Origin of the sequence: Actinoplanes sp. SE50/110 (assembly GCF_900119315.1) — a bacterium.
In the GTDB taxonomy this organism is placed as follows: domain Bacteria; phylum Actinomycetota; class Actinomycetes; order Mycobacteriales; family Micromonosporaceae; genus Actinoplanes.
The window spans coordinates 914,830-1,030,172 of the sequence record NZ_LT827010.1 but is presented as its reverse complement, the minus strand read 5'-3'; the positions used below and the strand labels follow the sequence as shown (position 1 = coordinate 1,030,172).

Annotated in this window: 93 protein-coding genes and 1 tRNA gene (2 of these 94 only partly in view); 33 read left to right on the top strand and 61 right to left on the bottom strand. The window is 72.2% G+C overall.

Features of this window, described 5'->3' with window-relative positions:
* From ACSP50_RS04570 to ACSP50_RS04550, 5 genes are all read right to left on the bottom strand, one after another.
* Positions 1 to 10,268, bottom strand: partial view of a non-ribosomal peptide synthetase gene (locus tag ACSP50_RS04570; protein ID WP_014687984.1) — the 5' portion only. Its footprint begins 9,529 nt before the window's first position; 10,268 of the gene's 19,797 nt are visible here — the first part of the coding sequence; it begins with the start codon at positions 10,266 to 10,268; the stop codon falls past the left edge of the window.
* Entirely contained in the window at positions 10,265 to 15,220 is a 4,956-nt protein-coding gene (locus ACSP50_RS04565) for a non-ribosomal peptide synthetase (protein ID WP_014687983.1), read from the bottom strand. The genes ACSP50_RS04570 and ACSP50_RS04565 overlap by 4 nt, the downstream gene beginning before the upstream one ends.
* A 40-nt stretch (positions 15,221 to 15,260) precedes the next feature.
* Positions 15,261 to 15,467 carry an MbtH family NRPS accessory protein gene (locus tag ACSP50_RS04560; protein WP_014687982.1) on the bottom strand — a complete coding sequence of 69 codons (207 nt, stop codon included), beginning with the start codon at positions 15,465 to 15,467 and terminating at the stop codon, positions 15,261 to 15,263.
* Between the two features lie 42 nt (positions 15,468 to 15,509).
* Positions 15,510 to 16,451 (bottom strand): TauD/TfdA family dioxygenase, encoded by a 942-nt coding sequence (locus ACSP50_RS04555; protein WP_014687981.1) that lies wholly within the window; start codon positions 16,449 to 16,451, stop codon positions 15,510 to 15,512.
* A gap of 86 nt (positions 16,452 to 16,537) precedes the next feature.
* Complete coding sequence (locus tag ACSP50_RS04550) at positions 16,538 to 18,322, bottom strand: BTAD domain-containing putative transcriptional regulator (RefSeq protein WP_014687980.1); 1,785 nt, start codon at positions 18,320 to 18,322, stop codon at positions 16,538 to 16,540.
* Between the two features lie 232 nt (positions 18,323 to 18,554).
* Between ACSP50_RS04550 and ACSP50_RS04545 the strand changes: the two genes are divergently transcribed.
* The 11 genes from ACSP50_RS04545 to ACSP50_RS41520 all read left to right on the top strand — a co-directional run bounded on the left by ACSP50_RS04545 (position 18,555) and on the right by ACSP50_RS41520 (position 27,259).
* Positions 18,555 to 20,315, top strand: a complete 1,761-nt coding sequence (locus ACSP50_RS04545; protein WP_197688117.1) for an ABC transporter ATP-binding protein — start codon at positions 18,555 to 18,557, stop codon at positions 20,313 to 20,315.
* A gap of 36 nt (positions 20,316 to 20,351) precedes the next feature.
* On the top strand, positions 20,352 to 20,483 hold the full coding sequence (locus ACSP50_RS43710) for a keywimysin-related RiPP (RefSeq protein ID WP_014687977.1): 132 nt from the start codon (positions 20,352 to 20,354) through the stop codon (positions 20,481 to 20,483).
* A 79-nt stretch (positions 20,484 to 20,562) separates the two neighbouring features.
* Positions 20,563 to 22,353, top strand: coding sequence for an asparagine synthase-related protein (locus ACSP50_RS04540; RefSeq protein WP_231956863.1), 1,791 nt, complete (start codon positions 20,563 to 20,565; stop codon positions 22,351 to 22,353).
* On the top strand, positions 22,350 to 22,604 hold the full coding sequence (locus ACSP50_RS04535) for a lasso peptide biosynthesis PqqD family chaperone (protein ID WP_014687975.1): 255 nt from the start codon (positions 22,350 to 22,352) through the stop codon (positions 22,602 to 22,604). Before ACSP50_RS04540 ends, ACSP50_RS04535 begins: the two co-directional genes overlap by 4 nt.
* Complete coding sequence (locus tag ACSP50_RS04530; RefSeq protein ID WP_014687974.1) at positions 22,601 to 23,023, top strand: lasso peptide biosynthesis B2 protein; 423 nt, start codon at positions 22,601 to 22,603, stop codon at positions 23,021 to 23,023. Before ACSP50_RS04535 ends, ACSP50_RS04530 begins: the two co-directional genes overlap by 4 nt.
* Entirely contained in the window at positions 23,020 to 23,556 is a 537-nt protein-coding gene (locus ACSP50_RS04525; RefSeq protein WP_014687973.1) for a MauE/DoxX family redox-associated membrane protein, read from the top strand. The genes ACSP50_RS04530 and ACSP50_RS04525 overlap by 4 nt, the downstream gene beginning before the upstream one ends.
* 7 nt (positions 23,557 to 23,563) lie before the next feature.
* The gene (locus ACSP50_RS04520; RefSeq protein WP_014687972.1) at positions 23,564 to 24,067 is read left to right on the top strand and encodes a hypothetical protein; all 504 of its coding nucleotides are present in this window, start codon (positions 23,564 to 23,566) and stop codon (positions 24,065 to 24,067) included.
* A 6-nt stretch (positions 24,068 to 24,073) separates the two neighbouring features.
* A complete protein-coding gene (locus ACSP50_RS04515; RefSeq protein WP_014687971.1) occupies positions 24,074 to 25,075 on the top strand; it encodes an ornithine cyclodeaminase family protein in 1,002 nt (333 codons plus the stop codon).
* 33 nt (positions 25,076 to 25,108) lie between these two features.
* Positions 25,109 to 26,101 (top strand): 2,3-diaminopropionate biosynthesis protein SbnA, encoded by a 993-nt coding sequence (sbnA, locus tag ACSP50_RS04510; protein WP_014687970.1) that lies wholly within the window; start codon positions 25,109 to 25,111, stop codon positions 26,099 to 26,101.
* 22 nt (positions 26,102 to 26,123) lie between these two features.
* Positions 26,124 to 27,089: an ornithine carbamoyltransferase gene (locus tag ACSP50_RS04505; RefSeq protein WP_014687969.1), complete on the top strand. Its 966-nt coding sequence runs from the start codon at positions 26,124 to 26,126 to the stop codon at positions 27,087 to 27,089.
* Positions 27,090 to 27,091: 2 nt separating this feature from the next.
* The gene (locus tag ACSP50_RS41520; RefSeq protein ID WP_014687968.1) at positions 27,092 to 27,259 is read left to right on the top strand and encodes a hypothetical protein; all 168 of its coding nucleotides are present in this window, start codon (positions 27,092 to 27,094) and stop codon (positions 27,257 to 27,259) included.
* A gap of 133 nt (positions 27,260 to 27,392) precedes the next feature.
* Here the strand turns inward: ACSP50_RS41520 and ACSP50_RS04500 are convergent, their stop codons facing one another.
* The gene (locus ACSP50_RS04500; protein WP_014687967.1) at positions 27,393 to 28,535 is read right to left on the bottom strand and encodes a hypothetical protein; all 1,143 of its coding nucleotides are present in this window, start codon (positions 28,533 to 28,535) and stop codon (positions 27,393 to 27,395) included.
* Positions 28,536 to 28,736: 201 nt separating this feature from the next.
* Here ACSP50_RS04500 and ACSP50_RS04495 point away from each other — a divergent pair, with 201 nt between their 5' ends.
* Positions 28,737 to 29,411, top strand: coding sequence for a 4'-phosphopantetheinyl transferase (locus ACSP50_RS04495; protein WP_014687966.1), 675 nt, complete (start codon positions 28,737 to 28,739; stop codon positions 29,409 to 29,411).
* 567 nt (positions 29,412 to 29,978) lie between these two features.
* On the opposite strand, the gene ACSP50_RS04490 is transcribed toward ACSP50_RS04495, so the two are convergent.
* From ACSP50_RS04490 to ACSP50_RS04480, 3 genes are all read right to left on the bottom strand, one after another.
* The gene (locus tag ACSP50_RS04490) at positions 29,979 to 32,750 is read right to left on the bottom strand and encodes a LuxR family transcriptional regulator (protein ID WP_014687965.1); all 2,772 of its coding nucleotides are present in this window, start codon (positions 32,748 to 32,750) and stop codon (positions 29,979 to 29,981) included.
* A 109-nt stretch (positions 32,751 to 32,859) separates the two neighbouring features.
* Positions 32,860 to 34,545 (bottom strand): 2-isopropylmalate synthase, encoded by a 1,686-nt coding sequence (locus ACSP50_RS04485; protein ID WP_014687964.1) that lies wholly within the window; start codon positions 34,543 to 34,545, stop codon positions 32,860 to 32,862.
* 32 nt (positions 34,546 to 34,577) lie between these two features.
* Positions 34,578 to 34,934, bottom strand: a complete 357-nt coding sequence (locus ACSP50_RS04480) for a hydroxyisourate hydrolase (RefSeq protein ID WP_014687963.1) — start codon at positions 34,932 to 34,934, stop codon at positions 34,578 to 34,580.
* Between the two features lie 229 nt (positions 34,935 to 35,163).
* On the opposite strand from ACSP50_RS04480, the gene ACSP50_RS04475 reads away from it, so the two are divergent.
* The gene (locus tag ACSP50_RS04475) at positions 35,164 to 35,358 is read left to right on the top strand and encodes a hypothetical protein (protein ID WP_014687962.1); all 195 of its coding nucleotides are present in this window, start codon (positions 35,164 to 35,166) and stop codon (positions 35,356 to 35,358) included.
* Between the two features lie 65 nt (positions 35,359 to 35,423).
* On the opposite strand, the gene ACSP50_RS04470 is transcribed toward ACSP50_RS04475, so the two are convergent.
* The 13 genes from ACSP50_RS04470 to ACSP50_RS04415 form a co-directional block, all read right to left on the bottom strand.
* A complete protein-coding gene (locus ACSP50_RS04470; RefSeq protein WP_014687961.1) occupies positions 35,424 to 38,480 on the bottom strand; it encodes an AfsR/SARP family transcriptional regulator in 3,057 nt (1,018 codons plus the stop codon).
* Between the two features lie 546 nt (positions 38,481 to 39,026).
* A complete protein-coding gene (locus ACSP50_RS04465; protein WP_014687960.1) occupies positions 39,027 to 40,310 on the bottom strand; it encodes an ABC transporter permease in 1,284 nt (427 codons plus the stop codon).
* Positions 40,310 to 41,026, bottom strand: coding sequence for an ABC transporter ATP-binding protein (locus tag ACSP50_RS04460; RefSeq protein WP_014687959.1), 717 nt, complete (start codon positions 41,024 to 41,026; stop codon positions 40,310 to 40,312). The genes ACSP50_RS04465 and ACSP50_RS04460 overlap by 1 nt, the downstream gene beginning before the upstream one ends.
* On the bottom strand, positions 41,016 to 41,945 hold the full coding sequence (locus ACSP50_RS04455; RefSeq protein ID WP_155123437.1) for an efflux RND transporter periplasmic adaptor subunit: 930 nt from the start codon (positions 41,943 to 41,945) through the stop codon (positions 41,016 to 41,018). Before ACSP50_RS04455 ends, ACSP50_RS04460 begins: the two co-directional genes overlap by 11 nt.
* Positions 41,946 to 41,963: 18 nt before the next feature.
* Complete coding sequence (locus ACSP50_RS04450; RefSeq protein WP_014687957.1) at positions 41,964 to 42,515, bottom strand: hypothetical protein; 552 nt, start codon at positions 42,513 to 42,515, stop codon at positions 41,964 to 41,966.
* Positions 42,516 to 42,622: 107 nt separating this feature from the next.
* The gene (locus tag ACSP50_RS04445; protein WP_014687956.1) at positions 42,623 to 43,021 is read right to left on the bottom strand and encodes a hypothetical protein; all 399 of its coding nucleotides are present in this window, start codon (positions 43,019 to 43,021) and stop codon (positions 42,623 to 42,625) included.
* Positions 43,022 to 43,321: 300 nt separating this feature from the next.
* Entirely contained in the window at positions 43,322 to 45,103 is a 1,782-nt protein-coding gene (locus ACSP50_RS04440) for a bifunctional diguanylate cyclase/phosphodiesterase (RefSeq protein ID WP_014687955.1), read from the bottom strand.
* Between the two features lie 208 nt (positions 45,104 to 45,311).
* A complete protein-coding gene (locus tag ACSP50_RS04435; RefSeq protein ID WP_043513502.1) occupies positions 45,312 to 46,130 on the bottom strand; it encodes an SAM-dependent methyltransferase in 819 nt (272 codons plus the stop codon).
* Between the two features lie 372 nt (positions 46,131 to 46,502).
* Complete coding sequence (locus ACSP50_RS04430; protein WP_014687953.1) at positions 46,503 to 47,174, bottom strand: hypothetical protein; 672 nt, start codon at positions 47,172 to 47,174, stop codon at positions 46,503 to 46,505.
* A gap of 138 nt (positions 47,175 to 47,312) precedes the next feature.
* On the bottom strand, positions 47,313 to 47,945 hold the full coding sequence (locus ACSP50_RS04425) for a hypothetical protein (RefSeq protein WP_155123436.1): 633 nt from the start codon (positions 47,943 to 47,945) through the stop codon (positions 47,313 to 47,315).
* Positions 47,894 to 48,361 (bottom strand): hypothetical protein, encoded by a 468-nt coding sequence (locus tag ACSP50_RS41515; protein WP_155123435.1) that lies wholly within the window; start codon positions 48,359 to 48,361, stop codon positions 47,894 to 47,896. The genes ACSP50_RS04425 and ACSP50_RS41515 overlap by 52 nt, the downstream gene beginning before the upstream one ends.
* Before the next feature lie 32 nt (positions 48,362 to 48,393).
* Positions 48,394 to 48,828: a hypothetical protein gene (locus ACSP50_RS04420; protein ID WP_014687951.1), complete on the bottom strand. Its 435-nt coding sequence runs from the start codon at positions 48,826 to 48,828 to the stop codon at positions 48,394 to 48,396.
* A gap of 32 nt (positions 48,829 to 48,860) precedes the next feature.
* Complete coding sequence (locus tag ACSP50_RS04415) at positions 48,861 to 49,997, bottom strand: Tripartite motif-containing protein 71 (protein ID WP_014687950.1); 1,137 nt, start codon at positions 49,995 to 49,997, stop codon at positions 48,861 to 48,863.
* A 52-nt stretch (positions 49,998 to 50,049) separates the two neighbouring features.
* On the opposite strand from ACSP50_RS04415, the gene ACSP50_RS04410 reads away from it, so the two are divergent.
* A complete protein-coding gene (locus ACSP50_RS04410; RefSeq protein ID WP_155123434.1) occupies positions 50,050 to 50,640 on the top strand; it encodes a YbaB/EbfC family nucleoid-associated protein in 591 nt (196 codons plus the stop codon).
* A 361-nt stretch (positions 50,641 to 51,001) separates the two neighbouring features.
* Here ACSP50_RS04410 and ACSP50_RS04405 read toward each other — a convergent pair whose 3' ends face one another.
* Positions 51,002 to 52,153 (bottom strand): acyl-CoA dehydrogenase family protein, encoded by a 1,152-nt coding sequence (locus tag ACSP50_RS04405; protein WP_014687948.1) that lies wholly within the window; start codon positions 52,151 to 52,153, stop codon positions 51,002 to 51,004.
* 221 nt (positions 52,154 to 52,374) lie between these two features.
* Between ACSP50_RS04405 and ACSP50_RS04400 the strand changes: the two genes are divergently transcribed.
* Positions 52,375 to 57,288 (top strand): SCO7613 C-terminal domain-containing membrane protein, encoded by a 4,914-nt coding sequence (locus tag ACSP50_RS04400; RefSeq protein WP_014687947.1) that lies wholly within the window; start codon positions 52,375 to 52,377, stop codon positions 57,286 to 57,288.
* On the opposite strand, the gene purE is transcribed toward ACSP50_RS04400, so the two are convergent.
* The 7 genes from purE to mca all read right to left on the bottom strand — a co-directional run bounded on the left by purE (position 57,285) and on the right by mca (position 66,250).
* Positions 57,285 to 57,782, bottom strand: a complete 498-nt coding sequence (purE, locus tag ACSP50_RS04395; protein WP_014687946.1) for a 5-(carboxyamino)imidazole ribonucleotide mutase — start codon at positions 57,780 to 57,782, stop codon at positions 57,285 to 57,287. The genes ACSP50_RS04400 and purE overlap by 4 nt on opposite strands.
* Positions 57,782 to 58,924 (bottom strand): 5-(carboxyamino)imidazole ribonucleotide synthase, encoded by a 1,143-nt coding sequence (locus ACSP50_RS04390; RefSeq protein WP_014687945.1) that lies wholly within the window; start codon positions 58,922 to 58,924, stop codon positions 57,782 to 57,784. Before ACSP50_RS04390 ends, purE begins: the two co-directional genes overlap by 1 nt.
* 173 nt (positions 58,925 to 59,097) lie before the next feature.
* Positions 59,098 to 61,089 carry a thioredoxin domain-containing protein gene (locus ACSP50_RS04385; RefSeq protein WP_014687944.1) on the bottom strand — a complete coding sequence of 664 codons (1,992 nt, stop codon included), beginning with the start codon at positions 61,087 to 61,089 and terminating at the stop codon, positions 59,098 to 59,100.
* Positions 61,090 to 61,219: 130 nt separating this feature from the next.
* Positions 61,220 to 62,158, bottom strand: coding sequence for an LPXTG cell wall anchor domain-containing protein (locus ACSP50_RS04380; RefSeq protein ID WP_014687943.1), 939 nt, complete (start codon positions 62,156 to 62,158; stop codon positions 61,220 to 61,222).
* A gap of 81 nt (positions 62,159 to 62,239) precedes the next feature.
* Positions 62,240 to 64,768, bottom strand: coding sequence for a bifunctional diguanylate cyclase/phosphodiesterase (locus ACSP50_RS04375; protein ID WP_014687942.1), 2,529 nt, complete (start codon positions 64,766 to 64,768; stop codon positions 62,240 to 62,242).
* 232 nt (positions 64,769 to 65,000) lie between these two features.
* Entirely contained in the window at positions 65,001 to 65,351 is a 351-nt protein-coding gene (locus tag ACSP50_RS04370; RefSeq protein WP_014687941.1) for a hypothetical protein, read from the bottom strand.
* A 17-nt stretch (positions 65,352 to 65,368) separates the two neighbouring features.
* Positions 65,369 to 66,250, bottom strand: a complete 882-nt coding sequence (gene mca, locus ACSP50_RS04365) for a mycothiol conjugate amidase Mca (protein ID WP_043510818.1) — start codon at positions 66,248 to 66,250, stop codon at positions 65,369 to 65,371.
* Between the two features lie 112 nt (positions 66,251 to 66,362).
* Here mca and ACSP50_RS04360 point away from each other — a divergent pair, with 112 nt between their 5' ends.
* Positions 66,363 to 66,785 (top strand): DUF4307 domain-containing protein, encoded by a 423-nt coding sequence (locus tag ACSP50_RS04360; protein WP_043510816.1) that lies wholly within the window; start codon positions 66,363 to 66,365, stop codon positions 66,783 to 66,785.
* 136 nt (positions 66,786 to 66,921) lie between these two features.
* Complete coding sequence (gene greA / locus ACSP50_RS04355; protein WP_014687938.1) at positions 66,922 to 67,416, top strand: transcription elongation factor GreA; 495 nt, start codon at positions 66,922 to 66,924, stop codon at positions 67,414 to 67,416.
* 22 nt (positions 67,417 to 67,438) lie between these two features.
* Here greA and ACSP50_RS04350 read toward each other — a convergent pair whose 3' ends face one another.
* Genes ACSP50_RS04350 through ACSP50_RS04335 form a run of 4 tightly spaced genes read right to left on the bottom strand, consistent with a single transcriptional unit; the run spans position 67,439 to position 72,630 of the window.
* Entirely contained in the window at positions 67,439 to 68,773 is a 1,335-nt protein-coding gene (locus ACSP50_RS04350; protein ID WP_014687937.1) for a M48 family metalloprotease, read from the bottom strand.
* 43 nt (positions 68,774 to 68,816) lie between these two features.
* Positions 68,817 to 70,052 carry a threonine ammonia-lyase gene (ilvA, locus tag ACSP50_RS04345; protein WP_014687936.1) on the bottom strand — a complete coding sequence of 412 codons (1,236 nt, stop codon included), beginning with the start codon at positions 70,050 to 70,052 and terminating at the stop codon, positions 68,817 to 68,819.
* 38 nt (positions 70,053 to 70,090) lie between these two features.
* Positions 70,091 to 71,452 (bottom strand): amidase, encoded by a 1,362-nt coding sequence (locus tag ACSP50_RS04340; RefSeq protein WP_014687935.1) that lies wholly within the window; start codon positions 71,450 to 71,452, stop codon positions 70,091 to 70,093.
* Between the two features lie 26 nt (positions 71,453 to 71,478).
* Positions 71,479 to 72,630: a cystathionine gamma-synthase gene (locus ACSP50_RS04335; protein WP_014687934.1), complete on the bottom strand. Its 1,152-nt coding sequence runs from the start codon at positions 72,628 to 72,630 to the stop codon at positions 71,479 to 71,481.
* Between the two features lie 24 nt (positions 72,631 to 72,654).
* Between ACSP50_RS04335 and ACSP50_RS04330 the strand changes: the two genes are divergently transcribed.
* The 3 genes from ACSP50_RS04330 (at position 72,655) to ACSP50_RS04320 (ending at position 74,295) form a co-directional block, all read left to right on the top strand.
* Positions 72,655 to 73,101, top strand: a complete 447-nt coding sequence (locus ACSP50_RS04330; RefSeq protein ID WP_014687933.1) for an HIT family protein — start codon at positions 72,655 to 72,657, stop codon at positions 73,099 to 73,101.
* A 2-nt stretch (positions 73,102 to 73,103) separates the two neighbouring features.
* Positions 73,104 to 73,766, top strand: a complete 663-nt coding sequence (msrA, locus tag ACSP50_RS04325; RefSeq protein WP_014687932.1) for a peptide-methionine (S)-S-oxide reductase MsrA — start codon at positions 73,104 to 73,106, stop codon at positions 73,764 to 73,766.
* A gap of 154 nt (positions 73,767 to 73,920) precedes the next feature.
* Positions 73,921 to 74,295: a hypothetical protein gene (locus tag ACSP50_RS04320; protein ID WP_014687931.1), complete on the top strand. Its 375-nt coding sequence runs from the start codon at positions 73,921 to 73,923 to the stop codon at positions 74,293 to 74,295.
* Here ACSP50_RS04320 and ACSP50_RS04315 read toward each other — a convergent pair.
* Together ACSP50_RS04315 and ACSP50_RS42910 are read right to left on the bottom strand one after the other, a co-directional pair.
* Positions 74,262 to 74,459, bottom strand: a complete 198-nt coding sequence (locus ACSP50_RS04315; RefSeq protein ID WP_014687930.1) for a hypothetical protein — start codon at positions 74,457 to 74,459, stop codon at positions 74,262 to 74,264. The genes ACSP50_RS04320 and ACSP50_RS04315 overlap by 34 nt on opposite strands.
* 55 nt (positions 74,460 to 74,514) lie before the next feature.
* A complete protein-coding gene (locus tag ACSP50_RS42910; RefSeq protein ID WP_014687929.1) occupies positions 74,515 to 74,685 on the bottom strand; it encodes a hypothetical protein in 171 nt (56 codons plus the stop codon).
* A 97-nt stretch (positions 74,686 to 74,782) separates the two neighbouring features.
* Here ACSP50_RS42910 and ACSP50_RS04310 point away from each other — a divergent pair, with 97 nt between their 5' ends.
* The 4 genes from ACSP50_RS04310 to ACSP50_RS04295 all read left to right on the top strand — a co-directional run bounded on the left by ACSP50_RS04310 (position 74,783) and on the right by ACSP50_RS04295 (position 78,892).
* Entirely contained in the window at positions 74,783 to 76,207 is a 1,425-nt protein-coding gene (locus ACSP50_RS04310) for a CYTH and CHAD domain-containing protein (RefSeq protein WP_043510812.1), read from the top strand.
* A 4-nt stretch (positions 76,208 to 76,211) separates the two neighbouring features.
* Positions 76,212 to 77,165 (top strand): polyphosphate kinase 2, encoded by a 954-nt coding sequence (ppk2, locus tag ACSP50_RS04305; protein WP_014687927.1) that lies wholly within the window; start codon positions 76,212 to 76,214, stop codon positions 77,163 to 77,165.
* Between the two features lie 277 nt (positions 77,166 to 77,442).
* The gene (locus ACSP50_RS04300) at positions 77,443 to 78,378 is read left to right on the top strand and encodes a ribonuclease Z (protein ID WP_014687926.1); all 936 of its coding nucleotides are present in this window, start codon (positions 77,443 to 77,445) and stop codon (positions 78,376 to 78,378) included.
* A 10-nt stretch (positions 78,379 to 78,388) separates the two neighbouring features.
* Entirely contained in the window at positions 78,389 to 78,892 is a 504-nt protein-coding gene (locus tag ACSP50_RS04295) for a GNAT family N-acetyltransferase (protein ID WP_014687925.1), read from the top strand.
* Between the two features lie 307 nt (positions 78,893 to 79,199).
* On the opposite strand, the gene ACSP50_RS04290 is transcribed toward ACSP50_RS04295, so the two are convergent.
* Positions 79,200 to 79,496, bottom strand: coding sequence for a hypothetical protein (locus ACSP50_RS04290; protein ID WP_014687924.1), 297 nt, complete (start codon positions 79,494 to 79,496; stop codon positions 79,200 to 79,202).
* A 236-nt stretch (positions 79,497 to 79,732) separates the two neighbouring features.
* Between ACSP50_RS04290 and ACSP50_RS04285 the strand changes: the two genes are divergently transcribed.
* Positions 79,733 to 80,662, top strand: coding sequence for a S1C family serine protease (locus tag ACSP50_RS04285; protein ID WP_014687923.1), 930 nt, complete (start codon positions 79,733 to 79,735; stop codon positions 80,660 to 80,662).
* Positions 80,663 to 80,821: 159 nt separating this feature from the next.
* On the opposite strand, the gene ACSP50_RS04280 is transcribed toward ACSP50_RS04285, so the two are convergent.
* Together ACSP50_RS04280 and ACSP50_RS04275 are read right to left on the bottom strand one after the other, a co-directional pair.
* Positions 80,822 to 82,183, bottom strand: coding sequence for a cystathionine beta-synthase (locus tag ACSP50_RS04280; protein WP_014687922.1), 1,362 nt, complete (start codon positions 82,181 to 82,183; stop codon positions 80,822 to 80,824).
* A gap of 3 nt (positions 82,184 to 82,186) precedes the next feature.
* Positions 82,187 to 82,531, bottom strand: a complete 345-nt coding sequence (locus tag ACSP50_RS04275) for a YkvA family protein (protein WP_014687921.1) — start codon at positions 82,529 to 82,531, stop codon at positions 82,187 to 82,189.
* 162 nt (positions 82,532 to 82,693) lie between these two features.
* On the opposite strand from ACSP50_RS04275, the gene ACSP50_RS04270 reads away from it, so the two are divergent.
* The 4 genes from ACSP50_RS04270 (at position 82,694) to ACSP50_RS04255 (ending at position 86,497) form a co-directional block, all read left to right on the top strand.
* Complete coding sequence (locus ACSP50_RS04270) at positions 82,694 to 83,746, top strand: SGNH/GDSL hydrolase family protein (protein WP_014687920.1); 1,053 nt, start codon at positions 82,694 to 82,696, stop codon at positions 83,744 to 83,746.
* 94 nt (positions 83,747 to 83,840) lie between these two features.
* On the top strand, positions 83,841 to 84,629 hold the full coding sequence (locus ACSP50_RS04265) for an SGNH/GDSL hydrolase family protein (protein ID WP_014687919.1): 789 nt from the start codon (positions 83,841 to 83,843) through the stop codon (positions 84,627 to 84,629).
* Between the two features lie 53 nt (positions 84,630 to 84,682).
* Positions 84,683 to 85,927 (top strand): acetyl-CoA C-acetyltransferase, encoded by a 1,245-nt coding sequence (locus ACSP50_RS04260; protein ID WP_014687918.1) that lies wholly within the window; start codon positions 84,683 to 84,685, stop codon positions 85,925 to 85,927.
* 240 nt (positions 85,928 to 86,167) lie between these two features.
* Positions 86,168 to 86,497 carry a hypothetical protein gene (locus ACSP50_RS04255; RefSeq protein ID WP_014687917.1) on the top strand — a complete coding sequence of 110 codons (330 nt, stop codon included), beginning with the start codon at positions 86,168 to 86,170 and terminating at the stop codon, positions 86,495 to 86,497.
* A 455-nt stretch (positions 86,498 to 86,952) separates the two neighbouring features.
* On the opposite strand, the gene ACSP50_RS04250 is transcribed toward ACSP50_RS04255, so the two are convergent.
* From ACSP50_RS04250 to eno, 15 genes are all read right to left on the bottom strand, one after another.
* Entirely contained in the window at positions 86,953 to 87,807 is an 855-nt protein-coding gene (locus tag ACSP50_RS04250; protein WP_014687916.1) for a Bax inhibitor-1/YccA family protein, read from the bottom strand.
* Positions 87,808 to 88,028: 221 nt separating this feature from the next.
* Positions 88,029 to 88,111: transfer RNA gene (locus ACSP50_RS04245), tRNA-Leu, on the bottom strand.
* Positions 88,112 to 88,166: 55 nt separating this feature from the next.
* Positions 88,167 to 89,528 (bottom strand): NAD(P)/FAD-dependent oxidoreductase, encoded by a 1,362-nt coding sequence (locus ACSP50_RS04240; protein WP_014687915.1) that lies wholly within the window; start codon positions 89,526 to 89,528, stop codon positions 88,167 to 88,169.
* 98 nt (positions 89,529 to 89,626) lie between these two features.
* Entirely contained in the window at positions 89,627 to 90,190 is a 564-nt protein-coding gene (locus ACSP50_RS04235; protein ID WP_014687914.1) for a hypothetical protein, read from the bottom strand.
* A 1-nt stretch (position 90,191) separates the two neighbouring features.
* Complete coding sequence (locus ACSP50_RS04230) at positions 90,192 to 91,496, bottom strand: DUF58 domain-containing protein (RefSeq protein ID WP_014687913.1); 1,305 nt, start codon at positions 91,494 to 91,496, stop codon at positions 90,192 to 90,194.
* A complete protein-coding gene (locus ACSP50_RS04225; RefSeq protein WP_014687912.1) occupies positions 91,489 to 92,490 on the bottom strand; it encodes a MoxR family ATPase in 1,002 nt (333 codons plus the stop codon). Before ACSP50_RS04225 ends, ACSP50_RS04230 begins: the two co-directional genes overlap by 8 nt.
* A gap of 13 nt (positions 92,491 to 92,503) precedes the next feature.
* Complete coding sequence (locus ACSP50_RS04220) at positions 92,504 to 93,085, bottom strand: hypothetical protein (protein WP_080127717.1); 582 nt, start codon at positions 93,083 to 93,085, stop codon at positions 92,504 to 92,506.
* On the bottom strand, positions 93,082 to 93,771 hold the full coding sequence (locus ACSP50_RS04215) for a DUF4129 domain-containing protein (protein WP_014687910.1): 690 nt from the start codon (positions 93,769 to 93,771) through the stop codon (positions 93,082 to 93,084). The genes ACSP50_RS04220 and ACSP50_RS04215 overlap by 4 nt, the downstream gene beginning before the upstream one ends.
* A 48-nt stretch (positions 93,772 to 93,819) precedes the next feature.
* Positions 93,820 to 94,572 carry a uracil-DNA glycosylase gene (locus ACSP50_RS04210; protein WP_052311499.1) on the bottom strand — a complete coding sequence of 251 codons (753 nt, stop codon included), beginning with the start codon at positions 94,570 to 94,572 and terminating at the stop codon, positions 93,820 to 93,822.
* Between the two features lie 87 nt (positions 94,573 to 94,659).
* Positions 94,660 to 95,286, bottom strand: coding sequence for a hypothetical protein (locus ACSP50_RS04205; RefSeq protein WP_014687908.1), 627 nt, complete (start codon positions 95,284 to 95,286; stop codon positions 94,660 to 94,662).
* Between the two features lie 283 nt (positions 95,287 to 95,569).
* Positions 95,570 to 96,481: a Ppx/GppA phosphatase family protein gene (locus ACSP50_RS04200; protein ID WP_014687907.1), complete on the bottom strand. Its 912-nt coding sequence runs from the start codon at positions 96,479 to 96,481 to the stop codon at positions 95,570 to 95,572.
* The gene (locus tag ACSP50_RS04195; protein ID WP_014687906.1) at positions 96,478 to 96,972 is read right to left on the bottom strand and encodes an amino-acid N-acetyltransferase; all 495 of its coding nucleotides are present in this window, start codon (positions 96,970 to 96,972) and stop codon (positions 96,478 to 96,480) included. The genes ACSP50_RS04200 and ACSP50_RS04195 overlap by 4 nt, the downstream gene beginning before the upstream one ends.
* Entirely contained in the window at positions 96,966 to 97,466 is a 501-nt protein-coding gene (locus ACSP50_RS04190; RefSeq protein ID WP_014687905.1) for a DUF501 domain-containing protein, read from the bottom strand. The genes ACSP50_RS04195 and ACSP50_RS04190 overlap by 7 nt, the downstream gene beginning before the upstream one ends.
* A complete protein-coding gene (locus ACSP50_RS04185) occupies positions 97,466 to 98,065 on the bottom strand; it encodes a septum formation initiator family protein (RefSeq protein ID WP_014687904.1) in 600 nt (199 codons plus the stop codon). Before ACSP50_RS04185 ends, ACSP50_RS04190 begins: the two co-directional genes overlap by 1 nt.
* Positions 98,066 to 98,141: 76 nt before the next feature.
* Complete coding sequence (gene eno / locus ACSP50_RS04180; protein ID WP_014687903.1) at positions 98,142 to 99,425, bottom strand: phosphopyruvate hydratase; 1,284 nt, start codon at positions 99,423 to 99,425, stop codon at positions 98,142 to 98,144.
* A gap of 172 nt (positions 99,426 to 99,597) precedes the next feature.
* On the opposite strand from eno, the gene ACSP50_RS04175 reads away from it, so the two are divergent.
* Together ACSP50_RS04175 and ACSP50_RS04170 are read left to right on the top strand one after the other, a co-directional pair.
* Positions 99,598 to 100,227 carry a hypothetical protein gene (locus tag ACSP50_RS04175; protein WP_014687902.1) on the top strand — a complete coding sequence of 210 codons (630 nt, stop codon included), beginning with the start codon at positions 99,598 to 99,600 and terminating at the stop codon, positions 100,225 to 100,227.
* Between the two features lie 129 nt (positions 100,228 to 100,356).
* Positions 100,357 to 100,962, top strand: coding sequence for a hypothetical protein (locus ACSP50_RS04170; RefSeq protein ID WP_080127716.1), 606 nt, complete (start codon positions 100,357 to 100,359; stop codon positions 100,960 to 100,962).
* Positions 100,963 to 101,220: 258 nt separating this feature from the next.
* On the opposite strand, the gene ACSP50_RS04165 is transcribed toward ACSP50_RS04170, so the two are convergent.
* The 4 genes from ACSP50_RS04165 to mfd are packed head-to-tail and all read right to left on the bottom strand — an operon-like array spanning position 101,221 to position 108,158.
* Positions 101,221 to 102,837, bottom strand: a complete 1,617-nt coding sequence (locus ACSP50_RS04165) for a DUF885 domain-containing protein (RefSeq protein ID WP_014687900.1) — start codon at positions 102,835 to 102,837, stop codon at positions 101,221 to 101,223.
* 10 nt (positions 102,838 to 102,847) lie between these two features.
* Positions 102,848 to 103,807: a nucleoside triphosphate pyrophosphohydrolase gene (locus ACSP50_RS04160; protein WP_014687899.1), complete on the bottom strand. Its 960-nt coding sequence runs from the start codon at positions 103,805 to 103,807 to the stop codon at positions 102,848 to 102,850.
* The gene (locus ACSP50_RS04155) at positions 103,804 to 104,487 is read right to left on the bottom strand and encodes a hypothetical protein (RefSeq protein WP_014687898.1); all 684 of its coding nucleotides are present in this window, start codon (positions 104,485 to 104,487) and stop codon (positions 103,804 to 103,806) included. The genes ACSP50_RS04160 and ACSP50_RS04155 overlap by 4 nt, the downstream gene beginning before the upstream one ends.
* A gap of 59 nt (positions 104,488 to 104,546) precedes the next feature.
* The gene (mfd, locus tag ACSP50_RS04150; RefSeq protein WP_014687897.1) at positions 104,547 to 108,158 is read right to left on the bottom strand and encodes a transcription-repair coupling factor; all 3,612 of its coding nucleotides are present in this window, start codon (positions 108,156 to 108,158) and stop codon (positions 104,547 to 104,549) included.
* Positions 108,159 to 108,342: 184 nt separating this feature from the next.
* Between mfd and ACSP50_RS04145 the strand changes: the two genes are divergently transcribed.
* A complete protein-coding gene (locus ACSP50_RS04145; RefSeq protein WP_014687896.1) occupies positions 108,343 to 110,112 on the top strand; it encodes an enoyl-CoA hydratase-related protein in 1,770 nt (589 codons plus the stop codon).
* Positions 110,113 to 110,255: 143 nt separating this feature from the next.
* A complete protein-coding gene (ppc, locus tag ACSP50_RS04140; protein ID WP_014687895.1) occupies positions 110,256 to 113,054 on the top strand; it encodes a phosphoenolpyruvate carboxylase in 2,799 nt (932 codons plus the stop codon).
* A 510-nt stretch (positions 113,055 to 113,564) separates the two neighbouring features.
* Here ppc and ACSP50_RS04135 read toward each other — a convergent pair.
* From ACSP50_RS04135 to ACSP50_RS04125, 3 genes are all read right to left on the bottom strand, one after another.
* The gene (locus ACSP50_RS04135; protein WP_043510808.1) at positions 113,565 to 113,756 is read right to left on the bottom strand and encodes a hypothetical protein; all 192 of its coding nucleotides are present in this window, start codon (positions 113,754 to 113,756) and stop codon (positions 113,565 to 113,567) included.
* Positions 113,757 to 113,976: 220 nt separating this feature from the next.
* The gene (locus ACSP50_RS04130; RefSeq protein WP_014687894.1) at positions 113,977 to 114,627 is read right to left on the bottom strand and encodes a hypothetical protein; all 651 of its coding nucleotides are present in this window, start codon (positions 114,625 to 114,627) and stop codon (positions 113,977 to 113,979) included.
* 587 nt (positions 114,628 to 115,214) lie between these two features.
* Positions 115,215 to 115,343, bottom strand: the 3' portion of a protein-coding gene (locus ACSP50_RS04125) for a zinc-binding dehydrogenase (RefSeq protein WP_014687893.1). The gene runs 501 nt beyond the window's last position; 129 of the gene's 630 nt are visible here — the last part of the coding sequence; its start codon lies off the right edge, out of view; its stop codon occupies positions 115,215 to 115,217.

The window sequence follows — 115,343 nt, the reverse complement described above, 5'->3', positions numbered from 1 at the left end:
GCCTCGTCCGGCCCGTCGGCGTCACCCCAGGTGGCGGGCAGCCGGAACGGCGCCCGGTCGTCCACCACGCCCTGCCAGAAGGCCCGGTCCGCGGGCGACTCCAGGGCGGCGAGCTCGGCCGCGACGGTGTCGGCGAACCGGACCTCGACCGACTCCGGCCGGGCCGGGGCACGCCCGTCACGGACCGCGCGGTAGCACTCGACCAGCTCCATCAGCATCTCGTGCTGACTCCAGCCCTCGGTGATCATGTGCGACCGGGACAGCGCGAGCCACCAGCCGTCGTCGGCGACCAGTGCGCCGAGCCGCAGCTGCGGCACCGCGGCCGGGTCGATCGGCCGGGCCTGCTCGCCCGCCACGTGCTCACGCAGCGCGGCGTCGAGCGCCTCGGCGTCCAACCCACGCAGGTCGACCACGCCGACCGGCGGCTCGGCCCGCTCGTGCACCAGCTGCAGCGGGATCGAGAAGGTGGACAGGTCGAACGACGTGCGCAGCGCCTCGTGACGGCCGCAGACGACGCGTACCGCCGCCTGCAGGGCCTCGGGGTCGAACGGCGCGTCGTCGATCACCTTGTAGCCACCGGTGCTGTGGTAGTGCGCCACCTCGCCGGCCTCCAGCTCGAAGAGCATGCCGGCCTGCGCCTGGAGCATCGGGTACGCGTCGCTCACCCCGGCCGGCACCAGTGCCCGGTCGGCCGCGCCGATCAGCGCGAACGGCTCGACCGCCCGGTGCGGCCGGGCCGGCGCGGTGCGGCTGCCGATCAGCTCGGCCAGCCCGGCGACCGTGCGCCGCTCGAACACGTCGGTGACCGAGACGTCGTGCCCGGCCGCCCGGACCGCGCCGACCAGCGACACCGCCCGGATCGAGTCGCCGCCCAGGTCGAAGAACGAGTCCTCGACACCGACCTGGTCCAGACCCAGCACCTGCCCCCAGATCAGCCCGAGCTGCTGCTCGAGCGGGGTCCGCGGGGCCACCGTGGCGATCGCCGCCGAGGTGCTGTCCGGGGCCGGCAGCACCCGCTTGTCCAGCTTGCCGTTGGTGGTCAGCGGGATCGCGTCGATCTCCACCAGGGCGGCCGGGACCATGTAGTCGGGCAGGGTGCGGGCCAGCTCGGCGCGGATCGCCCGCGGGTCGGTCCGCTGCCCGGCGGCCGGCACCAGGTAGCCGACCAGCCGCTTGTCGCCGGGGGTGTCCTCGCGCAGCACGGTGACCGCCTGGGCGACCCCGTCGCAGGCGGAGAGCGCCGCGCTGATCTCACCCAGCTCGATCCGGAAGCCGCGGATCTTCACCTGGTCGTCGGCCCGGCCGACGAACTCCAGGCGACCCTCTGAGGTCCAGCGGGCCAGGTCACCACTGCGATACATCCGGGTGCCCGGCGCGCCGAACGGGTCCGGCACGAACCGCTGCGCGGTCAGCGCCGCCCGGCCCAGATAGCCACGGGCCACGCCCGGGCCGGCCACGTGGATCTCGCCCGGCACGCCGACCGGGACCGGCTGACCGGCCGGGTCGAGCAGGTAGACGGCCAGGTCGGCGAGCGCCACCCCGGCCGGGCTGACCGAGGGGTTCGCCAGGTCGCCGGAGTCCACCTCGTGCACCGTGACGTGGACCGTGGTCTCGGTGATCCCGTACATGTTGACCAGCGCCACCTGGCCGGCCCACGAGGCGACCTCGCCGACCTCCAGCTTCTCGCCACCGAAGACGACCGAGCGCAGCGCCAGATCCGCCGGCCGCGGCGCCTGGGTGAGCGCCCGGAACGCGGTCGGCGTCTGGGACAGCACGGTGACCCGCTCGTCCGCCAGGAGCCGCAGGAAGTCTTCCGGCGAGCGGGCCACACCGCGCGGCACCACGACCACCGTGCCGCCGAACATCAGCGCGCCCCACAGCTCGAACACCGAGAAGTCGAACGCGTACGAGTGCATCATCGACCACACGTCGTCCGCGGTGATGTCCAGTTCGGACTCGCAGACCCGCATCAGCCGGACGACGTTGGCATGGGTCAGGACGCAGCCCTTGGGCCGTCCGGTCGACCCGGACGTGTAGATCGTGTAGATCACGTTGTCCGGCGTCGCCACCGTGGGCGGGTTGTCCACCCGGTCGTCGCCGGCGATCTCGTCGAGGATGATCAGGCGGCCGTCGAACACCTCGGCCAGGGCCGGGGCCAGCTCGGCCGTGGTCACCACGATGTCCGCGCCCGCGTCGTTCACCACATAACCGAGCCGCTCCATCGGGTTCGCCGGATCCAACGGCAGGTAGCCGGCCCCCGACTTGAGCACCCCCAGCAGGGCCGGGACCAGGTCGGCGCCCCGCTCCAGGTGGACGCCGACCAGGTCCTCGGGACCCGTCCCCGCGTCGCGCAGCAGCCACGCCAGGCGGTTCGCCCGGGCGTTGACCTCGGCGTACGACAGCCGGGACGCCCCCGCCACGACGGCGATCGCGTCGGGGGTCTCCGCGACCCGGGCCTCGAACAGCTCGTGTGCGAGCGCCTCGGCCCCGGGACCGGGCACCGGTGGGATCACCACGGTGGCGCGCTCGGCCGCGGACAGATAGGTGGCCCGGGCGTCGCCCCGGTCGCCGTCGGCGGCCATGCTCTCCAGCACGGCCCGGTACATGGCGGCGATCCGGTCGATGTTCTCCCGGGACAGCAGGTGGGTGTTGCTGCGCAGGCCGAGGACGCCGCCGATGGCGGTCACCGCCAGCCCGAACTCCATCGCGGTGCGGTTGATCCCGTTGCCCTCGTCCACCACGTCGCCGTCGTCGAGCAGGTGGAAGTCGAGGTAGCTGAAGAACGTGTCGATCAGGCGGGAGCCGGCCGACGCGATCGCCGGCATCGGATACGCCCGGTGCGGCCACGCCGCGGTCTCGTCGGCGAACACCCGGCGGACCAGGTCGCCCCAGGTGGCGGCGTCCCGGGCGAACGGGTGCGGCAGCGTGGTGATGTACATGCCGATCAGCCGCTCCGCGCCGGTCACCTCGGGCCGCACGTGCCCGACCAGGCCGGTGAAGAACCTCTCCGCGCCGGTCAGCTGGCTGAGCACCTTCAGGTGGGCGCCGAGCAGCACCGCCTTGAACGGCACCCCGGTGGCGGCGGCCAGGTCGCGCAGGCCCGGCTCCAGGTCCGCGAAGGAGAACCCGGCGTCGATCCGCTCGGCCGGCGCGCCCAGGTCGCCGTGCCAGTCCTCGGGCAGGGCCAGCGGCTCGTACTCGCCGACCAGGCCGTGCCAGAAGTCCCGGTCGGCGTCGGAGGCGAGCGAGGCCACCTCGGCGGCGACCGTGTCGGCGAACCGGACCGGCGGCGCGTCGTACCGGATCTCGGCGCCGTCGCGCAGCGCCCGCACCACCTCCACCAGCTCCTTGAGCAGCTGGTGGTAACTCCAGCCCTCCAACAGCGCGTGGCTCTTGGTGAACGACAGCCGCCACGCCCGGTCGGTCTGCAGGTGCACGGTGATCCGCAGCAGCGGCAGCGGCGAGGCCAGGTCGAACGGGTTGGCCCGCTCGGATGCGGCGAACGCCACCAGCCGCTCGTGCAGGTCGGCCGGCGCCACGTCGCGCAGGTCGTGCACCGCCACCGGGATGGTGACCTCGTGATGCACCAGCTGCATCGGCACCCGGTATCCGGTCAGGTCGACCGAGGTGCGCAGGATGTCGTGGCGGCGCCCGACCAGCTCGACCGCCTGCCGGAACAGGCCGGCGTCGAACGGCGCGTCGTCGCGGACCAGGAACGACGTGAAGTCGTGGTAGTTGGCCTGCGCGCCGGAGGCGAGCGTCTCGACCAGCATGCCGGTCTGCGACTGCAGCAGCGGGTACGCGTCGTCCAGCCCCTCCGGGAGCCGCGCCCGGTCCACCGCGTCGATCAGTGCGAACGGCGCCACCGAGCGGACCGGGGTCACCGGCACCGGGGCGCCGGTCGCCGACGCGCACAGCGCCGCGACCGTGGTGTGCTCGAAGACGTCCAGCACGCCGACCGCGAACCCGGCCGAGCGCAGCGCGCCGACCAGGCTGACCGCCCGGATCGAGTCGCCGCCCAGCTCGAAGAAGTCGTCCTCGACGCCGACCCGCTCCAGCTTGAGCGCGTGCGCCCAGACGGCCGCCATCCGCTCCTCGTCCGGGGTGCGCGGGGCGACGTAGCGGTCCTGGTCGTACGTCTGCTCGCCGGGGGCGGGCAGCGCCCGACGGTCCAGCTTGCCGTTGGTGGTCAGCGGGATCGCGTCGATCTCGACGAACGCCGACGGCACCATGTACTCGGGCAGCGTCCGGGAGATGGCCTCGCGGATCGCCCGGGTGTCCAGCGTCGCGCCCTCGGCCGGCACCAGGTAGCCGGCCAGCCGGCCGTCGGCGGCCACCACGGTGACCGCCTCGCGGACCCCGTCGCAGCCGGCCAGCACCGCGCTGATCTCGCCCAGCTCGATCCGGAAACCGCGGATCTTCACCTGGTCGTCGGCGCGGCCGAGGAATTCCAGGGTGCCGTCCGGGCGGCGGCGGGCCAGGTCGCCGCTGCGGTACATCCGGCTGCCGGCCGGGCCGAACGGGTCCGGCACGAACCGTTGCGCCGTCAGCGCCGGGCGGCCCAGGTAGCCGCGGGCCACGCCGGGCCCGGCCACGTGGATCTCGCCGGTCACCCCGGACGGGGCCGGGTGCCCGGCCGCGTCCAGCAGGTAGACGGCGAGGTCGGCGAGCGGGTCGCCGACCCGGTTCATCCCGGGGTCGGCGATGTCCTGCGCGTCCAGCCGGTGGTAGGTGGTGTGCACGGTGGTCTCGGTGATCCCGTACATGTTGACCAGCGCCACCCGCTGCAGGCCGACCCGGTCGACCCACGGCTTGAGCTCGGCGACCTCCAGCTTCTCGCCGGCGAAGACCACCGCGCGCAGGGCCAGCCGGTCGATCCGCGGGTCGCCCTCGGCGGCCGCGGTGACCACCGAACGGAACGCGGTCGGGGTCTGCGACAGCACGGTGACCCGCTGGTCGAGTAGGAGCTGCAGGAAGTCCTCGGGTGAGCGGGCCACGCTGCGCGGCACCACGACCAGGCGGCCGCCGAAGGCCAGCGCGCCCCACATCTCGAAGACCGACACGTCGAAGGCGTACGAGTGGGCCATCGACCAGACGTCCGCGTCGGTGAACCGGTAGTGGTCCTGCGCGGTGTCCAGCAGCCGGGTCACGTTGCGGTGGGTCAGCACCACACCCTTGGGCCGGCCGGTCGACCCGGACGTGTAGATCGTGTAGATCACGTTGTCCGGTGTGGACGCCCGCGGCGGGTTGTCGACCCTGGTCCCGTCGATTTCGCCGGCCAGGATCACGTCCCCCGGGTAGACGTCGGCCAGCCCGGACGCGAGCGCCTCGGAGGTGACCACGAGCCGCGCGCCGGCGTCCGCCAGCACGTAACCGAGCCGCTCCAGCGGGTTCGCCGGGTCCAGCGGCAGGTAACCGGCGCCCGACTTGAGCACGCCGAGGATCGTCGGCAGCAGGTCCGGGCCGCGCTCCAGGTGGATGCCGACCAGGTCCTCCGGACCCACCCCGGCGTCGCGCAGCCGCCAGGCCAGCCGGTTGGCCCGGGCGTTGACCGCGGCGTACGACAGCTCGACGTCCCCCGCGACGACCGCGATCGCCCCCGGGTTGGCCGCGACCCGCGCCTCGAACAGCTCGTGCGCCAGCAGATCGGCCGAGTCCCGCGGGGCCGGCGGCGCGGTGACCGCGGCCCGCTCGGTCGGCGACAGGTACGCCTTGAGCGCGTCGCCGCGCTCCCCCTCGGCGGCCATGCTCTGCAGCACCGCGCGGTACATCGCGGCCAGGTTGTCGGCGGCCGCCGGGGTCAGGTGGCGGCGGTTCGCGGTCAGGATCACGTATCCGCCGCGGGAGGCGACGGTCAGCGGGAACTCGGTCGGGCTGTCGTCCATGCCCGACGCCGCGTCGACCACCTCGGTGTCCACCTGGCGGAAGTCCTGGTAGTTGAAGTACACGTCCATCAGCCGGCCGCTGCCCGGCCACTCGCGCAGCACCGCGGGCAGCGGGAACCGGCGGTGACCCCACAGGTCCACCTCGGCGGCGAACACCCCGCGGACCAGGTCGCCCCAGGTGCGGGCGCCCCGGGTGTGCGGGAACGGCAGGGTGTTGAGGAACATGCCGTACACCCGGTCGGCGCCGGTCACCTCGGGCCGGACGTCGCAGACCAGGCCACTGTGGAACGACTCCTCCTCGGTCAGCTGGCTCATCACCTTGAGATGGGTGGCCAGCATGATCGCCTTCAGCGAGGTGTCGGTCGCGGCGGCCAGCGCGCGCAGCCCGGACTCCAGGTCCCGCCAGGAGAAGCCGGTCTTGTACGGCGATCCGGCCACCGCCTCCGGGTCACCCCAGCTGACCGGCAGGGTCAGTGGGGCGTGCGCGCGCACCACACCACGCCAGTACTCCCGGTCGCCGGCCGACTCCAGGGCGGCCAGCTCACCGGCGATCGCGTCGGCGAACCGAACCCGCGGCGCCTCGGGCGTCTCCGGGACCTCCCCGGCGCTGAGCGTCAGGTAGGTGGTGACGAACTCCATCAGCAGCGAGTGGTAGCTCCAGCCCTCCAGGATCGGATGGCACTCGACCAGCGAGATCCACCAGCCGCCCAGGTCGGTGGGGTGGGCGTGGAAGCGCATGAGGCCGGGCACGCTCAGGTCGAACGGGTGCGTGCGCTCCCGCGCGCCGAACGCCGCCACCTCCTCGCGGACCTGCTCGGCGGTCGTCCCGGTGGTCGCCCAGACGTCCGTGGTCATCTCCGCGTGCGCGTGCACCAGCTGCATCGGCCGGGAGTACGCGGTCAGCTCGATCGAGGTGCGCAGCGCCTCGTGCCGGGCCACCACGATCCGGCCGGCCTCGGTGAACGCCTCCGGCGAGAACGGCCGCTCGTCGTGGATCCAGTACGCCGAGACGTTGTGGTAGTTGTTCTGCCCGTCGTCGGCCAGCATCTCGATGACCATGCCGAGCTGGTTCTGGCCCAGCGGGTAGGCGTCCACGACGCCCTCCGGCAGCAGCGCCCGGTCGGCCTCGTCGATCAGCTCGAACGGCCGCACCGGCCGGTCCACCGCGTCGGCGCCGGCCTCACCGGCGAACTCGATCAGCCGGGCCACCGTGCGGTGCTCGAACACGTCCCGGACGCTGACCTGGTAGCCGGCCTCGCGCAGCGCGCCGACCAGGGCGACCGCGCGCATCGAGTCGCCGCCCAGCTCGAAGAAGCTGTCGGTGACGCCGACCGTGTCGACGCCCAGCACCGCCTTCCAGACACCGGCGACGTCCTGCTCGGTGGCGGTGCGCGGCGCGACGTACTCGCCGGCGGACCGGAGCTGGGCGCCGTCCGGGGCGGGCAGCGCGCGCTTGTCCAGCTTGCCGTTGGCGGTCAGCGGGATCGCGTCGATCTCGACCAGGGCGGCCGGGATCATGTAGTCGGGCAGGGTGCGGCCCAGCTCGGCGCGGATCGCGGCGCGGTCCACGGCGTCCTCGGTCACCAGGTAGCCGACGATCCGTTCCGCGCGCAGCACCGCGACCGCGTCGTGGACGCCGGCGCAGGCGGAAAGGGCGGCGCTGATCTCACCCAGCTCGATCCGGAAACCACGGATCTTGACCTGGTCGTCGGCCCGGCCGAGGAACTCCAGGCGACCCTGGGAGTTCCAGCGGGCCAGGTCACCACTGCGGTACATCCGGGTGCCGGGAGCGCCGAACGGGTCCGGGACGAACCGTTGCGCGGTCAGCGCCGCCCGGCCCAGGTAGCCGCGGGCCACGCCCGGGCCGGCCACGTGGATCTCGCCGGGCACGCCGGCCGGGACCGGCTGACCCGAGCGGTCCAGCAGGTAGACCGCGAGGTCGGGCAGAGCCACCCCGGCCGGACTGATCGCCGGCGTGGCCAGGTCGGCCGCGGTGAGCTCGTGCACCGTGACGTGGACCGTGGTCTCGGTGATCCCGTACATGTTGACCAGCGCCACCTGGCCGGCCCACGAGGTGATCTCGCCGACCTCCAGCTTCTCGCCACCGAAGACGACCGAGCGCAGCGCCAGATCCGCCGGCCGCGGCGCCTGGGTCAGGCCCCGGAACGCGGTCGGCGTCTGCGACAGGACCGTGACCTGCTCGTCGACCAGCAGCCGCAGCAGGTCCTCCGGCGAGCGGGCGACCTCTTTCTCGACGAGGACGACCGTGCCGCCGAACATCAGCGCGCCCCACAGCTCGAACACCGAGAAGTCGAACGCGTACGAGTGCACCATCGACCACACGTCATCGGCGGTGATGTCCAGTTCGGACTCGCAGACCCGCATCAGCCGGACGACGTTGGCATGCGTGAGCATGCAGCCCTTGGGTCGTCCGGTCGATCCGGAGGTGTAGATGGTGTAGATCAGGTTCGCCGGGGTGGCGACCACGGGCGGGTTGTCCACCCGGCCGTCCTCGGCCAGCTCGTCCAGAATGATCAGCCGCCCGTGGAACACCTCGGCCAGGCCGGGCGCCAACTCGGCCGACGTGACCACGATGTGCGCGCCCGCGTCGTTGACCACGTAACCGAGGCGCTCCATCGGGTTCGCCGGGTCGAGCGGCAGATAGCCGGCCCCCGACTTGAGCACCCCGAGCAGAACCGGGACCAGGTCGGCGCCCCGCTCCAGGTGGACGCCGACCAGGTCCTCGGCGCCCACCCCGGCGTCGCGCAGCAGCCATGCCAGGCGGTTCGCCCGGGCGTTGACCTCGGCGTACGACAATCGGGAGTCCCCCGCCACGACGGCAACCGCGTCGGGGGTGCGTTCCGCGAACGTCTCGAACAACTCGTGCGCCAGCACGTCGACCTCGGGGCTGGCCACCGGCGGGACCACGACCGTGGCCCGCTCGGCCGGGGACATCACCTCGATGTGCGCGACCGGGACCGACGGGTCGGTCACCGCCGCGCTCAGCACCCGCTGGAACGCGGTGGCCAGCCGGGCGGCGGTGGCCGGGTCGAACAGCGCGGTGGCGTACTGCAGGCGGCCGTGGATGGTGCCGTCCGGCCGCTCCTGCATCTGCAGGGTCAGGTCGTACTTGGCGATGCCGTCCTCGGCGCCGAACGGCTCGGCGGTCAGGCCGGCGAACTGCAGCACGTCCAGGCGGTACTCGTGCAGGGTGAACGCGGTCTGGAAGATCGGCGTGCGGGACTGGTCGCGGTCCGGCTGCAGCTCGTCGACCAGGCGGGCGAACGGCACCGCGTGGTGGTCGAAGGCGTCCAGCACGGTGGCCCGGCCGCGGCGCAGCAGGTCGGCGAAGGAGCTCTCGCCGTCGCACTCGGCCCGCATCACCAGGGTGTTGATGCAGTAGCCGAAGACCCGCTGCAGGTCGGCGTGCGCCCGGCCGGACACCACGGTGCCGACCGCGACGTCGTCGCTGCCGCTGAACTTGGCCAGCATCACCTGGTACGCGCTGAGCAGCACGGTGAACGGCGTGGTGTCGAACTCACGGGCCCGCTCCCGGACCCGGTCGCCGAGCGCGGCCGGTACGTCGAAGACCACGTCGGCGCCGTCGTGGGTGCGCACCGGCGGACGCGGCCGGTCGGTCGGCAGCGTGATCGGCTCCAGGCCGGACAGCCGGCTCCGCCAGTAGGCCAGGTCCCGCTCGCCGCGGTCGCCGGCGATCTGACCGCTCTGCCACTGGGCGTAGTCGGCGTACTGCACCGGGACGTCCGGCAGGAACAGCCCGTCCCCGCGGAGCAGGCCGTTGTACGCGGCGCTCAGCTCGGCCCCGAACATCCGGGTCGACCAGGCGTCACAGGCCACGTGGTGGAAGACCACGGCCAGCACGTGGTGGTCCTCGCCGAGGCGCAGCAGCGCTCCGCGGACCGGCCATTCGGCGGCCAGGTCGAACGGCGCCTGCAGGTCCCGGCGGATCAACGCCATCGCCTCGTCGTCGCGCAGCCCGTCCGGCACGTCACGCAGGTCGATCTCGGGCAGCCCGACCGGCCGTGGGTCGTCGATCACCTGGACCGGCTCGACGCCGCGCAGCTCGATCCGGGTGCGCAGCACCTCGTGCCGGGCGCAGACGTGCTGCCAGGCCTGGCGCAGCACGTCCACGTCGAGCGGGCCGAGGAGCCGCATCATCAGCGGCACCAGGTACTCGGTGCTGTTCGGGTCGAGCCGGCTGAGGAACCACATCTGCTGCTGGCCGTGGCTCAGCGGCAGCGTCGCACTGCGATCGGCGCGCGGGATCCCGTCCCGGCGGACGCCGCCCGACTGCCCGGCGAGCCGCTTGCGCAGCAGCTCCGCCCGCAGTTCGGAGGTGCTCAGGGTGGACTGCTCGCTCATGCCTGCGGCTCCTCGCTCAGGGTGAGGTCCGCGACGACCTCGGAATCGGACATCTGCTCGATCTCGTCACGGATCAGGTTCTCGATCAGCTGGGCCATCTCGACCACGGTCGGGCCCTCGAAGACGGCGCGGACGGGCAGCGTGACGCCGAACTCGTCCTGGATGGCGGCGATCAACCGGATCGCGATGATCGAGTTGCCGCCGGCGTGGAAGAAGTTCTCCCGGGGACCGGCCACGATCCCGCACCGTTCACGCCAGAGCTGCTGGACGAACTCGGCGACCGGGGAGAGCGGCTCGGCGTCCCGGCTCTCCGGCCGCGGGGCCGGGTCGGGCAGCGCGGCCCGGTCGACCTTGCCGTTGGCGTTCAGCGGGATCGCCGCGATCGACAGGAACGCGGCCGGGAGCATGAAGTCGGGCAGCAGACCGGCGCAGTGCTCGCGCAGCTCGTCGTCGCCGACCGGCTCCGGCCCGACCGGCACCCAGCAGGCCACCAGCCGTTTCACCCCGCCCTGGTCGTCGACCAGGATCCGGGCGTCGGCCACCCCGGCGTGCTCGCGCAGCACCGCCTCGATCTCGCCGATCTCCACCCGGTAACCCCGGATCTTGACCTGGTCGTCGAAGCGGCCGAGGAACTCCACCGCACCGTCGCCGCGCCAGCGGACCACGTCGCCGGAGCGGTAGAGCCGCGAGCCGGCCGGGCCGTACGGGTCCGGCACGAACCGGGCCGCGGTCAGCGCCGGGCGGTCCACGTAGCCGCGGGCCACGCCGGTGCCGCCGACACAGAGCTCGCCGAGCCCGCCGACCGGCACCTGGAGGAGCCGGTCGTCGAGCACCCGCATCACCATGCCGGGCAGCGGCGAGCCGATCGGCACCACGCCGGTGCCCGGATCGGCCGGCACCGGGTGGATGCAGGTGCCCACGCTGGCCTCGGTCGGGCCGTACTCGTTGATCAGCCGGCCGGACGGCGAGTAGCGGGCGGCCAGGGTGCCCTGCAGTGCCTCGCCGGCCACCACGATGCGGCCGGCCAGATCCCGCACCTCGCCCGGGGACAGCTGGTGGGACAACACCTCCAGATGGCCCGGGGTCAGCTTGAGGAAGCTGAACGGCCCGGCCGCGGTCAGCCGCGAGCCCAGCTCGGCCAGGTCCAGGTCCTGCGGCAACAGGTGGACCGGCCGGCCGGCCAGCAGCGGCGCCCAGACGTTCGGGACGACCAGGTCGAAGGCGACCGAGGAGAACACCGCGCCGCCGCCGTCACCGGCCCGGGCCAGGTCACGGACCGCCCAGTTGACGTGGTTGGCCAGGCCGCGGTGGGTGACCGCGACGCCCTTGGGGCGGCCGGTGGAACCGGAGGTGTAGATGACGTACGCCAGTTCGTCGGGGTCGATGGCGGCCGGCGCGACGGCGGCCGGCACCAGCTCCTCGAGCACGGTGACCGGCCCGTCGAAGACCCCGGCCCGGGACGCGTCGGTGACCAGCGCGGCGGCGCCGGCCAGCATCGACTGGGCCCTGGTCACCGGGAAGTCCGGATCCACCGGGACGTACGCGGCGCCGGCCAGCCAGACGCCGAGCAGCGCGGCGTGCAGCCACGGGCCACGCTCGACCAGCACGCCGACCAGGTCGCCCCGGCCCACCCCGGCGGAGCGCAGCGAACCGGCCACCGCGCCGGCGCGGTCCAGCAGCTCGGCGAAGGTCAGCGCGAAGCCGTCGCCACGCACCGCGACGGCGTCCGGCGTCCGGCCGGCCTGCTCGACCACGCCGGCCGGCACGAGTCCGCCGTCGATCGCCGGCTCGCCGCGGCTCCACAGCCGCAGGTCGTACGCGTCCTGGTCGGTCAGCGTGTCCAGCAGCCCCAGCGGGGTGCCCGGGGCGGCGGCCGCCTCGGTCAGCGCGTGCTCCAGGGTGGCCGCGATCCGGTCCGCGGTCTCCTCGTCGAACAGGCTGGTGGCGTACTCCAGGCCACCGACCAGCCCGCCGTCCGCGGTCGGGCGCAGCAGCAGGGTCAGGTCGGTGTGGGTGACCCGCCACATCTCCCGGATCGCGCCCAGGTCGTCGTCGACGGTCTCGTTGAAGTCCGCCCCGTGCAGGTCGAAGGCGGCCTGGTAGAGCGGGGTGCGGGACAGGTCCGGCTCGGGGACCAGCCGGTCGACCAGCACGTCGAAGGGCAGCTCCTGGTGGGCGAAGGCGTCCCGGGTGACCGTGCCGAGCCGGGCCACCGACTCGGCCACGCCGGCCGCCGGGTCGAGCCGGCAGCGCAGCACCAGGTTGTTCAGGAAGAAGCCGACCACGCCGTCCAGCTCGGCTCGGCCGCGCCCGGCCACCACGGTGCCGATCGGGATGTCCCACTGGCCGCTGAACCGGGCCAGCACGGTGGCGTAGAGCGCCAGGATGGTGGTGAACCGGGTGGTGCCGGCCTCGGCGGCGAGCGCGTCCAGCGAGCGGACCAGCGCCGGCGCGACGGTGATCGGGACGATCGAGCCCCTGCCGTCGCGGACCCGCGGGCGGGGCCGGTCGGTGGCCAGGGTCAGCGGCTGCAGCCCGTCCAGCACGGTCGACCAGTAGCTGAGCTCGGCCTCCACCACCTCGTCGGTGAGCCGGTCGCGCTGCCAGGCGGCGAAGTCCGCGTACTGCACCGGCAGCGCCGGCAGCGCCGGGCTGCGCCCGGCCACCAGCGCGCCGATCACCTGGGCGAACTCGCGCTCCAACACGGCGGCCGACCAGCCGTCGGTGGTGATGTGGTGCATCGCGACGGCGAGCAGGCGGCGGCCGTCGGCGACGTCCAGCACCACCGCGCGCAGCAGCGGCTCGTCGCCGCCCAGCGCGATCCCGCGGCCCAGCAGGTCGGCCAGCGCGTCGGCCAGGCCGGCCGGGCTGACCTGCTGCTCGGCCACCTCGATGAGCACCTCGGGGCGGATGAACTGACGCGGCTCGCCGGCCACCTCGGCATACCGGGTGCGCAGCGACTCGTGCCGGGCCACCAGGACGTTCAGGGCCTGCTCGGCGAGGGTCCGGTCGGCGCCGGCCGGGAGCCGGAACAGCAGGCCGGCCATCCACTCCGGGCTGGCCGGGTTGAGCCGGTCCATGAACCACAGGCGCTGCTGGCCGCTGGAGAGCGGCACCCCGCCGCCCCGCGGGACCCGGGGCAGCGCGGCGCCGACCCGGGCGTCGTCGAGCAGACGGGCCTGGGCGAGCAGGGTGGGTGCGTAGAGCAGCGAGCGCAGGCTGAGGTCGGCGCCGGTCTGTCCGCGCAGGTCGGACAGCAGTTTGGTGAGCTGCAGCGAGGTGCCGCCGAGCCGGAAGAAGTCGTCCTCCAGGGTCAGCTCCCGGCCCTCTACTGTGGACCCGAGGAGATGCTGCCAGGCGTTCTTGACCAGCAGCTCGGACGGGGTGGCCGGGACCGCGCCGGTGCGTCGGTCGTCGGCCCCGGCCGCGTCCGGGTGGGGCAGCGCGCGACGGTCCACCTTGCCGCTGGCCACCTGCGGCAGCGCGGCCAGGTGGACGAAGCGGCCGGGCACGTGCGACGGGGGCAGCAGGTCGAGCAGGTGGGTACGCAGCGCGGCGTCCAGTTCGCGGCCGGCCGCACCGCGCGGCACGACGTAGGCGACCAGCCGGGCCGCGCCGTCCGCCAGGCGGTACGTGGTGACCGCGGCGGCCACCACCTCCGGGTGGGTGGCCAGGGCCGCCTCGATCTCGGCCGGCTCCAGCCGCACCCCGTTGACCTTCACCTGGTCGTCGAGCCGCCCCAGGTACTCCAGCTGCCCGTCGGCACGCCAGCGGACGCCGTCGCCGGTGCGGTAGACCCGGCCGCCGTCCTTGGCCAGCGGGTCGGGCAGGAACCGCTCCGCGGTCAGCCCCGGCCGGCCGAGGTAGCCGCGGGCCAGGCCGGCGCCGCCGATCAGCAGCTCACCGGGGACGCCGACGCCGACCACCCGGCCGTGCTCGTCGACCACCTGGACCCGGGTGCGCGGCAGCGGCCGGCCGATCGGCACCGGGCCGGTCGTCTGGGCGGGATCGACCCGGGTGGCGATCGAGTTGATCGTGGTCTCGGTGGGTCCGTAGACGTTCCACACCACCACGCCGGGGACCAGCCGGCGCAGCCGCTCGACCGGCTCGGCGTGCAGTTGCTCGCCGCCCGAGACGACGGTGCGCAGCGTGCCACAGCCGGCCCAGCCGTCCTCCTCGACCAGCGTGTGCAGGATCGACGGGACGACCTGCAGCACGGTGACCGCGTGCTCGGCGATCACCCGCAGCAGGGTGGCCGGGGCAGTGTCGCCGGCCGGGGCGAGCACCAGGGTGCCGCCGCGGGTCAGCGGGGCGAAGATCTCGAAGGCGTGCGCGTCGTAGACCAGTGAGGTGCGCTGCAGCACCCGGTCGCCCGCCCCGATCCCGACGTCCCCGGTCGCCCAGCCGAGCAGGTTGGCCAGGCCGCCGTGGGTGACCACGACGCCCTTCGGGACGCCGGTCGAGCCGGAGGTGTGCTCGACGTACGCGATGTCGTCGGCGCCACGGTCGACCGCGGGCGCGGTGGCCGGGTGCCCGGCCGCCGCGCTCAGGTGCACCGGCTCGGCGCCGGCCGTGGTCACCCGGACGGCGTCCGCCGGGTCGCAGAGCACGAGCCCGCAGCCGGAGGCGGTCAGGATGCCGGTCAGCCGGCCCTGCGGGTGCGTCGGGTCGAGCGGGAGGTAGGCGGCGCCGGCCCGCCAGATGCCGAGCAGTCCGGCGATCAGGTCGAGGCCACGGCCGAGCAGCACCCCGACGTGGGTGCCCGGGCCGGCGCCCCGCTCCCGCAGGTGATGGGCGAATTGTGCGGAACGGGTGTCCAGCTCCCGGTAGGTCAGCCGCCGGACGCCGTCGACGACGGCTACGGCGTCCGGCGTGAGCACTGCCTGGGAGCCGATGAGCTCAGGCGTGAGCGCCGTAGTGGCCTGGGTGCTGGTCGGCGAGTTCTGGTGCATGGCAGTGCGTCTCCTCAGCAGGGAACCGGATCGGGGGGTGTCAGGCGGCGCTGGCCTCGGCCATGCGCCGGCGCAGGCTGGCCGGGCGCATGTCGGTCCAGACCGCGTCGATGTGCTCCAGGCACTGCTCCTGGCTGCCGGCGAAGCCCTCGGCGGTCCAGCCGGCCGGCAGGTCGCGGTCGGCCCACCAGATCGAGTACTGCTCCTCGTCGTTCAGGACGACCAGGTGCGTGTTCTGCTCGGACATCTCTTCTCCTTGAGTGGTGGTGCGGTGATGGGTGGACGGAGGTCAGTCGGTCATCGCGACGAGGACCCGGCGCTGGCCGGTGAACGAGCGCCGCCCGTGCGCGACCAGCAGGTTGTCGAAGACCATGACGTCGCCGACCCGCCAGTCGACGTCGACGGCGTTCTCCAGGCCACGGTCGCGGACCTGGATGACGTACTCGTCGGGGATGGTGGAGCCGTCCGCGAACGTCACGTACTGCGGCAGTTCCTCGGGCGGCAGGATCTGGGCGAGCGCCTTGGCGGTCTCGTCGCCCAGCGCGGCCGGGTGCCACTGGTCGGACTGGTTGAACCAGACCTCGGCGCCGGTCACCGGGTGCCGGGTGGTGGCCGGGCGTGGCTGCTCGACGTGCAGGCTCCCGTCGTTGCGCCAGGTCCACTCGGCGCCGGCAGCGGTCAGGTACTCGTCGACGGCCGCGCGGTCCTCGGTCTCGAAGGTCTGCTGCCAGCTCTTGCCGAGCCCGCGGCCGCCGTGCAGGTTCTGGGTGTACCGCACGCCCCCGGCGAACGCCTCGCGCACCCCGGGGTCGAGCGACTCCAGCCAGAGCTGCGCGTCCACCAGCGGGGTGGCACCGCCGGTCGCCGCGGCGATCTGGCAGTAGAACGCGAGCCGACTGGGCCAGCTGGTCGCGTACGACATCTCGTTGTGCATGGAGATGGTGAACTCGGCCGGATACTCGGTCGAGGTGTACAGGTTCGAGCCGACCTTGGTGCGCGGCGAGTTGCCGTTGACGTACGCGAGCCGGCGCGGCAGCAGCCGGTCGAACACGCCGTCGAGCTCCGCGGGGGTCACCCCGAAGCCCCGGAAGACCAGGGCCTTCTCCTGCACCAGGAGGTCGTCGAGGGCGGTGCCGAGCGAGTCGAGGTGGCCGGCGAGGGCCTCCGGGGTCGCCGCGGTACCGATGTCTTCTGCCGTGATGTCCAACGGCTTCCAGCTGTGGCCGGCCATCGGTGGCCTTCCTTTCCTGACGGGGTCTGCTCGGCGCAGCATGCCGAGCTCGGCTATAGCCGCCCTATACGTGTTGTGCAGGGCTTTCAGCTCGCCGCGCGGGTCACGTCGAGGGTCAGCAGACGCATCAGCCCGGGCATCCGGAACTGGCTGCCGCCGAGGTCGTCGGCCACCACCTCCTCGACCAGGCGGGCCTGCACCAACATGTCGACGACCTGCTCCTTCTCCGCCTCGGAGATGCCGCCGGGCAGGTGCAGCGAGGTCACCGTGAACGCGTCCGGCCCGACGTCGCGGAGCATCGGCAGGCCGCGCCGTGCGGCGTCGGGCAGCGACCGGAAGGCGGAGAGCAGCCGGCCGCGCAGCGACTCGTCGCCCAGGGCCAGCTCGTCGAGACGGCGGGCCGGGTCGGTCAGCCGGTGCGCGAGGCGACGCACCGACCAGAGTGGACGGGCGGCCAGCCGGGCGCCACAGATCCGCAGCGCGGCCGGCAGCGCGTCACAGAATCCGACCACGGCCCGGGCCGCGTCCAGATCGGCGAGGATCCGCTCCTCCCCGGCGACCGCCGCCAGCAGCACGATGCCCTCGGCCGGGCGCATCGGCTCCAGCAGCACGGTGTCGCGCCGGCCGGCGACCGTCAGGGTGGCCCGGCTGATCAGCAGCAGGGTGGCGGCCGGGTGGTTCGGGGTGAGCGCGGCCAGGTCGGCGCCGGCCGGCACGTCGTCCAGGATGACCAGCACCGGGCGGCGGGCGGTGGCGGCCCGGAAGAGCAGACCCAGCTCGTCGGCGCCGCAGCCGGGCTCGACCGGCTCGCCGAGTCCGTAGAGCAGCCGCTTGAGCACCGCGGCGGCGGGCAGCGGCGCGCCGTTCTGGTCGGTCAGCGAGGCGTACGCGATCCGTCCGCCGAAGGCGCCGGCGCACCGGTGCGCGGCCCGCACCGCCAGCGCGGTCTTGCCGGTGCCGACCGCGCCGGTGAGCAGCACCTGCCGGGGCCCGTTGGCGGCCGGCCGGTCGGCGGTGAGCAGCCGCTCCAGCCCGGCCAGCTCGTCGGCCCGGCCGACGAAGTACTGCTCGTCCGGCGGCAGCGTGACCAGCACCGGCTCGGCAGCCCGCACCGGGGCCGGCTCCGGCTCGGCCGTGTCGCTGATCAGCACCTCCTGGTAGGCCAGGGTGAGCGCCTCGCCGGGGCCGACCCCGAGCTGGTCGGCCAGCGTCCGGCGGGCCCGGTCGTAGGCGACCAGCGCCTCCGAGCGCCGCCCGGCCCGGTGCAGGGCCAGCACCAGCTGGGCCCGGAACTGCTCGCGCAGCGGGTAGCGGGCGACCAGCTCGGTGAGCTCCGGGACCAGTTCCAGGCTGCCGCCCAGCTCCAACTCGGCCTCGGCGCGGCGTTCACAGGCCAGCGCGTACGCCTCGTCCAGCCAGGGCAGGTGCCGCTCGCCCAGCGGCTCGGTGACGTTGGCCAGCGCCGGGCCGCGCCACAGCGCGAGGGCGCCGCGCAGGTCGTCGGCGGCCGCCGCCCGGTGTCCCTGGGCGAGTCGCTCGGCGCCACGGGCGGCCAGTTCCTCGAAGGCGAACAGGTCGACGAACGAGTCGCCGATGTCGAGCGTGTAGCCGGCGTGCTCGCGGACGATGCGCACCGCGAAGTCGAGCCGCTTGCGCAGCCGGGAGACGTAGGTGTAAATCTGCGCGTCCACCGTCGCGGGCGGGTCCCAGCCCCACAGCAGAGCACTCAGCTCGGCGTGCGGGACGACCTTTCCCCGGGCCAGCAGGAGTGCGGCGAGAACGGTAGTGATCTTGGAGCCGGGCAGCATGACGCGGCGGTCACGCCGCCACACCTCCACCGGTCCCAGGACACGGAATTCCAGGTCATTCACGGTTCCACCTCCGCGCTCGGCATACACCGAGGCAACGCCCCCGTCGGCTTCGAGCAGATCCAGTGCGACGACGACGTCGCGCTAAGAGGACCCTCGTTCACCCGCCCGGCCGATTCCATAGAGGACCAGCCCGATAGGGGTCGCTCAATGGTTTGCCCCTCGGCCGCAGGGGTCGGGCGCCTCCCGCCCGGGAGATAGCCGGAATATCGAGCCGGGCCGCAACCTCGCCCGCGTGAGAACTCGCGCGCCGCGCCTGCGGCTGCTTCTGCGTCACCTGCGCCCGCACCGCCGCGGCCTGCTGACCGGCGCCGGCCTGATGTTCCTCGGCGGCCTGGCCGGCCTGGCCGCGCCGCTGGCGGTGAAACGCCTGCTCGACTCCCTCGCCGGCGGGGCGCCGGCCGGTGGCGCGGTGGCCCTGCTGGCCGCCCTGCTGGCGGCCGGCGCACTGCTCGGCGCGGTCGGGATGTATCTGCTGGAGGCCACCGCGGAGGGGGTGGTGCTGGGCGCCCGGCGCGGCCTGATCGACCGGCTGCTGCGCCTGCGGGCCGGGGTGCTGGACCGGGCCGCGCCCGGCGACCTGCTGGCCCGGGTCACCGGCGACACCACCCAGCTGCGCGCCGCCGCCACCACCAACCTGGTCGACCTGGCCACCGGGATCTTCCAGGTGACCGGCGCGGTGGTGCTGATGGCCCGGCTCGACCCGGTGCTGCTCGGCGTGGTGGCCGCGGTCCTGGTGCTGGTGCTCGCGGTGACCGCGGTGCTGGCCGGGCGGATCCGCCAGGCCGGGGAGCGGACCCAGGCGGCCGTCGGCGACCTGGGCGCGCTGCTGGAACGGGCGCTCGGCGCGCTGCGCACGATCCAGGCGAACGGCGCCGAGCGGGCCCAGGCGGCGGCCGCGCACCGGGCGGCGACCCGGGCCTGGCGGCGTGGGCGACAGGCGGCCGGCTGGACCGCCGCGGCCGGGCTGGTCAGCGGGGTGGCGGTGCAGGTGGCCTTCGTGGTGGTGCTCGGCGTCGGCGGCGCCTCGGTGGCGGCCGGCCGGCTGACCGTGTCGTCGCTGGTCGCCTTCCTGCTCTACCTGTTCTATCTGGCCGGGCCGGTGGCCCAGCTGGCCGGCGGGATCGCCGGGTTGCAGGGCGGGCTGGCCGCGGCCGGCCGGATCGACGAGGTGCTCCGGCTGCCCGCGGAGACCCCGGATCCGCCGGCCGGGCCGGGCCCGCCGGCCATCGGGCCGCTGTCGGTGGCCTTCCACGGGGTCTCGCTGCGGCACCGCCCGGACGGTCCGGAGGTGCTGCGCGACGTGACCCTGCGGCTCCCGCCGGCCGGGCTGACCGCCCTCGTCGGCCCGTCCGGCGCCGGCAAGAGCACGCTGCTCGCGCTGGTCGAGCGGTTCCGGGAACCGACCGCCGGCCGGGTCGAGGCGGGCGGCCGGGACGTGCGGCACTGGCCGCTGCGCGACCTGCGGGCCCGGATCGGCTACGTCGAGCAGGAAGCGCCGGTGCTGGCCGGCACGCTGCGCGACAACCTGCTGCTGGGGGCCCCGGACGCGTCCGACGAGCGGATCGCCGAGGTGCTCGCCCAGACCGCGCTGACCGCGCTGGTCCGCCGGCTGCCGCACGGCCTGGACACGGTGCTCGGGCACCGCGGGTCGACGCTGTCCGGCGGCGAACGTCAGCGCGTGGCCACCGCCCGCGCCCTGCTCCGCCGGCCCGGCCTGCTGCTGCTCGACGAGCCCACCTCGCACCTGGACGCGGTGAACGAGCAGGCGCTGCGCGACCTGGTCACCCGGGTGGCCCGGACCACCACCGTGCTGATGGCGGCGCACCGGCTGTCCACGGTGACCCGCGCCGACCGGGTGGTGTTGCTGGAGCAGGGCCGGATCCGGGCCGTCGGCACCCACGACGAGCTGCTCGCCCGGGACGGGCTCTATCGCCGGCTGGCCGCGACGCAGCTGCTCGTATCGAGTGGATATAGAGCCGGACCCGATGCTTGACCGGTCCGAGTCACCCACCGAGAGGTAAGCATCGCGATGGCACCGACCACTTACCAGCGCCCGACGCTGACCAAGGGCGGCTCGTTCGCCCGCAAGACCGCCGGCAGCCTCTTCACCAGCTGCCGCGAATCGTTCGTGACCCAGAAGCCGAAGGCCGTCTGCAACTGACGGCATGACTGACCGACCGGAGGGGCGACTCATGGCGCTGTTGCCAGACCTGGCGTCACAAGTGTCATGGTTCGTAGCGGTGCCGGACAACGATGCCGGCCACCGGATGGCAGGGCCACTCCTGCGGACGCCCACCGGCGTTCCGGGTCCCCGCCCGCGGACGCCCACCGGCGTCCCGGGGATGGTCGCCCACGCGTCCGGTCGCCCCTGGCTGGTCGGTCGATGGCAGCCCGGTGAGGCGGTGACGGCCGCGATCGGCCCGAACCGCCTCGCCGCGCTGGGTGAGCACCGGCTCACCGCCGACGACCTGCGGCGGCTCGCGCGCGGCGCGCGCACCGCCGAACAGCTCTGCGAGAGCCTGCGCGGGCAGCCCGGCAGCTTCCACGTGATCGCCGCCGGGCCGGACGGCCTCGCCGTGCAGGGCAGCCTGTCCGGCTTCCGGCGCGTGTACCACCACGGCCCGCTGGCCGGCGACCGCGCCGACGTCCTGGCCGCCGTGATCGGCGCCGGCGTCGACGACGAGGCGCTCGCGGTGCGGCTGCTGAGCCCGTTCGCGCCCTGGCCACTGTTCTGGAATCCGGTCTTTCACCGCATTGCGGCGGTACGCCCGGACGAGCGGCTCGTGGTCGCTCCGGACGGCACGCCGCGCCTCCGGCGCCGCTGGCAGCCGCCCGCACCCACCGTCGACCCGGGCGAGGCGGCCACGTGGCTGCGGGACGCCCTCGCCGCGGCGGTCGCGGTCCGCGGCGCCCCCGGTGACGTGCTGGCCAGTGACCTCAGCGGGATGGATTCCACCTCGCTCTGCGCGCTCGCCGTCCGGGACGGCCGGCACGTGATCGGGCTGACCTGCGTCAGCCCCGACCCGCTCGACGACGACCTGCCCTGGGCCGAGACCGCGGCCCGGGAGCTCGGCAAGGTCACCCACGAGGTGATCGCCGGGGACGCCAGCCCGCTGCCCTACACCGACCTGCACCGGCCGGCCGACGGCTTCGACGAGCCGACCGCCGCGGTGATGTACCGGGCCGGTTTCCTGGGCGCCTCGCGCCGCGCCGCCGGGCACGGTGCCCGGGTACGGCTCACCGGCTTCGGCGGCGACGAGTTGCTCACCGCCGATCCGGCCCTGCAGCTCAGCCTGCTGCGCACCGACCCCCGGGCGGCGATCCGCAACCTGCGGCTGCTGCGCTCGGCGTACCGCTGGGGCCGCACCGCGACGCTGCGCGCGGCGTTCGACCGTCGCCCGTACGGCACCTGGCTGGCCTCGCTGACCGGTGACGGTGACGCGGGCGCCGGACCGATGCTCGGCTGGGGTCCGCCGGCCGCGCTGGCGCCCTGGGTCAGCCCGGACGCGCGGGCCACCGTCCGGCGGATCCTGCGGGAGCAGGCCGCTTCGGCCACTCCCCTGCTCGACGACCGTGGGCTGCACGGCCGGCTGGCCGGGCTGCACGCCGGGGCGGCCGCCGCCCGGCACCTGGCCCAGGCCTCCCGCCGGACCGGGGTCACCGTGGCCCTGCCCTATCTGGACGACGCCGTGGTCGAGGCGGCGCTGAGCGTGCGCCTGGCCGGCGTCGCCTCGCCCCGGCAGTACAAGCCGCTGCTCGCCCTGGCCATGCGGGACGTGCTGCCGGAGCCGGTGCGCCACCGCTCCACCAAGGCGGACACCTCGATCGCCGCGCTCCGGGGCGCCGACGAGCACCGCGGCACGCTGCTCGACCTGGCCGACCGGTCCCAGCTCGCCGACCGCGGCCTGATCGACGCCGCGGCGCTGCGGGCCGCCCTGACGGCGCCCGGTGACCGCACCTTCTACGACCTCGACCAGACCCTCGCGGCCGAGGCCTGGCTGCGCGTCCCGGGAAACGGAGATGCCCGATGAACTGGACCCTGCCGGCCCACGTGGCCTGGACCCCGACCGAGTACGGCGGGGTACTGCTGGACTCGGCGATCGGCGAGTACTGGACGCTGAACGCGACCGCCGCCACCATGCTCGACTGCCTGCTGGCCGGCCCGTCCCCGGCCACCGACCGGCTGGCCGCCGACCTCGGTGCCGACCCGGCGACGATCGCCGCCGACCTGGCCGAGTTCCTCGGTGAGCTGCGCGGCGCCGGTCTGGTGGTGGCGAGATGACCACCGAGCAGGTGCTCGCGCACCGGCCGAGCCGGCTGGGCCGGCGGCTGACGGTGCTCGCCGTGGTGGCCTTCGCCCGGGTGCTGGCACACCGGTCACCGGACCTGATCTGCCGGGTGCTGCGCCGGATCAGCCGCGGCGCCCGACCGGCCACCCGTCAGGAGGCCGCCGCGGCCCGCCGGGACACCGTGGCGAACAGCGCGTTCTGCGCCGGCCCGGTCGGCTGCCTGCCCCGGTCGATCGCCACCGCGCTGCTCTGCCGCCAGCGGGGCGCCTGGCCGGACTGGGTGGCCGGGGTGCGCCGGCACCCGCCGTTCGGCGCGCACGCCTGGGTCGAGGTCGACGGGGTGGCGGTGGACGAGCCGTACCCGGACGGGTTCCACATCCCGATGCTCACCGTCCGGAGCCCGTCGCGATGACCACCACGCTGCTCTACCTCTCCTGGACCGGCCGGGGTGCCCTGGCCATGGTCTTCGCCGCGTCGGTGCTGGCCAAGACGCACCGGGTGGCGGCGTTCACCCGTTTCCGGCAGGCCACCGCCACGCTGACCGGGCAGTCCGGCCGGCGCGCCGGGGTGCTCGCCGTGCTGACCGTCGCCGCCGAGACCGCGGTCGCCGCCGGGTCGGTCGTCGCGCGCACCGCGCCGTGGGCCGCGGCCGGCGCGATCGGGCTGCTGGCGCTCTTCACCTGGCGGCTGGGCGCGATGCCGGACACCGCCTTCGCCTGCGGGTGCTTCGGCACCGCCGCGATCGGCCGCCGGGCCGCACTGATCCGCAACGGGCTGCTGCTGGCGATCGCCGCGATCGCCCTGGCCGGCACCCTCGGCGGCGGCCCCGCCGGCCGGAGCACCGGCCCGGCCGGTCCGCTGGTCTGCGCGGCCGCCGCGGCGCTGCTGACCACGCTGGTGGTCCGGATCGGCGACGTCACGGCCGTGTTCCCGGCCCGGCGGTGAGAGCCCGATGAGTGCCCTGATCGCCGCCGTCGTCGTGCTCGCCCTGGTCGTCGCGTTCCACACCGCGCTGATCGTGGCGCTGATCCGCCGCCTGCGGTACCACGCCGAACTGCTGGTCGACATCGAGGAGCGGGGTGTGCCGGCCCGGGCCCTGCCCCGCGGCGCGGTCCTGGCCGCGGGGCTCGGTCTGCTCGCCCCGGACACCGACACCCTGGTCGCGTTCTTCTCCCCCACCTGCGACCGGTGCCGCCGGGACCGCGCCGCGTTCGGCCGGGTCGCGGCCGGCTGGGATCGGGCGGTCGCGGTGGTCTCCGGGCCGGACGCGTCCGCCGGCTTCCTCGCCGGGGCCGTCCCGGCCGCCCGGGTGGTGGTGGACGCCGACGGGTCGCTGCGTCACGCGTTCGGGATCCGGCACTTCCCGGCCCTGTTCGTGGTCTCCCCGGACGGGCGGCTGGCCTGGACCGGGATGCACGCCTCCGCGATTCCCCCCAGTTCCTCCGAGAAGAAGTGAGACACCATGACGAGCGAGAGCATCCGTTTCCTCAACCGCGCCGACGTCGCGGCCTGTCTGTCCAAGATGGATGCGGCCGAGGTGGTCGCGCAGACCCTGCGGGATCACACGTCGGGCCGCACCGAGCTACCCCCCGAAGGGTATCTGAGCTGGTCGAACAGTGCCGGTGCGTACAGCCGGGCGATCGCCATGCTGGGAGCCGTGCCGGACGGTGCGGCCATGGCGTACGGAATGAAATTGATCAACGCCTCGGTCGGCAACCCGGGCCGCGGCCTGGAGCGGGCCGGGGGGCTGAGCTTCGCCTTCGACCCGGAGACCGCGCGCCCGGCGGTGGTTGCCGAGGCCGGGCTGCTCAGCGCGGTCCGGACCGCGACCTACACCGTGGTCAGCCTGCGGGAGCTCGGGCCGGAATCGTTCGACACGGTCAGCCTGATCGGCACCGGCACGCTGGCCCGGGTGCACCTGGAGGCGATCGCCGACGCCTTCCCCGCGGTGCGCCGGGCCGTCGTCTTCGACCTCGACCCGGCACGCGCCGCCGCGTTCCGGGACGATTTCGCCGCCCGCCGCCCGGAGCTGACGGTCACCGTCGCGGACAGCGCCCGCCACGCGGCCGGCGCCGCCCCGGTGCTGATCACCGTGACCACCAGCAACGACCCGTACATCCCGGCGTCCTGGCTGGCCGGCGGCTCGTTCGTGGCGCACGTGTCCCTCGACGACCTGACCGGGGAGGCGTTCCGCGGCGCCGAGGCGGTCTTCGTCGACGACCTCGAACTGATCCGGGACAACCCCCGCCGGATCATGGGCCGGCTCCTCCAGGAGGGCGTGCTCACCGGCGGCGACGGCAGCCTCGGCGAGGTGCTGACCGGCCGCCGGCCGGCCCGGCGGCCCGGTTCCGGATACGTCATCAGCAACCCGTTCGGCATGGCCGTCCTGGACGTCGCCCTGATCCACGCCGTCGCGCAGGTGGCGCGGGAAACCGGCGCCGGGCAGCTCCTCGACCTGCTCTGACCCGCACATCCGACCTTTTCCGTGGAGCTACCGTTGATCATCGAATCCGCGCTGGATCTCCGATTTCCCGACGTCTTCCTCGAACTCTCCGGGTTCCTCCCGGACAGCCGCCTCTACCTCAAGATCGAGGCGATGAACCTGGCCGGCTCGATCAAGTTCAAGCCGGCCCTCGCCATGATCGACGACCTGGAGCAGCGCGGGCTGCTCCGGCCCGGCAGCCGGGTGATCGAATCGTCCTCCGGCAACCTCGGCATCGCGCTGAGCATCGTCTGCAACGCCCGCGGCTACCAGTTCACCTGCGTCACCGACAAGAACACCGCGCCGGCCACCATCGAGCTGATGCGGGCGTACGGCGCCCGGGTCGTGGTGATCGACAAACGCGACCCGAACGGCGGGTACCTGTCGATGCGCCTCGCCTACCTGCAGGACCGCATCCGGGCCGACCCGATGCTGGTCTGGCCCAACCAGTACGCCAACCCGATCAACACGATGGCCCACTACCACACCACCGCGGCCGAGATACTCCAGCAGTTCCCCGAGGTCGACGCGGTGTTCGTGGGGGCCGGCACGACCGGCACGCTGACCGGTTGCGCGCAGTACTTCGCCCGGCACCGGCCACAGACCCGGGTGTTCGCGGTCGACATCATCGGCTCGACCACCTTCGGCACCCCGCCCGGCCGGCGACACATCCCGGGGCTGGGCACCAGCCGCACCCCGGCGATCGCCTCCCTGCAGCACGTCACCGATCTGGTGATGGTCTCCGAGCACGAGACGGTGAAAACCTGCCGGCGGCTGCGCGACCGGCACCACGTGCTGGTCGGCGGCTCGACCGGCGCGGTGCTCACCGGGGTGGCGGACCGGGCCGCCCTGTTGCGCCCCGGCTCGGTGGTGGTGGCGATCAGCCCCGATCTGGGCGACCGCTACGCCGGCTCGCTGTACAACCCGGCCTGGGTCGCCGAACGCGAACTGGACCGCCCGCCCGCACCGGTGGAACCGCTCGACATTCCCGTCCCCGACCTCGTCTGAGGCGTCCCGTACCGGAGGAAAAATGTCCACATCGGAGGCCTTCACCGGCCTGCCGCCGCGGCGCGAGCCGGGCGGCCTGCTCACCCTCGCCGACCTCACCCCGGACCGGCTGGCCGGCCTGGCGCGCCGCTCGGTCGAGCTGTACCGCGACCGCACCGCGCACCACGACCCGCTGCAGGGCCTGCTGATCGGCATCGTCTTCACCCGCACCTCCACCCGCACCCGGACCGCCTTCACCGCCGGCGTCGAACGGCTCGGCGGCCGGGCGATCGGCTACGGGCCGGGCGACCTGCAGACCAACACCGGCGAGTCGCTGGCCGACACCGCCCGGATGTTCGGTCTGATGCTCGACGGGATCGTCACCCGCACCGCCGGCCCGCTCGCCGACATGCGGCTGCTCTCCGCCGAGAGCGGTCTGCCGGTGATCAACGCGATGGCCGCCGAGGAGCACCCCACCCAGGGCATCTGCGACCTGGCCACGATCCTGCTGCACCGCGGATCGCTGGACGGGGCCCGGGTGCTCTACGTCGGCGAGGGCAACAACACCGCGACCGCCCTCGCGCAGGGCCTCAGCGCGTTCGCCGGCACCGAGTTGCACCTGCTCACCCCGGACGGCTACGGGCTGCCCGAGGACGCCCTGAAGGCGGCCACCGCGCGGGCCGCCGGCAACGGCGGCCACGTCACCGAGTCGCACGATCCGCGCGACGTGCCGGCCGGTGCCGAGTTCGTCTACACCACCCGCTGGCAGACCACCGGCACCAGCAAGCCCGACGCGGCGTGGCGGGAGACCTTCCGGCCGTTCCACATCGACGATCAATTTCTGGGGCGTACGCCGGATGCCCTCTTCCTGCACGACCTGCCCGCCCACCGTGGCGAGGAGGTCTCCGGCGCGGTCCTCGACGGCCCACGCTCGGTCGCCTGGTCACAGGCGCGGATGAAGCTGTGCAGCGCGATGGCGGTGCTCGAGTACGCGTTCGGCCGGGACTGACGATGACCGACGATCTGGCGACCCGGATCGCCGGTCTGCTGCGCCGGGCGCATCCCCTGCGGATGGGCTCGGCGATCCGGCAGGCCGACGAACTTCTCACGGACATCGGGCCGGCCGGTCGGGCAGCGGTCCTGGAACGCGCGATCCATCTGGCCCTGCACGGCGAATGACGCGAGGCGCCCGGCGATCCCATGATCGCCGGGCGCATGGTCATCGGCCCTCCGCCCCGAAGCGACGACGACCCGCCCGCCGCACGCCGGGCGGATCGTCGTCGCCGCTGCTCGGACGCCGAGGGGTCGTCGATCAGCTCGGCGCGCCGGCCGACCGCCACAGGTGCGGGCCGGTCAGCTTGCCCGCCGCGTCCCGGCCCTCGGCCAGCAGCCAGGAGCCGCCACCCGGAATAGCCGCCAGATCCTCGACGTCGGTGGTGGTCGGATACGGTCCCGCGATGCTCTGCCAGGCCGACCCGCCCCACCGGTACAGCGCCCCGCCGGGGATCCTGTCGCTGCTCCAGCGCGGCCGCAGACCGGCATACCAGTCGGCGCCGAACTTCACCACCTCGGCGCTCCAGACACCGCCGTCGACGGTGGTCCCGCAGATGTCCGGCGCGCGGGTGAAACCGGATCCGGTCGCGTGCAGCGTGATGCCGCACGAGGACGCGCCCTTGGGGAACCTGCTGCCGGTGATCCACAGGTCGTCCGACGTCCCGGTCACCTGATTGCCCCGGCCGTCACCGTCCGGCATCGCCACGACCGACCAGGAGACGCCGTTGAACCGGGCGGCGCTCATCCGGAACGTGTCGCTGGCCGGGTAGCCGGTGCCGGCCGTCCAGATCTCGGTGTCGCTGATCTTGTGGATGGTGCCGGCGCCGCCCCGGTTGACCCCGGCCGGCAACCGGGTGATCTTCCAGGAGACGCCGTCCCAGTGCGCGACGGCGGCGTTGATGTCCCCACCGGCCCGATCGTCACCGGCGATCCACACGTCGTCCGGGCCCTCGACCTCCGCGGCGGCCGGCTGGAACTTCATGCCCGGCGTCGAGTGCGCGGTCCAGGTCGAGCCGTTCCAGTGGTAGGCGGCGAAGGTGAAGTCCGTCCCGGTCGGCGCGAAGGTCCACTGGTCGTCGAGCGAGGCGGCGGCGTAGATCGGCCGGCCGTTCGCCTTGATCGCCGGAGTCGCCAGTTCGGACCACACGGAGCCGGTCCACTGGAAGGTCTGGAACTTGGAGGTGCACTCGAAGCAGATGGTGGGCTGCGTCAAGGCGTAGATCAACGCGGCGTCCGGGCCGAACGCCCGGATCTCCGCGGAGACGATCTTGCGGTCGGTGCCGACCGGCACCGGGACGGCCGTCCAGGCGGCCGCCGCGGTGGCCGGCGCCTGGACGGCGAGCGAGAGACCGGCGGCGACCAGCGCGCCGGCGGCCACGAGGGCGGTTGTACGACGAATCAAGACGGTGGCTCCTCCACGCGAGGTGACTGGGCGCCCAGTCTTCGACGGACGTCTATTGCCGCCTTATATCGCATCCGGCCCGTGCCCCTACCGACCGGTAAAAGGTGCCGCGCCGGTTCCCCGGTCCGGGGCGCCTCCGTACGCTCGGGTCATGTCCATTGTCGAGAGGGTGCCCGCCTTCTCACCGCCGCGGAGGCCGCGATGATCGAGTCCATCCTGCCCAGCGCCGTCACCGCGGTCGACACGTTCCAGGACCCGCCGGAGGCCGGCCTCTTCCCCGAGGAGGAGTTGCTGGTCAGCACGGCGGTGGCGAAACGTCGGGCGGAGTTCGCCACCGGTCGCTGGTGCGCCCGGCAGGCGATGCTGCGGCTCGGTCACCGGCCGGCCGCGATCCTGCCCGGCCCGCGCGGCGAGCCCCAGTGGCCCACCGGCCTGGTCGGCAGCATCACCCACTGCGCCGGCTACCGCGCCGCCGTGGTCGCGCCGGCCCCGCAGGTCACCACCGTGGGCATCGACGCCGAACCGCACGAGGCGATGCCGGCCGGCGTCCTGGAGGCGGTCTCCCAGGCGGCCGAACGCGACCACCTGGCCGCCCTGACCCGGTACCAGCCGGGCGTGCACTGGGACCGGCTGCTGTTCAGCGCCAAGGAGTCGGTGTACAAGGCGTGGTATCCACTGACCGCCCGCTGGCTCGACTTCGACGACGCCACCGTCACCTTCGACCCGGCGGCGGGCACCTTCAATGCCCGCCTCTCGGTGACCGGCGCGCGCCTGCACGGGCGCGAACTGACCGGCTTCAGCGGCCGCTGGGTGGTCGGCAACGGCATCCTGGTCACCGCCATCGCCGTCCTCGCCCCGGTTCCCGCCCTGCTCTGACCCCAGTAGGCGCCCTCAGCCATCGGCCGCGCCACCGCTGCCACCGCGCCACCGCGCCACCGCGCCACCGGGCCACCGGGCCACCGGGCCACCGGGCCACCGGGATCACCCTCCACCACTGGCGCTGCCCACCGTGCCGCCATCAGTCCTCGCACGCTGCCTCCTTCCTCTTCGCCACTTCGTGGCTTTCCTGCCTCGTTCCACGCCGGCACGCACCGCCTTCGGCATCTCGATTCCTCGTTGAAGTGAAGAAGGGCCCGGCCGCATGGCCGGACCCTTCTTCACTTGGGGGAGGGAGCTTTGAGGATGTTCGGGAGGGCGTAGGCCAGCCTGCGGGTCCGAGGCCGGCGGGGTGGCCGGCGGGCCTCCGGGTGGAAGGCCGGGGCCGCGGCCGGCGGCGTGGCCGGCAGGCCTCCGGGTGGAAGGCCGAGGCCGCGGCCGGCGGCGTGGCCGGCAGGCCTCCGGGTGGAACTCCTAGGCCGCGACCGGCGGCGTGGCCGGCAGGCCTTCGGGTGGAGGGCTGCGGCCGGCGGCGTGGGGGTCGGGCCGCCGCCGGCCGCAGCCCGGTCAGTTGGCGGTGGCGTGGTCGCGGAGGAGGTGGGCCGGAAGGTCGGTGCGCCGGTGCACGTCCAGCTTGCGGTAGACGCGGGTCAGGTGCTGCTCCACCGTGCTGACCGTGATGTACAGCTTGGTGGCGATCTCCCGGTTGGTGTAGCCGTCGGCCGCCAGGATCGCGACTCGACGTTCGGCGTCGCTGAGGGTGACTGCCCCGGCGGCCAGGTTCAGGGCCGTCGCCGTCTCGGCCTCGTCGCCGCCCAGCTCGGGGCTGAGCGTGGCGAGCAGCGGCTCGGCCTCGGTCTTGTCGGCCAGGGCCCGGGCCCGCCGGGCGATCATGCCGGCCCGCCGGGACTCGCCGACCGCCTCGTACGCCCCGGTGAGGTCGACCAGAGCGCGGGCCTGCTCGTACTCGTCGCCGGCCTGCAGGTCGACGGACTGGCGCAGGAACATCGGGCGGTGCCGGGGCTGGCTGGTCGCCGCGTACAGCCGCATTGCCATGCCCTGGACCCTCGGGTTGTTCTTGGCGCAACGGTTCAGCTGGTCCTCGATCAGCTCGTGGGCCCGGTCGGGCAGACCGGCCAGCAGCAGCGCCTCGGCCATGTCGACCCGCCACGGCACCAGGCCGGGCACGTCGAGGTGCCATTTGCCGGCCAGTTCCCCGCACAGTTCGAAGTCGCGCAGGGCCAGCTGGAGCTGCCCGATCGCCATGCTGTACCGGCCGCGGGCCTGCAGGTAGTGCAGTCCGTAGCGGGTGTGGAACATCTCCTCCGGCACCGGCTGGTCGAGCTGTTCACGGACCAGGTCGTAGCGGCCCATCGCGGTGGCCGCCAGCATCATCGGCGCGACCGCGGCGCCGATCGCCACCCCCCAGCTGGCCGGCGGCATGGTGTCGAGGGCGAACCTGGCGTGCCGGACGGCGGCGGGCAGGTCGCCGAGGCGCAGCGATACTTCGGCGCGGATCGCGGACAGCCGGGCCAGCCGGCTCGGCGCGCGGCGGGTGACCGCCTCCTCGACGAACAGGTCGCACCAGGACGCCGCCTGGTCGCACCAGCCACCGTAGGTGAGGGTGAGCAGCGCGCTCTCCACCGTGTCCAGGCTCATCTCGTCCAGCCGGGAGTTGTGCAGGATCCGCTGCACCGCGGTGGCGATCTTCTCGGACGGGCCGCGGGTGAGCACCGTGGCCAGCGCGGTCGCCGCTTCCAGCCGGTGGCTGGCGGCGACCGTCGACACGGCCGGCGGCCGCTCGGACGGCTGGCGCAGCAGCGCGAAGAACGGCGGGTAGGTGCAGCGCAGCAGGGGCCGGGCGATCGCCAGTTCGGTCATGCCCTCCTGGTCGAGGTCGTCGGTGACCGCGTTCAGGTGGTCGAAGACCGTGCGTGCCGAGCTGAACTGGCCGTCCCAGAGCAGCGCTTTGGTGAGCGCCAGGGCGTCGCCGCCGAGCAGGAATCCGCGCTGCAGGGCGGCGGTCAGCTCGGGCAGGTACGCGGTGGAGGTGCCCGGGTTGATCCGCCAGGCGGCCCGCAGCATGGTCGTCATGATCTTCGCCCGGTGCGGTCCGTCGGCGCAGGTCTGCCAGGCCAGCCGGAGGTAGCCGATGGCGGTGTCCACCCGGCCCTCCCGCAGCCCCTGCCGGGCCGCCTCCTCCAGCACCGGGACGGCCCACGGGTCGTCCGCGCGACCGGCGCCGAGCAGCTGGTCGGCGACCACCCGGGTGGCGGCGCCACCGTAGTGGGCGAGCACCGCGGCCCGCCGGTGCATCTCGCGGCGTTCCGTGTCGGGGATCTCGGCGAGCACCGCTTCCCGGGCGACCGGGTGCCGGTATTCGCCGTTGTGCAGCACCCCGGCGGTGGTCAGGGCGCGCAGCGCCTGGCCGATGTGCGCCGCGTCGACGCCGAGCAGCTGGTCCAGGAGTCCGGTTTCGGGCAGGATCGCGGCGCCCCGGGCCACTTCGGCCAGCTGTGGGTCGATCCGGTGCAGGCAGGACACGACGGCCCGGGCGTAGTGGCCGGCGGTGACCGGTTCGCCGTCCGCGGCGCCGCCCTCGGCGAGCACCTGCCGGTGGTCGGCGACCAGGCCGGTGACCAGCAGCGGGTTGCCGCCGGTGAGCTGGTGCCAGCGCGGCGCGATCCGGTCGGCCTGCTCCGGGTCGAGCACCTCGGCGGCCATCCGGCGCACGCCTTCGGGGCTGAGCGCGGCGACCGACAGGTGCGCGCCCTGCGGCGGCCGGCTCAGCGCCTCGAGTTCGACCGCGGGTTCGTCCGGCCGGGCGTACGAGGAGAGGCTGAACACCGCGAGCATCGGCGCGAACCGCACCCGGCGGGCCAGGTAGGAGAGGCAGAGCAGGGATGCCGGGTCGGCCTGGTCGATGTCGTCGACCACGACCACCAGCGGGTAGCGCTGCGACAGGTCCAGCAGGATGGTGCAGAGCGCGTGCACGATCTGCGGGTCCAGCCGGGCGGCGCCGTCCGGGCCGGCCGGGATGCTCTGGGCGCCCTCGTGCAGCAGGTCCATCGCCCGCCGGCTGTCCTCGGCGACCAGCGGCGCGTCCATCAGCAGCTGGCCGAAGACGCCGAGCGGGAGGTCCCGTTCGCTGCGCGCGCCGACCGCGGTGATGGCCAGGCCGTTCAGGTCGACCACCCGTTCGGCGAAGGTGTTCAGCAGTTCGGTCTTACCGGTGGCCACGGAACCCGTGACCATGGCGACCCGTCCCTTTCCGGCGACGGCGGCTGCCAGAAGGCTGTCCAGCACCGCCATCACGCCGTCCCGTTCCACCAGTTCCATGACTTCTTCCTCGTTTTCCGCGAGCGCTTCCGGCTTCGACACCCTGTACGCTACGGGCCTGCCTTGTCGGTCCGTTATCTCTCGCCTATCGCGGTTGACCTGCGCTTATTCAGCTGGCGCGGGCCATCGGATAGGGAGTTTCGTCGATTCGATAGGCGCCCCGCGGCCGCTCGGCGGGCCGGCCCAGGCGGGCCGCGGCGGAGCGGACGGCGGCCAGGATCGCCGACTCCACGTCGTCGTCGGCGGCGACGCCCCAGAGCGTCCGTTCCCCGGCGCGCAGCTCGGCGTAGACGCCGGTCGCGGTGCCGTCGGCCAGCCCGGTGCCGGTGCGGTGCACCGCGCGCAGGTCGATCCGCCAGGCGGCGAGGCTCTGCTTGACCCGCTCGACCGCGTCCGCCCGCACCGCGCCGACCTCGAACGCGTGACCGTCGACGTGCAGGGTGACCGGCACCGCCTCGCGCAGCGGCAGTGGCACGGACAGCAGCGGCCGGGACACGTACTCCCGGGTGAAGAGCTCGACGATCCGGTCGCTGTCGATCGGGCCGCCCTCCGCGTCGGCCCGGGCCTGCACCAGTGCGGCGAACTCGCGCTGCAGGTCGCGGGGCAGATGCAGACCCAGGCAGGAGCTGATGACGTACGCGACGCCACCCTTGCCGGACTGACTGTTGATCCGCACCACGCTCTCGTAGGTGCGCCCGACGTCGTCCGGGTCGATCGGCAGGTACGGGATCTCCCAGCGCTGGTCGCCGGTCCGTTTCCGCTCGTCGAAGCCCTTCTTGATGGCGTCCTGATGGGAGCCGGAGAAGGCGGTGTAGACGAGGTCGCCGGCGTACGGGTGGCGCGGGTGCACCGGAATCTCGGTGCAGTACTCGACGACCCGGCGGACCTCGTTGATGTCGGAGAAGTCGATGCCCGGGTCGACGCCCTGGCTGAACATGTTGAGCCCGAGGGTAACCAGGTCGACGTTGCCGGCCCGCTCACCGTTGCCGAGCAGGCAGCCTTCGATCCGCTGCGCGCCGGCGAGCAGCGCCATCTCGGCGGTCGCCACCCCGGTGCCCCGGTCGTTGTGCGGGTGCACGGAGAGGCAGACGTGGTCGCGCCGGCTCAGGTTCCGGTCCAGCCACTCGATCTGGTCGGCGAAGACGTTCGGGGTCGCCCGTTCCACAGTGGTCGGGAAGTTCAGGATGATCGGGCGGTCCGCCGCCGGCTGCCACACGTCCATCACCGCTTCGCAGACCTCCAGCGAGAAGTCCAGCTCGGTGTCGTTGAACAGTTCCGGGGAGTACTGGAAGCCGAGGTCGCAGCCGGCGAGGGTGCGGTCGGCGTACTTGAGCATCAGCCGGGTGCTCTGCACCGCGAGCTCCTTGCACTCGGCCCGGTCCATGCCGAAGACCACCCGGCGAAACTGCGGCGAGGTGGCGTTGTAGATGTGGATGGTGGCCCGCGGCGCGCCGGCCAGGCTGTCCACGGTGCGCCGGATCAGCTCGTCGCGGGCCTGCACCAGCACCGAGATCCGGACGTCGTCCGGGATCAGGTCCTCCTCGATGAGCAGGCGCAGGAAATCGTGGTCGTCCCGGCTGGCGACCGGGAATCCGACCTCGATCTCCTTGTAGCCCATCGCGGTGAGCAGCCGGAACATCGTGAGTTTGCGGTCCGGGCCCATCGGGTTGACCAGCGACTGGTTGCCGTCGCGCAGGTCGGTGGAGAGCCAGCGTGGCGCCGAGGTGATGGTCCGTCCGGGCCAGGTGCGTTCCGGGAACGTCGGCGTGAACGGCCGGACGTACTTGTTCCCCATTGATTCCCCCTGATTTCTAGGACGGGACCGGATCAGTCCCGGAAGCCGAAATACATCGAGTAGGAGTAGGGCGCGAGCCGTACCTGGACCTGACAGCTGTCGGATTCCCCGGTCAATCGCACGACGACCGAGACCTCCTTGTACGCGGTGCTCAGGCCGAGCGTCGCGAAGTAGGCGTTGCTGTCGAAGACGAGTTGGTACGGGCCGCGGCCGAGACGCTTCTCGGTCCAGGCGCGCACGTATCCCTCGTGGTCGGTCTCGGCGTGATCCACGGTCACCCAGTCGTCCAGTTCGTGCCCCAGGTCGGAGATCTTCCGCTGGAGCCGGACCTGCACACCCGCGGCCGGCCGGCCGTACACGACGTCCACTGCTTGCGCGGAGATACTCATGAAACTCTCACCCTGCCGTCCGGTTCCGCGGCGCCATCGCCCATTGGCGACATACTCCGTTATCGCGTTATCGCCGCACGATCCTTTCGTTATCGTCGACGGCCATCGCCGGAAAGCCGGTCAATGGATCGCTTGATAACACGGCGATAGGGGAGGCCCCTAGCGTCAATGGCGTCGACACGGTGAGCACCGGGTCGAAACTCCTCGAAATTGAAAGGCGTACATTCCCATGCGTAAGTTCACCCGCCGCAGCGCCCGTTTCGTCGTCGCCGCCGTCGCCGCCGCCGTGCTCGCCGTCCTCGGCGCCGCCACTGCCGACAGCAACGACACGACGCCTGCGCAGCCCGGCACGCCGGCCGGCACCAGCGTGGCCACCGGCGCCGACGACACCACGATCAGCGGCACCTGGCCCTGGGAAGGGTGAATTGCCCGCCACGCGAAAAGGGAAGGCATCCGACCGGATACCTTCCCTTTCTCTCTGCTCTGTTGTCAGGCCACGCGACACTGATTTTTCGTTCGTTGCAGCATCGCCAGAACACGTTCCTCGAAAAGCGGGGCATGGATCTCCCGGAACATCACCAGCGCCCGTTCCAGGTGGGTGGTCGCCGCGTCCGGCAGGTCGGCGGCCAGCGACAGCTCGCCCATGCAGAACTCGACCCGCGCCTCGATCAACCTCTCGCCGTTGATGGACGCGAGTTCCCGGGCCCGGGCCAGCGCGGCGCCGGCCTCGGTGAGGTCGCCGGCGCTCAGATACGCCGCACCCAGTCCGAGCGTCGCGTACGCCTCGCCGATCGGATCACCCAGCCCGTGTGCCGCGGTCAGTGCCTCGCCGAACACGGTCACCGCCGACTCCGGCTCGCCGGCCTGAAGGTGGGCCTGGCCCAGCCGGTGCAGCACCTGCGCCTCGATGCGCCGGCCGCCGACCCGGCGGCTGAGTTCCAGCGACTGCTCCAGCATCGCCTTGGCGTCGCCGGCGTTGCCGCGCTCCATCTCGATCTGCGCCATGCTGTGCAGCACATAGGCCAGCGCGGCCGGATTGCCGCCGCGGCGAACCACGGGCAGCACCTGCTCGTACCGGCGGGCCGCCTCGTCCAGGTTGCCGTCCATCCGCTCCAGGTAGGCCAGGTGCCGGTTGACCATGGCGTGGCCGCTCTCCTCGCCGAGCACCTCGAACATCTCCAGAGCGTCTTCCAGCCGACGACGCCCTTCGGCGAACCGCCGCTCCGCGATGGTGAGTGCACCCATCGAGTAGAGGACCATGCCGTGGCCCAGCCGGTCACCGGCCCGGCGCACCGCGGCGAGTGCGATCTCGTGAGTGGTCCGCCAGTCGTTGAGGTAGACCCGCGTCTCGAACAGGGTGACCGCGGTGACCGCCAGATCCCAGCAGTACTCGACCGCTCCGACCTCGGCGGCCTGACGCACCGCGGCCACGATGGACTGCCGCTCCCGCTCGAACCAGCCGAGCGGATCGCTCAGCATCCGGTCCACCGACCGCTGTGGGATCCGCCAGCGCGGCGCCGCGCTGTGCACCTCCTTGTTGCCCTCGCCGTAGAACTTCCGGTGCGCCTCCTCGGACAGGAACAGCAGACCGCCGAACACCCGTTGCAGCGCGGCGTTGCGATCGGCCAGCGGTTCCTCGGCGGCCAGCCGCTCCCGGGCGAAGACCCGGATCAGGTCGTGGAACCGGTACTGCCGGTGCGGGCCGGGCTCGGTGCTGTCGATCTCCACCAGCTGGGCGTCGACCAGGTCGTCCAGCAGGTCGTAGGCGTCCGGCAGCGCCTCGTCGAGCAGCGCCGCGCAGACCCAGGCCGAGAAGGCCGGGCTGTCCACGACGGCGAGCAGGCGGAACAGTCGCCGGGCGGCGTCGCTGATGTTGTCGTAGGTCAGCGAGATGCTGACCCGCACCCCCATCGCGCCGTGGTTGAGCTCGTCGAGCCGGCGCGACTCGTTCTCCAGCCGGTCGGCGAGCTGCTCGACCGACCAGTGCGGGCGCGCCGACAGCCGGGCGCCGGCGATCCGCAGCGCGAGCGGCAGCCGCCCGCACAGCTCGGTGAGGGCGGCGACCGCGTCGGTCTCGGCCAGGACCCGGTCGTCCCCGGCGATCCGGGACAACAGCGCGACGCAGTGCGACGGGTCGAGCACGTCGATGTCGACGTGCACCGCGCCGGGCAGGGCGCCGAGCCGGCTGCGGGTGGTGATCAGCACCGCGGTGCGCGGATTGCCCGGCAGCAGTGGCAGCACCTGCGCCTCCGAGCCGGCGTTGTCCAGCACCACCAGCATCCGCCGGTCGGAGAGCAGCCCCCGATACATCTCGGCGCGCTCCTCCAGCCCGTCCGGGATGGACGCGCCGGGCACCCCGAGGGTGCGCAGGAACCGCTCCAGGATCTGCATCGGGCTGACCCGGTCCGACGACCGCCCGTGCAGGTCGGCGAAGAGCTGCCCGTCCGGATAGCGCGGTGCCAGCCGGTGCGAGACGTGGATGCCGAGCGCGGTCTTGCCGATCCCCGGCTTGCCGGCCACCACGATGATCGGCACGGCCAGCTGCGCCGGATCTCCGGCGGCCGCCGTCAGGTGCGCCTGGATGGCCTCGATCTGCTCGGTGCGTCCGGTGAAGTCGGCGATGTCGGTGGGCAGCATGCTCGGCACCGGCTGGCCCCCGCGAGCCGCCGGGGCCGGGTCGGCGACCGCCCGCGCCGCTTCCGGTTCCAGCACGAGCAGATCCGGCGGCGGCACCTCCGGCTCCACCACCGGCAGGAGCGAGAGCGGGACCGCGGCGGTCGTCGCCTCGGGCGCGCTCAGGTCGGCGTCGGAGGCCAGGATCGAGCGTTCCAGCTGCTGCAGCCACTCGCTGGGCTCCAGGCCCAGCTCGTCGATCAGCGTGCGCCGGGCCGCCCGGTAGGCGTCCAGCGCCTCGGCCTGCCGGCCGGAGCGGTAGAGCGCCAGCATCAGCTGCCCGCGCAGCCGTTCCCGCAGCGGGTAGGTGCCGACCAGGCCGACCAGCTCGGCGATCACCTCGCGGTGGCGGCCCAGCTCCAGGTCGTACTCGATGCAGTCCTCGGTGACGGTGAGCCGGCGTTCGGCGAGCCGGTCGGCGACCATCCGCAGCGGCTCGCTGTCGAGCCCCTCCAGGGCCGGTCCGCGCCAGAGGGCGAGCGCCTCGCGGTAGCGAGCGGTCGACTCCTCCTTGCGTCCGGCGTTGCCCGCCGCCCGCGCCTGCATGACCAGGCTCTCGTATCGTTGGAGATCCACGTCGATCTCGGTGGGCGCCAGCACGTAACCCTGGTTGCGGGTGACGATCGCCTTGGGATGGCCGTGCTGGCCGAAAAGCCTCCGCAGCGCGGAGACGCAGATCTGTACTTGAACGCGGGCGCTGGACGGGAGGCTCTCGCCGTAGACCGCTCGCATCAGGCGGTCGATCGAGATCACCGAGCCGGCTTCGAGCACCAGGCTGGCCAGGACGATCTGTTGACGATTACCGCCGACATCGATGCGCTGACCGTCGATGAGCGCGTCCAGCGGTCCCAATACCCGGAATTCCACGGTCACGTGGCATCTACCGCCGGGTGTGCCGAAAACAGCGCGGCTGTACTCCGCTTTCTCGCCGCCGCCTATCGATTTCCGGTCTGTCCCTCGGGCCGATGTCAGGCCGCCGGTGACGTTGTGTTCGCAAGCGTCTGTCCCCCATGTGTCGCCCCGAGCGTACGAACTCTCCTATGTGGTTGCCACCACCCGACGCGAAGGGGGACCAACCACCCAGAAAATATTGTCCGATCTATCGATTGCCTCGGACTCCTCGGTCATGCAGCAGCCGTCTTCCGCACTCCATTTTGCCCTAACTCGGAACTTAGGCCAAAAATGCCCGGTCACGCTTGGTGAGGTAACGCTTAAGGAAAGCCTTATCCACCGGGCGGGTCCGGAACCACGGCGGGATGCCACGGCCGTGCCACGATGCTCCGGCCCGGCACACCGCCGGGACGAAACGACGAAGCTTATCGACGTACGCCGCAATCGGCGAAGCCGGACGGCGCGCAAGCCGGCCGGGAGGGTGACCGCAGCCGCGGACCGCGACCACCGCCCCGGCCCGATCGCGGGTCAGGACGTGCGGACCGCCCGGTACGCGCGGATCGCCGGGGCCAGGCCGGTGAGCAGGCCGATCGCCAGGGTGATCGCGATGGTCTGTGCGTAGATCGCGATCGGCACGCCGAGATGATCGAGGCGGACCTGGGAGATCTGGTTGAACCGGTTCGGATCGAGCCGGCTGGCGGCCGCCCCGGCGAGTACCGCGAGCACGCCGACCACCGCCGCGGTCAGCAGATTCTCCAGCAGCGCCAGCACCCCGACGGCCGGGCGGGACGCGCCGAGCGCCCGCAGCGTGGCGAACTGCGGCGCCCGCACCTCGACGAACGCGGTGGAGACGATGCCGACCGCGAGCGCGCCCAGGACCAGCACGATCACCGAGAACCGCTGCCCCTCCTCACGCTGCTGATCCAACACCGGGCGGAACTGGTCGATGTCGTCGATCCGGCTCTCGACCGCGGTGACGTGACCGCCCACCGCGGTGCGCACCAGGGCCGCCGCGTCGCCGCACCGGATCCGCACGCACCGCCAGTAGACCTGCACGGTCTGCGGGCCGAGGTGCGCCAGATCGATCACGTTCTGGGTGACGAAACCGTCGGCGGCCAGCGACTTGTTCAGCTCGGTGTAGGTGCCGAAGACCGGCACACCGCCGAGCGCGATCCGGGGACGCACCGAAGCGCCCGCCGCGACCTGGGCCGGGGCGTCGCCGGCCGCCTGCTGCCGGGCCTGCTCCGGCCCGGGTGACGCGCCGGCTCCCGGATGGTCGGCGACCGGGGCGTCCAGCAGCAGGGTCACCGCCATCGGGGCGGCCACGCCGAGCCGGCCCGCGGTGTCCCGGTCGAGGAGAACGGCCGGGCCGAGCCGGCGATCGTCGATGACCGTGCGCCACAGGTCGTCGTCGGCCAGCGCCGGGGTCAGCAACTGCCAGTCCCGGGTCACCGACCGCAGGGTGACCGGCACCAGTGCGCTCGGGTCGGAGGTGGCCGACGCCCGCACGTAGGCGGTCACGTTCACCGCGGTGGCCGGGCGCAGCCAGGGGTGGCTGCGGGTGATGTCGGCCAGCCGGTCGTTGAGGGTGTGCAGGGCGGCGCCGGTGCGCTCGTCCGGGATGGTCAGGCTGTACGTCTCCGCATAGCCGAAGACCGCGGTCGCGTAGGACTCCACCGCGGTCCGGCTGGCGGTGGCCGCGATCGCGGTGAACAGCTGCACGCTGATCGACACGAACAGGATCGCGCCGAAGATCGCGTTGCGCCGCCAGTTCGACCGGAACTCGCGGACGGCGAGCAGCGGAACCTGCATCAGGGCGCCTCCACCACGTCCGCGGCACCGGGCTCGTGCACCGCACCGCCGGCGATCAGCACCCGCCGGTCGCACCGCTCGGCGACCGCGTCATCGTGGGTGACCACCACCAGCGCGGCGTTCAGATCCCGGACCGCGTCGAGCAGCAGGGTCATCACCGCGTCGGCGGTCTCCGCGTCCAGCGCGCCGGTCGGCTCGTCGGCCAGCACCAGGGCCGGCTGCTTGACCAGCGCACGGGCGATCCCGACCCGCTGCTGCTCGCCGCCGGAGAGCTGGGCGGGACGGGACTGCAGCCGGGCGCCGAGCCCGACCCGGTCCAGCGCCTCGCGCGCCGCCGCCCGGCGGCGCCGGCCGCGCAGACCGGCCAGGATGCCGGCGTACTCGACGTTCTGCGTCGCGGTCAGATTGGGCAGCAGGCGGAAATCCTGGAACACGAAGCCGATCGACCGGGCCCGCAGCCGGGAACAGCGACGGTCACCGGCCCGGCGCACATCGGTGCCCAGCACCCGGTGCTCCCCGGTGTCGAACGGGATGAACAGGCCGAGGGCGCGCAGCAGTGTCGTCTTGCCGGAACCGGACCGGCCACGGATCGCGACCGCCTCACCCGCCATGATCGTCAGGTGGACGTCGCGCAGGACCTGGAGCCGGTCGCCGGTGGGCAGCTGCAGCGTCTTCCCCGCGCCGCGCGCCTCGACGACCGGTCGGCTATCGGTCAAAGTTCGAATCCAGCGGGTAGACGAGCACGTCGGCGTCCGGATCCAGACCGCTCACCTGCACATAGGCGTCGTCCGCCGCACCGATGACGACGTCGACCGTCCGGGTGTGCCCGGCCTGGTCCAGCACCACCACCTCGCCCTGCTCGGCGCGCCCACGCACCGCCGACAGGGGCAGCGTGTCCACGTCCTTCAGCGCGTTGGTGACGAAGACGACCACCGCGTGCAGCCCGGCGAAGAGGTCCACATGCGACGGCGCGGAGACGAACACGTTGACCGTACCGCTGCTCTGGTCGAAGGTCCGCCGCTCGAACCGGACGGTCAGCCCGGACGGGCCGCCGACGATCTGCGCCTTGCCCGACGACGGCGGGTGGGCGAAATTGAACAGCACCGACTTGTCCTCGACCGGCAGCCGGATGTGGAATCCGGGCGGACGGATGTTGGCGATCACCGCACCGGGGGCGACGTTCTGCTCGCCGACGTCGGACAGCTGGCCCGCGGCCGGGGCCCGCACCGCGGTGTACCGATAGGCGCAGTGGGTGGCCGCGGTGCCACCCGCGGACGCGGAGGCCGACGGCGCCGGATTCACGGTGCCGGCGTTCTGCTCGTCGGGACATTGACGCACCGCACCGAGCCGGAAACCCCGCGGCACCGTACGCCCGTTCCGGACCCCGGCGGCCGGAATGAACCGGCCGTCCACCGCCGCCTTGACCGGAACCGCGTCATACGGCTCGACCAGGCCCTCCAGACGCACCGTCTGATAGATCTCCCGTTTCTCCACCCGGACCGTCGCCGGTGCGGCGGTGGCCGACGCGACCACCAGGTCACCCGCCCCCGCCCCGCTACCGGGGCCGGCGTCGCCGGTGGTGGTGCAGGCCGCGAGCAGCACGGTGGCACCCGCGAACACGGCCGCACGCGCCACCACCCGACTCCGGAGCATCTATGCGAAGCCCTTCTGGCAGTCGTTCGCGTCGATGAACTGGCGGGCGGTGGAGATCTCGCCGAGCTTCGCGTCCGACACGATCTTGTCGATCAACCCCTTCAGATCGCTGTTCCCGAGGCCGCTGAGCGCGGACTCGTCGGCACTGACCGGCTTGTTGGCCTTCGTGTCGTCGACCAGCTGCATGGTCCACGCGCAGGCGTTCCAGATGGTCACCATGTTGGTGGCGTCGGAAGCCTGATACTGGGTGTCGGCCGCGCCGGCGGCCATGAAACCCCACAGCTTGTCGGTGGTCATCTTCCGCTTCGGCGGCCAGCTGACCTTCGCGTACGCCTGCTGCAGGGTGGGCATGAAGTCGTCCTTCTTGGTGCCGGTCGCCGCGCCGGCCGGCTTCTTCGCCGCGTCGGCCGGGTTGTTGACCCCGGGCTTGCCACCCTGGCCCGGAGCCGACCCGGACTGGTCGGTGGACTTGTCACCGGAGCCGGACGAGCAGCCGGCGGCGAGCAGGCCGAGAAGAAGCACGGAAGCCAGCAACCGTGAACGGGACGCCATGAATCGTTCCTCCAATGTGGCACACGAGAGATGATCGGGGAGCCGGAGGCCCCATCGCCGGACAACGATGCGACGGAGCCTCCGAACCTATACGACGTCGCCAAGGATCAGGCGAAGTTGTAGTCCCAGTAGGTGACGCCCCGGAAGGCGCCCGTGCTGGTGAAGCCACGGAACTGCAGGTGCAGGCAGGTGGTGGCCTTGAAGTCGGTGCCGAGCACACGGTACCCGTCGGTACCGATGTTGTAGTTGATGCTTCCGTGCACGCTCGAATCCGAGCACTTGACCCAGCGCATGTCGATCGCCGGGCCGGAGGTGACATCGAAGGCGATGTCGTCGCCGGCGTGGTCCTGGGTGTAGGTGGTGCTGCCGGTCGTGAAGTTCGTGATGCTGGTCGTCGTCCCACCGGTGTTGTAGGACGAGGCGAGAGCCGGAGCCGCGGTGATTCCCAGCAGGGTCGCGATGGCCACGACAGCCACCACGGCCAGTCCGGCAGTGCGTTTGATCATGAATCCTCTCCCCGTTAGCAGGAACTGCCGCATCGCTTGCGGCAGGGCCAACCGATCGATCGATCGGAACGGACTCTAGGCAGAGGGTTCTATCGATGTCCGCCCGGTACTCGTGAATACGCTGCGATCGGCGCCGAAAACGCGATCCGGTTCGGACACGGAGCTGACAGGAATCCGATTCATTCACGTGTATCAAAAGGTTGGGGCGCCATTCCCGGGCGGCCGGTCCGGTCAAACGCGATCCGGCGCCCAGCGTCCCACCATGTGGGCGACCTGGTCGCGCGACACGTTGTCGCGGCGCTACTCTGACGGAGGTTCCATCCGGCGGCTGAACGGATCGACATGTCGTGGATCAACGGGCTTGGCGTAAAGAAATCCTTGGCCGAGGTCGCACCCCAGGTCCCGGAGCCGGGCGTGCTGCGTCTCGGCCTCGATGCCCTCGGCGATGACGGTGAGACCGAGGCTGTGACACAGCCGGACGGTGTGCTTCACGATCGCCGCCGCGGCCGCGTCGCCGGGGTCCGCCAGATCGGCGACGAGCTCGGCCGCCAGCTTCACCGTCGTCACCGGCAGCCGCGCCAGCGACCGCAGGCTCGCATAACCGGTGCCGTAATCGTCGAGCGCCAGCCGGACACCGAGGGCCGCCAGGTCGTCGAGCTGCCGCCCGCACCGGTCGACGACCGCGCTCTCGGTGATCTCCAGCTGCAGGCACCCGGCCGGCATCCTCGTCCGATAGAGCACATCCGCGACCCCGGCGACGAGGCCCGGGTCGGCGAGCTGCGCGGGAGCCAGATTCGCGTTGATCGTCAGGTGGCGGCCCTCCGCGCGCCAGGCCGCGCCCTGCCGGCACGCCTGCTCCAGGATCGACTGGCCCAGCCGCCGGATCAGGCCGGTCTGCTCGGCCAGCGTGATGAAGGCGGCCGGGCTCAGCAGGCCCTCCCGGGGATGCCGCCACCGGGCCAGCGCCTCCACCCCGACGACGCTCCGGTCGGCCAACCGCAGGATCGGCTGGAAATGCGGCTCGAACTCACCGCGGTCCAGGGCGACCGGCATCGCCGCGGCCAGCCGGTTCCGCCGGGAATCCTGTCGCGCCCGGCCCGGCTCGAAGACCATCACCCCGCCCGCGTCATCCCCCCGCGCCCACGCCAACGCCCGGCGCGCGTCGCGCAGCCACTCCTCCGGGTCCGGCCGCGCGGCGATCGGCGCCTCCACGATCCCGGCACTGGCCGTCATCCGGGGCGCATAGCCGTCCACCGACGGCAGCACCACGGTGCGCAGCGCCAGCCCGGCAAGCTTGGCGACCTTCACCATCTGGTGCGCGCCCGTCGTCCCGATCACCAGCAGCGCGAATTCCTCACCACCGAGGTGCGCCAGCAGATAGCGATCGTCCGCCTCCGGCCGGGCGGCCTGGTCCCGGGCGGTGGCCGACCACGAGCGGACGAGATCCCGGAGCCGCCAGCTGATCGCCGCCAGCAGATCGTCGCCGTGGGCATGGCCGAGGGCATCGCTGAGATCGGCGAAGTCGTCGACCCGCAACAGGCACACCCCGATCCGGCCGGACCCGTCGGCGGTGACGCGCCGCAGCACGTCCCGGAGGTGGGCCCGGTTCGGCAGCCCGGTGACCGGATCGTGCAGCCGGGCGTGCTGCCACCGGTGATGCAGCACGGACCGGTCGGCCTCCCAGGTCACCCGCATCGACCGGTTGATGTCCTCGGCGATCGCCATCGCGGTGTCCCGCAGCGCCGCGGCGAACCCGTTGTTCACCTGCTCGAGGACCAGGTCCACCCGTACGCCGAGCGCCGCGACGTCCCCGGCGAGAAGCTCCGTCAGCTCGGTTCTGAGCAGCCTGATCGTCGCGCCGATCACCTTCGGGCCGGCCATCCGCAGCTCGACCAGCCGGGCGCCGATCCGCCAGCCGGCCGCCGGGTCGAACGGCTCACCGGCGACCGTCGACTCGAGGCGCCGGAGCAACCGCTGAAGCTCCCGGAGCACCCTCGCCCGTCGGCCGGGCACGAAACCGGCCGCGGCGATCGCGCTCAACCACCGCTGGGCCACCGCATTCCGGGCTGATTCGTCGACCATGACGAAGGTCCTCTCCCACAGCCGAGGGCCGGCCACGCTATGTGACCAACCGACGAACACTGTGCAGGGTGGACGCCCACCGCACCACTCTTGAAGGAGCCCTACCCGCGGGGTATAACCACAAGATCCGTCGAGGATCCGCGCAGGTCACGGCCGTGGCGGCAAAAGCGCGCGGATCGACCGGCCCCCGTTCCACTCCCCCGGGTGACTACCTCCGGCGGGCCACCACGACCAGCGCGGTCGGCTGCGGCGGGATCTGGGCGGCCTGCTCCGGGTCCGGCCGCCACTGGTCGGCGGCGACCACACCGGGCTCCAGCACCTCGAACGACTCGTCCAGCAGGCCCAGCAATTGCTCACGGTCGCGGATCACCAGTGGGGTCGGGGTCTTCTCGTACAGCTTGCGGGCGATCTCCTGCCGCCGCAGGCCGTCCTCGGTCACCTCCGGCCCGGCGTGCGACAGGACCAGGAAACTGCCCGGCATCAGCGCCGCCCCGATCCGGGAGATCAGCGACCGCGGATCCGCCTCGTCCGGGACGAAATGCAGCACCGCCACCATGAGGACCGCAATCGGCCGGGAGAAGTCGAGGAACGAGATCACCTGGTCGTGCCAGACGATCGTGTCGGGATCGCACAGGTCGCCGCGGATCGCGTGGGCGTTCGGGTTGTCGCGCAGCAGGCTGCGGCTCTGCTCGACCGCGATCGGATCGATGTCGACATACACCACCCGGGCGTCCGGGTCCGCCTCCTGCGCCACCTCGTGCACGTTGCCCAGCGTCGGAATCCCGGAGCCGATGTCCAGGAACTGGGTGACCCCGCGCTCCTCGACCAGCCACCGGACCGCCCGGCCGAGATAGGCCCGATTGGCCTGGGCCACCAGGTGCGCCTCCGGAAACGAATCCTGGACGTGATGCCAGAACTCCCGATCGACCGCGAAGTTGTGCATGCCGCCCAGCGCGTAGTCGTACACCCGGGACGCGTTCGGCACGGTGATGTCCGCGCCCTCCGGCACCCACGTGTTCGGCTCCACCGCCACCCCCGCCGCTCGGTCGTTTCCACATCCTATGTATCTCCGGGGGGTTGAGGGGAAGGGCTCGCATCGATCAATGTCACCCCAATGAGGGACTCTCGCTTTTCTCGATCGACCGGGCGCGATCGGGGGTGTCCGCCCACCCGCGGGGCATCCCACCGGCCTCGGCCTCGGTCGGCCCCAACACCGCACCTGGAGGCCTGGCATCGCTGAACCACCCTGGTCACCGCTGAACCACCCTGGTCATCGCTGAACCACCCTGGTCATCGCTGCCAACGCCTCCCTCGCCACGCGACCATCCCGACCACGAACAGCGCAGACGACCTGATCGCGATCACTGCCAATGAGCTACGCCGCCTGTTCCACGCATGATCATCGACGCGGCTCGTGTTCCATCAACATCATCGCCAATGGGCGACGGCTCTCTTCATCCAAGATGGCGAAAACGATGAACCGACCGCTGTCAACCGACCCAATGTAGACATTCGAGGTGGCATTTTGCAGGACCGCGACGAAATCAGCGTGACCGGACAGGGTCTTGCCGGCCTCCCGAGCTATCTCGCCTCGCACCTGATATGCGTCGGCGACCTCCGACGGGACGACTCGGGTCACTTCAAGGGGATGGCCCTCGAGCCCGTCAAGAATTCCGATCCTCTCGTCGAGCTTGAGTGTGGTGAGATTCTTGAACGCTTCGATGAGGGGAGCGGTCAGCAAGATACGATCCATATCGCTCATCTTTTCGATGTAGTACTGCACACCTTGGACGGGCCCTTCGACGAGGAGTTCGCGTTCCTCGAACTTATCCGGTCCGCGGACACAACGCCTCTGAGCCGCGAGCCGCCTGAACGAAAGGCACCCGAGCTTCGTCAGTGGCGGCGATGCTTGAGTGTCGGCCTGCCAGGTCCGGAACAGTTCGGGCATCGCCGCGACCTGGTCGGCTTCGAGCCCGTAGGCGATGAAGTCCCGATCGTCGAAGCGGTTGATCGCGCCGAGCATCTGCGCGAAGAACTGCCGGTCGAATCCGGGGTCGACGCCAGAATGCACAACTACTTCGCCGAATTTCGGCCACGAGTTACACCGGCATCGGTGCCGGTGAAGCCCCGAATGGGACCAGACGGACCGGGGCGCCCTCCCCCTTACCCCCTCCAGACCGCAACGCCGATCAAGAGTCGGTTCGGTGATTCAGTGCCGCGGCCTGAACATGCCTCCGGTGACCTGGCTCGGGGTGGCATCGGCCAGCGCGGGTACGGCCACCCCGAATGGCCCGGACACATTCGAAGAAAGCGCCTTCAGTCGCTCGGCGGCGAGACCGCGATAGAGGTCCCGAAGCGATTGCACGACGTCTTCCTCGGCTGTGTAGGTGTCGTTGTCCAGCGCGCTCTGCGCGCTCATGATGTTGGCGGCGACCTCGGTGGCGGTGTCCGCGGCCAGGTCGAGCTTGGTCGCCTCCTTGCCGTTCGGCACCAGGCCACCACCGATGGTGCCGGCGACATCGATGACCACGGCGGTCACGAACACGCCGGCGCCAGCGGTCAACGCGCCACCGATGGTGCTGAGCGCACACATCGCGATGGTGCCCCACTTCATCGCATCGGCGCCGGTACAGGCGCTGTTGCTCAGCTGCTGGGTTGCTTTGATGGCGTTGTCCAGCATGTTCAGCACCGACTTGCGGAAGCGGATGTGGATGATCTTCGCGCCCTCGATGGCGTTGCGCGAGTAGCGGATCAGCTCGCGCTGATTCGGGACGACTGCTTCCAGCGGCGTCAGGAACCGGTCGATGAAGTTGCTCTGGAAGGCACCTTCCCAGCCCGCCATCTCGACGCGTACGTCGTTGATCCGCCCGAGTGCGGCCGACGCTCCCGTCCAGGCGCCGTCGTTGTTCGCCCGGCCCTCCAGCATTCCCTCGATCTGGCAAGGGACTCGATGATCGGGTTGAGCGCGTCCGGGTCAGGTTGCAGGAAACGCTCGAACGACGGCACCACCCACTCGTAGTCCTGGGTACGCACCCGGTCACGGTAGCGATCGGCTTCCTCGGGCGAGATCGGGGTAGCGTCCCACTCCCCCGGATGATCATTGGCCCACTTGTCGTTGACCGCCTTCATCCAGGACGTGGCGTCCTCGAGCGTCTGGCGGATCAGCTCCTTCTTGAGCTTGAGCGCCTTCTCTCGTACGGCGTTTTCGTACGCCTGCCCAGCGAGCTCGGCAGGCGTCGCCAGTTCGGTGTCCGCCATCATGTCTCCTTCGTGCCGTTTGCCGGCTCAGATCACGCAGCCGGGTACGGCTTGCCGGGGTCCTCGTCCGAACCGGGCACGGGAGGGTTGGAGGCCGCGTCCGCCCTGTCGACGTTGTCGGGGTCGTTCAGGTAGTCCCGCAACAGGTTCGCGTTTTCGTTGTCGACGTCGATGTAGGCCTGCGTCGCGTTGCGTACACCCTGCGCGGCATCCAGCACAGTGGTGCCCACCTGTTCCATCATCAGCTGCATCTCCGACCGCAGGTCCTCCCATGCGGCGCCGATTCCGCTGATCATGACGCTGGAGCCGGGATACGCAGGGCCATTGACCCGGAACGAATCACCGCCGCCCGTCGATCCGCCGAGCAGGCGGTTCGCGTCGTAGAAAACGTCCGCGATCCGCGGCAGGTGCACCTCCGACACGCGCCACAGGTGGAACAGGTCACCGCCGGTCACTTCGCCAGCCATGTCGCCACTCTCCCCGTTCGATAGAACAGACTTCAGGCTCGCCTGCGGCGAGAGACCAGGAAAAACACTGCTCCGAGCACGAGTACCGCGGCACCGCCGAGCGCCCACGGCCAGACCGGCTTCGGATCGCCGTCAGCGCTGTCACCAGCGGACACGGTGACCGGCATCGAGAAGATCCGGCTGCCCACCGTGTCAACGACATAGAGCGGGCCGGCTGAAGCAGTTCCTGCGGCCAGTCCGATGGGATCCCGCGTACCGAAAGGGTCTGCCGGAAGCCCGGCAACAGTGGCCGCGCTGGCGTCGGTGCCGAGGCGGCGTACGGTTCGCTGCTGGTTGTCGACGAGGTAAACGCCGTCCGTGCCGGCGCTAACCGTGGACGCGTTGAACGGCGACAACGCCGCCCGGTTCTCGTCAGCCCGCCAGCCACCGCCGGCGGTGTCGATGATCGTCGCCAGCTTCCCATCGTGCAGCCGACTCAGCACCGAGCTCGCGCTGGTTATCCAGAGGTCTCCCGCCGCGTCGGCGGCGAGACCGGTCGGCAGGTTGACCGGCGTCGACAGCGGCCGGCTGCCAGCACCGGGCGCGATCTCGACGACGCGATTGTTCTCCCGATCCGCAAGGTACAGGGTGCCGCTGGGCGCAACTGCGATCGCGTTGATCGTGGCGATCGACCCACCGAGCACGTCCGCGTCGACCCGGACCGTGATGGACCCGTCAGCTGCCAAGGCATACACCCGGGAAGCCGCGCTGTCGGCGATGAAGACGGTGCCGTCGGAGCCGGCCGCGACGGCGTTCGGTGAGCTGAGGGCGATACCTGTGCCCTTCGTACCAGCCGGCACCGAAGCTGGCACGGTCTGCCGGCCGTTTCCGGCGACCGTCCGGATGATGCCGTCCTTGCCGACAACCCGAACCCGACGGTTGAGGGTGTCGGCTATGTACACACTGCCGTCGGCCGCCACGGCGGCCCCCAACGGCCGATTCAGCTTCGCCTCGGCAGCCGGCCCCCCATCACCGCTGAACCCGGGCGCCCCCGCGCCCGCTACGAGGGTCGGCGTGGCTCCGTCGGGTTGCGCCAAGGCCGGCGCGGGCATCGCAGCCGCCGACATGGCCAGAACCGCGAGGGCGGCGACAGATTTCCTCGTCACGTCGGAGGTGTACCACAGCGGCATACTGTAGGTTCACCTGCGCCGATCGGGACGTGATGCTCAAACTACGGAAACGGTGGCAGCAGTGTGGTACGGCGACGTTGATCTGGGCGAGCAGTTACGCACGATGACGGTGACCGCCACCTCGCCGGACGGCGCCATCCGGGCCACGGTCACCGGCGAGAACCGGCTGGAGTTGCGCTTCCAACCGCGGACCTACCAGTGGTACGACGACCACGGCCTGGCCCGCGAACTCACCGCGCTCGGCACCACGACGTGGGTCGCCTGGACCCGCCAGCGCGCGGAGGTCACCCGGCTGTCCCTTGGACAGAGCAGGGGCGAAGCTGAGCAGAGTCAACGGCGAGACGGCGACCCGCGACACGACCGCTTCATCGAAGCCCTGCGCCGCCTCGAATGCGACGGGGTCTCCCGTGACCGGTCGATACACTTACGACTCGCCGGCGCTACTCGCTGGCAGGTGGAGATCGCCGACGGCACCGCTCGCAACACACCCGAGCGGACGTTCGTGGAGCAGGCGGTGTCGGCTGTTGACTCGGTGATCCAGGACCGATCGATGAAGATGGCACTTCTCCGAGCCGAGCACTTCGACATCGGCGTCCCGAGCAGCTGGCTCGATCGGGTGCGATCACTTCGCTTCCGATACTGAACCCCGTTTCTGCACGCCGTTCGTGGATCAAATATCCACAGCGTGACCCGCCGGCGCAGGCGTTCCGTCAGCTCATGGGCAACCGTGAACGCGTGGGAAAACCTCGACCGACTCGGCGTGGAGGCCTGGCGGCATTCGCCTGCCGGTTCCCGACGACCACTCTGGCGGCGCTTCCGCGTTGAAGCTGATCAAGCGATCCATCGAGCCGGGCCGCGGTGCCACAAGACCGTCACCCACGGCGTCACATACGGTGCGCCGCGCCGCGCCGTCGGGTGCCGCTGTACCGACACCCGACGGATCATGCCACTGATTGCTGACGCAGGCCACGACGGCGCTGGCCCGCGGAAACGCAGGTCGTAGGCTATTTGAGGAGCTGCCGCGCCATCACGATGCGCTGGACCTGGTTGGTGCCCTCATAGATTTGGGTGATCTTGGCGTCGCGCATCATGCGCTCGACCGGGTAGTCGCGGGTGTACCCATAACCGCCCAGGATCTGCACCGCGTCCGTGGTGATCTCCATGGCCACGTCCGAGGCGAAGCACTTGGCCGCCGCCCCGAAGTAGGTCAGGTCGGCATCGCCGCGCTCGCTCTTGCCGGCGGCGGTGTAGGTCAACTGGCGGGCCGCCTCCAGCTTCATGCCCATGTCGGCGAGCATGAACTGCAGGCCCTGGAACTCGGCGATCGCCTTGCCGAACTGCTTGCGCTCCTTCGCGTACGCCAAGGCGAAGTCGAGCGCACCCTGCGCGATCCCGATGGCCTGGGCCGCGATGGTGACCCGGGTGTGGTCCAGGGTCTTCATCGCGGTGGCGAAGCCGGTGCCCTCGGCGCCGATCATCCGGTCGGCCGGGATGCGTACGTTGTCGAAGTAGACCTCGCGGGTCGGCGAGCCCTTGATGCCGAGTTTCTTCTCCGGGGCGCCGAAGCTGACGCCCTGGTCGGACTTCTCCACCACGAACGCGGAGATGCCGCGGGACCGGGCGGCCGGGTCGGTGACCGCGAAGACCGTGTAGAACTCGCTGACGCCGGCGTTGGTGATCCACCGCTTGACGCCGTTGAGCACCCAGTGGTCGCCGTCGCGGACGGCGCGGGTGGTCATCGAGGCGGCGTCGGAGCCGGCCTCGGGCTCGGACAGGCAGTAGGAGAACATGCCCTCGCCGGCGGCGACCTTGGTGAGGTAGCGGCGCTTGAGGTCCTCCGACCCGGCCAGGATGACCGGCAGCGAGCCGAGCTTGTTGACCGCCGGGATCAGCGAGGACGCGGCGCAGGCCCGGGCCACTTCCTCGATCACGATGGCGGTGGCCAGGGCGTCCGCGCCGGCGCCGCCGTATTCGACCGGGATGTGCGGGGCGTGGAAATCGGACGAGCGCAGGGCGTCGTACGACGCCTTGGGGAACTCTGCGGTCTCGTCGGCCTCGGCCGCGTTCGGAGCCACCCGGGCGTCACAGACCTCGCGCACGGCGGCACGGATGGTCTCGTGATCCTCCGGCAGCCGGTAGACGTCGAAATCAGTCATCTTCCCTTGCCCTTCCCTGAAGCAACGGTCCCGCCCGCAATGTTACTGGCGCGTAGCGTACGCCGGGCAACGGAACCTGACTGTGCCGAATATCGCCGTGCCGGGTTCGGTGCCGTTTCAACAGATCTCCACCCGGTTGAGACTGTTCTAATGAAGTGGCGGACCGGCATGCTCTAGCTACCGAGCGAGAGCTAGAGGGCGAAGCGCTGCGAGGAGGACCGGTGGCGAAGGCTGAGGAGCCTGACTACGGCGAGCAACTGTCTCGCATCGACGCCTCGATCGCGGCGCTCAAACAGCAGGACATGGAGGCCGCCTCCACGCGCACCAAGATCGCGAGCAAGATCCAGGCCGCCCAGTTCCAGCGGGACATCCTGGCGCACGCGCAGAAGCAGAAGACCGCCCGGCCGCGGGGCCGCCGCCCGGCCGAGGAGTTCCCGCCCCCGCCGCCGCCGGAGGCCCGGGTCACCGGCCTCGGCGAGGAGCCGCCACCCCCGCCGCCGCGCAGCGCGACCCGCCGGCCCACCGCCGACGGCCCCGAGCCGGGCGCCGCCCGCCGGCCGCCCCGGCAGCCGATGGCGCCGATGGAGCACGGCCCCGAGGCGTCCACCCAGTCGGTGCAGAACATCCTGCTCGGCCTCGGCGCGCTGCTGATCGGCGGCGCCGCGGTGGTCTTCGCCGGGGTGGCCTTCTCCAACCCGGTGGCCCGCGCGGTGATCCTGGCGCTGTTCACCGCGATCGCGCTGTCGGTCGCTCCGGGCGTGGCCCGGCGCACGCTGACCTCGACCGCCGAGACGATCGCGGCGATCGGCCTGATCGTGCTGCCGATGACCCTCTACGCGCTGCACGGCAGTGCGCTGGGCGGCGGACCCGCCGTGGCCACCCCGCTCTATCTCGGCATCACCTTCGCGATCACCGCGATCGCCGGCTTCCTGTACGCGGGCGCCACCAAACTGGCCATCCCGCGCTATGCCACCGTGATCGCCACCCAGCCCGTCGCACCGCTGCTCGCGTACCCGTGGATCCACAGCCCGGCCGGCTGGGGCCTGGCCCTGACCGCGGTGGCGGTGCTCGACCTGCTGCTGCTCACCCGGGTGCTGCGGCGCGGGCGGCTGGTGCCGCGCTGGCCGCTGGGCCGACCGACCGCCGCCGACCGGGCCGCCGAGAGCGAGCCGGAGTGGCCGGAGCCGCGCCCGGAGTCACAGCCGGAAGAGCCCGACCTGATCATCCCCGGCCTCAGGCCGCGCCGCAGCCGCTGGATCCCGACCCGGATCTTCCCCGGGCCGCGGCCGGAGGGCGCCCCGCCGGCCGGGTCCGTCCCGCTGGCCCCGCCGGCCACCCCGCCGTCCGCCGAGTGGCTGCGCGAGCTCACCTTCTTCCTGCTCTGCGTGGCCTGTGCGGGGGCGCTGCTCTACTCCTCGGTGGCGCTGCTGCAGGCGCAGGTCGTGCCGGACGCGCTGCGCTCCGGCCTGATCCTGGTCGCCGCCGCGCTCACCGCGGTCGCCGCCGCCCAGCTGCTGGACCAGCCGCTGGCCCGGCACATCGCCGGCGGCGTGCTCACCCTCGCGGTGATCGGCGCGGCGGCCCGGGTCGCCGCGGTGGTCGACCCACGCTGGACGCTGGTCGTCGCGGCCGCCACGGTGGCGATCACCGGCGCCCTCGTCGGCATGCTGCCGGCGCAGGTCAGGACAGGTCCGCAGTACGCGTCGACGGCCGCCCTCGCGCTGATCGGCGCCCGGGTGGCGATCGACGCGATCCGTGCCGCCATCGCCCCGGTGGCCGCCGCCCGGCCGGTCTGGCACGCCGACACCGCGGCCTACGCCCGCACCCTCAGCGACGCCGTCGGCAGCGCCGGCTGGCTGCTCGTCTTCAGTGCGCTGCTGGTCACCGTCGCGGCCGCGCTCGCCCTGCCCGGCGGGATCCGGCACGAGGGCGCGGTGATCGGCGTCGCGGTCACCGCCCTGGCGCTGCCCGCGTCCCTCGCCCTGAACTGGTCGGAGGCGCCCTGGCCGCTGGTGCTGGCGGCGATCGCGCTGGGCGGGGCCGGCCTCTGGTCGAGCACCCGGCGGGTCGCGATCACGCACATCGCCGCGGCCGGGGTGGTGGGGCTGTTCGGGGCCGGTGCCGCGCTCGCCGCCACCTGGCTCACCGCGGCGGTGCTGACCGCGCTCGCCGGCGCCGGCGTGATGGTGACCATCGCGGCCCGGCAGATCCCGGTCCGGCTGTTCGCCTGGATGGTCGGCGACTGGGCGTCCGGCGCGGCCGCGCTGGCCATCCCGGGCGCCGCGGTGACCGCGGTGCTGGCGATCACCGACACCGGCCAGGGGCCGCCGCCGACCGCCGCGGCCACCGTCCCGGCGCTGGCCGCCGGTTTCCTCACGGTGGCCGGCACGCTCACCTACGCCGCGGTGTTCCAGGTGGCCCGCCGCGAGATCAGTTTCCCGCTGACCGCCGGCACCGGGCTGGGCGCGCTCGCCCTGGCCGCCGCCGCCCTGTTCGCACCCGGCCGGGCGCCGGCCGACATCGCCGTCGGCGCGCTGCTGATGGCCGCCGCGCTGCTGCTGTTCTTCGCCAAGAGCATCGACGAGCGGGGCCGCACCGACCGGATGATGGACGGGCCGGACTGGGCCGCGGCAGCCGCCACGGTGGCGATCTGCGGGGCCCTGGCCCGGGTCGCCGCGCTCGCCTTCCCGGCCGCCCCGCTCGCCGTCGCCGGTGTGGTGATCCTGCTGGTCGGGATGGGCGTCACCATTTTGCAGGAGGACTGGAAACGCGGGCCGTCCCGAGGTCTGGGCCTGGCCGCGCTGGTGGTCGCCGGGCTGGCCGGGTTCCAGGCGATGGGCGGCAGCCTGCGGATCCTCACCGCTCCCGGCCCGCTCTGGGCCGCGGACGTCACGCACCTCGCCGCGGCCCCGCCGGCCGGCGCCTGGCAGGCCCCGTTCGCGCTGGTGATGGTCGCGATCACGGCGGCCATCGCGCTGCCCCGACCGTGGTCGCACCACGCCTCCGGGGTGTGCGCCGCGCTGGCCACGATGGGTGCGCCGTGGGCGCTCGGGCTGCCCTGGTGGTCGCCGCTGCTGATCGGGGCGGCAGTGGCCACCGCGTACGCGCTGGCCGCTCTCGCCACCGCCGAACCGGCCGCGGCCCGGGCCCGCGCCGCGGTCGCCGCCATGGTGCTGCTGCACGCCTCCGTGGTCGGCCTGGCCCGCCCCTGGTCGACCGGGATGGCGCTGCTCACCGTCGTGCTGCTGGGCTCTCTGGTGGCGGTCGCCGCCCGGGTGGCCGCCGGCGAGGCCGACGTGCTGCCCGCCCACCGGGCGCAGGTCGGCGGCGCCGCCACCGGGTCGGTGCTGCTCGCCCTGCCCGGCACGTTCGCCGCGTTCGCCGCCGACCAGGGTGGCAGTGCGCAGGTGGTGCTGACCGCCGCGCTGGCCGGCTCCAGCCTCGGCCTGGCGCTGCTCGCGCTGCTCGGCCGGCGGGTCCCGCAGTACCTGCCGTGGGCGACGATCGGGCTGGTGCTGGGCGCGATGGTGACCGCGCTGGTCTCGGTGCCCAGTTCCTATCCGACAGCGTTGTACGCGGCGGCCGCCGCCCTGCTCGGTGTGCTCGCCGAGATGCTGCGCGGCGCGGTGCCGGCTCCGCTGCGGCCGAGCGTGGTCGAGGAGTTCCCGGCCGGCGACATCCGCTATCAGCGGGCCCGCCGGATGCGCGGCGGCGGCGGCCTGTTCCAGCGTTGGCTGGCCGACCCGGCCACCGGTGCGGTGATGCTCGCCCTGCTGCCCACCGTGCTGGCGCTGTTCTCGCTGGCGCCGGCCCTGCGCGCCGCCCTGGTCGACCCGCTCAAGCAGCTCGGCTCGGTCTGGAAAGGGCCGGTCCCGGCCCTGATCACCCCGGCCGCCGGCACCATCGACGCGACCAGCGCGCTGGCCGCGGTGCTGCTCACCGGCGCGGCCGCGCTGGCCGCGCTGAGCTTCGGCGGCCGGCCCGCCGAGACCGTCCCGGTGATCCTGCCCGGGGTCGCCCTGACCCTGCTGATCACGCCGATCGCGCTGCACGCCGGGTTCCCGGCGGCCACCGGCGCGGCCCTGGTCGTCTTCACCATCTCGATGCTGGGCCTGGCGCTCACCCTGCCCCCGGTCGCCAGCCGGGCGCCGCTGCTGCGCGGCACCCGGACCGTGGTGTTCGTGGTCGGCCTGCTGGCCGGCGGCGCCGGTCTCGCCGGCAGCCTGGCCCGGTCCCCCCTGACCCTGCTCACCCTCGGGTGCGCGGTCTTCGTCGGGGTGGCCGCCGCGGTCGCCGGCCGCACCCCGTCGGCCCGACTGCTGGGCTGGCTGTTCGCCGCCCTGATGGGCCAGATGTTCGTGCTGGCCGGGGCGATCGCGCTGGGGCTGAGCCGGCATTGGGCCGCGTTCGGCGTGCTCGCGGTCGGCGCCGGCCTGCTCGCCCTGGAGTCGCTGCTGCCCCGGCTCGGTCTGGCGCAGTACCGCGCCGAGGCGGTCACCGTCGAGTGGAGCGGGTACGCGTCGGCGGCGATCGCCGGTGCCCTGGCCTTCGACTCGCCGGCCCACCTGGCGGCGCTGCTCGCCGCCTGGGGCGCGGTGCTGGGCCTGACCGCGTCCCGACCGGACCGCACGCCCGGCCAGCGCCGGACGATGTTCTGGCTGGCGGTCGGCTTCGAGATCGTCGGCTGGTGGCTGTTCATCGCGCTGGCCCAGGTGGCCCTGCCGGAGGCGTACACGCTGCCGTTCGCGGCGCTGGCCCTGGCCGTCGGCATCGTGGAGGCGCACCACCGTCCGGAGCTGTCCAGCTGGGCGGCGTACGGTCCGGCGTTGCTGGCCGCCTTCGTCCCGTCGATCGCGCTGGTCCTGGCCGGTGGCAGCCACAACGACCTGCGTGAGGTGCTGCTGCTGCTCGGCGGGGTGGTCACGCTGATCATCGGGTCGCGCAGCCGGCAGCAGGCGCCGGTGGTGATCGGCACGATCGCGACCGTCGTGGCGGCCTTGAAGTTCGTCTTCAGCCTGGGCGGGCCGTGGCTGATGCTGGTCCCGGTCGGGGTGATCCTGATCTTCCTGGGTGCGACGAGCGAGAGCCGCCGCCGCACCACGGAACTGCGCAACCGGGTGTCCCAGATGCGCTAGCCGAGCAGTTTCTCCCGCAGGGCCGCGTCCTTCTCGCCCACCAGCTTTTCCAGGCCGGCCTGGAAGTCCGACATCCTCTGGCGCAATCCGGCGTCCGAGGATCCGAGGATCCGCACCGCGAGCAGCCCCGCGTTGCGCGCCCCGCCGATCGACACGGTCGCCACCGGCACCCCGGCCGGCATCTGCACGATCGACAGGAGCGAGTCCATGCCGTCCAGGTGTTTCAGTGGCACCGGCACCCCGATCACCGGCAGCGGGGTCAGCGCCGCCACCATGCCGGGCAGGTGCGCCGCCCCGCCGGCGCCCGCGATGATCGCCTTGATCCCCCGCCCGGCCGCCGACTCGGCATAGTCGACCATCTTGCGGACGGTCCGGTGCGCCGAGACCACACCGACCTCGAACGGCACCTCGAACTCGGCGAGCGCCTCGGCCGCCGCCTCCATGGTCGGCCAGTCCGAGTCACTGCCCATGATGATGCCGACGACGGGTGCCATCACTTACCTTCCTGCAGCCACTGAGCGGCCCGCGCGGCCCGCGCGCGCACCGATGCCAGGTCATCGCCGAGCACGGTGACATGCCCGATTTTCCGGCCGGGCCGGACCTGCTTGCCGTAGAGGTGCACCCGCGCCCCCGGGTCCTCGGCGAACAGGTGGTGCAGCCGCTCGTCGATGGAGATGCCGCCGTCCTCGCCACCCAGCACGTTCGCCATCACGACGACCGGGGCGGCCAGTGCGGTGGAGCCCATCGGATAGTCCAGCACGGCCCGCAGGTGCTGCTCGAACTGCGAGGTCCGGGCGCCCTCGATGGTCCAGTGCCCGGAGTTGTGCGGGCGCATCGCCAGCTCGTTGACCACGATGCCGTCGCCGGTCTCGAAGAGCTCGACGGCCAGCAGCCCGACGACGCCGAGCTCGGTGGCCAGGTCGATGGCGAGCTGCTGCGCCGCCAGCGCCCGCTCCTCGCTCAGCCCGGGTGCCGGCGCGACCACCTCGACGCAGATCCCGTCCCGCTGCACGGTCTCCACCACCGGATACGCCGCGACCTGCCCGAACGGCGACCGCGCCACGAGCGCCGCCAGCTCTCGCCGCAGCGGCACCTTCTCCTCGACGATCAGCGGGATCCCGGTGGACACCAGGTCCTCCGCGGCCTCGCGAGAACCGACCATCCAGACGCCGCGCCCGTCGTAGCCGCCCCGGGTCGACTTGGCCACCACCGGCCAGGCACCGCCCGCGAACGCCTCGATCTCGTCGGCCGTGCTCACCCGCGACCAGCGCGGCACCGGCGCCCCGAGCGCCGCCAGCCGCTCCCGCATCATGCCCTTGTCCTGCGCGAACACCAGCGCTTTCGACCCGGGGAAGATTTTCACACCCTCGGCCTCGAGCGCCTCGACATGCTCGGTCGGCACATGCTCATGATCGAAGGTGACGGCATCGCACCCCTTGGCGAACTCGCGCAGCGCGGCGAGATCGGTGTGCGTGCCGATCGGCACATCGGCCGCGACCAGCGCGGCGGAATCGTCGGGCCGCGCACTGAGCACACGCAGTGACTGGCCAAGGGAAATCGCGGCCTGGTGGGTCATCCGGGCCAGCTGGCCCCCACCCACCATGCCGACCACGGGCAGACCGGTTCGGGTATCCATCGCCCGCCCAGCCTAGCGACGCCGCTACCCCACCGGGAAATCAACCCGGCGTCTACCCACCCGAGGTCCCCCGGTCCCGCCCGGTCCGCCGCACCCCCACTTCAAGACCCCGCTTTCGTACGACGTGAGCAGCCCCGCCCTCGCCACGCTCCCGGGCGGTCGGCGGCCGGCGCTCACGAGCGGAGGCGCGCGAGGAGGTCTTTCGGCGTGGTGACCGGACGGTCGCAGACGAAGCCGCGGCAGATGTACGCCGTGGGTCTGCCGTCGATCATCGGCCGGTCGGCGAGCAGCGGCACCCCGGCCAGATCGGGCGGCCCGGCGACGACCACCGAACCGGCCGGCGCCTCCCGGACCGCCTCGATCACCAGCGGGTCGTCCAGGTCGTCGGTGGCCACCGCGATCTCGTACGGCCCGGTCAGCGCCGCCTCGGCCACCATCGCGGAGTAACCGGCGAACCGTGGATGCTCCCCGATCAGCGGCCCGGCCGTCGCCAGCGCCGCGTCCGCCGCGTCCCGATACCGGGTCTCGCCGGTCAGCGCGGCGTACGTCACCAGCGCCGCGCACACCGCGGCCAGCCCGGACGGGGTCGCGTTGTCGGTGGGGTCGGCCGGGCGGGTCACCAGTTTCTCGGCGTCGTCAGCCGTGTCGTAGAAGCCGCCGGACCCCGTACCGAAACGGGCCAGGGCGACGTCCAGCAACCGGCCGGCCAACCGGGACCACCGCGGATCCGCGGTGATCTGATGCACGGCGAGGAACGCCTCGGCGACGCAGCCGTAGTCTTCCAGCACCCCGGCCGGGTCCCCGACGACGCCGTCCCGGGACACCCGCCGCAGCCGTCCGTCGATCAGGTGCCGGTCGGCCAGCACCCCGGCCAGCGCGACGGCCGCCTCGCGGGACGCCGTCGAGCCGGTCAGCGCCCCGTGTTCGGCCAGCGCGGTGATCGCCAGACCGTTCCAGGAGGCGACCACCTTGTCGTCCCGGGCCGGCTGCGGCCGCTTGCCGCGGGCGTCGAGCAGTCGGGCGCGGACGTCGCGCCACCGGTCGACGAGCGCCGGGTCGGCGGCGTCGATGTCCCGCGCGAGCACCAGCACGCTCCTGCCGTGCTCGAAGGTGCCGTCCGGGGTGACCCGGAACAGGTCGGCGGCCCAGGCCCCGTCGTCCGGCCCGAGCACCTCGGTCAGCTCGGCCGGTGTCCACGCGTAGGTGAGCCCCTCGACCCCGTCGGTGTCCGCGTCCAGCGCCGATGCCAGCCCGCCGGCCGGAGTCGCCAGGTCACGGAGCAGGAACTCGGCGGTCTCGTCGGCGACCCGGCGGGCCGGCACGTCCCCGGTGAGTCGCCACAGCTGGGTGTAGACCCGCAGCAGCAGGGCGTTGTCGTACAACATCTTCTCGAAGTGCGGCACCGTCCAGTGCTCGTCGACCGCGTACCGCGCGAAACCGCCGGCCAGCTGGTCGTAGATGCCACCGCGCGCCATCCGTTCCGCGGTGTGCCGGACCAGTTCCAGCGCCTCCGCCGACCCGGTCCGCTCAAGGTGACGGAGCAGGAACAGCAGGTTCATGTGCGGGGGGAATTTCGGAGCACCACCGAATCCGCCGTACGTCTGATCATGCTCCTGTGCCAGCCCGGCAGCCGCCGCCGCGAGCATCTCCGCGGTGACCGCCGCGACCGGCCCGCCCACGGCCTGGGCCCCGCCGACCGCCTGGACCACCGCGGCGCCCTGCTTGAGCACCCCGTCGCGCTCGTCGCGCCAGGCCGCGGTCACCGAGGTGAGCAGCCGGGTGAACTGCTGTTTCGGAAAATAGGTGCCGCAGTAGAACGGGTCACCGTCCGGCGTCGCGAAGACCGTCATCGGCCACCCGCCCTGGCCGGTCATCGCCTGCGTCGCCGTCATGTAGACGGCGTCCACGTCGGGCCGCTCCTCGCGATCCACCTTGATCGCCACAAAGTCCGCGTTGAGCTGCGCCGCCACCGCGTCGTCCTCGAACGACTCGTGCGCCATCACATGACACCAGTGGCACGCCGCGTAGCCCACCGAGATCAGCACCGGCACCTCCCGCCGCCGCGCCTCCGCGAAGGCCTCCGCGGACCACTCCCACCAGTCCACCGGGTTGTCCCGGTGCTGCTGCAGGTAGGGCGAGGTGGCATTCGCGAGACGGTTGGCCATGCCCCCAGCCTCTCACGCGCCGGCGTCACATCCCCGGCACCGGACGAGCTCGTCCCACCACGTGCCGGCCGACACCGCTGAGCGGCCCGGCACGTTTCCCGTGCCGGACCGCTCAACACCGGTCCGCAGGTCAGGCCACGAACCGCCGGCGACGGTGACGCGCCATCAGGAACAGGCCGGCGCCGGCGAGGACGACGATCCCGCCCACAACGGCGACCGTTCCGCTGTTGCTCCCGGTCACCGCGAGCGCGGGCGTCCCGGACGGCGACGCGCCGGCCGGGGCGGCGACATCGCTGGACGCGCCGGGACTGCCGGACGCGGCGGCCCCGGGCAGCAACCCGACGAACGCGGTGGCCGTCTGATCCGCCATCACCTCCACCGAGGTGCTGTCCGGGTTGTCGCCCGCCAGTTTGCGTCCGGGCACGCTGACCCGGTAATCCTGCGTCGCCAGCCCGGTGAAGGACACCCAGCCCTTGGCGTCGGTCCGGCCGCCGGCCACCCGCGCGCCGCCCGGCTTCGGCTGGCTGAGCACCACCTCGGCGCCGGCCAGGCCCGGCTGCTCACTGCTGGAGTCCCCCTTGGCGTCCACGAAGACCTTGAGCCGCATGGTCCCCTTGCCGCCCGGCACCGGCAGCCGGAAGGTGCCCAGGTCGTCAGCCGGGTCGGCGTCGCCCGCCGCGGCCTCGAACTCGAAGCGGCCGGCCGCGTACCCGCCGCGGGATCCGGCGTCGCTGACCTTGGCAGCCCAGGTGAAGGTCCGGCTGGCGCCGGGCGCCAGATCGAACGCCGCGCTCCAGGGCATGTCGCCGATCCAGGTCAGGCCGTCGTAGGTGCCGCCGGACCGGATGCCGGTCGCGGCGACGGCACTCACGTTCCTGATCGTGTAGACCGCCGTGATCGTGTCACCGACCGAGTACGCCGCCTTGCCCGGCGTGATGGCCACCGTCACCTTGAGGTCGGGCAGCGGGGCGGCCTGCGCCGGCCCGACGGCCAGCAGTCCGGCTCCGAGCCCACCGGTGGCCGCGGTCAGTGCGGCGAGAAACCGCCCGGGAACATGTCCGGTCCTCATTCCGTCGTTCCATGATCAATCATCGGAGAGCGAATGGTATGACCTGGTCAGAGCCGCCGCGTCCGCCGAATGTGCGGACCGTCAGGACGCGCCGTCGGCGCGCAGTGGGGTGATCGTGGCCTCGCCGGTGGAGGATCGGCGCAGCTGGGTGAGCGCTTGGACGATCTTGTCGGCGGGCATCGGTTTGCAGAAGTGGTAGCCCTGGGCGGACGGGCAGCCGAGGGCGATCAGCGCGGCCCGCTGTTCGATCGTCTCGATGCCCTCGGCGACGACCCGGACGCCGAGCCGGGCGCCGAGCTCGACCGCACCGCGGACGACGGCGCCGGCCGCGACGGAATCGATCATCTCGTCGACGAACGAGCGGTCGATCTTGATTTCGTCGACCGGGACCCGGGTGACCGAGGCGAGTGAGGAGAAGCCGGTGCCGAAGTCGTCCAGCGACATCTGCACGCCGGTGGCGCGCAGCCGGGCCAGCACCTCGTCGACGATGTCGCGTTCGCTGACCGCGACCGACTCGGTGATCTCCAGGACCAGCCGGGAGGCGGGCGTGCGATGCCGCCGCAGCGCCTCGGTGACCTGCGCCGGGAAGGTCGGGTCGGTCAGGCTGCGGGCCGAGACGTTCACCGAGACGGGCACGTCGATGCCGGCCGCCGTCCAGTCCGCCGCGGCCGCCAGCGCCAGGTCGAGAACCCGCCGGGTGAACGGGATGAGCAGCTCGCTGCGTTCCACCGCGGGCAGGAACTCGGCCGGGGACAGCTGCCCGCGCCGCGGGTGCCGCCAGCGGACCAGGGCCTCGCAGCCGGTCGGCGCGCCGGTGATCAGATCGACCGCGGGCTGCAGGTGCAGCACGATCTGGTCGTCGGCGGCGAACGCGTCCTGCAGCTCGGCGAGCAGGGCCAGTTGGTCGGTGCTGCTGGCGTCCTGACCGCTGTCGTAGGTGCCGACGGTGAGCCCCTGCTCCTTGGCCCGCCCGGCGGCCAGCGACGCGCGCCGCAGCAGCTCGGTCACCTCGACGTGACCGGCTTGGGCGACCACCGCGCCGACGGTCACCTCGACGGCCAGCCGCACCCCGGCCACCTGCATCGGCAGCCGCAGCTGCTCGACCAGCTCGCGGGCCCGGCGCAGCGCCTGGGAGAGGATGTGCGGGGCGCCGCGGGCCCAGCCGTCCGGCCCGGCCAGCGCGGTCAGCGCCGGCATCAGCAGGGCGAACTCGTCGTCACCGATCCGGGCGACGAGCTCGCCGGCCCGGGCCTGGCCGGTGAGCCGCTCGGCGATCACCCGGAGCACCTCGTCGCCGCCGCGGTGCCCGAGGGTGCTGTTCACCTCACGGAAACCGACCACGTCGAGCAGCAGCAGGGCGACCGGGCGGCCGCGTTCGCCGGAGCGCAGCACGGTGTCGCCGTCGGCGGTCAGCGCGGGCCGGTTGCTCAGCCCGGTCAGCGGGTCGTGCACCCGGTCGTGGGCGACCAGCGCGTCCAGCTCGGTGATCCGCTGATGGGCGGCCGCGTCGTGCAGCGCCCCGGCCAGAGCCTCGCCGTACGCCGTGATCGCCGCCTCGTCCCGGGCGGCCGGCAGGGTCGGCTCGCCCAGCCAGACGGTGAGCTCGCCGACCGGGCGGCCGGCGACCGCCATGCCCCGGGTGACCGCCGGGCCGGAGCGGGCCACGTCCGGGTTCTGTCCCGGGCCGTCCTCCGCGTACCGCCGGCTGCCCTGCTCGGAGCGCAGCTCCAGTTCGGCCCGCCGGGCGCCGAACACGTCGAGGGCGCCGCGCAGCCCGGCCCGGGCGACCTCGGCCTCGGTGGTGCCGGGGAGCCGGGCGGTGGCCGCCGCGAACGCCTCCCACATCCGGCGTTCCTCGGCGGCACGCAGGTGGAACCGGTAGGTGCGGTGCAGCAACCAGAGCACCGGGCCGAAGGCGAGCAGCCAGAGCGGCTCGCGGACCAGGGCGTAGACCGCGCACACGCCGACGATCACGTTGCCGGTGGACATCGGCACCTTGGCGTACAGCACCCTGGTGGCGAGCTGCGCCGGTGCGGCGTCGCGCTGCAGGGTGAGGGTGAGCACCACCAGGCCGAAGGTGATCAGCAGGTAGGTGGCCGCGCCGGCGGCCAGGGCCGGCACCAGCCGCCCGCTGCGCACCCCGGCGTCGCCGGCCAGCAGCGAGGTGACCAGGGCGGCGGCGGAGACGCCCAGGGTCATCGAGGCGACCAGGTGGACCACCTCGGCGACGTTGCGCAGGCCGGTCAGCCAGGCGAGCAGGAGCCAGGCGGCGCCGATGCCGACCAGGGTGGCGGCCGGGAGCCAGCCGGCCGGGCAGACCACCAGCCCGACCACGACGGCCGCCTCGGCCCAGCTCACCGAGACCGCGTCCGGGCCGAGCCGGAAACGCAGGCCGGCCAGCTGGGCGATGGCCGCCAGGACGGCCGCCACGCAGCCGCCGTCGAACGGCGTGAGCGGGCTGTCGGCGCGCAGGTGGGCCGGTTGCAGCGCGCCGAGCAGGACGGCCGCCAGGGCCGCCACCACGACGGTCACGGTGAGGACCCGCACCGGGCGGGAGCGGCCGGCGAGCCGGGTCCACGCCCGACGGTGCGCCGCGGAGCGACCGGTCATGACCGGGTCCCGGAACGCGCGGGACGATGCACGTGCAGATGCGGAAGCCGGAATCGGCGCCGGAGTCCACTCATCTCGGCGCCCCCTTCCGCGCAGGGTCCAGGAGGCCGTATGGCCCCCGGCGGAAGGCTAAATCAATCCCGATGAACGCAACAGGGCTTGACGCCGGGCCGGGGACGACACTCGCCGCCCGCCATCGTCGGACGGACCGGCGCGGCAGGCAGCGGGCCGATCATGGGGCGGTGCGCCCGGAGTCCGATGCGGACTCGTGTTTCTCCTCCGGCACCGCCGCCACCTCGCCTTCCGCGGGGTCGGCGACCTTGGGCGATCGATCCGCTTCGACGCGGACCGGCGCCTCGGTGCCGGACCGGGCGAGATCCGCATTGAGCCGCGCGATTTCCGCCACACGCTCGCGCTCGGCCTCATCCGAGAAACTGTCGGGAAGCCGACGAATGCGCTTGTTCATGTTGCGGATCAACAGCACGGTCGCTATGCACATCAGGACGATCAGGAACAGGCCCATCGGACCGGCCAGGCCGCCCTCACGGGTGTCCCCGAAGTTGTTGACCGCGATAATGTCCACGCCCCCAAGCCTACTGCTCAGGCGGCGTCGACCTTCTCCCGGATGCCGGCGAACAGGTCGGACTCCGGCACCGGGCTGTCGACCAGCGAGCGGGCCAGCTCGAAGTCCTCGGTGGGCCACACCTTCTGCTGCATCTCCAGCGGGATGTGGAACCAGAAGCCGTCCGGGTCGACCTGGGTGGCGTGCGCGCGCAGCGCGTCGTCGCGGACCGCGAAATACTCGCCGCACTCGACCCGAGTGGTGATCTTGTCACCCCGGTCCTGCCGGTCGGACCATTTCTCCAGCCACTCGGCGTACGGCGAGTCCAGCCCCGCGGCGAGCATCCCCTCGTGCAGCGCGAGCATCCGCGCCCGGGTCCAGCCGGAGTTGTAGTACAGCTTCAGCGGCTGCCACGGCTCGCCCAGCTCCGGGTAGAGCTCCGGGTCGCCGGCCTGGTCGAAGGCGATCACCGCGACCTTGTGGCACATGATGTGGTCGGGGTGCGGATAACCGCCGTTCTCGTCGTAGGTGGTCATCACGTGCGGGCGGAACTCGCGGATCAGCTTGATCAGCGGTTTCGCCGCCTCGTGCGGGTCCTGCAGGCCGAAGCAGCCGTCCGGCAGCGGGGGCAGCGGGTCGCCCTCGGGCAGCCCGGAGTCGACGAAGCCGAGCCAGGCCTGGTCCACGCCGAGGATCTCGCGGGCCCGGTCCATCTCCCGGCGGCGGATGTTGGTGATGTCGGCCAGCACCTCGGGCCGGTCCATCTTCGGGTTGAGCACGCTGCCGCGCTCTCCCCCGGTACAGGTGGCGACGAGCACCTGGGCGCCCTCGGCGACATATTTCGCCATCGTGGCGGCACCCTTGCTGGACTCGTCGTCCGGGTGCGCGTGCACAGTCATGAGACGCAGTTGCTCTGCCACGTTGATTACCCTCTCGACCAGGCCTGCCGTCGGCGGGCCGGGACCGGCTGCGAAGATGGACTCTGCCATTCTGGCCGATCCCCCGGACAACAAACGCATGAGAGGCCGTCAGGTGAGCGAGACGCGCGCCACAACCCCGGTTTTCCCGCCCGGCCGGTACGGCCGTCGTCGGGAGCCCGGCCGGCGCCGCCCGCTCGGACTGGTGGTGGCCGCGGTCGTGTGCGGTGTCCTGGCCCTTGGGCTGACCTGGGCTTATTATCAGAAATTCGGCCGTACGGACTACAGCCCGGAGATCGTCGGTTGGAACGAGCCGACCGACACCGAGATGGTGATCAAGTTCCGGGTCCGGGTGCCGGCCGGCGAGAGCGCCGCCTGCATGCTGCGCGCCCGTGACTACCAGGGCTATGAGCTGGGTACCCGGACGGTCACCGTGCCCGCGAGACCGGGCGGCGGCGAGATCGTGGTGACCGGGTCGGTGCCGACGACCGCGCGCGGCTCGGTCGGTGACGTGATGAGTTGCCGCCCCGCCGGCTGAGTCCGGCCGGCCATCGACCGCTCCGGCGCCATGCGTACCGCTGGTAAGGTTGGTGATTCGCTGCGTTCACCGCGCACCCATTTCGTGCACTGCCGTTCCCGCTTTTCGCACTTTCCGTCCAGCAAGGAGATCGACCGTGTCCAGTTCCGAGGCGCCGAAGACCTGGCTCTCCCAGGACGCATACGACCGGCTGCAGGCCGAGCTCGACGAGTTGATCGCTGGCCGCCCGGCGATAGCGGCGGAGATCAACGCTCGGCGTGAGGAAGGCGACCTCCGGGAGAACGGTGGCTACCACGCGGCCCGCGAGGAGCAGAGCCGCCAGGAGGGCCGGATCCTGTACTTGAAGGAGTTCCTGCGCAACTCCGAGGTCGGCGAGGTGCAGGCCGCCGACAGCGTGGTGCCCGGCTCGGTCGTGACGATCTACTTCGACGACGACCAGGCCGACACCGAGACGTTCCTGCTCGGCTCGCGCGAGATCTCCTCGACCACCGACCTCACCGTGTACTCCCCGGAGTCGGCGCTCGGCAAGGCGATCCTCGGCGCCCGCCCCGGCCAGACCGTGACCTACACCGCGCCCAGCGGTGCCGACATCAAGGTCACCGTGGTCAAGTTCGGCGCCTTCGAGGGCTGAGGCCGCTCCCGGGCGCTGAGACTCACCAGGTGGCGACGAGCTCGCGGCGCACCGATTCGTAACTCGCCGCGAGTTCGTCGTCCATCCGCGCCTGCTCCGGCTCGGTCATCACGACCGCGGCCGGTTGCGCCGGGCGCGCCGCGAGCAGCCCGGCCCGCAGCCCGTCCGGCGGGTGGGTGGCGAACACCGACACCCCGGCCCGCCTGCTCAGCTGCCGGTACGCCGCCAGTCCGGTGGCCTGGTTGACCCGTGCCTGATCGGCCGCCGCCCGCCAGGCCGCCGCGCCGTTACCGGCCCGGGCCTCCCGCCGGGTGACGGTGTCGATGCCGTCGGCCAGCAGGAACACGTCGATCATCCGGATCACCGCCGCGCTGCCGGCCACCTTCGCCGCCAGCTCGTCCGCCAGGTACTCAGCCCGCTGTGAGTCCCGGCGGCTGATCGAGACCAGCAGCAGGTGCAGCAGCCCGATCAGCTCGGCGAGGATGCCGGCCACCACGTCGACCACCGACTCCGCGATCATGCCGATCAGGTTGGAGGTCCCGGCGCTGCCGCGGGCCGGTCGCACCATGCCGCGCCGCGCGTCCGGGCGCAGCCGGGTCCGCTGCAGGTCCGGCCGCAGCAGGTAGGCCACCTGACCCAGCGTGCTCTCCACAGCCTGGGTGAGCAGGCCTCGGCGGACGTCCCCGTTCACGAAGTGGCCGAGCTCGTGACCGAGCAGCGCGACCCGCTCCTGGGGATCGAGCACGGCCCACAGCGGGGCGCCCAGGCGCAGCACCCGCCGGCGACGCAGCCCCACCGTGGTGGTGGACGCGTTGAACTCGGGAGTGAACACCACCACGTGGGGCATCGGCGTGCCGGCCGCCGCGGCCACCCGCTCGATCACCGCGAACAGCGTGGGCGCGGTGTCACGGTCGAGCTGCCAGCCGTCTCGGATCAGCCCGGACAGCCGGCCCAGCCGGGGCCGCAGCACCACGGCGATCAGGATCAGCAGCGCGCCGATCAGGTTGAGCGGCTCGAAGAAGTCGTGGACGAGCAACCCGACACCGATCACCAGCAGGGCCGCGACGACGGCGAGCAGGGGCACCGCGAGAGCGATGGTGGCGATCCGGGCCGACGTCGCCGCCCGGGCGAGGGCCGGCGCCTCCCGCAGCTCGGCGTACTGGCTCTCGGTCAGTCGGTACGCGGCCCGGAACAACCGCCGGTCCAGCCACCGCCAGCCCATCTCCGGCGAGCGCTGCCCGGGATCGAAGCAGTCCAGGTTCCATTCACAAGCCGGGCACCACGGCTCGGCCGACCGCCGGCTGATCGTTTCCGTCCCGCACTTCGGGCAGCCCGCCCCGATCGACACCACTGACACGAGCGGAGATCATCCAGGGGGTGGCGGGAAGCGGCAACCCCGGTCAGGGGGTGGCGTCGGCCAGCAGCGCCACCCGATATCCGGCGTCGCGCAGGGCGCTGATCAGCGCCGCCGAGTGGGCCGGGCCGCGGGTCTCCACCGACAGTGCCACCTCCACCTCGCCGAAGCTCAGCCGCGGGCTCTGCCGGGAGTGCACCACGTCGACGATGTTGGCGCGCTGCTCGGCGATCTCCCGCAGCATCCGGGCCAGCTGCCCGGGCCGGTCGGTGCAGCGGACCGCGAGCCGCAGGTAACGCCCGGCCGAGGCGAGCCCGTGCTCGATCACCTTGAGCAGCAGCATCGGGTCGATGTTGCCGCCGGACAGGATGGCCACCACCGGGCCGCCGCCGCGCGGTGGGGTGTACGCCCCGGTGAGCAGGGCGGCGACGGCGGCCGCACCGGCCGGCTCCACCACCATCTTGTGCCGCTCCAGCAGCACCAGCAGGGCCGCCGACAGGTCCTCGTCGGTGACCGTGACCACCTCGTCGACCAGTTTCGCCACGTGCGCGAAGGTCAGGTCGCCGGGGCGGAGCACGGCGATGCCGTCGGCGATGGTGGCGCACGACTCCAGTTTCCGCGGCGCGCCGGCCGCCAGCGAGGGCGGGAACGCGGCCGCCCCGCTCGCCTGCACGCCGATCACCCGCAGGTCGGGGCGCAGCGCCTTGGCGGCGACCGCGAGACCGGAGATCAGCCCACCGCCGCCGACCGCGGTGATGATCGTGCTCGCCTCCGGGCACTGTTCCAGGATCTCCAGCGCCAGCGTGCCCTGCCCGGCGATCACGTCGGGGTGGTCGAACGGGTGGATCAGCACCGCCCCGGTCCGCCGGGCGAAGTCGCCGGCCGCGGCGAGCGCGTCGTCGACGCTGGTCCCGGCGTACTCCACGGCGGCGCCGTACCCCTTGGTGGCGCTGACCTTGGGCAGCGGCGCGCCCTCCGGCATGAAGACGGTGGCCTTGATGCCGAGCAGCCCGGCGGCGAGCGCCACCCCCTGGGCGTGGTTGCCGGCGCTGGCCGCGACCACGCCGCGGGCCCGGTCCGCCTCGGAGAGCCGGGAGATCCGGGTGTACGCGCCACGGACCTTGTAGGAGCCGGCCCGCTGTTGATTCTCACACTTGAGCCAGACCGGCACCCCGGTGATCTCGGTGAGCGGCCGGGAGGTCACCAGCGGCGTGGTTTTCACGACGCCGGCGAGCAGGTCCCGGGCCGCTTCGACGTCGGCCAGGGAGAGCAGGTCGGTCATGGGCACCAATCGTGCCACTCAGCCCGGCGAGTGCCGCATCACACCAGGGCGTGACGCTGCCAGGGGTTCTGCAGCTCGAACTGGCCGGCCACCGAGAGCAGCAGCAACTCCGAGTCGGGCGGGCCGACCAGCTGGACGGCCAGCGGCAGCCCGTCATCCGGGCGGAAGCCGACCGGCACCACGATGGCCGGCAACCCGGCGAAGTTCCACGGTGCCTGATACGGCGCGTACCGGGCGTTGGCCTGCATGTTCTGCACCCAGGACAGCGACGAGAAGGAGAGCGCCCGCGGCGGCGTGGCGGCCAGCGCCGGGGTGAGCAGCAGATCCACGTTGCGGTCGGCGAAGAACCGGATCGACCGCTCGCGCCAGGCCGCCCGCTGGCTCGCCCGCACCAGCCCGGCCCTGGTCACCGCACGGCCCAGCCGGATGTGCCGCTGCGTGCGGGGTTGCAGGGACTTCAGATCAAGACCTTCGGAGTTCTTGTACGCGCCGGCGAACCACGTGGCCAGTACCCCCAGCGCCACCCCGGTGGGGTATCGCGGATCGGCGTGCACCGTGTCGTGCCCGGCGTCGACCAGCAGCTTGGACGCCTTGGTCACGGCCGACACGTTCGGCTCGTCGGGTTTGACCCCGGCCACCGGGGAGCGCAGCGACACCCCGATCCGCAGCCGGGCCGGCTCGACCAGTTTCGCGGGGGCCTGACCGGCCAGCACGCTGAAGCCGAGCGCCGCGTCGGCCACCGTGGTGGTCAGCACCCCGTTCTCCACCAGGCCGAACCAGTCGTTGGCCCCGAAGTCGACCGGCACCACGCCGCGGCCCGGCTTGAGCCCGACCAGGCCGCAGCAGGCCGCCGGGATCCGGATCGAGCCGAGCCCGTCGTTGCCCTGGGCGATCGGGACCAGCCCGGCCGCCACCGCGGCGGCCGAGCCCCCGGACGACCCGCCCGGCGTACGATCCAGATCCCACGGGTTGCGGGTGGGCCCCTCCGCGTCGTCGGTGACCGCCCAGAGGCCCATCTCCGGCATCTTGGTGACCCCGACGACCACCGCGCCCGCCCCGCGCAGCCGGCGGACCACCTCGTGGTCCACCTCGGCCACCTCGCCGGTGCGGGCCGCGGCCGAGCCGTGCCAGGTCGGCAGGCCGGCCACCGCGGTGTTCTCCTTGACCGCGACCGGCACCCCGGCCAGCGGAAGGTTCGCCAGGTCCTCCTGGTCGTCGACCTTCTCCGCCTCGGTGATCGCCTCACCGCCGCGGACCACCCGGAACGCGCCGAGTGCCGGGTCGGAGATGGCGATCTGTTCCAGATGGTCGGCCACGACCTGGGTGGCGTTGGTGTCCCCGCGCCGCACCGCCCGGGCGATCTGCTTGGCGGTGGCGCCCACCCAGGTCGTCGTGTCCATCTGCCGATTCTCCCGCTGTTGAAGCCTTAGCCGAGCGCCTGCTCGAGGTCGGCGAGCAGATCGTCAACGGTTTCGATGCCGACAGACAGTCGCACGAGATCGGCGGGAACTTCAAGCGCTGAGCCCGCAGCCGACAGATGTGTCATCTGCCCAGGGTGCTCGATCAGCGACTCGACTCCGCCGAGCGACTCGGCGAGCACGAACAGCTTCGTCCGGTTGCAGATCTCCACCGCCTGCTCCGGGCCGCCGGCCGCGCGGAACGACACCATGCCGCCGAACCGGCTCATCTGCTTGGCCGCGGTCTCGTGGCCGGGGTGGCTCTCCAGCCCCGGGTAGAGCACGCTCGCCACCTTCTCGTGCTCGCTGAGGAACCCGACGATCCGCTCGGCGTTGTCACAGTGCCGGTCCATGCGTACACCCAGGGTCTTGATCCCCCGCAGCGTCAGCCAGGCGTCGAACGGGCCGTTCACCGCGCCCATCGCGTTCTGGTGGAAGGCCAGCTCGTCGCCGAGCCCCGGGTCGGCCACCACCAGCGCGCCGCCGACCACGTCGGAGTGCCCGCCCAGGTACTTCGTGGTCGAGTGGATCACCACGTCGGCGCCGAGCGCGAGCGGCTGCTGCAGGTACGGCGAGGCGAAGGTGTTGTCCACGGCGAGCATCGCGTCGTACTCGTGGGCCAGCGTCGCCAGGGTGGTCACGTCGGCGATGTTGAGCAGCGGGTTGGTCGGCGTCTCGGCCCAGATCAGCCGGGTGTGCCCGGGACGGAAGGCGGCCCGCACCGCGTCGAAGTCGTCCAGCGGGACGGCAGTCCAGTCCAGGCCCCAGCGCTCGGCGACCTTGGAGAACAGGCGGTACGTGCCGCCGTACGCGTCGTTCGGGATGACGACGTGGTCACCGGGCCGGCAGACCGCGCGCAGCAGGGTGTCCTCCGCGGCGAGCCCGCTGGCGAAGGCCAGGCCGCGCCGGCCGCCCTCGATCGCGGCCAGGCACTCCTGGAGGGCGTCCCGGGTCGGGTTGCCGGAACGGCTGTACTCGTAGCCGAGGCGCGGCGCGCCGACCGCGTCCTGCGCGTACGTGCTGGTCTGGTAGATCGGCGGAACCACCGCGCCGGTGCGGGGATCCGGGTCCTGCCCCGCGTGGATGGCGAGGGTGTCGAACCCATAGTGATCGGTAGTCATGTAACGCAAGGCTAGTCTCAGTCCGTGGCCGACTGCGTGTTCTGTGGGATCGTGGCGGGCGATGTCCCGGCATTCAAGGTCGCCGACGAGGCGGCCGGGGTGGCGTTTCTCGACACCAGGCCGGTGTTCAAGGGGCACGTCCTGGTGGTTCCCCGCCCGCACATCGTCCAGTTGACCGAGCTGCCACCGGCGCTCCTGGAACCCTATTTCGGATTCGTCCGGAGCATCGCCGCGGCGGTGCCCGCGGCCCTGGGATCCGGCGGCACCTTCGTGGCGATGAACAATCTCGTCTCCCAGTCGGTGCCGCACCTGCACACCCACGTCGTCCCCCGGACCAGGGGCGACGGCCTGCGCGGGTTCTTCTGGCCCCGGCGCAGGTACGACTCGGACGCCGAGGCCGCGGAGATCGCCGGAAGCATCGGTAAGGAATTGCACCGCGCCGGTGTTACAGACAGCGGACGAAGGGAGTGACCGTGTTCCTGCGGCACAAGAAGCTGGACCTGCCCACCGCCGAGACCGCCCTGCCGGGCCGGCTGATCTCGATGCCGGTCGCCGACAGGCACGAGGTTCTCGGCACCCCGCTGGAGGGCCCGTGGCCGGCCGGCTACGAGGTCGCCGTCTTCGGACTGGGCTGTTTCTGGGGCGCCGAGCGGATCTTCTGGCGGCTGCCGGGCGTCCACTCCACCTCGGCCGGGTACGCCGGCGGTTTCACCGCGAACCCGACCTACGAGGAGGTGTGCTCCGGCACCACCGGCCACGCCGAGGTCGTGCAGGTGGTCTACGACCCCAGCAAGATCAGTTACGCGGAGTTGCTGAAGACCTTCTGGGAGAACCACGACCCGACCCAGGGCATGCGCCAGGGCAACGACGTCGGCACCCAGTACCGGTCGACGATCTACACCACCACGGACGCCCAGGCGGAGGCCGCGCGCGCCTCGCTGGCCGCCTTCCAGCCGGTGGTCACCAAGGCCGGCCTCGGCGAGATCACCACCGAGATCAAGCCGCTCGGCGACTACTACTACGCCGAGGACTACCACCAGCAGTACCTGGCCCCGACCAAGAACCCCAACGGATATTGCAACCACGGCCCCAACGGCCTGTCCTGCCCGATCGGGGTCGCCAAGACCGAAGGCTAGTCATTCGGTCGCCTTCGGGTGTGCGGCTCGCCGCCACCCGTGGGCTGCGGGCCGAGTGAGAGGTCACGGCGAGATTCACGCTGTCGGGGGTAAAAAATCGACATGTCCCGAAATCCTGCCCACACTCGAACGTGAGACACGCGGGAGGTGGATCATGTCACCGAGTTCGGCGAACGAGGCACGTTATTCCGGATATCGCGATGCCGGCGAGCGCTTCCGGAACCCCGACGAGCACGACGCCTGGGCGCAGGCCGAGGTCATGATGGAACAGGCCCGGGCCATGATGCGCGAGGCCGAGGACGCGCTGGAGACCTGGAAGACCGGCAAGGAGATGAACCGGCTGCGCTGCGAGCGGCGGGGGATCAGCCAGACCGACGCGGAGATCCGGTGGTCGGCGACGACGACCGCGAAGAACGCGATCACGAACAACAACTTCTACGTTTCGCTGGCGTCGATGTATTACGGGGCGGCGTCCGCGAATTACTCACGGGCGCTCTATCTCCGCAGCCACGGCAGCGCCCGGTTCTGAACCGCCCGGGCGCGGCGGGCGGCCCACGATCCGGTGCAGACCGGGAAACGGCTGAGCATGGCGAGCGGCTCGGCGCCGGCCGGGAAACGGCTGAGCGCGGCGAGCGGCTCGGCGCCGGCCGGGAAACGGCTGAGCGCGGCGAGCGGCTCACGGCGTACCCCCATCGCGCGGAGCGCCGGAAATGCCGTAGGTCGCGGATCGGTGCCGGGGATCGACGGTCTAGCGGTCCGGATGGGGGTTGTCGCGCTCCGCGACCGGCGTCGTGTCCGGCCGGGTAGGCGCCGCCTGAGCCGGATTCGCCGGCGCGACCAGCGTCAGACCGAGAACCGCCCCCGCCCCGATGAGCCGCAGACCCGCGAGCGACACCGGGCGACGTTCCGACTTCTCCATGAACAAACTCCTCACGACCGGGTACCGACCACCACCGTGCCACCGGAACCTGAGGGATCGCTGTGTCAAAACCGTGCGGACGGGCACCATTGATCGGGTGGAGACCGCGACCGAGACCGAGCGCAAATATGACGTTCCCGAGACCTTCGAGCTTCCGGACCTGACCGGCGCCGCGGGCATCGCCCGGGTCGGCGGCGCCGAGACGCATGATCTCGACGCCACGTATTTCGACACCGAGGACCTCCGGTTGATGAAAAATCGTCGGACGCTTCGGCGGCGGTCCGGCGGGCACGACGCCGGCTGGCATCTGAAGACGCCCGGCGACGGCGACGGCCGTCGAGAGCACCGGATGCCGGGCGACGGCGATCAGGTGCCGGACGAGTTGCGCGCCCTGGTCCGGACACTGGTGCGGCGACGTGCGCTGGAACCGGTGGCGCGGCTGCGCACGCATCGGGTGGAGACGCCGTTGCGCGATGCGGAAGGGCGCACGCTGGCGCTGATCGCCCAGGATCGGGTGCGGGCCGATTCCGGCGACGAGCACAGCGCCTGGCAGGAGGTCGAGGTCGAACTCGTCGACGGCGACGAGCGCATTCTCGACGTGGTCGAGAAGGCCCTGCTCAAGGCGGGCGCCACGCATGCCGCGGGACCGTCCAAGGTGACCCGTGCCCTGTCCGGGCGGCTTTCCGGAAAGCCACGTCCCGGCAAGATCAACCCCATTTCCCGGTACGTCGCCGAGCAGCGCGACGCCATTCTGGAACACGACCCGGCGGCCCGGCGGGGTGACCAGGACGCCGTGCACAGGATGCGGGTGGCCACCCGGCGGCTGCGCAGCACCCTGAAAAGCTTCCGCCGCTGGTTCCCGGATCGGGAGACCGCCGGGCTCAGCGACGAGCTTCGCTGGCTCGCCGCGGCGCTCGGCGCGGTCCGCGACCCGCAGGTGCTGGAGGGCAGGCTGCTCGCCGGTCTCGACGACGACGCCGCGTTCATCCCGGCCGCGCAGCGGATCCGCACCGCCCTGGACGAGCGGGTCGCCACCGGCCGCGAGCAGCTGGCCGCGGCCCTCGACTCGGATCGCTACCTGGACCTGCTGGACCGGATCGACGCGCTGGCCGACCACCCGCCGGCGCGCGCCGGCAACCCGGCGAAACAGGTCCGCAAGGTGCTCGGCCGGGCCGACGATCGACTGGACACGGCGCTCGCCGACGGCGTCGACGAGGAGTTGCACGAGGCCCGCAAGAAATACAAGCAGGCGCGGTACGCGGTGGAGCTGATCGCCGCGGATTCCGGCAGACCGGCCAAGCGGCTCGTCAAGACGCTCACCGCCCTGCAGGACGGGCTCGGCGCGCATCAGGACTCCTCGATCGCTCGGGAAACACTGCGTGAAATCGGGCCGGACAGTTTCCATTTCGGCGTTCTCTACGGTCGACAGGAAGCAGTGGGTAAGGAGACGCTCATCGCCGTCCCCGCACTGGTGCGGGCGTCACGGCGCAAGAAGGTCCGTCGCTGGCTGGTGAAGGCGTGAGGCAATGAGCACTGAGGTGGATTCGCAGTTCGACGAGGCGGTGACGCACCCCTATCAGGGTCCGATCGCCGAGCTCAACGGTTACCGGGTGGTGGACGACGAGGATGACGACCCGCGGCTGCTGAACGCGGACGGCAGCCCGGTCGACACCTGGTGCGAGGACTATCCGTACGACGAGCGGCTCGCCCGGGCCGAATACGACCACCACAAACGGCTGCTGCAGATCGAGCTGTTGAAACTGCAGAATTGGTGCAAGGACACCGGGGAACGGCTGGTGATCCTGTTCGAGGGGCGGGACGCGGCCGGCAAGGGCGGCACCATCAAACGGTTCATGGAGCACCTCAATCCGCGGGGTGCGTCGGTGGTCGCGCTGGAGAAACCGAACCAGCGGGAGAGCACCCAGTGGTATTACCAGCGGTACATCAAACACCTGCCGTCGGCCGGTGAGATCGTGCTGTTCGACCGGTCCTGGTACAACCGGGCCGGCGTCGAGCGGGTGATGGGTTTCTGCACCCGCCAGGAGTACCTGGAATTCCTCCGGCAGACCCCGGAACTGGAGCGGATGCTCGTCAACTCCGGGATCAACCTGGTCAAATTCTGGTTCTCGGTGACCCAGAAGGAGCAGCACACCCGCTTCGCGATCCGGCAGGTCGACCCGGTCCGGCAGTGGAAGCTCTCCCCGATGGACCTCGAATCGCTCGACAAGTGGGACGACTACACCGAGGCGAAGGAGGCGATGTTCTTCTACACCGACACCGCCGACGCGCCGTGGACCGTGGTGAAGAGCAACGACAAGAAGCGCGCCCGGCTGGAGGCGATGCGGCACGTGCTGCACCGCTTCGACTACGCCGGCAAGGACCTCGACGTGGTGGCCCGGCCCGACCCGCTGATCGTCGGCCCGGCGTCGCTGGTGGTGGAGAGCGCCGAGTCCGGCCCCCGGGTATTCCCGCGACTCTAGTGATTCAAAACCGTTGGCGCGGACGTCCGCGGCTGGTTAACGTGGCCGTACACGTGAAGGGAGGTGGTCCGAAGTTGTATAGCAACGGGACTCGTGAGGTGGCTGTCCGCTAGCCGCTGTCCTTGACAGCTTCGTTTTGAGCGTCGAGACCGTGTGGCAGCGGCCGGCGAGTACCAGACAGCCACCCGACCCCCGGGGATCCGGCCTTGTCCGACCGGACCTCGCTCGTTCGCGAGCGAGGAAGTCCCCGGGGGTCGCTTAATTTCAGGGACTTCCGATGCGTGAGCTCGTCGTGCTGGGAACAGCCAGCCAGGTGCCGACCCGGCATCGCAACCACAACGGTTACCTGCTCCGCTTCGACGACGAGGTGATCCTCTTCGACCCGGGCGAGGGCACCCAGCGACAACTCCTGCTGGCCGGGCTCGCGGTCACCCCGCTGCGCCGGATCTGCGTCACGCACTTCCACGGCGATCACAGCCTCGGGCTGCCCGGCATCCTGCAGCGCATCTCGCTGGACCGGGTGCCACACCCGGTGGCGGTCCACTATCCGGCCGGTGGCCAGGAGTTCTACGACCGGCTGCGGCACGCCACGAGCTACTGGGACAACGCCGAGATCGTCGCTTCGCCGGTCGGCGCCGGGTTCGCGGTGGAGACGTCCGCGGGGCGCCTCACGGCGCTGCCACTCCGGCATTCGGTGGAGTCGTACGGCTACCGCCTGACCGAGTCCGACAGTCGCCGGATGGTGCCCGCCCTGCTCGCCGCGCACGGCGTGACCGGGCCGGCCGTCGGCGAGCTGCAGCGGGCCGGTCGCCTCGGTGACGTGACACTCGACCAGGTCAGCGTGGTGCGACCGGGGCAGAGCATGGCGTTCGTGATGGACACCGGCCTGTGCGACAGCGTGTACGAGCTGGCCCGCGGGGTGGACCTGCTGGTGATCGAGTCGACGTTCCTGGCGGAGGATGCCGCGATGGCGGCCCAGGTCGGGCATCTGACCGCGGGGCAGGCCGGGGCGGTGGCCCGGGAGTGCGGGGTGCGGCACCTGGTGCTGACCCACTTCTCGCAGCGGTATCCGGATCCGTCGCGGTTCCTCGACGAGGCCCGGGACGAGTTCGCCGGGCCGATCACGATCGCCGAGGACCTGATGCGGGTCCCGTTCCCGGCGCGCCGGGACGCGCCGGTCGCCGACACCGGGTTGTCACCCGGCGGTCGCTAACGTCTCCGGCATGAAGCTTCAGCTGCGGGCCGCGGGGGCCGACGATCAGTTCCGGGTCGGGGCGCTGCACCAGCGGTCCCGGGTGGCGGCGTATGCGGGGTTCATCCCGGTGGAGGTGCTCACGGCGCGGTCCGCCGAGTCGTTCGGCGAGTGGTGGGCCGAGCGCTGGAAATGGGAGCAGGACACGCACCGGATGACACTGGCCGAGGTGGACGGCGAGCTGGCCGGATTCAGCTACATCGGGCCCAGCGAGACTCCGCGGGCGGCTGAACTCTATGCGATCCACGTCGATCCGGCCCGGGTCGGGACCGGGGTCGGCCGGGAGCTGATGGTCCGCGCGCTGGCCGACCTGCCGGCGATCGGCGAGGCTCGGGCGGTCCTGTGGGTGCTGACCGAGAATCATCCGGCCCGTCGGTTCTACGAGCGCGGCGGCTGGACGACCGACGGAGCGACCCGCACCGAGCCGGTCAACGATGTCCCGGTCCCGCAGGTGCGATACGAACACCCGCTCTGACCGTGACAGCCCGCCACCGAGCGGCGGCGGGCTGCTGGTTGAGCGGGAACGCGTGACCGATGAATGCGGGGGAACCTGTGGTCACGCGCTCCCGCCAACCGCCCCGCTCGAACCGGTTGCGCCTGGCCGGAGGCGCGGATCAGCGGAGGCGTGCCGATCCGTGGTCCGGTTCAGAAGCGGGCTTGGGCGCGGGAATACCGGAGCGCTGGCGGGGCGCCCCGGCGTCACCGCCGGGAGACGTACGCCGGGCCGGAAGCCAAGGCTTGCCGGGGGACGGTCAAGCTCGTCGGCGACGTCCAGGTCTGGATCAGTCGGCGTACCTCCGATGGTTGTGGTTGCCGCGGTCCGCGCGACCCCTGTCGGTCATCGCGGCGGGCAGGCTGTTCAAGTCGTGTCGCAGGGTCCAGGCCTCGCGCCAGGGTCGGCGGGACACCGCGTCGGCGCGTTCTGCCAGGCGGCGGGCCGAGCACGGCCAGTGCCATCCACACCAGACGCAGTTGCCGTCCCGCCCGGCGGCCATATGCCGGCCGAGCATCTGCTGCGCGTCCCGCCACAGCAGGCGGTCCACGATGTCGGCTGGCGCCGCCTCGTCGACGTCGACCATCCCCTACCCCTTCGTCCGGGAGTGGCTCATAGCTCCGTCACGACACATACAACCGCATCCCCCGGTTCCCCGGTCGGACTGAGTGTGCGATTGCGGCGACTATCCGTAACCGCCGATGTCCACTGTGTTCCGGGTCGACGCCGCGCATCCACCTCCGTGACCGGGCCGACACCACGTTCGCCCTGGGCGGACGCGGTGCCGGCATCGACGGGCGGACGAGCGGTGTTGACCGGGACATGGACACCGAAGAATCCGAGGCGCTCGATGCCTACAGCCGCATCGTCACCGGTGTGGCCAGCCGTCTCCTGCCCTCGGTGGCGGCACTCACGATCCGTTCTCCGCGTGGCGGCGCCGGATCCGCGGTGACCTTCACCGACGACGGGTTCCTGCTCACCAACGCGCACGTGGTGGCCGGCCCCACCACCGGCTCGGCCGCGTTCGCCGAGGGGGTGGAGACGCCGTTCGACGTGGTCGGCGCCGACCCGCTGTCCGACCTGGCGGTGGTCCGGGTGCATCACCCCGGCGCGCCGGCCGCACCGCTGGGCGACGCCGACACCCTGCGGATCGGTCAGCTCGTGGTCGCGGTCGGCAATCCGATGGGCCTGGCCGGGTCGGTGACCGCCGGCGTGGTCTCCGGGCTGGGCCGGTCCCTGCCGGCCCGGGACGGCCACCGGATGCGGGTCATCGACAACGTCATCCAGACCGACGCGGCGCTGAATCCGGGCAACTCCGGCGGCGCGCTGGCCGACTCCGCCAGCCGGGTGGTCGGCGTCAACACCGCGGTCGCCGGATACGGGCTGGGCCTGGCCGTGCCGATCAACGACACCACCCGGTCGATCATCGGCGAGCTGGTCGCCACCGGCCGGGTCCGGCGGGCCTGGCTCGGCGTGGCCGGGCTGCCCGCGCCGCTGCCGCCACACCTGGCCGGGCGGCTGGGGCAGAAACAGGGGCTGCGCGTCGTCGAAGTGGTGCCGGGCAGTCCGGCCGGGGTCGCCGGCGTCTACCTGGGCGACATCCTGGTGAGCGCGGGCGGGCATCCGGTCGACTCGGTCCAGGCCCTGCAGCGCCTGATGCTGGGCCCGGCCATCGGCGTCGACCTGCCGATCACCCTGCTTCGCCGCAACGCCCTGGTCGACGTCGTCGCCGCACCGGCCGAACTGCGCTGACCACCCTGCCCGACGCACAGCCGGGTCGACGCCGTCGCGGGGCCGGGCCGGCCGGGCGGCGGTTGAACGAGTGCCGGGGCGTGGCGATCACGTGCGGTGGGTCGGGTGGTTCGTCGGCTCCGGGATGTTGGCGGTCCGGGCCGACGAACCACTGCACAGTCAGCTCAGGTGGGCGAGCAGGTCCTGTCGGGTGAGGACGCCGGCGGGTTTGCCGTCGACCAGGACCATGGCGGCGTCGGACTTCTCCAGCAGGGCGACCGCGTCGCTGACGGACTCGCCGCCGCCGATCATCGGCAGGGGGTCGCCCATGTGGCGTTCGATCGTGTCGTGCAGGTGGGCCTGGCCGGTGAAGAGGGCGTCGAGCAGGGCCTTCTCCGAGATCGAACCGGCCACCTCGCCGGTCACGACCGGGGGTTCGGCTTTCAGGACGGGGAGCTGGCTGACCGCGTACTCCCGCATGTAGTCGATCGCGTCGCGGACCGTCTCGGTGGGGTGGACGTGGACCAGCGGCGGGATCTCGGCGCCCTTGGCGGCGAGCGCGTCGGCCACGGTGGGTGCGTCGCCGGGGGTGCGCAGGAAACCGTAGCGGGCCATCCAACGATCGTTGAAGATCTTGGAAAGGTAGCCCCGGCCGCCGTCCGGCAGCAGGACCACGATGACGTCGTCCGGGCCGGCTTTGCGGGCCACGTCGAGCGCCGCGACCACGGCCATCCCGCACGAGCCGCCGACCAGCAGACCCTCCTCGCGGGCCAGGCGGCGGGTCATCTCGAACGAGTCCGAGTCGCTCACCTCGATCACCTCGTCGGTGATCTCCCGGTCGTACGCGGTGGGCCAGAAGTCCTCGCCGACGCCCTCGACCAGGTACGGCCGGCCGGTACCACCCGAGTACACGGAGCCTTCCGGGTCGGCCCCGATCACCCGTACGCCCGGATTCTGCTCTTTGAGATAGCGGCCGACGCCGGTGATGGTGCCGCCGGTGCCGACCCCCGCCACGAAGTGGGTGATCTTGCCCTCGGTCTGTTTCCAGAGCTCGGGGCCGGTCTGCTCATAGTGCGAGCGCGGGTTGGCGGGGTTGCTGTACTGGTCGGGTTTCCAGGCCCCGGGAATGTCCCGGGTCAGCTTGTCCGAGACGTTGTAGTAGGAGCGCGGGTCCTCCGGGGCGACCGCGGTGGGGCAGACGACGACCTCGGCGCCGTACGCCCGGAGCACGTTCTGCTTGTCCTCGCTGACCTTGTCGGGGCAGACGAAGACGCACTTGTAGCCCCGTTGCTGCGCCACCAGGGCCAGGCCGACCCCGGTGTTGCCACTGGTCGGCTCGACGATGGTGCCGCCCGGCTTGAGCAGGCCCGCCTCCTCGGCGTCCTGCACCATCCGCAGGGCGATCCGGTCCTTGACCGAACCGCCCGGATTCATGTACTCGACCTTGGCCAGCACGGTGGCACTGATGCCGTCGGTCACGCTGTTGAGTCGGACCAGCGGGGTGTTGCCGATGATCTCGACCACGTTGTCGTAATAGCGCACGCTTCAGCGTACGACGACGGGCTTCGCCAGCCTCTCCCACTCCAGGAACCGCTCGGTCTCGCTGAGCACGGTGCCGGCCAGCCAGGTCACCATCACCGCGTCGTCGATCAGCCCGAAGACCCACAGGAAGGCCTCCGGCACGGCGTCGATCGGCGAGACGACGTACGCGGTGGCCGCCGCCATCAGGGCGAGCCGCATGCCGCCGTCGTACTCCCCCCTGGTGGTCGCTTTGACCATGCGAGGCAGCGCCGAGATCCGTTTGCTCAGCGACGGGCCACCGCGGGCGCCGGACATCAGCGCCCGGCCCAGTGCGCTGAACGCCGCCGCACGTTTCAGAGTTTTCGCCATCTCTGTTCCCCTTTCCGCAACTCCAGCATGACTTGGGTACGCCATGATTGCCCCTCGCGAGACCGAGTTAGCCTCGAATCCCGACGTTGGGTGCCGATCATGGCCGCACCGGGAGGCGACTCCGGGCCGGTTGGTTCCCTTCGGACGACAGCGAGGGACACTGTGAACAGCACTGTTATCCACTTCCGCGGCCTGACCGCCGAGGACCGGCAGCGGATCCGTACGGCCGGCCGGATCGCCGGCCAGGTCACCGGAGCACTGGCCGGCGTCACCGCGATCTCGGCCGGCCTACTGCTGCGGCAGGCCGCCGACGCCCGGCGGATCATCCCGCTGGCCGAGGCACCGCCGCCCCGCGGCGACGGGATCTACGGAGCGAAGTTCCACGGCAGGCCGATCAGTCTGGCCGTCCTCGGGGATTCGTCGGCCGCCGGTTACGGCGTGCACCGGCCCCGGGAGACGCCCGGCGCGCTGTTCGCCACCGGGATCTCCCGCCGCCTGCAGCGGCCCGTCCAGCTGCACCGGTTCGCCGTCGTCGGATGCGTCTCGTCGGGCCTGCCGTGGCAGGTCGACGCGGCCCTGGAGCACCACCCCGACCTGGCGATCATCCTGATCGGCGGGAACGACGTCACGCACGTCTCGGCCCGGGCCGAGGCGGTCCGGCACCTGGGCGACGCGGTCCGCCGGCTGCGCGAGGCGGGCTGCAAGGTGGTGGTCGGCACCTGTCCGGACATCGGCGCGATCCAGCCGATCAAGCCGCCGCTGCGCTGGCTGGCCCGGCGATGGAGCCGGCAACTGGCGGCCGCGCAGACCGTCGCGGTGGTCGGCGCCGGTGGCCGCACCGTCTCGCTGGGGAATCTGATCGGCCCGATGTTCGAGGCGGATCCGGCCCGGATGTTCGGTTCGGACCGTTTCCACCCGTCCGCGGAGGGGTACGCGAGAGCGGCCGCGGTGATGATGCCGACGGTGATGGCCGCGCTGGGCGAGGACGACCGGCCCGCGGTGCCGCTGGCCGAGTCGGTGCGGACGTTGCCGGAGGCGGCCGTGGAGGCGGTTCGGGCGCCGGGGACCGAGGTCAGTCCGGTGCGGTCCGGCAAGCGGTGGGCGCAGTTGCGGCGGCATCCCTGGTTCGGGGAGCAGCGCCACTGGTTCGGGTCGTTGAGCGCCCGGTCGGTGCCGCAGCCGCAGGCTCCGGGTCCGATCCGGGCAGCGAGTTAGAGACCGGATGCGATCCGCGCCGTAGGGTAAAGAGGAAGAAGGATCATCGAAGTCGGCGGGAACCTCGGACTTAGCAAGCACCGGGAGGCGGGACATGGCTGGGCTGCCGGAACGATTGACCAGGGCCGCGGCCACGAGCCTGCTCGCCGGCGCGCTGGGCGGGGCCGCCCTGCTCGCCGGTGAGATGCTGGCCGCCAAGGCGCGCCGCTACGCCAAGCCCACCATGGGTCTGGCGCTGCGCACCTCGATGGGCCCGGTGACCGCCCCGCCGCTGCGGCTGGTGCTGCTCGGCGATTCGGCCGCGGTGGGGGTCGGCGTGGAGTGGCTGTCCGACACGGTCGGCGGCCAACTGGCCCGGCTGGTCGCCGACGGCACCCCGGAGACCGGCCCGCGGCACGTGCTGCTGTCCAGCGTCGGTGTGGCCGGTTCCCGCTCGGCGGACCTGTCCACCCAGGTGGCCCGGGCCCTGCTGGGGGTGAAACCGGACGTGGCGGTGGTGCTGATCGGGTCGAACGACGCGACGTCGGGCCGGGCGCCGGAGGAGGCGGCCGGCCATCTGGGTCAGGCGGTCCGCCGGCTGCGCGCCGCCGGCGTGCAGGTCGTCGTCGGCACCTGCCCCGATCTGGGCGCGCTGCGGTCGATGGCGCCCCCGCTGCGGCAGATCGCCGGCGTGTTCGGCCGGCGGATGGCGAAAGCGCAGGCCAAGGCGGTCGCCGATGCCGGTGGCGTGGTGGTCGACCTGGCCGGGGAGACCGGCGCGGTGTTCCGGGCCGATGCCGGGACGCTGTGTTACGACGGCTTCCACCCGTCCGCGGACGGCTATCGGGTGTGGGCTCACGCCCTCTATCCGGCGGTGGCGAAAGCCGCCCTGAGCGGCGTGTGATGATGTGACCAATCCACACTTCCGACCATGTTACCGCTGAGTAAACTGGTGGCATGCCGGAAGCTGTCATCGTCGCCACTGCCCGCTCCCCGATCGGCCGCGCCCACAAGGGCTCGCTGAAGGAGCTTCGCCCCGACGACCTCACCGCCACCATCGTCGACGCCGCGCTCAACAAGGTGCCCCAACTCGATCGCGCCCTGATCGAGGATCTCTACCTGGGCTGTGGCCTGCCGGGTGGCGAGCAGGGCTTCAACATGGCCCGGGTGGTCGCCACCAAGCTGGGCCTGGACGGTCTGCCGGGCGCCACCATCACGCGGTACTGTTCCTCCTCGCTGCAGACCACCCGGATGGCGTTCCACGCGATCAAGGCCGGCGAGGGCGACATCTTCGTCTCGGCCGGTGTGGAGACCGTGTCCCGGTTCGCCCGGGGCAGCTCCGACGGCCTGCCCTCGGCCGCGCAGGCGCTGGTCGGCGGCGGCTGGGAGAACCCGGCGTTCGCCGACGCGCAGGCCCGCACCAAGGCCACCGCGGAGAGCGGCGGCACCTGGCACGACCCGCGTGAGGACGGCCTGCTGCCCGACATCTACATCGGGATGGGCTACACCGCGGAAAACCTGGCCCAGATCAAGAACGTCTCCCGCGAGGAGATGGACGAGTTCGGTGTGCGCTCGCAGAACCTGGCCGAGAAGGCGATCGCCGACGGTTTCTGGGAGCGGGAGATCACCCCGATCACCCTGCCGGACGGCACCGTCGTGTCGAAGGACGACGGCCCGCGCGCCGGCGTCACCCTGGAGGCGGTCAGCGGTCTGAAGCCGGTGTTCCGCCCGGACGGCCGGGTCACCGCCGGCAACTGCTGCCCGCTGAACGACGGCGCCGCCGCGGTCGTCATCATGAGCGACACGAAGGCCCGTGAGCTGGGCATCACCCCGCTCGCCCGGATCATCTCGACCGGCGTCACCGCCCTCTCCCCGGAGATCATGGGCCTGGGCCCCGTCGAGGCGTCGAAGCAGGCCCTCCGGCGCGCCGGCATGACCATCGACGACGTCGACCTGGTCGAGATCAACGAGGCGTTCGCCGCCCAGGTCATCCCGTCCTACAAGGACCTGAACATCCCGCTGGACAAGCTGAACGTCAACGGCGGCGCGATCGCGGTCGGCCACCCGTTCGGCATGACCGGCGCCCGCATCACCGGCACCCTGATCAACTCGCTGAACTGGCACGACAAGTCGATCGGCCTGGAAACCATGTGCGTCGGCGGCGGCCAGGGCATGGCCCTGCTCATCGAACGCCTGAGCTGACCCGGCAGCGGCCCCCGCACCCGCGGCTCGACGCACCCGCAGAGCCCGGCGCTTCCCGCGCCGGGCTCTGCCCGTTCCGGTCACATGTTCCCGCCGGGCCCGCCTCGTTCCGCGATCCGATTGCCGCGGTACGTCGTCAGCCCACGAGCCACCCCGCGTCACAGCTCTCCGGTGTTGCCGGGCCCACGTCGTCGTTCGGTGTGCCGACGGGCCGCGGGCCGGCCCGGGTAGGCTCGCCGGATGTCCGACTTCGCCACGTCGATCGAGCGTCTGCTCACCCAGGTCCGGCACTGGGAGGAGTCCCGCTGGTCCGCGCGCGCCGGCGCGGAGAGCGCGGCGGGGGGCGACTCGGCGAGCAAGGCCGATCAGGCATTCGCGCTGGTGCAGCGTCTCGCCGATCTGGACGCGGAGGCGGCGGGCCGGGCGCCGCGCGAGGTGCCACGACTGCACGATCTGGTGCTGCCGGATCAGCTGCGGGTGGTTTCCGACGATCTGCTGGCCGCCTCCCCCGGCCCGGAACTGCTGACGATTGCCACCGCGGCCGTCGACGAATTCCGTCGTATCGTCTGACCCCTGCGCACCGGACCGGACATTCCATCATTTCGGAATGCGACGGCACGATTACCGCAGGTGCCTATCGCGGGATCAATCGACCCGTGCGGCGCTTTCGACGTACACCAGCGGAATGGGTCGTGCCACCGGAAACCGCGAGCGAAAGAGCGCACCGGGAGGCGCGTGGCCGCACGCGGGCCATGGTGGGGGAAGAAGGCAGCGCCCGGGCCACGGAAGGCGGGCCGGGCCACGGAAGGCGGGCCGGGCCACGGAAGGCGGGCCGGGCCACGGAAGGCGGGCCGGGCCACGGAAGGCGGGCCGGGCCACGGAAGGCGGGCCGGGCCACGGAAGGCGGGCCGGGCCACGGAAGGCGGGCCGGGCCACGGAAGGCAGGCCGGGCGCTGATCGTCAAGGGCAACGCCCGGACCGCGGGGAGGCGGCCGGGCGTTGCGGGTTGACGGACCGACGAACCGTCAGTCGTCGCCCTGCAGATAGCTCAGCAGGCGCAGGATCTCGACGTAGAGCCAGACCAGGCCGACCAGGATGCCGAACGCCGCGGTCCACGAGTAGCGCTTGGGCAGACCCTGGCGGACGCCCTCCTCGATCTCGTTGAAGTTCAGGATGAAGCTCAGCGAGGCGACGACGATGCAGACCAGGCTGAAGAGGTAGCCGAGCGGGCCGTTGTCGCGCAGGCCCGTGTTGACGCCGAACAGGTACAGCACCAGGTTGATCAGCATGACCATGAAGAGGCCGCCGAGCACCGCATACATGATCCGCTGGAACTTGGGGGTGGCCCTGATGACGCGGGCGCGATAGAGCATCGCCATCAGGAAGAAGACGCCGAAGGTGGCGACCACCGCCTGCAGCACGATGCCGTCATAGCCGAGGAAGCTCTGGTAGGCCTTGCTGATCATGCCGACGAAGACGCCCTCGACCACCGCGTAGGCCACGACCAGCGCCGGGTTCGCCATCCGCATGAAGCTGAGGACCATGCCGAGCACGAAGCCGACCATGGCGGCGCCGATCCAGGCGACCATGGTCATCGAGATCGGGACGACGCTCCACGCCACGACCGCCGAGATACCGGTGATGCCCAGCAGGGTGACCGTCTTGACGACCACGTCGTCGATGGTCATCGGCTGGACGGCGGGCGGGGCGGCGTAGCCCTCGGCGGTCGGATAGGGCTGCTGACCGTAGCCGTAACCCGGCTGACCGTAGCCGTAGCCGGGTTGACCGTAACCCGCGTGCCCGGCCGGCCCGTACCCGGCCGTCCGCTCCCGCTCGGCCGCCTGGCCGAGGCGCGAGAGCACCGGGTTGGAAGTCTTCACTGTGTCCAGCCTCCCTTGAGGTTCGGCACCAGGATGCCTGTGGTTCAAGGGTAAGCGCTGCGCCTCCGGATCGCCGCTCTGCGAAGCTGTGAGCAGGCTGAAAATGACAAGTGTCATGGGTGCGTGGCGCGCTCCGATGCTAGTCGACGGCCCAGCCACCGACGAAGAGACGACGGGGGAACGACGAAGCGGCCGCGACCGAACCGGTCGCGACCGCTCTGTGCCCGGGGCGGGTCTCGAACCCGCACGCCTGTTAGGGCAGCCGCTTTTAAGGCGGCCGTGTCTGCCATTCCACCACCCGGGCGGGCCTGCGAACACCGTAGCTGGTGCCGCCCGCCCGGTGGGGAACGGCCTTGCCGTCAGCGAGCCCCGGAGGCCACCTTCTCCTCGGCCTTCGGCTTCGGCGCGACCGGTGGGGTCACCTCGAGGAACTCCTCGCGCGGCGCGTGCAGCTGGCCGAGTGCCACGGTCTCCCGCTTGAGGATGAAGGCCAGCACCCAGTCGGCGAGCACCCGCACCTTGCGGTTGAACGACGGGATCCGGCTGACGTGGTAGAAGCGGTGCATCAGCCAGGCCGGGTAGCCCTTGACCTTGATGCCGTAGACGTGCGCGACACCCTTGTTGATGCCCAGGCCGGCGACGCCGCCGACGTGCTTGTGCCGGTACTCCTTCGGAGCGCCGCCGAGGATCACCTGGGCGATGTTGTCGGCGAGCACCTTGGCCTGCCGGACCGCGTGCTGGGCGCTCGGCGAGCACCAGCCACCCGGGTTGGTCAGGTCGGGGACCTGCGCGCAGTCGCCGGCCGCCCAGGCACCCTCGAGCACCTCGCCCTCGAGCGTGGCGACCTGCAGGGTGGGCAGGCAGTTGACGTGCCCGCGCGGACCGAGCGGCAGGTCGGTCTGCTGCAGCATCGGCGACGGCTTCACGCCGGCCGTCCAGACCAGGGTCTCGGCGCGGAACGAGTCACCGTCGGAGAGCTCGATCTGGCCGTCGACGCAGGAGTTCAGGAAGACCTCGAGGCGCAGGTCGACGCCGCGGGCGGCGAGCTGGCGAGCGGCGTACGCCCCCATCTCGGGGCCGACCTCGGGCAGAATCCGGTTGGTCGCCTCGACCAGGATGAAGTGGACCTCCTTCGGGTCCAGCTCCGGGTAGTACTTCAAACCGTCGGCGACCAGGTCCTGCATCTCGGCGAGCGCCTCGATGCCGGCGAAGCCGCCACCGACGAAGACGAAGTTGAGCGAGGCCTTGCGCACCTCCGGGTCCGGCGTCACGGCGGCGACGTCGAGCCGGTCGAGGATGTGGTTGCGCAGGTAGATGGCCTCGCCGATGGTCTTGAGACCGATACCGATCTCGCTGAGACCGGGGATCGGGAGAGTCCGCGAGACCGAGCCGGGCGCCACGATGATGTGGTCGTACGCCATCTCGTAGGAGGGGCCGTCGATCGGCTGAATGATCACCGTCTTGCGAGCGTGCTCGACCTTGGTGACCTCACCGGAGACGATGCGGCACTTCTTCAGCTCACGGCGCAGCGGCACAACGGCGTGGCGCGGCGAGATGCTACCGGCCGCTGCCTCGGGCAGGAACGGCTGATAGGTCATGTGCGGCACGGGGTCGATGACAACGACCTCGGCGTGGTTCCGGTTCAGCTTCTTGGACAGGCGTAGGGCCGTGTACAGCCCGACATGACCTGCACCTACGACGACTATGCGCGGCGGATTCACGCCCCTATTCTCGCGCGCGACCGGCCGTTCATGCGTCGTTCTGTGACCATCGCAACCTTGAAAGTCAAGTGTCGAAGGACACATAAACTCCCCGAATATCAGCTCCGCCTGGTAAGGCGAACCAAAAGCATCGTCACACCGGTCGCAGCAGCCAATCCCACCAATGTCGCCAATTGGAACGCATCACCATCAAGATCCGCAGTAAGCCCCAGAGCGAGCACGGTCAACACCGCCGAGATCAGCACCACGATCCCGGCGCGGCCCAGCCACAGGCCCGGGACCTCCAGGTTGACCACCGCGTCGTAGGGCAGGACGGCGGCCAGCGCGGTCAGCGTGTGACCGAGATAGAGCAGGGTGGCCAGGGACAGCACCCGCCAGAGCGCGATCCGCGAGTCGTACCCCGAGGTGTCGACGATCCAGCCGGCCACCACGACCAGCGCGGCGAAGGTGGCGGCGCGGCCCCGCGGGGCGAACGCCGGCCAGAGCGCGACCAGCACCAGCGGCACCACGAACTGACTCGCCACCAGCTCGATCGGCCAGGCCACGGCGATCGCGAACAGCCCGCACAGGGCGATGCCGGCGCGTACCAGCATCGGGATCACGGTGGCCCGGCGGACCATGCCCGGGATCCGGCTGATCCGCCGCAGGAGTCCGGTCAGCACGTCATCGCCCCCTCGGTGCGGCGGCCATCCGGGCCACGTCGCGCAGCACCAGGTCCAGGCTGCCGGCGCCGGCCCAGGTGACCACCGGCACACCGTGCTCGCGGAGCCGGCCCAGCACGTTTTCCCGCTCGATCCGCCACAGCCGGGTGGCCAGCTGGCTCCACTGGTTGCGGACCGGCGGCGCGGCGTCCTCCGGCAACGTGTCCACCGCGACCACGAACCGGCCGGCCTGGGTGAGCTGGGCCAGCATGTCCGCGGCGCGCGGATCGATCAGCGGGGTGAGCACCACGACCAGCGCCGAGGTGGAGATCTGGTGCGAGCCGAGGGCAGGTTCGTACTCCTCGTCGACCGGGTCGGCGCGCACGTCGAGCAGCCACTCCAGGACGGTGAGGTACTGCCGGCGGCCGGAGGCGGCGCGCAGCCGGCGGGCGGTGGCGCCGTACTCCAGCAGTGACACCCGGTCGCCGCGGTGCAGGTAGTGCTCGGCGACCGCGGCGGCCGCGCGGACCGTGGTGTCCAGCACCGAGGCGCCGCCCGCCACCCCGCCGGACCGGCCCACCTCGCCCAGCAGGTCGAGCAGGAGCAGCACCTCGGCGTCGCGGTCCGAGAGGGTGGAGGCCACGTGCAGGTCGCGGGTGCGCAGCGAGACCCGCCAGTCGATGCGGCGCAGCCGGTCGCCGGGTGCGAACTGGCGCACGCCGGCCAGCTCACCGCCCTCCCCCAGCCGCCGCGAGCGGTGCGCGCCGACCAGGCCGGCCGCGGCCGGCATCGCCTCGGTCGCCTTGAACGGCTCGGTCATCGGATAGACCCGCACGCCGCGCGCCGGGGTGACCACCGGGCGGCAGGCGAGCAGCCCGCCGCAGGCCGCGGCCCGCGCGGCGGCCGGGCCGACGTCCTGCCGGCCCCAGCGCAGCGCCTCGCCGGGCAGGTCGACGGCGGCCCACCCGTCGGACGGCACGGTGATCGCGAACGGCCGGTCGGCGTGCTCCAGGCGCAGCCACGGCGACGTCCGGGTGCGCACCACCACCAGGTCGTAGCCGAGCACGTCCGGGTTGGCCACGGTCAGGGCGGCCTGCACCGCGCCGCCCTCGACCAGGTGCGCCTCGTCGGCGGTGATGGTCACCTCCGGCATCGCCTGCGGCCGGTTCCGCAGGTTCAGCGCCACCCCGATCGCGAACGGGGCGGCCAGCAGCACCAGGTCGACCCGGCCCAGGGCCACGCCGAGCAGCAGGAGCAGCCCGGTGAGCAGCACCGAGCGGCCGAGCGCCCGGGTCGGCGCCCAACTCGGAGCGGCCGGTTCAGTCATGCCGGGCGTAGGTCGGAAGCGCCCCGCTGGCCGGGGCCGGCACCGCGCTGAGCACCTCCTGCACCACGAACGCCGGGTTCACCTGGCGCAGCCACATCTCCGGACGCAGCGTGATCCGGTGCGCCAGGGCCGGCACCGCGACGTCCTTGACGTCCTCGGGCACCACGTAGTCCCGGCCGGCCATCGCGGCCCGGGCCCGGGCCAGCAGCAGCAGTGCCAGCGAGCCACGCGGCGACGAGCCGACCAGCACCGCGGTGTGCTCGCGGGTGGCCGCGGCCAGCGAGACGATGTAGCGCCCGATCGAGTCCTCGACCGCGACCGACTCCAGCGCGGCCTGCATCACCTGCAGGGTGCGGGCGTCGACCACCGGGGTGAGCTGCGCCTCCTCCTGACGGCGGGACATCCGGCGGCGCATCACCTCCCACTCCTCCTCGGCGGTCGGGTAGCCGAACGACACCCGGAGCAGGAACCGGTCGAGCTGCGCCTCGGGCAGCGGGTACGTGCCCTCGTACTCGATCGGGTTGGCGGTGGCCAGCACGTGGAACGGCGGGTCCAGCCGGTAGGTCACGCCCTCGACCGAGACCTGCTTCTCCTGCATCGCCTCGAGCAGGGCGGACTGGGTCTTCGGCGGGGTCCGGTTGATCTCGTCGGCCAGCAGCATGTTGGTGAACACCGGCCCGGCCCGGAACGCGAAGTCACCCTTGCGCTGGTCGTACAGGAACGAGCCGGTGACGTCGGCGGGCAGCAGGTCGGGGGTGAACTGCAGCCGCCGGAAGTCGAGCCCGAGCGCCTGCGCGAACGACCGCGCGGTCAGCGTCTTGCCCAGCCCGGGCAGGTCCTCGAGCAGCACGTGGCCACCGGCCAGGATGCCGGCCAGCACCAGTTCGAGCGCCTCCCGTTTGCCGACCACGACGCTGTTCACCGCGTCGAGCACCGCACCGGCCAGCCGCCCGACCTCGTACGGAGGAAGAGCCTGTCCGCCTTGCTGGGTCACCGGCGCACCTTTCTCACAGTCGTTCCATGGCTTGCACGTACGTCTCCAGGTCTTTCGCCTTCAGTCCGCGACGACCGGGATCGGACAGTACCGCCCAGGCGTCGCCGCCGAGCAGTTCCCGGGCGCGTGCCGGATCGGTGGCGCGGGTGATGCCGTGCCGCAGCCGCAGGCGTTCGTCGGCGAGTTCGCCGAGCACCGGCAGCACGACGGTACGCGCATAGGTGTCCGGGTCGGCGTGCGCCTTGTCCAGGGTCCACTCCCAGCGGCGCACCGTGGCCCGCAGCGAGTCGGCGGCCCGGGCCTGGGCGTCGGTGCCGCCGGACCGGCCGCGCGGCGGCTTCGGCGGGCGCACCGCGGCGGCCGCCATGGTGACCAGCCGCAGGCCGGCCAGCAGGGCCACGACCAGCAGCAGCGGCACGTGCACGCCGCCGGCCCGCAGCGCGGCCACCACGACCACCGTGGCGACCACCACCAGCAGCACGTTGCCGGCCACCCGCAGCGCCGGCGAGCGGCGACGGGCCGGCGCCGGCGCGGGCTCCGGGGCGGCCGGCGCGGCCGTCATCCCGAAGAGTTCGTCGAGTCCCCCGTCGCTCACGCCAGCGCCCCCAGGTCGGCGCGCAACCGCTCCAGCGCGTACCGCGCCTGCTGGCGCATCCGGTCGTCGACGGTGTGGGTGGCGTACCGGGCCTCCCGGTACACCTCCATCAGGGCGGCGAGCACGGCGGCGTCCACCTGTTGCTCGGCGAGCAGCCGGCCGACCAGGTCGGTGGGGCTGTCGCCGGGATGCCGGACGGTGCCGGCCGCGGCGGCGGCCTGCTCCAGCCGCACCCAGCAGGCGATCACCGCGCGACGCGGGTCGCGGTCGGTGTCGGAGAGCTCCTCCAGACCGGCGTCGAGCGCGGCGACCAGATCCTCGGCGGTGTTCCCGGCGCGGCGCGGGTCGCGGCGGCCGGTCCGGTTGCGCCGACGGCGGGCCACGTCCCGCAGCAGCGCCCAGATGAGGATCACCACCATCACGATCACCAGCACGACGATCACCGCGACCGCCGCGCTGCCGACCCAGCCGGGCAGGCCGCGAGCCGCCTCGACCGGCGACTCACTCTGCTCCACGGTCGGATGCGGGGTGGGCGGCAGCAGCGGCGCCTGGGTGGTCGGCGTGGTGGACTCCGGGGTGATCCGGTCCAGCTGGGGCGCCGAGCGGGTGGCCGCCAGCGAGATCACGAAGAGCAGCCCGATGACGGCGGCCAGCGGCCACCAGCGGCGCAGAAGTCCAAGGTCCATGCGGGCGCGATCAGATCCGTGACGTGAGGCGACAAACAGACCTGCGCATCATGCCAGGCCCGCCAGATCCTTCGCACGCGCGAACACCGCGTCGAGCATGTCGGGGGTGAGCCGGCCGGTGAAAGTGTTCTGCTGGCTGACGTGGAAACACCCCAGCAGCGGGGGCACGCCGGGCAGATGCACCTCGGCGCCGTGGCCGAACCTCGGGCGTGGCACGGGGGGTGTCACCGCGTACGCCGATCTCATCGCCGGCCACCAGGCCGCCCAGGCGAAGGCACCCAACGTGACCACCACCTTCAGGGTGGGGGTGAGCAGCCGCAACTCGCGCTGGAACCAGGGGGCGCAGGTGTCGCGTTCGGCCGGGGTCGGCTTGTTGTCCGGCGGCGCGCAGCGCACCGCCGCGAAGATCCGGGTGTGCCGCAAGGTCAGGCCGTCGTCGGCGGCGACGCTGGTCGGCTGGTTGGCCAGACCGGCCCGGTGCAGGGCGGCGAAGAGGACGTCGCCGGAACGGTCGCCGGTGAAGATCCGGCCGGTGCGGTTGCCGCCGTGCGCCGCGGGTGCCAGGCCGAGGATGCCGATCGCGGCGTCCGCCGGGCCCCACCCGGGCACCGGGCGCCCCCAGTAGTGCTGGTCGCGGAACGCGGCGCGCTTGACCGTGGCCACCTCGGTCCGCCAGGCGACCAGCCGGGGGCAGGCGAAACAATCCGCGACGCGGGCATCGAGCACGGTCAGCGACGCGGCCCCGGCCGCCTGATCGACAACCGATTGCGGCGTACGCGGTGAGCTCTCCGACGGTTGCACCCGTTCAGCAGAGCATCCCGCGCCGGGAACGGCACCACCGGGGGCGACGACGCCACCCCCGGTGGGCTCGGTTCAGCGACCTCGGGCTCAGCCGTTGGCCTTGACGCACAGCAGGTACTTGTTCTTGGAGTCGGACGGGCTGGACAGGATCGCCGGGTCCTTGTCCTTCTCGGTGAAGTACTTGTCGCAGGCGGTGCTGTTCACGTCGTTGACGCCGTCGACCCGGCCGACCACGATGAACTTGGCGTCCGACTTCGAGCAGTCGACGATGTCGGCCTTGGTCTCGGTCTCCTTGTCGGACAGCTTGTCGTCGACCGAGATGCAGTTGCCGACCTTGGCGTCCTTGGTCGGGTCGCCGCTGAGCGCCTTGCTCACCCCGAAGCCGATGCCGAACTTGACCGCCGCGATGACGATCAGGACCACGATCGTGCCGAGAACACCCAGCAGCTTCTTGCCGAACGACTTCTTCGGGGCCGGCTGCGGGGCCGGGAAGGCGGCCGCGCCGGGCGGCGGGTAGGCGGACTCGCCCGGGGCACCGGCGTTCGGCGGCGGGTACGCACCGGGGGCGCCGGCGTTCGGGGGCGGGTAGGCAGCGGGGGCGCCGGGGTTCGGCGGCGGGTACGCACCGGGAGCGCCCGCGTTCGGCGGCGGGAACGCCGTGCCGGGCTGCTCGGCGGGCGCGCCGTACGGGTTCGGCTCAACCGGGTTGGACATCGATGCTTCCTTTCGCGGACGCCAAGCGTCCGTTCGCTGTGGCAGGCGAGGATAACCAGCCGCGGAAGCCTCACGCGACCCCGCCCACCTGCGGTTATCGGAAAACATCGAAGAGGTGCTGAGACTTTGCTGGGAATATCACGCAGGGTGCCGTCATAGCGACTTACGGGCGGCGAAAAGTAGCTGACAGGGCGGATCGGACCGGCCGTTCAGCCGACGGCCGCCCGCCGGCGGCATCGTTGCCCGCGGCCTCCGGCGCCGTCACACAGCCGTGCGGCCGGCGTCAGCCCGCCGCCAGGCCGAACGCGATGCCGTCGAGGATGTCGTGTTCGGAGGCGATCACCGTGTCATGGCCGGAACGCTCCATGATGGTCCGCATGATCAGCGCGCCGCCGCCGATCACGTCGGCCCGGCCCGGATGCATCACCGGCAGCGCCAGCCGCCGCTCCACGGTCATCCCGAGCAGTTCCCCGGTGACCCGGGTGACCGCCGCCCGGCTGACCGCACTGTGGTGGATCCGCGCCGAGTCGTACTCCGGCAGGTCGTGCGCCAGCGCCGCGACCGTGGCCACCGTCCCGGCCAGCCCGACCAGGGTGCGTGCCGCCCGGCCGCCGACCGCGGCCAGCGCGGTGTCCACCGCCACGGTGACCTCCCGCTGCGCCGCGGCCAACTCCTCCGCGGCCGGCGGATCGCCGTGCAGGTGCCGCTCGGTCATCCGGACGCAGCCGATGTCCATCGAGATGGCGCGCTCGACAGTGTCCGTGCCGGTGACGAACTCGGTGGAGCCGCCACCCAGGTCGACGACGAGATACGGGCCGGGCGCGGCGAGACCCTTGACCGCGCCGAGGAACGAGAGGGTGGCCTCCTCCTCCCCGGTGATCACCTCCGGGTCGATGCCGAGGACACCACGGACCATGGCGCGGAAGTCGCCGGCGTTCGACGCATCGCGCGAGGCGGAGGTGGCACACATGCGTACCGCGACGGCCTCCGATTTCTCGATGTCGGCGGCGTAGCCGGCGAGGGCGACCCGGGTCCGCTCGATCGCGGCGGGCGACAGCATGCCCGTCCGGTCGACGCCCTCGCCCAGCCGGACGATCTCCATCCGGCGGGTCACGTCGGTCAGCCGGTCACCGTCCACGTCGGCGATCAGCAGGCGGATCGCGTTCGTCCCGCAGTCGATCGCGGCGACCCTCATAGGTGCAGCAGCATTCTCGTGTTCCCCAGGGTGTTCGGCTTGACCCGCTCCAGGTCCAGGAATTCGGCGACGCCCTCGTCGTACGACCGCAGCAGCTGCTCGTAGACCGCGTGCGGAACCGGGGCCCCGTCGATCTCGGTGAAGCCGAACGAGCCGAAGAACCGGGTCTCGAAGGTGAGGCAGAAGACCCGTCGCACGCCCAGCTCGCGGGCCTGGTCGAGCAGCACGCCGACGATCCGGTGACCGATTCTCCGGCCCCGCTTGTCGGGGTGCACGGCGACCGTGCGGATCTCGGCCAGGTCCTCCCACATCACGTGCAGGGCGCCGCAGCCGGACACCGTGCCGTCCTCGTCGACCGCCACCCAGAACTCCTGGACGGACTCGTAGAGGGTGACCGTCGCCTTGCTGAGCAGCCGCCGATCCGTCGTGTACGTGTCGACCAGGTGCCGGATCGCCCGGACATCCCCGGTGCGGGCCCGGCGGATCAGCATTCGTCGCGCTTGACGCAGGGGCCGTCGACCCACCACGGCTCGACCGCGTCGCGCACCTCGTCGCCGAACGGGTTCACTCCGCGGCCCGCGGCAAGCGCGTGTCCCAGGTGGACGTGCAGGCACTTCACCCGGTCGGGCATGCCGCCGGCCGACACGCCGTGGATCTCCGGGACGTCGTCGATCGCCTGGCGGCGGTCCAGATAGTCACGGTGCGCCGCGGCGTAGTGGGCGGCCAGCTCCGGGTCGGTGCTCAGCCGCTCCTGCATGTCACGCATCACGCCGGCCGACTCCAGACGGGAGCAGGCGGCCGTGGCGTGCGGGCAGGTCAGGTAGTACATGGTGGGGAACGGCGTGCCGTCGTCCAGCCGGGGCGAGGTCTCCACCACGTCCGGGTTGCCGCACGGGCAGCGGTGCGCGACCGCGCGGGTGCCGCGGGGTGGGCGGCCCAGCTGGGCCGCCACGATGTCGAGGTCGGCGGGGGTTGGTGCATCCATCAGTTCGCGGGCTCCGCGTCGGCGGCTCGGACGCTGTTCCACAGCGTGTCGTACCAGCGGTCCGGGGCGGCCGCCGGGGCTTTCTGACCGGCGTCGTGCGCGGCGCCGGCCCGGTCCTCGATCACGAGCAGCGGTGCCTCACCCGGGCGCACGTAATACAGCTGCTTGCGCGCCTGGATCCGGATGTACTCGTTGTCGTTCCACTTCGCCAGCTCCGTCGCCGTGGCGGCGATCTGGTCGCGCTGCTCGGCCTGGGCCCGCTCCATCTGGGCGATCTGCGCCTCCTGCTGCAGATAGACCCGGATCGGGTAGGTGTAGGCCAGGGCCAGCACCACGAGGACCGCGAGCAGGACGGTTGCCCGGCTGGTCAGCGCACGCGGCCGGGGCGCGGCGGTGCGCGTGGCGGCCGGGCCGCCGGACTGCGAAGTACGCCGCGCGCCGGCCGGGCGCGCGCTGCGTGACGTGGGCACCCGGACGGTCGGGCGGGCCTCCACCCGGACCGGACCGGCGCCACGGGTGCGGGAAGCACCGGGACGGCCACTGGCGCCACCCGATCGGCGGGACGGGCCCTGACCGCTCGGCATGCGGCGCTGTGTCATCTTCACCCCTCCCCGCCCCGGATTGTGGCACCCTCCCGCGGTCGGGTGCCACCACCCATGATCTGTCGAGCGTGAGTTACGCGACCCGGTAACGCGGGAACGCGCCCGCACCGGCGTACCGCGCGGCGCTCTCCAGCTGCTCCTCGATGCGCAGGAGCTGGTTGTACTTCGCCACCCGGTCGGACCGGGCCGGCGCGCCGGTCTTGATCTGACCGGAGCCGACCGCGACCGCCAGGTCGGCGATCGTGGTGTCCTCGGTCTCACCGGAGCGGTGCGACATCATCGTCTTGAAACCGGCCCGGTGCGCCAGGTCCACGGCGTCCAGCGTCTCGGTCAGCGAACCGATCTGGTTCACCTTGACCAGCACCGCGTTACCGGCCGACTCGGCGATGCCGCGGGCGATGCGCTGCGGGTTGGTGACGAACAGGTCGTCGCCGACGATCTGGATCTTGTTGCCGAGCTGCTCGCTCATCGCGCTCCAGCCGGCCCAGTCGTCCTCGGCCAGCGGATCCTCGATGGAGACGATCGGGTAGTCGGCGGCGAGCTTCGCGTAGTAGGCGATCATCTCGTCGGTCGACTTCGGCGAGCCCTCGAAAACGTAGGACCCGTCCTTGTAGAACTCGGTGGCCGCGACGTCCATGGCCAGCACGATGTCGCTGCCCAGGGAGAAACCGGCGGCCTGGACCGCCTCGGCGATCAGGTCCAGCGCGGCGGCGTTGGCCGGCAGGTTCGGCGCGAAGCCACCCTCGTCACCCAGGCCGGTGGACAGGCCCTTCTTCTTCAGCACCGACTTCAGCGCGTGGTACACCTCGGCGCCGGTGCGCAGCGCCTCACGGAAGGTGGGGGCGCCGATCGGGGCGATCATGAACTCCTGCACGTCGACGTTGGAGTCGGCGTGCGCGCCACCGTTCACGATGTTCATCATCGGGACCGGCAGGACGGCGGCGTTCGGGCCACCGATGTAACGGAACAGCGGGAGCTCGGCGGAGAGCGCGGCGGCCTTGGCCACCGCCAGCGAGACGCCCAGGATCGCGTTGGCGCCCAGCTCCGACTTGGTGTCGGTGCCGTCCAGGTCGAGCATCTTCTGGTCGATCAGGCGCTGCTCGCTCGCCTCGTAACCGATCAGCTCGTCGGCGATCTTGTCCTCGATGTTGGCGACCGCCTTCTCGACACCCTTGCCGAGGTACCGGCCCTTGTCGCCGTCCCGCAGCTCGAGCGCCTCGAACGCGCCGGTGGAGGCGCCGGACGGAACCGCCGCGCGGCCGACCGTGCCGTCGTCCAGACCGACCTCGACCTCGACGGTCGGGTTGCCCCGGGAATCCAGGATCTCGCGGGCGACGATCGCTTCAATGGTGGCCATTTGTGGTGTCGCTCCCTAAGCGTTGTACGAATACCGTTTCGGTCCGCGACCCTGCGGGCCGACCACGCCCCTGAGCGTATCGAGCCCGCCCGCCGCACGTTCGCCCGGCCGGTCAACTTCACCGGCCGGTATGCCTCAAAACCTCGGTCCGCCTGCCGAAACAGGGGACACTATGAGCATCAGCGTGTTTCCAGAGGACGGCTCACGCGTCGAGATGGAGTCCGGGGGCGACATCCACCCGGGCGTCCGGGTCGTGGCCGGGTCGGCGGCCGGGGTGACCGTCTCCCTGCCGCAGGCCGGGGTGCCCCGGGCCGGCGCGACCGTGATCCTGCGCTGGCCGGCCACGCCCCGCGGCCGGTACGTGGTGTCCGCCACGGTCGCCGCGGCCGGTGAGAACCGGGTGGAACTCCGCCTGGCCGGCGAGCCGGAGATCGTGCAGAACCGGCTCTACGTGCGCGGCGGCGGCGGTGAGCCGGTGGTGATGACCCGGCCCGGGCACCCCGACGCGATCGGCTGGGTGCACGACATCAGCGAACGCTCGATCCGGGCGCACTTCACCGACGTGGAGGTGCGGCCCGGGCACGAGGTGGCGCTGCGCGTCCAACTCGGCGCCGACGTGGTGGAGATGCCCGCCACGGTGTGGAAGGCCAGCGCGATGCGGCAGCAGGTGCCGGTCCGCGGGCCGCTGTCGGTGGAGATGGTCGCCCTCTACGACCCGCCCGAGTCACAGGCGAAGATCATTCGGCGTTATGTCCTGCGTCACCAGCTGTTGATGCGCGCGAAAACCGCCGAGTCGGCCTGAACAATCGTTCATCGGACAATTGTCAAAAGCGTCGATCAATTGATCGGCGGATATCATTTGCATGTCGCGGCCGGGTGGGCCAGGGTGGTGATCGTGGCCCGCCGTCGTTTTGTGAATGGAATACTGGCCGTGGGCGTGCTGCTCGCCGGCACCGCCTGCACCGACCTCGACCAGGCCAGCGCCGCCGGGGTCGGCCCCGCCGACGCGGTCGCCCAGCTCGCCGCCCAGCTCGCCGACTCGGCCGACGCGACGTACACCGCGACCTACAGCCTGACCGGCGGCGACACCGCCACGGTGAGCCGGGCGCAGGATCCGCCACGGACCGCGTACCGCTGGCCCGGCGGCCGGCTCATCCTCACCGCAACCGGGACCACCCGGTGTGCGAAGGCGACCTGCGCGATCAGCGACCCCGGCGGGCCGGCCCCGGAGCCGCCGCCCGCCGCCGGTCTCATCAGCCCGGAAGGGGTGATGGCGATGCTGCGCTCCGCCGAGGCGGACCCGGCCCTGCGGATCACCCAGCGGGACACCACCCTGGCCGAGCGGCACGCATCCTGCCTGCAGATCGTCGGCTCGTTCGAGGTGTGCGTGGCCGGCGACGGGACGCTGGCCGCCTTCAAGGGCAACCTCGGCGGCCTCCGCGTCGAGATGACCCTCACCGACCTCACCTCGACCACCGCCGTCGCCGACTTCCGGCCCCCGCCCGGCGCCACCGTCACCGACCAACGCCCGAAGTAACCCCGCGCTCCGCAGACGCCCACCGCCCCGCAACCGTGTGCCGAGATCAGCCCCCGCGCGCCGACCGGGAACCCGCACCGCCCCGCAACCGCATCCGGCGGATCGGCCCTCGCATGCCCACCGCGAACCCGCACCGCCCCGCAACCGCATTCGGCGGATCGGCCCTCGCATGCCCACCGCGAACCCGCACCGCCCCGCAACCGCGCCCCAGGATCACCCCCGTGCCACCCATCGGGGCCGGCCCCGCGGCGGGCACCCCTACACCCCGAGCAACGCCCGCAGATGCCGCGGCGGCGGCGACCCGTGCGCCAGCATCGCGTCATGCCACGCCTTGGGCGTGGCCCCGAACGGCCGCAACGCCGCCAGCCCCGCCACCTCGGTGTATCCCACGAAGTAGGTGGACAGCTGGGTCGAGGTGAGCAGCGCCCGCCGCCATTTCCCGGCCGCCTCCCCCTCCTCCTGGAAGCCCCGCCCGGTCATCAGCGCCATCGCCTCGCCCTCGGCCAGGTCCTCGCAGTGCACCAGCTGGTCGATGATCGCGTTGAGACTCATCCGCAGCTGCATCTTGAGCTGCTGCAGTTTCACCGCGGGCCCGCCGAAGCCGAGCCCGACCATCATCTCCTCGGCGTAGACCGCCCAGCCCTCGACGAACGGTCCGGACCAGCCGAGCGCCCGCACCGGGCTGCTGCCCCGGAACCGCCGCGCGTGCGCCAACTGCAGGAAGTGCCCCGGCATCGCCTCGTGGACGGTCAGGTTGCGGATCATCTCGTTGTTGTATTCGCGGTAGAAGCTGCGGATCCGCTCGGGCGACCACCCGGCCGGCGCGGGCGCGATGCAGTAGAACGTGGGCACGTCCGCGGTCTCCAGCGGGCCGGGCGGGTCGCAGTAGGCCACCGCCACGCCGCGGGCGAACTCCGGCATCTCCTCGATCACGCACGGGTCGTCCACCAGCGACACCACGTCGTGGGCGCGGACGAACTCGGTGGCCTCGTCCATCGTGCTCTTGGCCAGCCCGAGGATGGTGGTGTTGTCGGGGTGCTGATCGGCGATGGTGTCCAGTGCGCGCCGCACGGTGTCGTCGGTGGGCTCGCCGCCGACCATCTCGGCCGCCAGCACGCGCAGCTCGGCGCCGACCCGATCGAGATTGGCCCGGGCCCGGGACAGCACCTCGGCCGCGGACAGCTCGGTGTCGAGGGTGTGCCAGAGCCGGGCCTCCCACAGCCGGCGGCCGAGCCGCGGGTCACGCCCCGACTCGCCGCTCTCCAGCCGCTTGCGCAGCCAGCCGTCGAACTCGGTGAGCGCGGCGACCGCGGCCGCGGCGACCGGCTCCACGGTGCCCCGCAGGCCGGGCTCCTGGGCGAGCAGGGCGGGCAGCTCGTCGCGGATCAGCCCGGCGGTGCCGGCGAACTGGCCGGCCGCGGTCTCGGCGTGGATCCGCGGCACGTCGTCGAGCACGGCCCGGGCGGTGGCCAGCGCGTCGGGCAGCGCGGCGAGCCGGCCGCGCAGGCTGGTCAGCCGCTCGGCGGGCGGCGCGAACGGGCGGGACAGCAGGCCGTGCAGGAGCGGGCCGGGGTTGTGCTCCAACGGGTTCCACTCGTGCTCGCGGACCTCGGTGAGCTCGAACAGCCCACGGTCCACCTGGGCGGTGAGGATCGCGTGGTCGACCTGCTCCTCCGGGTCGAGGGCGTCGGCGTCGATCGCGCTGAGCGCGTCGGCCGCGTCCCGCAGCATGGCGACCCGGCCGTCGACCGCGGTGGCGGAGAGGTCGGGCAGACGGTCGTCGAACCGATGGTCCCCCGCGTAGAGGGCCGTCACGGGATCGCTCTCCAGGAGAGAGTCGGCGATCCGCTCGGCAAGTGGCACAAACTCCGGCATGCCGAAAAACCTACTCGGGGGGTCCGACTTTTTCTGCCGCTCGCACCGCTTCGGCGTACGTCAAAACAGCCGCGCGCAGCTCCGCCTCCGGGTCGTGCCCGGCCGCGCGGGCCTCGGCGACCAGCCGCAGCAGCCCGGCGCCCAGCTCGTCACCGGCCGGCAGCGGCACGTCCACCCCGCCCCGGGCGGCCCGCTGCAGCACCTTCGCGGCCAGCGCCAGGGCCGGCTGACTCAGCGCCACACCGTCCAGCACGGACTCGCGCGCCTTCTCCTCGCGCTTGATCCGCTCCCAGTTGGCGGTGATCTCCTCGAGGTCCTCGACGGTCTCCCCGGCGAAGACGTGCGGGTTGCGCCGGACCATCTTCTCCACCAGGATCCCGGCCACGTCGTCGATGTTCCACGCGCGCCCGTCCGGCAGGTCCTCGGCGAGCCGGGCGTGCAGCACCACCTGCAGCAGCACGTCGCCCAGCTCCTCGCGCAGCTCGTGGTAATCCTCGCGCTCGATCGCGTCGTACGCCTCGTAGCTCTCCTCCAGCAGGTACGGCGCGAGCGTCCGGTGGGTCTGCGCCCGTTTCCACGGGTCGCCGCCGGGCGAGGCCAACCGGTCCATCACCGTGACCGCGTCGAGCAGGCGGGCGCCGGGCGGGTCCCACGAGCCGTACATCAGCTCCAGCTCGGCCAACCCGGGCTCGCGCGCCAGCCGCAGGCCGAGCTGTCGGGCGAACGGCTGGTCGCCGTGCGGCCCGGCGAGCCAGACCGCGAGCGGGGCCGCGCCGATCGCGTCGAGCAGCCCCTGCGCGTCGATGTCCAGCACGGTGACCGGCACCCCGGCCGCCCGCAGCGCCTCGGCCTGCGGCGACTCGGCGGCGGCGAAGACCGGGCCGGAGCGGACGGTGTCCCAGGCCTCGGCGGTCAGCAGCCCGGCCGGCAGCCGCGGCGAGGTGACCAGCAGAACGATGCGGGCGCTCAAGAGACGTCGGAGACCGGGAGGTGCGCCGGGTCGCCGAGCGGGGCGCCGACCATGCCGATGTTAGTCGTCTGGGACGGCTGGAAGGTGTACGTCACCAGCTCCAGCGGCTGATACCGCGGGTTGATCGTGACGTGCAGCGGCGCGGCCACCTCGGCGAGCTCGTTGCGCAGGCCGATGCCGGCCTGCACCCCGGCCTTGAGGTCCGCGTTGCTCAGCACCGAGCGGAACTGCTCCAGGCTGGTGCCCGGCGGGAGCGCCTTCTGCACCTCGGGACGCTGGTAGACATCGCGCAGATCGTCGTCGCTCAGCGTGGCCGGGCCGGTGATCTTCTGACTCACCGCCTGCTGCAGGGTGCCGTTGTCGACGATGAGGTGCAGGAGCTCGTTGTCCGCCGGCAGCCCGATCAGCTTGGCGTACTGGTCGTACGGCAGGTTGGCCGGCAGGGTCACCTGGTGGCGGGCCGCGAGCTGATCCAGCAACGGCCGGGCGACCAGCAGCCGGACGACCTCGGACCGCGGAATCGGCGTGGCGCCCGCACCGGCCCGGGCCCGCTGCGCCTCGTCCGCGATCCGCTCGACCTGCTTCTCGGTGATCCGGGTGTCCCCGACATAGGCGGCCACGGACGGCTCGGAGCGGCACGCGGACAGGCCGGCGACCGCCAGGGACGCGATGACGGCCATGGATGCGAATCGTCGGGTACGCAGCATGGTCAACACTGTCTCACGCGAAATGTGATCCGTCACACCCGGGCCGGGGCCGGCGCGTCACCGAGCACGTCCTTGAGCAGCTGGGCACACCACTGGAGCAGATCCTGGTCGCGCAGCGGCTCGCCGCCGACCCGCCGGGTCTGCGGCCGCGGCACGCTGACCTGGTCGTTCGCCGGCTTGTAGACCGAGTCCGGGTGGTACCGCTTGAGCCGCATCTGCTTGGAATCGGGCAGCGCGAGCGGGGCGAACCGCAGGTGCCTACCCTGCATCGACACGTCGGTCAGGCCGTACGCCCGGGCGAGCTGGCGGAACCGGGCCACCGCGATCAGGTTGACCACCGCGGCGGGCGGCTCGCCGTACCGGTCGGTCATCTCGGCGACGACCTCGTCCAGCCGGGCGTCGTCGCGGGCCTCGGCGAGTTTCCGGTACATCTCCAGGCGCAGCCGCTCGACCGCGATGTAGTCGGTGGGCAGGTGCGCGTCGATCGGCAGGTCGATCTTGACCTCGGGCTCCTCCTCGGGCCGCTCGCCCTTGAACGCGCTGACCGCCTCGCCGACCATCCGCACGTACAGGTCGAAGCCGACGCCCTCGATGTGGCCGGACTGCTCGCCGCCGAGCAGGTTGCCGGCGCCGCGGATCTCCAGGTCCTTCATCGCGACGTACATGCCGGCGCCGAGCTCGGTGTGCTGGGCGATGGTGGCCAGCCGCTCGTGGGCGTGCTCGGTGAGCGGCTTCTCCCGGGGGTAGAGGAAGTACGCGTACGCCCGCTCCCGCCCGCGGCCGACCCGGCCGCGGATCTGGTGCAGCTGGGCCAGGCCGAGCAGGTCGGCGCGCTCCAGGATCAGGGTGTTGGCGTTCGGGATGTCGATGCCGGACTCGACGATCGTGGTGCAGACCAGGACGTCGAACTCCTTCTCCCAGAAGCCGACCATGACCTTTTCCAGCTGCTCCTCGCTCATCTGGCCGTGCGCCACCGCGACCCGCGCCTCGGGCACCAGCTCGCGCAGCCGGCGGGCCGCCCGGTCGATCGACTCGACCCGGTTGTGCAGGTAGAACACCTGGCCGTCGCGGAGCAGCTCGCGGTGGATGGCGGCGGCGACCTGCTTGTCGTCGTACGCCCCGACGTAGGTGAGCACCGGGTGCCGCTCCTCCGGCGGGGTGGCGATGGTGGACATCTCCCGGATGCCGGTGATCGCCATCTCCAGGGTGCGCGGGATCGGGGTGGCCGACATGGTCAGTACGTCCACCGACGCGCGCAGCGCCTTGAGCTGCTCCTTGTGCTCGACGCCGAAGCGCTGCTCCTCGTCGACGATGATCAGGCCCAGATTCTTGAACCGGGTCGACTTGGACAGCAGCCGGTGCGTGCCGATCACGATGTCGGCGGTGCCGTCCGCGGCGTTCTCCAGGGTGAGTGCCGCCTCCTTGGGCGTCTGGAACCGGGACAGCTGCCTGATCTGCACCGGGAACTGGCTCATCCGCTCGGTGAACGTGTTGTAGTGCTGCTGGGCGAGCAGCGTGGTGGGCACCAGCACGGCCACCTGCTTGCCGTCCTGGACCGCCTTGAACGCGGCGCGCACCGCGATCTCGGTCTTGCCGTAGCCGACGTCGCCGCAGATCAGCCTGTCCATCGGCGTCTGCAACTCCATGTCGTGCTTGACCTCGATGATCGCGGCCATCTGGTCGGGCGTCTCGGTGTACGGGAAGGCGTCCTCCAACTCGCGCTGCCACGGCGTGTCCGGGCCGAAGGAGTGGCCCTTGGAGGCCTGCCGCGCCGCGTACAACTGGATCAGCTGGGCGGCGATCTCCTTGACCGCCTTCTTGGCGCGGGCCTTGCTCTTCTGCCAGTCGGCGCCGCCCATCTTGTGCAGCGTGGGCTGCTCACCGCCGACGTAGCGGGACAGCTGGTCCAGCTGGTCGGTGGGGACGTAGAGCCGGTCGCCGGGCTGGCCGCGCTTGGACGCGGCGTACTCGATCACGAGGTACTCCCGGTCGGCGCCGTTGACCGTGCGCTGGACCAGCTCGATGTAGCGGCCGATGCCGTGCTGCTCGTGCACCACGAAGTCGCCCATCTTGAGTTCCAGCGGGTCGATCGTGTTGCGCCGGCGGGCCGGCATCTTGCGCATGTCCTTGGTGGAGGCGCCGCGCCCGCCGGAGATGTCGTTGCCGGTGATCACCGCGAGCCGGGACGCCTCGTCGACGAAGCCGTGGTTCAGCCCGCCGCAGGTGACCAGCAGCTGGCCGTCGGCGATCGGGGTGGCGATCGAGTCGACCGGGGTGACCCCGAGGCCCGCGTCCCGGAGCAGCTCGGTGGCCCGCTGGGCGGTCCCCTTGCCCTCGAAGACCAGCGCGACCGCCCAGCCCGCGGCGGACCAGCCGGCCAGGTCGGCGGCCAGCCGCTCGGTGTCGCCGTGGTAGAGCGGGACCGGCTGAGCGGCCAGCGCCACCGCGTCACCGGTGTCCGGCGAGACCTCGACCGTCCCGGCGTCCTCCCACGGGAGCGCGGCGGCCGGCTCGTCGGCGGTGGCCAGGCCGAACGGCGAGAGCGTCCACCACGGCTGGTGCAGGACGGCGGCGTGGGCCCGCACGTCGGCGAGGGTCTTGAAGGCGACCGCACCCACGTCGATCGGCGCCTCACCGCCGACCGCGGCCGCGGCCCAGGAGGCCTCCAGGAACTCGTCGGAGGTGCGGGTGAGGTCGTGTGCCCGGGTGCGGATCCGCTCCGGGTCGCAGAGCAGCACGTGGGTGCCGGCCGGCATGCAGTCGATCAGCAGCTCCATGCTGTCGGTGCCGTCCAGCAGCGCCGGCGCCAGCGACTCCATGCCCTCGACCGGGATGCCCTCGGCCAGCCGGTCGAGAATCTCGGCGAGCTCCGGGTGCCGGGTGGCGAGCAGCGCCGCCTTCTCCCGGACCGCGGGGGTGAGCAGCAACTCCCGGCAGGGCGGCGCCCACAGCCGCTCGACCTGCTCGATGGTGCGCTGGTCGGCGACCGCGAAGGTACGGATCTCCTCCACCTCGTCGCCCCAGAACTCGACCCGGGACGGATGCTCGTCGGTCGGCGGGAAGACGTCCAGGATGCCGCCGCGGACCGCGAACTCGCCGCGCTTGGTCACCAGGTCGACCCGGGCGTACGCCATGTCGGAGAGCCGCCGCGCGACCCCCTCCAGCTCCGCCTCCCGCCCGGTGACCAGCTCCACCGGCTCCAGGTCGCCGAGGCCCTTGAGCTGCGGCTGCAGCAGCGAGCGGACCGGCGCCACGACCACCTGCAGCGGCTGGTCACCGGGGTGGGCCAGGCGGCGCAGCACGGCCAGCCGCCGGCCGACCGTGTCGGACCGGGGCGACAGCCGCTCGTGCGGCAGCGTCTCCCACGACGGGTAGACCGCCACCCGGCCCGGCTCGATCAGGCAGCCCAGCGCGTCGGCCAGGTCGTCGGCCTCGCGCGAGGTGGCGGTGACCGCGAGCACCGGCCGCTGCGCCCCGCCGGCGTCGGCCGGACCGGCCACGGTGGCCACCACGAACGGCCGCAGCGAGACCGGCGCGGTCAGATCCATCGAGTCCGAGTCGACGAAGCCCTTACGGGCCAGGTCACGGGCCCGGGCGAGGCCGCGGTCGCGCAGGGCGGCCGGGATGAGTCCGGCGAGTTGCATGACGAGAAACCCCCCGAGGGCACGACGAACCACCCCGGACGCCCCAACGGGGGCGGGGTGATGCGAACAGCTTAGTCCGACCCACCGACACTCCCGGCGGCACGCGTGGTATCGCACAGCACGTCCGACGTACCGCCGCCGGCCGGTGCACAGACTTCAGCCGGGACAGGTTAGGGGAGGCACCGTGCGCATCCTGCTGCTAGTCAGCGCTTTCAACGGCTTGAGTCAGCGGGTCTGGTGCGCGTTGCGCGACGCCGGACACCAGGTGGGTGTGCTGCTGGCGGGCAGTGAGCAGCAGATCGCCGACGGGGTCCGGGCCGCCGACCCGGAGCTGATCCTCTGCCCGTTCCTCAAGGACCGGGTCCCCGCCGAGGTGTGGCAGCGCCGGCCCACGGTGATCCTGCATCCCGGCCCGGTCGGCGACCGCGGCCCCTCCTCGCTGGACTGGGCGATCAGCGAGGGGGCCCGCACCTGGGGCGTGACCGCGCTGCAGGCGGTCGAGGAGCTGGACGCCGGACCGATCTGGGCGAGCCGCACCTTCGACGTGCCGGCCGCCCCGCCGCGCAAGTCGGCGCTCTACACCGGGCCGGTCTCGGACGCCGCCCTGGAGTGCGCGCTCGAGGTGGTGACGAAAGCGGCCGACCCGTCGTTCAGCCCGGTCCCGGCATCCGTCGCGGCTCCCCGGCCGATGATGCGGCAGAGCGACCGGTCGTTCGACTGGGGCGACGCCACCGACGCGATCCTGCGCCGGATCCGGGCCGCGGACGGCTCGCCGGGGGTGTTGACCGAGGTGGGCGGGCTACCCGCGTACGCCTATGACGCCCATCGCGGAGCGGCCCGCGGCGCCCGGCCGGGAGCCCTGCTCAGCCGCCGTCAAGGGGCGGTGCTCGTCGCCACCGGCGACGGCAGCCTGTGGATCGGCCACCTGCGACCGGCCGGCCCCGGCGGGATCAAGGTGCCGGCCACCACGGCGCTCGGCGAGCGGCTGCGCGGCGTGCCGAACTCGCCGCTGGAGGCGCACGCCCAGCCGGAGGCGCCGGCCGCCTACCGGCAGGTCCGCTACCGACGCACCGGGGCGATCGGCTGGCTGCACTTCGACTTCTACAACGGCGCGATGGCGCCCGGGCACTGCCGCCGGCTGCTCGCCGCGCTGCGACACGCGGCCGCCCAGGACACCCGGGTGCTGGTGCTGCGCGGCGGGACCGAGGCGTTCAGCAACGGCATCCACCTCAACGTGATCGAGGCCGCACCCGACCCGGCGGCCGCCGCCTGGGCCAACATCCGGGCGATCAACCAGGTGTGCCGGGAGATCATCGGGTGCACCCGGCAGCTGGTGGTGGCCGCCTACGCGGGCAGCGCGGGGGCCGGCGGGGTGATGCTCGGCCTGGGCGCCGACGTGGTCGCGGCCCGCGACGGGATCGTGCTCAACCCGTACTACGACATCGGTCTGTACGGCTCGGAACTGCACACCTACACGCTGCCCCGGCGGGTCGGCGCGGACCGGGCGCAGCGGCTGATCGACGAGAAGCTGCCGCTCAGCACGGCGCAGGCGGTCCGGATCGGGCTCATCGACGAGGTCGGCCCGCGCCACCCGGAGGCGTACTCGCAGTGGCTGACCCTGCTCGCCGAACGCCACTCGGACGCCCGCAGCGCCCGGAAACGCCGGGCCGCCAAAGCACGCCGGCTGGCCGGGGAGCGCATCCCGCTCGACGTGTACGAGACCCGCGAGCTGGCCGAGATGAGCCGGGACATCTACACCGACCGGTCCGGCTTCGCCGCCGCCCGGCAGGCGTTCGTGCGCAAGGCCCGGCCGGACGGCACGCCGCGCCGGCTGCTGCTCGCCGGCAACGCCGGACCGGCCCTGCCCGGGCGCCAGCGGACCGGCAACAGCGGCCCGGCCGGCGAGCGGCGGGCGCCGATCACGGTGCGCCCGGCGGTGCCGGTCTCGGCCTGACCGCCGCAGGTCGGGCCGACGGTGGCCGCCTGAACGACCGTGAGACTCTTGACTCAATTCACCCCCGCGCCGGGGGACGCCGATACGATCGGCGAAGTCGGGACAGCGCCGTCCTGGAGCCATCCGAGCGAAGGAGCGCCCCGATGACAGAGCTGCCCGCCCATCTCGACGAGCGAGAGGGGCCCGACGCCGAGCTCCGTGCCGACATCCGCCGGATCGGCACCCTGCTCGGGCAGACCCTGGCCCGCCAGGAAGGCCGGCCGCTGCTCGACCTGGTCGAGGAGATCCGCGCCCTGGTCCGCCAGGACGTGCCGGCCGCCGCCGAGCGGCTCGCCGCGATGGACATCACCACCGGCACCAAGCTGGCCCGGGCCTTCTCCACCTACTTCCACCTGGCCAACATCACCGAACAGGTGCACCGCGCCCGCGACCTGCGGCGCCGCCGGGCCAAGGACGGCGGCTGGCTGGACCAGGCCGCCAAGCGGATCGCCGAGCGGGGCGTCCCGGCCGACGAGATCGCCTCGGCCGCCCGCCGGCTCGCGGTCCGCCCGGTCTTCACCGCCCACCCGACCGAGGCGTCGCGCCGGTCGATCCTGTCGAAGCTGCGCCAGGTCGCCGACTCGCTGGACGCCGAGTCGGCCGCCGCCGCGCTCTACGGCGACACCGACACCACGCAGTCCACCAAGCGGTTCGCCGAGCTGATCGACCTGCTCTGGCAGACCGACGAGCTGCGTCTCGACCGGCCGGACCCGACCGACGAGGCCCGCAACGCGGTCTACTACCTCAAGGACCTGTACGCCGAGGCTGCCCCGCAGGTCCTCGACGACCTGGCCGAGACGCTGCGCCGGCTGGGTGTGGAGACCGCGCCCACGTCCCGCCCGCTGACCTTCGGCTCGTGGATCGGCGGCGACCGCGACGGCAACCCGTTCGTCACCCCCGCGGTCACCGCCGCCGTGCTGCTCATCCAGCACGAGCACGGCATTCAGGCCACCGAGAAGGTGATGGACAAGCTGATCGAGGAGCTGTCCGTCTCCCGCCGGCTGCGCGGGGTCTCCCTCGACCTGTCCGCCAGCCTCGCCCAGGACCTGGACAACCTGCCCGAGGTCGCCGACCGGTTCCGCCGGGTCAACGCCGAGGAGCCGTACCGGCTCAAGGTCCGGGCGATCAAGGCGAAGCTGGCCAACACCCGGTCCCGGCTGCAGCACGGCACCCCGCACGTGGCCGGCCGCGATTACCTGGGCAGCGACGAGCTGATCGCCGACCTGGAACTGATGCGCGCCTCGCTGGCCCGCAACTCCGGCCAGCTGCCCGCGGTCGGCGTGGTCGCCACCGCGATCCGCCAGGCGTCCGCGTTCGGCCTGCAGCTGGCCACCCTCGACGTGCGCGAGCACGCCGAGAAGCACCACGAGGTGCTCCAGCAGATGTACACGCAGGTCGGCGAGGTCGAGGACTACGCCGCCCTGGACCGCACCGAGCGCACCAAGCTGCTCGCCGCCGAACTGACCGGGCGCCGGCCGCTGTCCAGCGCCGACACCCCGCTGACCGACTCGGCGCGCAAGACCTTCGACGTGTTCAACACGATCCGCGAGTCGCAGGAGCGGTTCGGGGCGGACGTCATCGAGACGTACATCATCTCGATGACGCTGGGCGTCGACGACGTGCTCGCCGCGGCCGTGCTGGCCCGCGAGGCCGGCCTGGTCGACATCCACACCGGCCGGGCCCGGGTCAACATCGTGCCGCTGCTGGAGACCCCGGCCGAACTGGACGCCGGCGGCGACCTGCTCGACGAGATGCTGTCGCTGCCCGCCTACCGGGCGATCGTCCGGGCCCGCGGCGACGTGCAGGAGGTCATGCTCGGCTACTCGGACTCCAACAAGGAGGCCGGGATCACCACCAGCCAGTGGCGCATCCACAAGGCGCAGCGCTCGCTGCGTGACGTGGCCGCCCGGCACGGCGTCCGGCTGCGCCTGTTCCACGGCCGCGGCGGCACCGTCGGCCGCGGCGGCGGCCCCACCCACGAGGCGATCCTGGCCCAGCCGTACGGCACCCTCGACGGCGCGATCAAGGTCACCGAGCAGGGTGAGGTGATCTCCGACAAGTACACCGTGCCCGCCCTGGCCCGGGAGAACCTGGAGCTCACCACGGCCGCCGTGCTGCAGGCCACCCTGCTGCACACCACGCTGTCGGTCGACCCGGTCCGCCTCGAGGTGTGGGACGCGACCATGGACACCACCTCGGAAGCGGCGTTCGCCGCCTACCGCCGGCTGGTGGAGAACCCGGACCTGCCCGCCTACTTCTGGGCGGCCACCCCCACCGAACTGCTCGGCGCGCTCAACATCGGCTCCCGCCCCGCGAAACGCCCCAACGCCGACGCCGGCCTGGGCGGCCTGCGCGCCATCCCGTGGGTGTTCGGCTGGACCCAGACCCGGCAGATCGTCCCCGGCTGGTTCGGCGTCGGCACCGGCCTGGCCGCCGCCCGCAAGGCCGGCCTCGGCGACGTGCTCACCGAGATGCACGACAACTGGCAGTTCTTCCGCACCTTCCTGTCGAACGTCGCGATGATGCTGGCCAAGACCGACCTGTCGATCGCCCGCCGCTACGTCGAGACACTCGTCCCGGAGGAACTGCACCCGATCTTCGCCACCATCGAAGCCGAATACGACCGCACCGTCCAGGAGGTCCTCGCCATCACCGGCGAGCCCCGCATCCTGGCGGCGCAGCCGGAACTCTCCCGCACCCTCGGCGTCCGCGACACGTACCTGGAGCCGCTGCACCACCTCCAGGTCGCCCTGCTCCGCCAGTACCGCGACCTGAGCGACGCGGCCCGCCAGATGCCGACCGCGCCGGGCGCCCGCCGCGGCCCGTCGGACTCGACGGCGTTGGAACGCGCCCTGCTCACCACGGTCAACGGCATCGCCGCCGGCATGCGCAACACCGGCTGATTGTCGACCGCAACGGCCCGGGAGCGCGCTCCCGAGCCGTTGCGGTCGCTTTTCCGTGCGGCGCAATCAGGCACTTTTGTTTGGTTGCTTTTGTCACGGCTCGGAACTCGGGTCAAAGTCTTTTTTACGCAGGTCCAGCGGGGTACAGATCGCATGCTCCCGCGCGGGCCGGGCCACGGTGATCTGGCCGCTGCGCGTCCACAACGATCACCGCGGCCCTTCACTGCCCGCCGGTGGTCCCGGAGATCAAAAACAACGGGGCGCCAGCTCGCCATCCGATCCCCGCCGCCCAACCCAGCACACCCGGTCCGTGACCGCGGCACCCGCAACGACACCCTGGCCTGAAACCGCAGCAGCGGCAACGACACCCTGCTCCCGCCCGAACGGCTCCAGCGAACCCCAGACGCCTCAAACCGCCTATAGCCACCCAGACCAGGCGAACCAGGTGGCTACGTTCGCGAGTTTGGGGCTCTGACGCAAGAAGCGTGATTGATCTTGAGTGGCTGCATCTCAGCGGCGATCCGTGATGGCTGCCTCGAGGCGCAGGCCGACGCCGACGGTTACCAGCATCCCGGCGAAGACGTAGCCCTTAGCTGGCGTGCTGTCGGTCGCAAGGCCAACGATAGTGATCAAGAAGCCAGTGACCAGGGCAATGGTCCCGAGGATCCGGGCAGTGTCGACTCGTCGTTCTCGCACATCCATAGACGGCACCGTACGGGTGCGACCAGTGTGTCCTTTGCCATTGAGGTGTGTCCGCGTGTCAACGGACTCTGTCTCGGAAGAGGTTTGTGCCACTCAAGTTTGTCTGCAGCGACGCGACTCCCAGGGTGGTTCATATCGCGTGAGGTACTCGCGAGCGCACGGCAGCGGTCCTGCCAGTACTGAAGCGTTGTCACGGGCCCGTACGCTCGAAGCCGGATCATTATGGCCGGGTATTTTCCTCGCGGGTGTTGTCCGCCCAGCCGAGCACCCCGATGGCCCCACACTTCGCCGCGACTGCCGTCGCCTCGTCGAGCAGTCGCTCGGCTTCGTCTGAACGACCGTCCCGATAGGCCAGGTCCGCCAGCGCTACCAGCCCGGCCGCTACCCCCGCCGGGAAATCGAGCTCCCGGCGGAGCGCTACCGACTCCTCCAACAGGAGGCGTGCCGTGGCGTGATCCCCGGCCATGCCCGCCGCGAAGCCCAGGTGCCGCACCGCGTAGGACAGTGTCAGCCGATTGTCGGTCGCCCGGGCCAGGGCTGCAGAGCGCTGCAGGTGCGGGTGCGCCGCATCCCCGTCCTGGCGCACAACCTGGAGGAAACAACCCAGCCAGAACTCCGCCTCGGCCAGCGCGTGGTCGTCGCCGAGCGAGGCGTATAGCTCGGCGGCCCGCTCGAAGGCGACCAACTCGCGCGGGTCCTCCCGGCGGTCACGGAGGAACGCCGCGTGCAGAACCCGGCCCCGCGCCAACGCCAGGGCAGCTTCGAGGCTGTCTAACTGCTCGGTCGCGGCCGGTACCGCGTCAGGATCGCCGTTGAAGGTGGCGGCGTGGAAAAGCTCAGCTGCTCGTTGGAGTCTGGGATCTTGCGACATTGCCCCAAGCTAGCGCGAGCTCGCGCGGCCGTGGCGCCCGTCGATGCATGCAGCAGGCCCGCTGGGTCGCGCCGGAGGCTGGACGTGCAGGTAGCGGCAGTCGTCCTCGGTCAACGGGAATCTAAACGGGCACCGGGTGGCGCTACATCGCGACGTTAACGGCCGGCGACCGGCAGACAAACATGACTGGCAAAACCCTCGGCGGGACAACTTCGCTGGCACGCGGACACACTTCGTTGGCAAAGGACACAGTGAGCGGCGCATCGGGACTTATCGATCACACTTCTTGCGCCAGAAGCGAGTTTGGGAACCAGATGTTCCCGACTTCCGGCGCCGCTCTGCCAGGATCGCGTGCCGGAATGTTGGTGAGAACCGGCGCCACTAGCGGATCTTGACCATCGAGGGTGTCGACGGTCATCCGCCACGCCCGCTCACCCTGCGTACCAACGATTACGAGGCTACTCAGAGCGCGACGCGCGGATCCGGCTCCTCCCGGTGTCATCCAAGACGTGGGTCTGTATCGAGTAACAGACCCGGCGAAGGGCCGGACTCATCTCCGATCGCGTCAGCAACGTGTCTCTTCCGATTCAGCGCTGAAGCTCGAGGAGGCCGACGATGTACTTGCCGGTGCCGGTGCCCTCGGCGAGGGCTTGCTGCGCATTCGCGGCGGCTTCCAGGCCGTGCAGCACGGTGACTTCTGTGCTGGCCTGTCCCGC

Coding starts and splice junctions, on each gene's coding strand:
- ACSP50_RS04565 (WP_014687983.1), bottom strand. CDS start 15,220: ATGCACCAGAACTCGCCGACCAGCACCCAGGCCACTACGGCGCTCACG.
- ACSP50_RS04560 (WP_014687982.1), bottom strand. CDS start 15,467: ATGTCCGAGCAGAACACGCACCTGGTCGTCCTGAACGACGAGGAGCAG.
- ACSP50_RS04555 (WP_014687981.1), bottom strand. CDS start 16,451: ATGGCCGGCCACAGCTGGAAGCCGTTGGACATCACGGCAGAAGACATC.
- ACSP50_RS43710 (WP_014687977.1), top strand. CDS start 20,352: ATGGCACCGACCACTTACCAGCGCCCGACGCTGACCAAGGGCGGCTCG.
- ACSP50_RS04535 (WP_014687975.1), top strand. CDS start 22,350: ATGAACTGGACCCTGCCGGCCCACGTGGCCTGGACCCCGACCGAGTAC.
- ACSP50_RS04530 (WP_014687974.1), top strand. CDS start 22,601: ATGACCACCGAGCAGGTGCTCGCGCACCGGCCGAGCCGGCTGGGCCGG.
- ACSP50_RS04525 (WP_014687973.1), top strand. CDS start 23,020: ATGACCACCACGCTGCTCTACCTCTCCTGGACCGGCCGGGGTGCCCTG.
- ACSP50_RS04520 (WP_014687972.1), top strand. CDS start 23,564: ATGAGTGCCCTGATCGCCGCCGTCGTCGTGCTCGCCCTGGTCGTCGCG.
- ACSP50_RS04515 (WP_014687971.1), top strand. CDS start 24,074: ATGACGAGCGAGAGCATCCGTTTCCTCAACCGCGCCGACGTCGCGGCC.
- ACSP50_RS04505 (WP_014687969.1), top strand. CDS start 26,124: ATGTCCACATCGGAGGCCTTCACCGGCCTGCCGCCGCGGCGCGAGCCG.
- ACSP50_RS41520 (WP_014687968.1), top strand. CDS start 27,092: ATGACCGACGATCTGGCGACCCGGATCGCCGGTCTGCTGCGCCGGGCG.
- ACSP50_RS04495 (WP_014687966.1), top strand. CDS start 28,737: ATGATCGAGTCCATCCTGCCCAGCGCCGTCACCGCGGTCGACACGTTC.
- ACSP50_RS04490 (WP_014687965.1), bottom strand. CDS start 32,750: ATGGAACTGGTGGAACGGGACGGCGTGATGGCGGTGCTGGACAGCCTT.
- ACSP50_RS04485 (WP_014687964.1), bottom strand. CDS start 34,545: ATGGGGAACAAGTACGTCCGGCCGTTCACGCCGACGTTCCCGGAACGC.
- ACSP50_RS04480 (WP_014687963.1), bottom strand. CDS start 34,934: ATGAGTATCTCCGCGCAAGCAGTGGACGTCGTGTACGGCCGGCCGGCC.
- ACSP50_RS04475 (WP_014687962.1), top strand. CDS start 35,164: ATGCGTAAGTTCACCCGCCGCAGCGCCCGTTTCGTCGTCGCCGCCGTC.
- ACSP50_RS04465 (WP_014687960.1), bottom strand. CDS start 40,310: ATGCAGGTTCCGCTGCTCGCCGTCCGCGAGTTCCGGTCGAACTGGCGG.
- ACSP50_RS04450 (WP_014687957.1), bottom strand. CDS start 42,515: ATGGCGTCCCGTTCACGGTTGCTGGCTTCCGTGCTTCTTCTCGGCCTG.
- ACSP50_RS04445 (WP_014687956.1), bottom strand. CDS start 43,021: ATGATCAAACGCACTGCCGGACTGGCCGTGGTGGCTGTCGTGGCCATC.
- ACSP50_RS04440 (WP_014687955.1), bottom strand. CDS start 45,103: ATGGTCGACGAATCAGCCCGGAATGCGGTGGCCCAGCGGTGGTTGAGC.
- ACSP50_RS04425 (WP_155123436.1), bottom strand. CDS start 47,945: ATGGCGGGCTGGGAAGGTGCCTTCCAGAGCAACTTCATCGACCGGTTC.
- ACSP50_RS41515 (WP_155123435.1), bottom strand. CDS start 48,361: ATGGCGGACACCGAACTGGCGACGCCTGCCGAGCTCGCTGGGCAGGCG.
- ACSP50_RS04420 (WP_014687951.1), bottom strand. CDS start 48,828: ATGGCTGGCGAAGTGACCGGCGGTGACCTGTTCCACCTGTGGCGCGTG.
- ACSP50_RS04415 (WP_014687950.1), bottom strand. CDS start 49,997: ATGCCGCTGTGGTACACCTCCGACGTGACGAGGAAATCTGTCGCCGCC.
- ACSP50_RS04405 (WP_014687948.1), bottom strand. CDS start 52,153: ATGACTGATTTCGACGTCTACCGGCTGCCGGAGGATCACGAGACCATC.
- purE (WP_014687946.1), bottom strand. CDS start 57,782: ATGGCACCCGTCGTCGGCATCATCATGGGCAGTGACTCGGACTGGCCG.
- ACSP50_RS04390 (WP_014687945.1), bottom strand. CDS start 58,924: ATGGATACCCGAACCGGTCTGCCCGTGGTCGGCATGGTGGGTGGGGGC.
- ACSP50_RS04385 (WP_014687944.1), bottom strand. CDS start 61,089: ATGGCCAACCGTCTCGCGAATGCCACCTCGCCCTACCTGCAGCAGCAC.
- ACSP50_RS04380 (WP_014687943.1), bottom strand. CDS start 62,158: ATGAGGACCGGACATGTTCCCGGGCGGTTTCTCGCCGCACTGACCGCG.
- ACSP50_RS04375 (WP_014687942.1), bottom strand. CDS start 64,768: ATGACCGGTCGCTCCGCGGCGCACCGTCGGGCGTGGACCCGGCTCGCC.
- ilvA (WP_014687936.1), bottom strand. CDS start 70,052: ATGACCGACCTGCTCTCCCTGGCCGACGTCGAAGCGGCCCGGGACCTG.
- ACSP50_RS04340 (WP_014687935.1), bottom strand. CDS start 71,452: ATGGACACGACGACCTGGGTGGGCGCCACCGCCAAGCAGATCGCCCGG.
- ACSP50_RS04335 (WP_014687934.1), bottom strand. CDS start 72,630: ATGACTACCGATCACTATGGGTTCGACACCCTCGCCATCCACGCGGGG.
- ACSP50_RS04320 (WP_014687931.1), top strand. CDS start 73,921: ATGTCACCGAGTTCGGCGAACGAGGCACGTTATTCCGGATATCGCGAT.
- ACSP50_RS04315 (WP_014687930.1), bottom strand. CDS start 74,459: ATGGGGGTACGCCGTGAGCCGCTCGCCGCGCTCAGCCGTTTCCCGGCC.
- ACSP50_RS42910 (WP_014687929.1), bottom strand. CDS start 74,685: ATGGAGAAGTCGGAACGTCGCCCGGTGTCGCTCGCGGGTCTGCGGCTC.
- ppk2 (WP_014687927.1), top strand. CDS start 76,212: ATGAGCACTGAGGTGGATTCGCAGTTCGACGAGGCGGTGACGCACCCC.
- ACSP50_RS04300 (WP_014687926.1), top strand. CDS start 77,443: ATGCGTGAGCTCGTCGTGCTGGGAACAGCCAGCCAGGTGCCGACCCGG.
- ACSP50_RS04295 (WP_014687925.1), top strand. CDS start 78,389: ATGAAGCTTCAGCTGCGGGCCGCGGGGGCCGACGATCAGTTCCGGGTC.
- ACSP50_RS04290 (WP_014687924.1), bottom strand. CDS start 79,496: ATGGTCGACGTCGACGAGGCGGCGCCAGCCGACATCGTGGACCGCCTG.
- ACSP50_RS04285 (WP_014687923.1), top strand. CDS start 79,733: ATGGACACCGAAGAATCCGAGGCGCTCGATGCCTACAGCCGCATCGTC.
- ACSP50_RS04275 (WP_014687921.1), bottom strand. CDS start 82,531: ATGGCGAAAACTCTGAAACGTGCGGCGGCGTTCAGCGCACTGGGCCGG.
- ACSP50_RS04265 (WP_014687919.1), top strand. CDS start 83,841: ATGGCTGGGCTGCCGGAACGATTGACCAGGGCCGCGGCCACGAGCCTG.
- ACSP50_RS04260 (WP_014687918.1), top strand. CDS start 84,683: ATGCCGGAAGCTGTCATCGTCGCCACTGCCCGCTCCCCGATCGGCCGC.
- ACSP50_RS04255 (WP_014687917.1), top strand. CDS start 86,168: ATGTCCGACTTCGCCACGTCGATCGAGCGTCTGCTCACCCAGGTCCGG.
- ACSP50_RS04230 (WP_014687913.1), bottom strand. CDS start 91,496: ATGACTGAACCGGCCGCTCCGAGTTGGGCGCCGACCCGGGCGCTCGGC.
- ACSP50_RS04215 (WP_014687910.1), bottom strand. CDS start 93,771: ATGGACCTTGGACTTCTGCGCCGCTGGTGGCCGCTGGCCGCCGTCATC.
- ACSP50_RS04205 (WP_014687908.1), bottom strand. CDS start 95,286: ATGTCCAACCCGGTTGAGCCGAACCCGTACGGCGCGCCCGCCGAGCAG.
- ACSP50_RS04200 (WP_014687907.1), bottom strand. CDS start 96,481: ATGAGGGTCGCCGCGATCGACTGCGGGACGAACGCGATCCGCCTGCTG.
- ACSP50_RS04195 (WP_014687906.1), bottom strand. CDS start 96,972: ATGCTGATCCGCCGGGCCCGCACCGGGGATGTCCGGGCGATCCGGCAC.
- ACSP50_RS04190 (WP_014687905.1), bottom strand. CDS start 97,466: ATGGATGCACCAACCCCCGCCGACCTCGACATCGTGGCGGCCCAGCTG.
- ACSP50_RS04185 (WP_014687904.1), bottom strand. CDS start 98,065: ATGACACAGCGCCGCATGCCGAGCGGTCAGGGCCCGTCCCGCCGATCG.
- eno (WP_014687903.1), bottom strand. CDS start 99,425: ATGGCCACCATTGAAGCGATCGTCGCCCGCGAGATCCTGGATTCCCGG.
- ACSP50_RS04175 (WP_014687902.1), top strand. CDS start 99,598: ATGAGCATCAGCGTGTTTCCAGAGGACGGCTCACGCGTCGAGATGGAG.
- ACSP50_RS04165 (WP_014687900.1), bottom strand. CDS start 102,837: ATGCCGGAGTTTGTGCCACTTGCCGAGCGGATCGCCGACTCTCTCCTG.
- ACSP50_RS04155 (WP_014687898.1), bottom strand. CDS start 104,487: ATGGCCGTCATCGCGTCCCTGGCGGTCGCCGGCCTGTCCGCGTGCCGC.
- mfd (WP_014687897.1), bottom strand. CDS start 108,158: ATGCAACTCGCCGGACTCATCCCGGCCGCCCTGCGCGACCGCGGCCTC.
- ppc (WP_014687895.1), top strand. CDS start 110,256: ATGACAGAGCTGCCCGCCCATCTCGACGAGCGAGAGGGGCCCGACGCC.
- ACSP50_RS04135 (WP_043510808.1), bottom strand. CDS start 113,756: ATGGATGTGCGAGAACGACGAGTCGACACTGCCCGGATCCTCGGGACC.
- ACSP50_RS04130 (WP_014687894.1), bottom strand. CDS start 114,627: ATGTCGCAAGATCCCAGACTCCAACGAGCAGCTGAGCTTTTCCACGCC.